The 115,343-nt window shown below is 38.2% G+C and carries 112 protein-coding genes (1 of these 112 running past the window's edge); 43 read left to right on the forward strand and 69 right to left on the reverse strand.

Annotation, left to right across the window (positions count from 1 at the left end; genetic code table 11):
• Nucleotides 1–565: IS3 family transposase (locus tag BLR37_RS07335; protein ID WP_143009550.1), on the forward strand; the 565-nt coding region annotated here is incomplete at its 5' end.
• A gap of 72 nt (nucleotides 566–637) precedes the next feature.
• Here BLR37_RS07335 and glyA read toward each other — a convergent pair.
• Both glyA and BLR37_RS07345 read right to left on the reverse strand, forming a co-directional pair.
• Entirely contained in the window at nucleotides 638–1,909 is a 1,272-nt protein-coding gene (glyA, locus tag BLR37_RS07340) for a serine hydroxymethyltransferase (protein ID WP_090766603.1), read from the reverse strand.
• Nucleotides 1,910–1,971: 62 nt separating this feature from the next.
• Nucleotides 1,972–2,715: a segregation and condensation protein A gene (locus BLR37_RS07345; protein WP_039475817.1), complete on the reverse strand. Its 744-nt coding sequence runs from the start codon at nucleotides 2,713–2,715 to the stop codon at nucleotides 1,972–1,974.
• Nucleotides 2,716–2,946: 231 nt separating this feature from the next.
• Between BLR37_RS07345 and dxs the strand changes: the two genes are divergently transcribed.
• Both dxs and glmS read left to right on the forward strand, forming a co-directional pair.
• Nucleotides 2,947–4,875 carry a 1-deoxy-D-xylulose-5-phosphate synthase gene (gene dxs, locus BLR37_RS07350; RefSeq protein ID WP_090766606.1) on the forward strand — a complete coding sequence of 643 codons (1,929 nt, stop codon included), beginning with the start codon at nucleotides 2,947–2,949 and terminating at the stop codon, nucleotides 4,873–4,875.
• A gap of 247 nt (nucleotides 4,876–5,122) precedes the next feature.
• A complete protein-coding gene (gene glmS, locus BLR37_RS07355; protein ID WP_090766609.1) occupies nucleotides 5,123–6,961 on the forward strand; it encodes a glutamine--fructose-6-phosphate transaminase (isomerizing) in 1,839 nt (612 codons plus the stop codon).
• Between the two features lie 93 nt (nucleotides 6,962–7,054).
• Here the strand turns inward: glmS and BLR37_RS07360 are convergent, their stop codons facing one another.
• From BLR37_RS07360 to BLR37_RS07540, 37 genes are all read right to left on the reverse strand, one after another.
• The gene (locus BLR37_RS07360; RefSeq protein ID WP_090766612.1) at nucleotides 7,055–8,683 is read right to left on the reverse strand and encodes a gliding motility protein RemB; all 1,629 of its coding nucleotides are present in this window, start codon (nucleotides 8,681–8,683) and stop codon (nucleotides 7,055–7,057) included.
• Nucleotides 8,684–8,786: 103 nt separating this feature from the next.
• Entirely contained in the window at nucleotides 8,787–9,722 is a 936-nt protein-coding gene (locus BLR37_RS07365; protein WP_090766613.1) for a nucleotidyltransferase family protein, read from the reverse strand.
• A 10-nt stretch (nucleotides 9,723–9,732) separates the two neighbouring features.
• Nucleotides 9,733–11,124 carry an undecaprenyl-phosphate glucose phosphotransferase gene (locus BLR37_RS07370; protein ID WP_090767806.1) on the reverse strand — a complete coding sequence of 464 codons (1,392 nt, stop codon included), beginning with the start codon at nucleotides 11,122–11,124 and terminating at the stop codon, nucleotides 9,733–9,735.
• Between the two features lie 285 nt (nucleotides 11,125–11,409).
• Complete coding sequence (locus BLR37_RS07375) at nucleotides 11,410–12,384, reverse strand: NAD-dependent epimerase/dehydratase family protein (RefSeq protein WP_090766616.1); 975 nt, start codon at nucleotides 12,382–12,384, stop codon at nucleotides 11,410–11,412.
• Nucleotides 12,381–13,310, reverse strand: coding sequence for a glycosyltransferase family 2 protein (locus BLR37_RS07380; protein WP_090766618.1), 930 nt, complete (start codon nucleotides 13,308–13,310; stop codon nucleotides 12,381–12,383). Before BLR37_RS07380 ends, BLR37_RS07375 begins: the two co-directional genes overlap by 4 nt.
• A gap of 2 nt (nucleotides 13,311–13,312) precedes the next feature.
• On the reverse strand, nucleotides 13,313–14,173 hold the full coding sequence (locus BLR37_RS07385) for a glycosyltransferase (RefSeq protein ID WP_090766621.1): 861 nt from the start codon (nucleotides 14,171–14,173) through the stop codon (nucleotides 13,313–13,315).
• Nucleotides 14,160–15,317, reverse strand: a complete 1,158-nt coding sequence (locus BLR37_RS07390) for an O-antigen polymerase (protein WP_090766624.1) — start codon at nucleotides 15,315–15,317, stop codon at nucleotides 14,160–14,162. Before BLR37_RS07390 ends, BLR37_RS07385 begins: the two co-directional genes overlap by 14 nt.
• Before the next feature lie 11 nt (nucleotides 15,318–15,328).
• A complete protein-coding gene (locus tag BLR37_RS07395; protein WP_090766627.1) occupies nucleotides 15,329–16,573 on the reverse strand; it encodes a hypothetical protein in 1,245 nt (414 codons plus the stop codon).
• Entirely contained in the window at nucleotides 16,566–17,819 is a 1,254-nt protein-coding gene (locus BLR37_RS07400) for an O-antigen translocase (RefSeq protein WP_090766630.1), read from the reverse strand. The genes BLR37_RS07395 and BLR37_RS07400 overlap by 8 nt, the downstream gene beginning before the upstream one ends.
• Before the next feature lie 4 nt (nucleotides 17,820–17,823).
• Complete coding sequence (locus tag BLR37_RS07405) at nucleotides 17,824–18,924, reverse strand: DegT/DnrJ/EryC1/StrS family aminotransferase (RefSeq protein ID WP_090766633.1); 1,101 nt, start codon at nucleotides 18,922–18,924, stop codon at nucleotides 17,824–17,826.
• A complete protein-coding gene (locus BLR37_RS07410) occupies nucleotides 18,921–19,472 on the reverse strand; it encodes an acyltransferase (protein ID WP_090766635.1) in 552 nt (183 codons plus the stop codon). The genes BLR37_RS07405 and BLR37_RS07410 overlap by 4 nt, the downstream gene beginning before the upstream one ends.
• Nucleotides 19,462–19,920, reverse strand: a complete 459-nt coding sequence (locus BLR37_RS07415) for a sugar 3,4-ketoisomerase (RefSeq protein WP_244154614.1) — start codon at nucleotides 19,918–19,920, stop codon at nucleotides 19,462–19,464. The genes BLR37_RS07410 and BLR37_RS07415 overlap by 11 nt, the downstream gene beginning before the upstream one ends.
• On the reverse strand, nucleotides 19,874–20,284 hold the full coding sequence (locus BLR37_RS07420; RefSeq protein WP_090766642.1) for a sugar 3,4-ketoisomerase: 411 nt from the start codon (nucleotides 20,282–20,284) through the stop codon (nucleotides 19,874–19,876). Before BLR37_RS07420 ends, BLR37_RS07415 begins: the two co-directional genes overlap by 47 nt.
• Nucleotide 20,285: 1 nt before the next feature.
• Nucleotides 20,286–22,637 (reverse strand): GumC family protein, encoded by a 2,352-nt coding sequence (locus tag BLR37_RS07425; RefSeq protein WP_090766648.1) that lies wholly within the window; start codon nucleotides 22,635–22,637, stop codon nucleotides 20,286–20,288.
• Between the two features lie 26 nt (nucleotides 22,638–22,663).
• Entirely contained in the window at nucleotides 22,664–23,473 is an 810-nt protein-coding gene (locus BLR37_RS07430; protein ID WP_090767809.1) for a polysaccharide biosynthesis/export family protein, read from the reverse strand.
• A 174-nt stretch (nucleotides 23,474–23,647) separates the two neighbouring features.
• On the reverse strand, nucleotides 23,648–24,388 hold the full coding sequence (locus tag BLR37_RS07435; RefSeq protein WP_090766651.1) for a tyrosine-protein phosphatase: 741 nt from the start codon (nucleotides 24,386–24,388) through the stop codon (nucleotides 23,648–23,650).
• A gap of 254 nt (nucleotides 24,389–24,642) precedes the next feature.
• On the reverse strand, nucleotides 24,643–25,779 hold the full coding sequence (gmd, locus tag BLR37_RS07440) for a GDP-mannose 4,6-dehydratase (RefSeq protein WP_090766654.1): 1,137 nt from the start codon (nucleotides 25,777–25,779) through the stop codon (nucleotides 24,643–24,645).
• Between the two features lie 359 nt (nucleotides 25,780–26,138).
• Nucleotides 26,139–27,422: a nucleotide sugar dehydrogenase gene (locus tag BLR37_RS07445; protein ID WP_090766657.1), complete on the reverse strand. Its 1,284-nt coding sequence runs from the start codon at nucleotides 27,420–27,422 to the stop codon at nucleotides 26,139–26,141.
• Nucleotides 27,423–27,556: 134 nt separating this feature from the next.
• On the reverse strand, nucleotides 27,557–28,558 hold the full coding sequence (locus BLR37_RS07450) for a hypothetical protein (RefSeq protein WP_090766660.1): 1,002 nt from the start codon (nucleotides 28,556–28,558) through the stop codon (nucleotides 27,557–27,559).
• Between the two features lie 2 nt (nucleotides 28,559–28,560).
• Nucleotides 28,561–29,988 carry an MBOAT family O-acyltransferase gene (locus BLR37_RS07455; protein ID WP_244154615.1) on the reverse strand — a complete coding sequence of 476 codons (1,428 nt, stop codon included), beginning with the start codon at nucleotides 29,986–29,988 and terminating at the stop codon, nucleotides 28,561–28,563.
• 103 nt (nucleotides 29,989–30,091) lie between these two features.
• Nucleotides 30,092–30,952 (reverse strand): glucose-1-phosphate thymidylyltransferase RfbA, encoded by an 861-nt coding sequence (gene rfbA / locus BLR37_RS07460; protein WP_090766665.1) that lies wholly within the window; start codon nucleotides 30,950–30,952, stop codon nucleotides 30,092–30,094.
• Nucleotides 30,953–31,060: 108 nt separating this feature from the next.
• Nucleotides 31,061–31,915 carry a dTDP-4-dehydrorhamnose reductase gene (gene rfbD, locus BLR37_RS07465; RefSeq protein WP_090766668.1) on the reverse strand — a complete coding sequence of 285 codons (855 nt, stop codon included), beginning with the start codon at nucleotides 31,913–31,915 and terminating at the stop codon, nucleotides 31,061–31,063.
• On the reverse strand, nucleotides 31,912–32,460 hold the full coding sequence (gene rfbC / locus BLR37_RS07470; protein ID WP_090766671.1) for a dTDP-4-dehydrorhamnose 3,5-epimerase: 549 nt from the start codon (nucleotides 32,458–32,460) through the stop codon (nucleotides 31,912–31,914). Before rfbC ends, rfbD begins: the two co-directional genes overlap by 4 nt.
• Nucleotides 32,460–33,512 (reverse strand): dTDP-glucose 4,6-dehydratase, encoded by a 1,053-nt coding sequence (gene rfbB / locus BLR37_RS07475; RefSeq protein WP_090766674.1) that lies wholly within the window; start codon nucleotides 33,510–33,512, stop codon nucleotides 32,460–32,462. The genes rfbC and rfbB overlap by 1 nt, the downstream gene beginning before the upstream one ends.
• 207 nt (nucleotides 33,513–33,719) lie before the next feature.
• Complete coding sequence (locus BLR37_RS07480; RefSeq protein WP_090766676.1) at nucleotides 33,720–34,820, reverse strand: relaxase/mobilization nuclease domain-containing protein; 1,101 nt, start codon at nucleotides 34,818–34,820, stop codon at nucleotides 33,720–33,722.
• A 36-nt stretch (nucleotides 34,821–34,856) separates the two neighbouring features.
• On the reverse strand, nucleotides 34,857–35,234 hold the full coding sequence (locus tag BLR37_RS07485) for a hypothetical protein (protein ID WP_090766679.1): 378 nt from the start codon (nucleotides 35,232–35,234) through the stop codon (nucleotides 34,857–34,859).
• A gap of 609 nt (nucleotides 35,235–35,843) precedes the next feature.
• Complete coding sequence (locus BLR37_RS07490) at nucleotides 35,844–36,407, reverse strand: DUF3109 family protein (protein WP_090767812.1); 564 nt, start codon at nucleotides 36,405–36,407, stop codon at nucleotides 35,844–35,846.
• A 2-nt stretch (nucleotides 36,408–36,409) separates the two neighbouring features.
• On the reverse strand, nucleotides 36,410–37,183 hold the full coding sequence (locus BLR37_RS07495; protein WP_090767815.1) for a DUF3108 domain-containing protein: 774 nt from the start codon (nucleotides 37,181–37,183) through the stop codon (nucleotides 36,410–36,412).
• A gap of 102 nt (nucleotides 37,184–37,285) precedes the next feature.
• Nucleotides 37,286–37,801 carry a DUF2480 family protein gene (locus BLR37_RS07500; RefSeq protein WP_090766682.1) on the reverse strand — a complete coding sequence of 172 codons (516 nt, stop codon included), beginning with the start codon at nucleotides 37,799–37,801 and terminating at the stop codon, nucleotides 37,286–37,288.
• A gap of 65 nt (nucleotides 37,802–37,866) precedes the next feature.
• Nucleotides 37,867–39,951, reverse strand: a complete 2,085-nt coding sequence (locus BLR37_RS07505; protein WP_090766685.1) for a peptidylprolyl isomerase — start codon at nucleotides 39,949–39,951, stop codon at nucleotides 37,867–37,869.
• Nucleotides 39,952–40,204: 253 nt separating this feature from the next.
• Entirely contained in the window at nucleotides 40,205–40,771 is a 567-nt protein-coding gene (locus tag BLR37_RS07510) for a hypothetical protein (RefSeq protein WP_039475910.1), read from the reverse strand.
• Nucleotides 40,771–42,069 carry a BamG family beta-barrel-assembly machinery protein gene (gene bamG, locus BLR37_RS07515; RefSeq protein WP_244154616.1) on the reverse strand — a complete coding sequence of 433 codons (1,299 nt, stop codon included), beginning with the start codon at nucleotides 42,067–42,069 and terminating at the stop codon, nucleotides 40,771–40,773. The genes BLR37_RS07510 and bamG overlap by 1 nt, the downstream gene beginning before the upstream one ends.
• A 1-nt stretch (nucleotide 42,070) precedes the next feature.
• Nucleotides 42,071–42,805: a type III pantothenate kinase gene (locus tag BLR37_RS07520; RefSeq protein ID WP_090766691.1), complete on the reverse strand. Its 735-nt coding sequence runs from the start codon at nucleotides 42,803–42,805 to the stop codon at nucleotides 42,071–42,073.
• Between the two features lie 152 nt (nucleotides 42,806–42,957).
• Nucleotides 42,958–43,938, reverse strand: coding sequence for a DUF6427 family protein (locus BLR37_RS07525; protein WP_090766694.1), 981 nt, complete (start codon nucleotides 43,936–43,938; stop codon nucleotides 42,958–42,960).
• Nucleotides 43,939–44,014: 76 nt separating this feature from the next.
• Nucleotides 44,015–45,004, reverse strand: coding sequence for a glycosyltransferase family protein (locus tag BLR37_RS07530; RefSeq protein WP_090766698.1), 990 nt, complete (start codon nucleotides 45,002–45,004; stop codon nucleotides 44,015–44,017).
• A gap of 20 nt (nucleotides 45,005–45,024) precedes the next feature.
• A complete protein-coding gene (locus BLR37_RS07535) occupies nucleotides 45,025–45,879 on the reverse strand; it encodes a UDP-2,3-diacylglucosamine diphosphatase (RefSeq protein WP_090766700.1) in 855 nt (284 codons plus the stop codon).
• Nucleotides 45,880–46,267: 388 nt separating this feature from the next.
• A complete protein-coding gene (locus BLR37_RS07540) occupies nucleotides 46,268–48,763 on the reverse strand; it encodes a YfhO family protein (RefSeq protein ID WP_090766704.1) in 2,496 nt (831 codons plus the stop codon).
• Between the two features lie 129 nt (nucleotides 48,764–48,892).
• Between BLR37_RS07540 and BLR37_RS07545 the strand changes: the two genes are divergently transcribed.
• From BLR37_RS07545 to BLR37_RS07565, 5 genes are all read left to right on the forward strand, one after another.
• Nucleotides 48,893–49,993, forward strand: coding sequence for an alginate lyase family protein (locus BLR37_RS07545; RefSeq protein ID WP_167356566.1), 1,101 nt, complete (start codon nucleotides 48,893–48,895; stop codon nucleotides 49,991–49,993).
• Nucleotides 49,994–50,040: 47 nt separating this feature from the next.
• Nucleotides 50,041–50,547: a GbsR/MarR family transcriptional regulator gene (locus tag BLR37_RS07550; protein WP_039475933.1), complete on the forward strand. Its 507-nt coding sequence runs from the start codon at nucleotides 50,041–50,043 to the stop codon at nucleotides 50,545–50,547.
• Between the two features lie 230 nt (nucleotides 50,548–50,777).
• Nucleotides 50,778–51,593 (forward strand): DUF393 domain-containing protein, encoded by an 816-nt coding sequence (locus BLR37_RS07555; RefSeq protein ID WP_090766711.1) that lies wholly within the window; start codon nucleotides 50,778–50,780, stop codon nucleotides 51,591–51,593.
• Nucleotide 51,594: 1 nt separating this feature from the next.
• Nucleotides 51,595–52,515 (forward strand): TIGR01777 family oxidoreductase, encoded by a 921-nt coding sequence (locus BLR37_RS07560; protein WP_244154617.1) that lies wholly within the window; start codon nucleotides 51,595–51,597, stop codon nucleotides 52,513–52,515.
• A gap of 5 nt (nucleotides 52,516–52,520) precedes the next feature.
• A complete protein-coding gene (locus tag BLR37_RS07565) occupies nucleotides 52,521–52,973 on the forward strand; it encodes an SRPBCC family protein (RefSeq protein ID WP_090766714.1) in 453 nt (150 codons plus the stop codon).
• Between the two features lie 32 nt (nucleotides 52,974–53,005).
• On the opposite strand, the gene BLR37_RS07570 is transcribed toward BLR37_RS07565, so the two are convergent.
• From BLR37_RS07570 to BLR37_RS07580, 3 genes are all read right to left on the reverse strand, one after another.
• Nucleotides 53,006–53,254, reverse strand: a complete 249-nt coding sequence (locus BLR37_RS07570; RefSeq protein ID WP_090766717.1) for a DUF4834 family protein — start codon at nucleotides 53,252–53,254, stop codon at nucleotides 53,006–53,008.
• Between the two features lie 127 nt (nucleotides 53,255–53,381).
• Nucleotides 53,382–53,579, reverse strand: a complete 198-nt coding sequence (locus BLR37_RS07575) for a YwbE family protein (protein ID WP_090766720.1) — start codon at nucleotides 53,577–53,579, stop codon at nucleotides 53,382–53,384.
• A 56-nt stretch (nucleotides 53,580–53,635) separates the two neighbouring features.
• Nucleotides 53,636–54,928 (reverse strand): DUF3472 domain-containing protein, encoded by a 1,293-nt coding sequence (locus BLR37_RS07580; protein ID WP_090766723.1) that lies wholly within the window; start codon nucleotides 54,926–54,928, stop codon nucleotides 53,636–53,638.
• Between the two features lie 150 nt (nucleotides 54,929–55,078).
• Here BLR37_RS07580 and BLR37_RS07585 point away from each other — a divergent pair, with 150 nt between their 5' ends.
• The gene (locus tag BLR37_RS07585) at nucleotides 55,079–55,951 is read left to right on the forward strand and encodes an RDD family protein (RefSeq protein ID WP_143009551.1); all 873 of its coding nucleotides are present in this window, start codon (nucleotides 55,079–55,081) and stop codon (nucleotides 55,949–55,951) included.
• 1 nt (nucleotide 55,952) lies between these two features.
• Here BLR37_RS07585 and uvrB read toward each other — a convergent pair whose 3' ends face one another.
• From uvrB to BLR37_RS07600, 3 genes are all read right to left on the reverse strand, one after another.
• Nucleotides 55,953–57,995, reverse strand: a complete 2,043-nt coding sequence (gene uvrB / locus BLR37_RS07590) for an excinuclease ABC subunit UvrB (RefSeq protein WP_090766729.1) — start codon at nucleotides 57,993–57,995, stop codon at nucleotides 55,953–55,955.
• A 248-nt stretch (nucleotides 57,996–58,243) separates the two neighbouring features.
• The gene (locus BLR37_RS07595; protein ID WP_090766732.1) at nucleotides 58,244–60,616 is read right to left on the reverse strand and encodes a M1 family metallopeptidase; all 2,373 of its coding nucleotides are present in this window, start codon (nucleotides 60,614–60,616) and stop codon (nucleotides 58,244–58,246) included.
• An 11-nt stretch (nucleotides 60,617–60,627) separates the two neighbouring features.
• Nucleotides 60,628–61,212, reverse strand: a complete 585-nt coding sequence (locus tag BLR37_RS07600; protein WP_090766735.1) for a HupE/UreJ family protein — start codon at nucleotides 61,210–61,212, stop codon at nucleotides 60,628–60,630.
• Nucleotides 61,213–61,453: 241 nt separating this feature from the next.
• Between BLR37_RS07600 and BLR37_RS07605 the strand changes: the two genes are divergently transcribed.
• The 15 genes from BLR37_RS07605 to BLR37_RS07675 all read left to right on the forward strand — a co-directional run bounded on the left by BLR37_RS07605 (nucleotide 61,454) and on the right by BLR37_RS07675 (nucleotide 72,828).
• Entirely contained in the window at nucleotides 61,454–62,119 is a 666-nt protein-coding gene (locus BLR37_RS07605; RefSeq protein ID WP_090766738.1) for a class I SAM-dependent methyltransferase, read from the forward strand.
• A 43-nt stretch (nucleotides 62,120–62,162) separates the two neighbouring features.
• The gene (locus BLR37_RS07610; protein WP_090766741.1) at nucleotides 62,163–62,669 is read left to right on the forward strand and encodes a DUF6702 family protein; all 507 of its coding nucleotides are present in this window, start codon (nucleotides 62,163–62,165) and stop codon (nucleotides 62,667–62,669) included.
• A gap of 133 nt (nucleotides 62,670–62,802) precedes the next feature.
• On the forward strand, nucleotides 62,803–64,071 hold the full coding sequence (locus BLR37_RS07615) for a DUF7033 domain-containing protein (RefSeq protein ID WP_090766744.1): 1,269 nt from the start codon (nucleotides 62,803–62,805) through the stop codon (nucleotides 64,069–64,071).
• A 93-nt stretch (nucleotides 64,072–64,164) separates the two neighbouring features.
• Complete coding sequence (upp, locus tag BLR37_RS07620; RefSeq protein ID WP_090766747.1) at nucleotides 64,165–64,809, forward strand: uracil phosphoribosyltransferase; 645 nt, start codon at nucleotides 64,165–64,167, stop codon at nucleotides 64,807–64,809.
• A gap of 45 nt (nucleotides 64,810–64,854) precedes the next feature.
• On the forward strand, nucleotides 64,855–65,172 hold the full coding sequence (locus BLR37_RS07625) for a low molecular weight protein tyrosine phosphatase family protein (protein ID WP_090766749.1): 318 nt from the start codon (nucleotides 64,855–64,857) through the stop codon (nucleotides 65,170–65,172).
• 47 nt (nucleotides 65,173–65,219) lie between these two features.
• Nucleotides 65,220–65,909, forward strand: coding sequence for a YjjG family noncanonical pyrimidine nucleotidase (locus tag BLR37_RS07630; RefSeq protein WP_090766752.1), 690 nt, complete (start codon nucleotides 65,220–65,222; stop codon nucleotides 65,907–65,909).
• A 77-nt stretch (nucleotides 65,910–65,986) separates the two neighbouring features.
• Nucleotides 65,987–66,691 (forward strand): proline and serine-rich protein 1 family protein, encoded by a 705-nt coding sequence (locus tag BLR37_RS07635; protein WP_143009552.1) that lies wholly within the window; start codon nucleotides 65,987–65,989, stop codon nucleotides 66,689–66,691.
• Between the two features lie 18 nt (nucleotides 66,692–66,709).
• Complete coding sequence (locus BLR37_RS07640; protein ID WP_090766757.1) at nucleotides 66,710–67,228, forward strand: DUF1569 domain-containing protein; 519 nt, start codon at nucleotides 66,710–66,712, stop codon at nucleotides 67,226–67,228.
• Nucleotides 67,229–67,271: 43 nt separating this feature from the next.
• The gene (locus tag BLR37_RS07645; protein ID WP_090766760.1) at nucleotides 67,272–67,889 is read left to right on the forward strand and encodes a hypothetical protein; all 618 of its coding nucleotides are present in this window, start codon (nucleotides 67,272–67,274) and stop codon (nucleotides 67,887–67,889) included.
• A 64-nt stretch (nucleotides 67,890–67,953) separates the two neighbouring features.
• Nucleotides 67,954–69,273, forward strand: coding sequence for a flippase (locus tag BLR37_RS07650; RefSeq protein ID WP_090766763.1), 1,320 nt, complete (start codon nucleotides 67,954–67,956; stop codon nucleotides 69,271–69,273).
• Nucleotides 69,270–69,917 carry a class I SAM-dependent methyltransferase gene (locus tag BLR37_RS07655; RefSeq protein WP_090766766.1) on the forward strand — a complete coding sequence of 216 codons (648 nt, stop codon included), beginning with the start codon at nucleotides 69,270–69,272 and terminating at the stop codon, nucleotides 69,915–69,917. The genes BLR37_RS07650 and BLR37_RS07655 overlap by 4 nt, the downstream gene beginning before the upstream one ends.
• A 13-nt stretch (nucleotides 69,918–69,930) precedes the next feature.
• Entirely contained in the window at nucleotides 69,931–70,692 is a 762-nt protein-coding gene (locus tag BLR37_RS07660) for a class I SAM-dependent methyltransferase (RefSeq protein WP_090766770.1), read from the forward strand.
• Between the two features lie 129 nt (nucleotides 70,693–70,821).
• Nucleotides 70,822–71,232, forward strand: coding sequence for a GxxExxY protein (locus BLR37_RS07665; protein WP_090766773.1), 411 nt, complete (start codon nucleotides 70,822–70,824; stop codon nucleotides 71,230–71,232).
• Between the two features lie 108 nt (nucleotides 71,233–71,340).
• On the forward strand, nucleotides 71,341–72,258 hold the full coding sequence (locus tag BLR37_RS07670) for a glycosyltransferase family protein (RefSeq protein WP_090766775.1): 918 nt from the start codon (nucleotides 71,341–71,343) through the stop codon (nucleotides 72,256–72,258).
• Nucleotides 72,259–72,372: 114 nt separating this feature from the next.
• On the forward strand, nucleotides 72,373–72,828 hold the full coding sequence (locus BLR37_RS07675) for a PA2169 family four-helix-bundle protein (RefSeq protein WP_039475992.1): 456 nt from the start codon (nucleotides 72,373–72,375) through the stop codon (nucleotides 72,826–72,828).
• A 181-nt stretch (nucleotides 72,829–73,009) separates the two neighbouring features.
• Here the strand turns inward: BLR37_RS07675 and cphA are convergent, their stop codons facing one another.
• Nucleotides 73,010–75,625 carry a cyanophycin synthetase gene (gene cphA, locus BLR37_RS07680; RefSeq protein WP_090766778.1) on the reverse strand — a complete coding sequence of 872 codons (2,616 nt, stop codon included), beginning with the start codon at nucleotides 75,623–75,625 and terminating at the stop codon, nucleotides 73,010–73,012.
• A 293-nt stretch (nucleotides 75,626–75,918) separates the two neighbouring features.
• On the opposite strand from cphA, the gene BLR37_RS07685 reads away from it, so the two are divergent.
• From BLR37_RS07685 to BLR37_RS07700, 4 genes are all read left to right on the forward strand, one after another.
• Entirely contained in the window at nucleotides 75,919–76,794 is an 876-nt protein-coding gene (locus BLR37_RS07685) for a cyanophycinase (RefSeq protein ID WP_090767820.1), read from the forward strand.
• 57 nt (nucleotides 76,795–76,851) lie between these two features.
• On the forward strand, nucleotides 76,852–77,694 hold the full coding sequence (locus BLR37_RS07690; protein ID WP_090766780.1) for an isoaspartyl peptidase/L-asparaginase: 843 nt from the start codon (nucleotides 76,852–76,854) through the stop codon (nucleotides 77,692–77,694).
• A 29-nt stretch (nucleotides 77,695–77,723) separates the two neighbouring features.
• A complete protein-coding gene (locus BLR37_RS07695) occupies nucleotides 77,724–78,407 on the forward strand; it encodes a hypothetical protein (RefSeq protein ID WP_090766783.1) in 684 nt (227 codons plus the stop codon).
• Nucleotides 78,408–78,706: 299 nt separating this feature from the next.
• Nucleotides 78,707–80,881, forward strand: coding sequence for a carboxy terminal-processing peptidase (locus tag BLR37_RS07700; protein ID WP_244154618.1), 2,175 nt, complete (start codon nucleotides 78,707–78,709; stop codon nucleotides 80,879–80,881).
• 109 nt (nucleotides 80,882–80,990) lie between these two features.
• On the opposite strand, the gene BLR37_RS07705 is transcribed toward BLR37_RS07700, so the two are convergent.
• Both BLR37_RS07705 and BLR37_RS07710 read right to left on the reverse strand, forming a co-directional pair.
• Nucleotides 80,991–81,923 carry an SPFH domain-containing protein gene (locus BLR37_RS07705; RefSeq protein ID WP_039475999.1) on the reverse strand — a complete coding sequence of 311 codons (933 nt, stop codon included), beginning with the start codon at nucleotides 81,921–81,923 and terminating at the stop codon, nucleotides 80,991–80,993.
• A gap of 76 nt (nucleotides 81,924–81,999) precedes the next feature.
• On the reverse strand, nucleotides 82,000–83,232 hold the full coding sequence (locus BLR37_RS07710) for a carboxypeptidase-like regulatory domain-containing protein (protein WP_090766786.1): 1,233 nt from the start codon (nucleotides 83,230–83,232) through the stop codon (nucleotides 82,000–82,002).
• Nucleotides 83,233–83,337: 105 nt separating this feature from the next.
• Here BLR37_RS07710 and BLR37_RS07715 point away from each other — a divergent pair, with 105 nt between their 5' ends.
• Nucleotides 83,338–83,523, forward strand: coding sequence for a hypothetical protein (locus BLR37_RS07715; RefSeq protein WP_039476001.1), 186 nt, complete (start codon nucleotides 83,338–83,340; stop codon nucleotides 83,521–83,523).
• A gap of 1 nt (nucleotide 83,524) precedes the next feature.
• Here BLR37_RS07715 and BLR37_RS25650 read toward each other — a convergent pair whose 3' ends face one another.
• The 4 genes from BLR37_RS25650 to BLR37_RS07730 form a co-directional block, all read right to left on the reverse strand.
• A complete protein-coding gene (locus BLR37_RS25650; protein ID WP_279615731.1) occupies nucleotides 83,525–83,650 on the reverse strand; it encodes a hypothetical protein in 126 nt (41 codons plus the stop codon).
• 1 nt (nucleotide 83,651) lies between these two features.
• Nucleotides 83,652–83,834, reverse strand: coding sequence for a hypothetical protein (locus BLR37_RS07720; protein WP_039476004.1), 183 nt, complete (start codon nucleotides 83,832–83,834; stop codon nucleotides 83,652–83,654).
• Nucleotides 83,835–83,962: 128 nt separating this feature from the next.
• Nucleotides 83,963–85,063 carry a CapA family protein gene (locus tag BLR37_RS07725; RefSeq protein WP_090766789.1) on the reverse strand — a complete coding sequence of 367 codons (1,101 nt, stop codon included), beginning with the start codon at nucleotides 85,061–85,063 and terminating at the stop codon, nucleotides 83,963–83,965.
• A 115-nt stretch (nucleotides 85,064–85,178) separates the two neighbouring features.
• Complete coding sequence (locus BLR37_RS07730; protein ID WP_039476008.1) at nucleotides 85,179–85,736, reverse strand: C40 family peptidase; 558 nt, start codon at nucleotides 85,734–85,736, stop codon at nucleotides 85,179–85,181.
• Nucleotides 85,737–86,246: 510 nt separating this feature from the next.
• Between BLR37_RS07730 and pdhA the strand changes: the two genes are divergently transcribed.
• From pdhA to BLR37_RS07765, 7 genes are all read left to right on the forward strand, one after another.
• A complete protein-coding gene (gene pdhA, locus BLR37_RS07735; protein ID WP_090767825.1) occupies nucleotides 86,247–87,242 on the forward strand; it encodes a pyruvate dehydrogenase (acetyl-transferring) E1 component subunit alpha in 996 nt (331 codons plus the stop codon).
• Between the two features lie 30 nt (nucleotides 87,243–87,272).
• On the forward strand, nucleotides 87,273–88,919 hold the full coding sequence (locus BLR37_RS07740; RefSeq protein WP_090766792.1) for a 2-oxo acid dehydrogenase subunit E2: 1,647 nt from the start codon (nucleotides 87,273–87,275) through the stop codon (nucleotides 88,917–88,919).
• Nucleotides 88,920–89,063: 144 nt separating this feature from the next.
• Nucleotides 89,064–90,842, forward strand: coding sequence for a DUF885 domain-containing protein (locus tag BLR37_RS07745; protein ID WP_090766794.1), 1,779 nt, complete (start codon nucleotides 89,064–89,066; stop codon nucleotides 90,840–90,842).
• Nucleotides 90,843–90,979: 137 nt separating this feature from the next.
• A complete protein-coding gene (locus BLR37_RS07750) occupies nucleotides 90,980–91,531 on the forward strand; it encodes a cupin domain-containing protein (RefSeq protein WP_090766797.1) in 552 nt (183 codons plus the stop codon).
• A 68-nt stretch (nucleotides 91,532–91,599) separates the two neighbouring features.
• Nucleotides 91,600–92,832, forward strand: a complete 1,233-nt coding sequence (locus BLR37_RS07755) for a serine hydrolase domain-containing protein (protein WP_090766799.1) — start codon at nucleotides 91,600–91,602, stop codon at nucleotides 92,830–92,832.
• 90 nt (nucleotides 92,833–92,922) lie between these two features.
• A complete protein-coding gene (locus BLR37_RS07760) occupies nucleotides 92,923–93,228 on the forward strand; it encodes a YbaB/EbfC family nucleoid-associated protein (protein WP_090766802.1) in 306 nt (101 codons plus the stop codon).
• A 33-nt stretch (nucleotides 93,229–93,261) separates the two neighbouring features.
• Nucleotides 93,262–93,939 carry a metal-dependent hydrolase gene (locus BLR37_RS07765; RefSeq protein ID WP_090766805.1) on the forward strand — a complete coding sequence of 226 codons (678 nt, stop codon included), beginning with the start codon at nucleotides 93,262–93,264 and terminating at the stop codon, nucleotides 93,937–93,939.
• A 187-nt stretch (nucleotides 93,940–94,126) separates the two neighbouring features.
• On the opposite strand, the gene BLR37_RS07770 is transcribed toward BLR37_RS07765, so the two are convergent.
• From BLR37_RS07770 to polA, 3 genes are all read right to left on the reverse strand, one after another.
• Entirely contained in the window at nucleotides 94,127–94,468 is a 342-nt protein-coding gene (locus BLR37_RS07770; protein ID WP_090766808.1) for a hypothetical protein, read from the reverse strand.
• Between the two features lie 145 nt (nucleotides 94,469–94,613).
• Nucleotides 94,614–95,507: an energy transducer TonB gene (locus BLR37_RS07775; protein WP_090766811.1), complete on the reverse strand. Its 894-nt coding sequence runs from the start codon at nucleotides 95,505–95,507 to the stop codon at nucleotides 94,614–94,616.
• A gap of 1 nt (nucleotide 95,508) precedes the next feature.
• Entirely contained in the window at nucleotides 95,509–98,313 is a 2,805-nt protein-coding gene (polA, locus tag BLR37_RS07780; RefSeq protein WP_090766814.1) for a DNA polymerase I, read from the reverse strand.
• 160 nt (nucleotides 98,314–98,473) lie between these two features.
• On the opposite strand from polA, the gene BLR37_RS07785 reads away from it, so the two are divergent.
• On the forward strand, nucleotides 98,474–99,247 hold the full coding sequence (locus BLR37_RS07785) for a hypothetical protein (protein ID WP_090766818.1): 774 nt from the start codon (nucleotides 98,474–98,476) through the stop codon (nucleotides 99,245–99,247).
• Nucleotides 99,248–99,292: 45 nt separating this feature from the next.
• A complete protein-coding gene (locus tag BLR37_RS07790) occupies nucleotides 99,293–99,973 on the forward strand; it encodes a hypothetical protein (RefSeq protein ID WP_090766821.1) in 681 nt (226 codons plus the stop codon).
• Between the two features lie 7 nt (nucleotides 99,974–99,980).
• Here the strand turns inward: BLR37_RS07790 and BLR37_RS07795 are convergent, their stop codons facing one another.
• The 6 genes from BLR37_RS07795 to trmB all read right to left on the reverse strand — a co-directional run bounded on the left by BLR37_RS07795 (nucleotide 99,981) and on the right by trmB (nucleotide 102,976).
• Nucleotides 99,981–100,514, reverse strand: a complete 534-nt coding sequence (locus tag BLR37_RS07795) for a GNAT family N-acetyltransferase (protein ID WP_090766824.1) — start codon at nucleotides 100,512–100,514, stop codon at nucleotides 99,981–99,983.
• A complete protein-coding gene (locus BLR37_RS07800) occupies nucleotides 100,514–101,101 on the reverse strand; it encodes a DNA-3-methyladenine glycosylase I (protein ID WP_090766826.1) in 588 nt (195 codons plus the stop codon). Before BLR37_RS07800 ends, BLR37_RS07795 begins: the two co-directional genes overlap by 1 nt.
• Before the next feature lie 6 nt (nucleotides 101,102–101,107).
• Nucleotides 101,108–101,482: a four helix bundle protein gene (locus BLR37_RS07805; protein WP_090766829.1), complete on the reverse strand. Its 375-nt coding sequence runs from the start codon at nucleotides 101,480–101,482 to the stop codon at nucleotides 101,108–101,110.
• Nucleotides 101,483–101,578: 96 nt separating this feature from the next.
• Nucleotides 101,579–101,932, reverse strand: a complete 354-nt coding sequence (locus BLR37_RS07810; RefSeq protein ID WP_090766833.1) for a carboxymuconolactone decarboxylase family protein — start codon at nucleotides 101,930–101,932, stop codon at nucleotides 101,579–101,581.
• A gap of 58 nt (nucleotides 101,933–101,990) precedes the next feature.
• Nucleotides 101,991–102,326 (reverse strand): MGMT family protein, encoded by a 336-nt coding sequence (locus tag BLR37_RS07815; protein ID WP_090766836.1) that lies wholly within the window; start codon nucleotides 102,324–102,326, stop codon nucleotides 101,991–101,993.
• On the reverse strand, nucleotides 102,326–102,976 hold the full coding sequence (trmB, locus tag BLR37_RS07820; RefSeq protein WP_090766838.1) for a tRNA (guanosine(46)-N7)-methyltransferase TrmB: 651 nt from the start codon (nucleotides 102,974–102,976) through the stop codon (nucleotides 102,326–102,328). The genes BLR37_RS07815 and trmB overlap by 1 nt, the downstream gene beginning before the upstream one ends.
• A gap of 117 nt (nucleotides 102,977–103,093) precedes the next feature.
• On the opposite strand from trmB, the gene fcl reads away from it, so the two are divergent.
• Nucleotides 103,094–104,020 carry a GDP-L-fucose synthase gene (gene fcl, locus BLR37_RS07825; RefSeq protein ID WP_090766842.1) on the forward strand — a complete coding sequence of 309 codons (927 nt, stop codon included), beginning with the start codon at nucleotides 103,094–103,096 and terminating at the stop codon, nucleotides 104,018–104,020.
• Between the two features lie 54 nt (nucleotides 104,021–104,074).
• Here the strand turns inward: fcl and BLR37_RS07830 are convergent, their stop codons facing one another.
• On the reverse strand, nucleotides 104,075–105,202 hold the full coding sequence (locus BLR37_RS07830; protein ID WP_090766843.1) for a glycoside hydrolase family 130 protein: 1,128 nt from the start codon (nucleotides 105,200–105,202) through the stop codon (nucleotides 104,075–104,077).
• Between the two features lie 224 nt (nucleotides 105,203–105,426).
• Here BLR37_RS07830 and BLR37_RS07835 point away from each other — a divergent pair, with 224 nt between their 5' ends.
• A complete protein-coding gene (locus BLR37_RS07835) occupies nucleotides 105,427–106,359 on the forward strand; it encodes a hydrogen peroxide-inducible genes activator (RefSeq protein ID WP_090766846.1) in 933 nt (310 codons plus the stop codon).
• On the opposite strand, the gene BLR37_RS07840 is transcribed toward BLR37_RS07835, so the two are convergent.
• The 5 genes from BLR37_RS07840 to BLR37_RS07860 form a co-directional block, all read right to left on the reverse strand.
• A complete protein-coding gene (locus tag BLR37_RS07840) occupies nucleotides 106,356–106,586 on the reverse strand; it encodes a hypothetical protein (RefSeq protein ID WP_090766849.1) in 231 nt (76 codons plus the stop codon). The two genes, BLR37_RS07835 and BLR37_RS07840, sit on opposite strands and share 4 nt — an antisense overlap.
• A 43-nt stretch (nucleotides 106,587–106,629) precedes the next feature.
• Nucleotides 106,630–107,082 carry a hypothetical protein gene (locus tag BLR37_RS07845; RefSeq protein ID WP_090767828.1) on the reverse strand — a complete coding sequence of 151 codons (453 nt, stop codon included), beginning with the start codon at nucleotides 107,080–107,082 and terminating at the stop codon, nucleotides 106,630–106,632.
• Between the two features lie 94 nt (nucleotides 107,083–107,176).
• Entirely contained in the window at nucleotides 107,177–107,785 is a 609-nt protein-coding gene (locus BLR37_RS07850; RefSeq protein ID WP_039474900.1) for a superoxide dismutase, read from the reverse strand.
• Nucleotides 107,786–108,046: 261 nt separating this feature from the next.
• Nucleotides 108,047–108,514: a nucleoside deaminase gene (locus tag BLR37_RS07855; protein WP_090766853.1), complete on the reverse strand. Its 468-nt coding sequence runs from the start codon at nucleotides 108,512–108,514 to the stop codon at nucleotides 108,047–108,049.
• 272 nt (nucleotides 108,515–108,786) lie between these two features.
• Entirely contained in the window at nucleotides 108,787–109,122 is a 336-nt protein-coding gene (locus BLR37_RS07860; RefSeq protein ID WP_090766856.1) for a tRNA-binding protein, read from the reverse strand.
• Between the two features lie 170 nt (nucleotides 109,123–109,292).
• Between BLR37_RS07860 and BLR37_RS07865 the strand changes: the two genes are divergently transcribed.
• From BLR37_RS07865 to BLR37_RS07875, 3 genes are all read left to right on the forward strand, one after another.
• The gene (locus BLR37_RS07865) at nucleotides 109,293–110,777 is read left to right on the forward strand and encodes a xylulokinase (RefSeq protein WP_090766859.1); all 1,485 of its coding nucleotides are present in this window, start codon (nucleotides 109,293–109,295) and stop codon (nucleotides 110,775–110,777) included.
• Nucleotides 110,778–110,840: 63 nt separating this feature from the next.
• On the forward strand, nucleotides 110,841–112,172 hold the full coding sequence (gene xylA / locus BLR37_RS07870; protein WP_090766862.1) for a xylose isomerase: 1,332 nt from the start codon (nucleotides 110,841–110,843) through the stop codon (nucleotides 112,170–112,172).
• 125 nt (nucleotides 112,173–112,297) lie between these two features.
• Nucleotides 112,298–113,965 carry a sodium/sugar symporter gene (locus tag BLR37_RS07875; RefSeq protein WP_090766864.1) on the forward strand — a complete coding sequence of 556 codons (1,668 nt, stop codon included), beginning with the start codon at nucleotides 112,298–112,300 and terminating at the stop codon, nucleotides 113,963–113,965.
• Nucleotides 113,966–114,178: 213 nt separating this feature from the next.
• On the opposite strand, the gene BLR37_RS07880 is transcribed toward BLR37_RS07875, so the two are convergent.
• Nucleotides 114,179–114,562, reverse strand: coding sequence for a hypothetical protein (locus BLR37_RS07880; protein ID WP_039474886.1), 384 nt, complete (start codon nucleotides 114,560–114,562; stop codon nucleotides 114,179–114,181).
• A gap of 1 nt (nucleotide 114,563) precedes the next feature.
• Nucleotides 114,564–115,343, reverse strand: the 3' portion of a protein-coding gene (locus BLR37_RS07885; RefSeq protein ID WP_039474884.1) for an ABC transporter permease. 453 nt of this gene lie beyond the right edge of the window; 780 of the gene's 1,233 nt are visible here — the last part of the coding sequence; the start codon falls outside the window, past its right edge — the gene reads right to left on this strand; the stop codon is at nucleotides 114,564–114,566.

Consider the following 115,343-nt stretch of genomic DNA (forward strand, 5'->3'; position numbering starts at 1 on the left):
AAAGAAATACAGATCCTATAAGGGTGAGTTAGGAAAAATTGCACCCAATTTATTGAATCGAGATTTTAATTCAGCACAACCTTGCCAGAAGTGGGCCACCGACATTACAGAATTCAAAGTGGGGGATAAAAAACTGTATCTATCTCCAATCATAGAATTATTTAATGGGGAAATTCTCAGCTATAACTTATCTGAGTCTCCAAATTTTGAACAGGTATCCCTTATGTTGAAAGATGCGTTCAAAAAGATAAATAGGAACACAAACCTGATTTTACACTCTGATCAGGGATGGCAATATCAGATGAAAGAACATCAGCGAATGCTGAAAAAGAAAGGCATTAGGCAGAGCATGTCCAGAAAAGGTAACTGCCTGGATAATGCCATTATTGAGAATTTCTTTGGCATCATAAAGTCGGAACTATTCTATCTTAATAAGTACAGTGAAATCAATGAACTTAAACAGGATATAAAAAATTACATTGAATACTATAATAACGATCGAATAAAACTCAATCTAAAAGGAATGAGCCCGATAAAATATCGAGCTCATCACATTAATAATTAATTGCTAATTTCGTCCAACTTTTGGGGTGCACTTCAAAACGAGGCTCTTTTTATAAAAACGCTTAATGCGATATTATTTATACAATGGAAATGCACTAACCAGGTTAATAACCTCGGCTTTTACCGCATTGATGCTGGCTTCATCTTCAGGATTTGTTAATACCTGATCGATTAAATCAACAATTTTTTCCATTTCTGCTTCTTTTAAACCCCTTGTGGTAACTGCTGCAGTTCCTACACGGATACCTGAAGTTACAAATGGTGATTTATCATCAAATGGCACCATGTTTTTGTTTACCGTAATTTCAGCTCTTTCTAAAGCATTTTCGGCAACTTTACCAGTAATGTTTTTATTGCGAAGATCGATTAACATTAAGTGGTTATCGGTACCACCAGAAATAATACCGTATCCTTTTGCCACAAATGCTTTGGCCATAGCCTGTGCATTGGCTGCAACCTGTTTGATATAATTTCCGTATTCCTCGCTTAAAGCCTCGCCAAAAGCAATTGCTTTAGCCGCAATAATGTGCTCTAACGGGCCACCTTGCGTACCAGGGAAAACAGCCATATCCAATAAGTTGCTCATCATACGGATTTCGCCTTTAGGTGTTTTTAATCCCCATGGATTTTCGAAATCTTGTCCCATCATAATCATACCACCACGCGGGCCACGTAAAGTTTTGTGGGTTGTAGTAGTTACAATATGGCAATGCGGAAGTGGGTTAGCCAACAAACCTTTGGCAATTAAACCAGCAGGGTGAGAAATATCAGCCAAAACCAAAGCTCCGATTTTATCCGCTACCGAACGGATAAAAGCATAATCCCACTCACGCGAGTAAGCAGATGCACCGCAGATAATTAATTTTGGTTTTTCTGCTAAAGCAACCTCTTCTAATTTTTTATAATCGATTAATCCGGTTTCTTTCTCTACACCATAAAACAATGGTTGATATAATTTACCAGAAAAATTTACCGGCGAACCGTGAGTTAAGTGACCACCGTGAGAAAGATCAAAACCTAATATTTTATCGCCCGGCTGAAGAATAGCAAGCATAACCGCTGCATTAGCCTGCGCACCAGAGTGTGGTTGTACGTTAACCCATGCCGCGCCAAATAATTGTTTTGCCCTATCGATAGCAATTTGCTCTACTACATCCACTACCTGGCAACCACCATAGTAACGTTTACCTGGTAAACCTTCAGCATATTTATTGGTTAATACTGAACCAGCAGCTTCCATTACCTGCTTGCTTACAAAGTTTTCTGATGCAATAAGCTCTAAACCATGCTCCTGGCGGTTTAACTCCTTATCAATAAGTTCAAAAATTTGGTTGTCGCGTGTCATCGTTATATTAGGTTTGTATTTTTTTTGCAAAAGTAAGCAATTCAAACTTAATATAAGCGCAATTACGATAATGCTTTCACATTAAAGTTGTTAAAGCCACTTCCGATGGTTATCTCTACAATTTGTTGCTGCAACATTTCTAAAATGGCAAGGAAATTATATACGAAATGTACTTTATTTTCTGAGTTTTTAAGCACCAGGGCAAAATCGATCTGCTTATTGATATCTAAAAGATTGGCAATAAAGTGTTTTTGCTGCTCGATAGTATAAGGATATTGAACTACGGTATGTTTTACTTCTTCGCTCCGCAATTCATACTTTTGCATGGTACGGTGATAAACTGTTAAAAGTTTATACAGATCGAGTGATAAGAGTTCATCCTGATGGGTTGAAGATGCTGCTGCCAAGCCTAAGTCGAAAGCAATGTTACCCCGCTGGTCCTGTTTCATCCGGCCATCTTCTAAAACTTTCATTTCTTCGGCTGCCGATTTAAACTGCTTATAGGCAATAAGGCGGGCAATCAAGTCTTGTTCGGCATTAATTTCATTTCCGGCCTCATCAATCTCAATCCTCGGCAAAAGCATTTTCGATTTAATGCGCATCAGCGTAGCTGCCACCAGAATAAATTCGCTGGCCACTTCTACATTCAGCGCCAATAATTGATGAATATAGGCAAGGAAATCGTTAGTAATTTTCGCGATCTCCACGTCCTGAATATTCAGTTCATCGCGTTCAATAAAGAACAACAACAAATCGAAGGGGCCTTCGAAAACCGGAAGTTTTATTTCAAAATTCTCTGCCTGCATGCGTAGCGGCAAACATAGTAAAAAATTTCAGGTCCTGATAACCTAATCCAAAGTGCTAAATACCCATCATCGCGGCACCTCATGGAGCACCAAACGCCACACGCTTGTCTCCCGACGCTAAACCGTTAAACACTAACCGCTTAACCATCAATAATAAACCACTAATTTTTCTCTTCTATATTAAAACAAATTTACCTTACTTTGTATCTTGTTTTTTACCACAAATTTCGAATGCAAGTAAAAGCTGGCCCCCTGCTTTCAAAAATCAACTATCCCGCTGATTTGAAGCAATATAACGAGTCTGACTTAGAACAAATAAGTCAGGAATTACGACAATACATTATTGATGTAGTGAGTGTGAATGGTGGCCATTTTGGTGCCAGTTTAGGTGTTGTTGAACTCACGGTAGCACTCCATTATGCATTAAATACACCCTACGATAAGCTGGTTTGGGATGTAGGCCACCAGGCTTACGGACATAAAATTCTTACCGGCCGAAGAGACTTATTCCACACCAACCGCGTGTATGGTGGTATTAGTGGCTTTCCAAAAATTTCAGAAAGTGAGTACGATACCTTTGGGGTGGGCCACTCTTCTACATCCATATCTGCAGCTTTGGGTATGGCGGTAGCTTCACAATTAAAAGGCGAAACCAACAGGCAGCACGTTGCCGTAATTGGCGATGGTGCCATGACAGCAGGTTTGGCTTTTGAAGGATTAAACCATGCTGGGATTGAAAACAGCAATGTTCTCGTTATCTTAAACGATAATTGCATGTCTATCGACCCTAATGTTGGTGCGCTGAAAGAATATTTAACCAGCATTACCATTTCCAAATCTTATAACAGGTTCCGCGATGATATTTCACATGTGCTTACCGGCCTTTCTAAACTTGGCCCTAATGCGCATAAGTATGTGAAGAAAATTGAAAAAAGCATTAAAGGCACACTGCTTAAACAAAGTAATTTATTCGAAGCGCTAAATTTCAGATATTTTGGCCCAGTAGATGGTCATGATGTGAAACGTTTGGCACAGGTGATCAAAGATCTTTCTGCTATTCCAGGTCCGAAATTATTGCACTGCGTTACCGTAAAAGGTAAAGGCTTTGCATTGGCTGAGAAAGATCAGACCAAGTGGCATGCTCCGGGCCTTTTCGATAAAATTACCGGCGAAATTAAAAAGAGTACCCCTGATAAACCTCAGCCGCCAAAATACCAGGATGTTTTCGGGCATACTATGGTCGAACTTGCGGAGGCAAATGATAAAATTGTAGGCATAACTCCGGCAATGCCTTCCGGCTCATCATTAAACATCATGATGAAAGCTATGCCTAAACGCGCCTTTGATGTCGGTATAGCCGAACAGCATGCGGTAACATTTTCTGCAGGTTTAGCTGCGCAGGGTTTGGTTCCATTCTGTAATATCTACTCCAGCTTTATGCAAAGGGCTTATGACCAGGTGATTCATGATGTAGCCATCCAAAAACTCAATGTTGTTTTTTGTCTGGATAGGGCAGGCCTTGCAGGTGCCGATGGGGCAACGCACCATGGAGCTTATGATATTGCCTATATGCGCTGCATCCCTAATCTGGTGGTTTCTTCACCTATGAATGAAGAAGAGCTTCGCAACCTGATGTTTACCGCGCAACAAGATAATATTGGTCCATTTGTAATCCGATATCCACGCGGTAATGGGGTAATGCCCGATTGGAAAAGACCATTTAAAGCTTTAGAGATTGGAAAAGGCCGTAAAATATGTGATGGCGAAGATGTAGCGTTGTTAACTATTGGTCATGTGGGTAATTTTGCAGTAGAAGCACGTGCCGAACTCAATACAGAGGGATTCTATCCGGCACATTACGATTTACGTTTTGTTAAGCCTTTGGATGAGCAAATGCTGCACGAGGTATTTGCCAAATATAAACATGTAATTACAGTAGAAGATGGTTCATTACAAGGTGGTGTAGGGTCTGCGGTACTAGAATTTATGGCCGACCATGGCTACCAGGCCAACGTAATCCGCTTGGGTATTCCAGATCAGTTTATCGAACATGGAGAGCAACCGGAACTTTGGGCCGAGTGTGGTTATGATAAAAACTCCATTATAGAAACCGTAAGAAAAATTGCTATAAAGAGAACTACCGATAGTATGGCTGGTTAAAAGCAAAATACATCAAAACATAGGAAATCCCGTTGTAAAAAATTACACCGGGATTTTTTTGATCATATTTTATTGATTGTGTAAACATTACCTGCAAACAAATACCCCACCAATAATACAATTAAATATAATAACATTGTAAACCAGATGTAAAACAGTATCACAAAAATGCTACAAAGTCTACCTTTCAAGCGCTAAACAAACGTTTGATTTACTATCTTAGCATCCTAACTAAAACCGAAATTATATGTGTGGAATTGTAGGCTATATAGGCTTTAGAGAAGCCTGGCCAATTGTATTAAAAGGCCTTAAAAGATTAGAATACCGCGGTTATGATAGCGCAGGCATTGCATTAATGAATAACACCGGGCAGCATATCTACAAAAAAGCAGGTAAAGTGGCCGTTTTAGAAGAGTTTGCAGCTGCACAAGATAAATCTGGCACCATTGGAATAGGCCATACTCGTTGGGCAACACATGGCGCACCTTCTGATCGGAATTCACATCCTCACACCTCAAATAATCATAAATTATCCATTATTCACAATGGTATTATTGAAAACTACGCTACTTTAAAAGAAGAATTGATAGAACGTGGGCACGAATTCAAAAGTGATACTGATACAGAAGTACTCATTCACCTTGTTGAGGAGATCCAAAAGATAGAACAGATTGACCTCATGGAGGCTGTACGTTTGGCCCTGCAGGAAGTGAGCGGAGCCTACGCCATTGTCATTATGGACCAGGATAATCCCGATCGTTTAATTGCGGCCCGTAAAGGAAGTCCGATGGTAATTGGTGTTGGAGCAGGTGAATACTTTATTGCATCTGATGCCACTCCTATCATCGAATACACCAAAAATGTAATCTACCTAAAAGATGGAGAGATTGCATTGATTACCAAAAACGATCTTCTAATTAAGCAGCTGGATAATGTAGTGCAAACTCCATTGATCCAGGAACTCGAATTGAAACTCGAAATGCTCGAGAAAGGCGGTTTCGATCACTTCATGTTAAAAGAGATATACGAACAGCCCCGGTCAATAAAAGATTGTATGCGGGGTCGCATCTATCCGCAGGAAGGTAAAGTTCAGTTAGGAGGAATAAAAGAATTTGCTGAAAAGCTAAAAAATATCGATCGGATCATTATCGTAGCCTGCGGAACATCGTGGCACGCAGGTTTGGTAGGAGAGTACCTGATTGAAGAATATGCACGCATCCCGGTTGAAGTAGAGTACGCATCAGAATTCAGGTACCGCAATCCAATCATTACCGAAAAGGATGTGGTAATTGCCATTTCGCAATCAGGCGAAACAGCCGATACCATGGCCGCAATTGAAATGGCAAAAGAACGTGGGGCAACCATTTTTGGCATCTGTAATGTTGCAGGTGCATCCATCCCACGCTTAACAGATGCCGGGGTCTACACACATGCAGGTCCGGAAATCGGTGTTGCATCTACAAAAGCATTTACAGCACAGGTTACGGTATTAACTTTAATGGCCTTTTATATGGCGCAGCAAAAAGGCACCATTACTACTTCCAAATTAATTGAATTATTAACTGAACTAGACCATATCCCTGAAAAAGTTGAGCTTGCGCTCGAATCTAATGACTTGATCAAAGAAGTTTCCGAAAAAATTAAGGATTCTACAAACTGCTTGTTTTTAGGTCGCGGTACGGGCTTTCCCGTTGCTTTAGAGGGCGCTTTAAAACTTAAAGAAATTTCATATATCCATGCGGAGGGTTATCCTGCAGCCGAAATGAAACATGGCCCTATTGCACTGATTACCGAAGAAATGCCTGTTGTATTTATCGCAACGCAAAATTCATCATACGAAAAAGTGATTAGTAATATCCAGGAAGTAAAAGCCCGAAAAGGAAAAGTAATTGCCATTGTAACAGCAGGGGATACAGAGGTAAAGAAAATGGCTGATTATTGTATCGAGATACCTGATGCAAATGAAGCTTTCTTACCGCTACTAGCAACTATTCCACTTCAGTTACTTTCTTATCATATTGCCGTGATGAGAGGATGTAATGTAGATCAACCAAGAAATTTGGCTAAATCGGTAACGGTAGAGTAAATATCCACAAACATATAAAATAAGAAAGCCTGATGGCATGTCGATCAGGCTTTCTTATTTTATGCTATAATATCTATTAGGGCAATCACCATACTAAAAATCTGAATATAGATTTCTGAATGAACTTCTTAAACCAAAAGTAATTAAGCCGGTATTGTTTTTACCCAAACTATTACTTTCACGCCTGATGATACCACCTAATTCCAAACGCAGATTATATTTAGGGTTAATCACATAAGCAACTCGGCCCTCCGCATAAAAAAGATCAGTTCGGATGCCCTGAGTAGTATAATTCCCATTGGCTTTTACCGCATCTGTATAAGGTTCGAAAATGTTTTTACCATAATTCTGTCCAGCTTCATCTAATCCGTACTTAGCGTACATCAATTCCCCACTAAAATCAAAACGCTTGTAAGAATAATTTAATAAACCCACTAGCTCTCTAAAATTTGCACCCATCGGGTGTGCCAAGGGCTCACCATACTGTGCATAATTGATAATAGGTTTCCGAGAAGAAAAGGTGTAAGGTTTAGCAGTATTATATTCTAACAAATAGTTCAAACCAGGTACATGGAATACGTCAGCGCCTCTAAGTCCCAATTGCCATGCATATTTATTACGAGAACTCCCTTTCGAAGAAAAAAATTCTTTGGCCTGAAACTCATCTAACGAAAACTGACCATACCCGACCAGTTCTTTAGCAAATTTATATTTACCGGTGAACCCCAATAAGGCATTATCCGGCGAACCACTTGAAGCTTCTATTGGTCTTAAGAAAATAATTGGATTGGCGTAGCCCCAGTCAAACCCCCTTCTATTTCCGGCATCATCCGTTTGCCCCCATACAATAGAATCAAAGAATCCAATAGATAAACGATTATTCACATTCCAATCTAAATAGTGGAACACTCCTCCTTTTTTTCTAAAACCCGCTTCATAGGATAACTGAGGTGCACTTGGGTCTTGCATGGCAGCCCACATTACCATATACTGTACATTTCCTAAATTACCAGTTAACTTCAGAAAAGGATATGGTGAAGCATAATCAGACAATAATAATGAGCGATAGCCATCACCCACAAAATTTTTATCATAACCGGCTGTAATATTCAGATATTTAGACGGCGTGTAAGATAGTGTTGCAGTTACATAAGACCAATCGGCAGTTAAGGGATTAATCTCTGGATTGTAACCTTGTCCATACCTACCACCAATTCGGTTATATGACTGACCAGCAACAATCCCGGTCTGATCAATGTAATTTCGGTAATAATCTGCAAAGCGTCCCTGATTTTCAAAACCACTTGTATAAAAAGAAAATTTCTTTCCTATCGTTCCCCCAACCTGATAACCACGAGTATTTAAATAGGTGTTCTTTTTTCCTGAAAAATCTCTTCCAATCTGAAAATCCGGTAAAAAGTCTGCATAAACGGTATAATCATCTCTTTGTATATCCAATAAATGTTCTTGAAATAGTTTTCTCGAAACCCACGATTTTCTGGTGGAGTCCGTTCCTACGCTTAGCAGCATAGTACTTTTATCGCGCAGTAAGCTATCATCGATAAAAAAAGGTTTTAAAGCACTATGTATACGCGTAGCGGGATTATATACTTCGCCACTTAATTTCTGATAGAACTGATAAGAATAAGGCTGGTAAACGGCTTGAGCCTTTAGCTCACGGACAGAGATAATTATAAATAGTAGGAATAGGATTTTCTTCATCGGATAAATTTTAATTTTAAGGGCAAAGAACGCAATTAATCATGAATTAACAATGTACAACAAAATGTTCAATCATAAAAAAAGCCCTATTGGGCTTTTAAAATTATACTAATGTAATAGGGCTAACAATATTCCAGAGATCAAGAGGATAGATTTTTTCGTTAGAGAGTTTTAAAAGCTCTTCTTTAACAAGGTTCGCATCCTCTTTAAATGTAACACCAAACCATTTGGCATCTGTATCAATAACTTTAATGCTGGCAGTACCCGATTTAATTAATTGATCGGCAACTTCAGGTATAAGGAACTCTGCCTTCAGCTCATGTTTATTTTCGGATAAGAACCGATAATATTTATCTTCCATCCAATCAATAAAAGTAGACGTAAAACAGAAAAAGTTCATACTTACTTGGGTCTCTGCTGCTAAAATCTGCCGTTGGTCTTTCTCCAGACTGATAATCTGTCCATCTTTAAAAACAATCTCTCTTCTTTCATTAATAGAGACAATTTCACCCACCACATCAGTTTGAATCTCTCCTCTGGTAACAGCACCAAATTCACTTACAGTATTTTTAAGTTGGTATCCTAAACAGGCAAATAGCTCATCCCTGATATCGGTTGTTAAAAATGTATAGGCTTTTTTAAAGGCATCAAAACCATAAAAGTCGTCAGCATTAATTACAGCAAAAGGCCCTTCCACTTTCCCTTTACAGCAAAGCAAAGCATGCGCTGTTCCAAAAGGTTTACTCCTTTCTTTCGAAAATTCAATGTTATTACTAAAACGCTCTAATGATTGAAAAGCGTAATCAATTTCTATCTTACCAAGGAGTTTAGGTTCAATTTGCGCAGCAAAGGCATCTGAAAATTCTTCTCTGATAATAAAGATCACCTTGCCAAACCCAACCTTGATAGCATCATAAATAGAATATTCCATAATCGTTTCTCCATTTGGTCCAAACGATTCAGTTTGTTTATTCCCTCCATATCTGCTAGCCATTCCAGCAGCAAGAATAATTAACGTCGGTTTTGTATTATTCCTCATTAACTTACAATTAAAAGGCGTTTTCTTCACCTTTGATCATGTTAATCACTGTCATAAAAATAATTTTCACGTCAAGCATCGCGCTCCAATTCTCCAGATACCAGATATCATGCTCAACGCGCTTCACCATCTTATAATCTTCTTTAGTCTCGCCTCTATATCCATTTACCTGTGCCCAACCCGTTATACCAGGTTTTAAAAAGTGACGCACCATAAACTGATCTACAATACCTTTATATTGTTCGGTATGGCTTAACATGTGTGGACGAGGGCCTACCACGCTCATATGCCCCATAAATACATTAAAAAACTGTGGTAATTCATCCAGGCTCGACTTTCTGAGGAATTTACCTATCGGAGTGATCCGGTCATCGTTCTTACTGGCCTGCCGCTTATCGCTATCGGCATTCATCCGCATGCTCCTGAATTTAAAACACCAGAAAGGCTCGTCATCCCGCCCACTTCTTAGTTGTTTAAACAATACTGGTCCTTTACTCTGTAGCTTGATCAGAATAGCAATTATCGGATACAGCCAGCTCAATACAAAAAGAATAACCAGGCCGCTGAACACAACGTCAATTGCTCTCTTCTTAAAACGGTTATGGATTTTTTCTAAGGGCTCCGAACGCAAAGAAATAACCGGAAATTCGTTACCCAAATAACTTACGGTATATGGCGATAATAAAGCGCCACTAATATCAGGAATAAACTTTAACCGTACACATTGCCTTTCTGCTTCCTCGGTTAAAATAGTCATGTCAGCCATTCGGTCAGGAGCAATAGTCACATAAATATCTTTAATGCCTTTATCAACTGCCATTTTGAACTGGTGCCCCACCGCTTCTGAAATCTGCCCATTCCGATCTAAATAATCATCTGGTACATCGTTAATAAAACCATGAAATTCTATATAATGCTGTTTTTCAAAATAACTGGCCAATTGCAGACCAGTGGCATTATTTCCCATAATCGCTACCGATTTAACGCCACGTAAATGGTTAAACAGTAGGAACTGAAAAGAAGTACCGATAAAACGGTTCACCAAAAACAAAATGCCCAGCATACCGTAGAAAACAACAAGGAAAGATCTGGAAAAGTCATTTTGTTTCGAGAAGAAAAGGTAAACAGAAAACAGCACAGCATGCAAAACCACGCTTTTCCAGGTACCTCTATAAATCCGTTCAATCCTACGCGATCCATATTCGCTATATAAACCAAAACTAGTAGTACTTACTATCCAGATTAAATTACACACCACTACATAGTGCCATTGCAATTCCGAACTCACGGCTTTGCCCATATAGGCAGTGAATTGGTAGGCAAAAAAGTACACGATATTAACCATAATCAGGTCAGTTATCGGTAAAATATATTTGAGTATAAACAGGTAACGTGTTTGCATAGGCTTAAAGCGAGAACTTAAACATTTAGTTGTTATTTTTGTTTTAAATGAATTACAATGAACAAAATTGATGCCCAAAATCCGTTTCAAAGTTAAAAAATCATTATTAATAATAAAATAAGTAATAATAATGCAATATAATACCAATTTAAACAGCAAAAAAGACGAATATTATTATTACTTCAAATAGTAGAATAATAGATCAATGCAGTAGAAATAAAAAAAGTTTACAACTCCTGTAAACTTTTTTTTATTATGCGTGGCAATGCCTTATTTAAATATAGTTTAGTATAACTCAATATTTTCACAATCCCTATACCAATCTTCTAAAGCTTCTCTTAAACTAAACTGGAGTTTATATGGCGATAATTTAAGTTTCTCTCCAGAAATATTCGTCGAAATCATTAATTTCTTAACGCGGTCAGGATGAATGCCGCTAATATTTTTACCCAATATCCTAGCTCCAAAATAAGCTGAACCAGCCGCTGATTTTAATGCCCAGCCTGGAACTAATACTTTTGGAGCTTTAATTCGCGTTGCTTCAGCCATAGTAACACAAATTTCCTCAATAGTAGGTGCAGGGTAATACGTTAAGTTATAGGTAACATGTCCGGGCTTTTCCATTTGACCTGTTTCATATAGAATCCTTACAACATCTTTCACATAAACGCTAGATTTAATGGTATCTTTCCTTCCAGGATAAAAGAAAAAACCTTTCTTAAGCGAATTATACAATCTAGTAAAATTACCGCCTTCTTGCTTTCCAAAAACGACTCCAGGCCTAACGATTATAAGTCTTCTATTACTAGGATCTTCTGCTTGCCATAACTTATGAATATACTCTGCGGTCAATTTAGAAATACCGTATGGAGTATTGGGCATAGGTAACGTTTCTTCAGTTTTGTAATCTTCAGATGCTCCGTAAGGGGCGATAGAGCTTGTAAAGACTATTGTTTGAATATTGTTCTGTCTGGCAAAATCACAAACATTTTGTGCACCAAATACATTAGCTTCAAAATACTCATGATCAGGATGACCGGGTGTAGTATGAACCGCAGCTAGGTTATAAATAACACTATTACGAGCATTATCTAATTTTAAGTTTATTGCTTTTCTAACATCCAATATTTCAAAATCATCACTAACTTTTTTCTTCAAATCGAAGCTATAAACATTGTCCTTTAATGACAAAGTTTCTTTAATATATCTTTTCAGGTGAGTACCAATAAACCCGGATCCACCAAATATTAAATGATTCATTTATTTTTTTCTAATTTATCCCAGTATTTACTATGCATTGAGAATGCTTTCTTTTGCTTTAGAGATAGTTTTTCGTGTAACATTCCCAATTTGTAGCCCAAAAATTTAGCCGCAATAGACATAGTCATCTTAGGCAAAACTAATGGATTATTTTTAATTACATATTTCAGTTCCGACTTTAAATACTTAAAACCCTCTCCACCTGCCGATCCAAACTCATTTAGCAGCCAAATATTTGTTGAATGAAAAACTCCAATATCGAAGTATCTTTTAAACTCCTCTTTTATTGTATAGTCATGTGAGTGATAAACCTCAGAATCTGCTACGTATGCAATTTGCCAACCTTTAATTAAAATTTGTCCACCAACAATTACATCTTCAGCGAAAATTGTATGACTTGGAAATCCGCCAACATCACGTAACGCTGTATTTCTATAGGCCGCAAAGGAATTTGAACATGATGCAGTTTTTATTCCCAATTTATCTTTATCTGAGAGTTTTTTGACAACAGAGGTAGATGGGTAATTAAATAAGCGCGCATGTGATTCAAGTGTTTTAGCTCCTATATGAGGTAATTGTCTACCATATGCTATACCTACTTTGGGTTCTTCAAAAGCATCGACCAAATGCTTAATTGAATCTTTATTCTTGAGAATGCAATCCTGAGTAAGATAAATAAAAATATCACAATCACTAGCGGCATCTGCAAGCAATTGCCTAACATATCCGTGATCAAAATCAACTTGCTTTATCGTTAATGTCTCAAATCCATATTTTTTTGCAAGAAGAATTGTTTCATCGGATGACTCAGAATCCATTATAATCTTTCGATCTACAGTTAAGCCCTGAACAGATATACTTTTCAAAACATTTTCAAACTCAGGTCCAGCATTATATGTTGGAATTAATAATGATGTTCTAAACATATTTATTTAATGATATAGCCCTCCGAATGTGCTTTAGCAAATTTAAGGGAATCTTTAAATGCTAAAGAATTAATGAAGAGGCTTAAAAACAATTTCAAAAAAGAGAGATAATACTTATAAACGGGAACGCCATTAGGATTTTTGGCTAAAACATTAATTTTCACCCGCTTTGTTATACTTTCTGGGCTTTCATTATGACTATGTTTAACATTTAAATCAGGGAAATAATAAACTCCGTTAAACTTTGAGCTTACTTCTTCCGCAAATATCTGATCTTCACTTGCAATAACGTCTTCAAAGCCAATTTCCTCCCATTGTTTTCTGGAAATTACAGACGCTGCATTGGAAAAATGAAATCCATTTTTTAGCAGAATAGGAGACTGTCCATTAAAGTTAGGAAAATAATACTTTAAAAATGTACTGTCGTAGATCGAATAGCCTAAATACTCATTAACAATTTGCCTGAAGTAAGCAGAAAATTCACCGATCTGTTCAAACAAATTAAAAATTTTTTGAAAAAAGTTATCTTCTTCAAGTATTACGTGTCCGGAGAAAAAAACGTTTAATTCTGATCCAGATAAACTCATCATCAGATTGCAAGAATCACCGAAAGAAAACTCGCTAGAATCTATGGTATATAAATCACAGTTTATGTTTTGTAGTATCTCTATTGTTTCGTCACTACTTCCACTATCTAAAAATATTAAGTGAATTGACTCAAACATTTTTTGTTTTTTTAACGATGCAATAAATCTGGGAAGTTCACCCGCTTCATTTTTTACACGTACACATACTGAAATCCGTTCATTTCCGCTAAGTCCCGATTGCGACCTTAATTTTAAAAGCGTATTATAATTTCTCATCTTTAACTATTAACGATATCCAAAATAACTGAAAAATTATAGGTAGGTAGAAAAAGTGGTTATAAAATATACTCAATATTAAACATTGAGCAATTACGGCACGAAAGAGCACTCGTTTATTCCCTTTTGACCACCATGCTAAAAAACTAATAATACCAATCGTAAATGAAAATATAGCAATGCCGTAATATCCCATATCCAAATAAGGAGAGGTAAATGCAGAACTCACATTAAATGCCTCGCTAATTAACGCTCCAGAGGTATTAGAAACCGTATTGTCCCCATAGAAAAAATTTCTAATTAAACTAGGAAGTAAAAGACTTGTTGTGTTAGGAAATGACGGGTCAAAATTTGTAATTGGAACACTAAAATTATAAAGTAAGTTGTTAAATGGAGTTGCCAGATAAATATACACCCATAAAAACCCAGAGGGCAGCCAAGATATCCAATTTTGCGATGGCATAGCCAACTCATAAAATTTATCTTGACCGGTTCTTAAGTCACCAACTACACCGAAAAGTATTATAAAAAACAAACCAAAAAAAGAAAGATTTCGTACTAATTTTAGTTGAGATTTACTAAATGTAAAGTAAATATAGAATATCTCTATGATCTGCGTAACAATTAGTTGTCGAGAAATTACAACAATCTGCCATATAAACGTGAATAAACATATATATAAATATTTCCTTTTACCAGTTTTGAGATATAAAAAAAAACTAATAATTCCAAGCGAGGTTTGCAAGGCATTTAACAGCCCATGTAATGATGGTAAACCAAAGTCGAAATACGTCTTTTCACTTCCTTGAATAATCCATAATAAAGGAACCCCCTTCGAGAAAATAACCTCAATAATGGTAAAAAAAATCCAAAACTTAAAAAACGGAATAATCCGTTTTTCTACATTTTTAATAGCTGTATCAGTATAAACAAATGGTTTTTCCACCACACGACCTCTTAATAAGAAGACAAAGAAATAACCTAAACAAAATGAAAAAGTTGCTATAAAAAAGAACTTAAATCCCGCAGAGGCTTCAAACCAAATCAATTCACTCAATCTCATGCTATATAGAAAAAATACTAATACCCAAACCGCAATAAAAATTAATATTGGCTTAAATAGTGTAATTAGTTTTGTATTCATATTAACAAGAATTATTTTTTTTTGAAAACCTCATATAAGTTTCTTACTAAACTTTTTTTAAAAATTGACTTTGGAAAGTCTGTGATCTTCAAATCTGATTCCTCCGTTGCAACAATTAATTTCTCGACAACGCCATCAATAGAATGGTTATCAAGAAAATAATCCAATGTTTTATTGGAAATATCTTTAAAATTATTAGACGATTCAAAAATAATCTGTTTTAGACTATCCCCATCGTGATCAAAATCTTTAGATGATATGTCATGCCCTAAATCAAAATCTTTTGTTTTATAAAGCCAGCGGTATTTATAATTATCAACGATTTTACTATACGAAAAGTCTAAAACAACAGTGGGAAGTCCTAATTTAGCACCTTCTAAAGCTGATGTACCCATTGCAGTCAGAATATCCACCTCATTTATTAAAATGCTATCTAATTTTTGACTACTGACAGCTCCAAGTACCTCCAATTCAAAGAACTCATTATTCAAATCCAACTTATCAATTTCAGATTGAAAGGGACCATCACCAATTATCTTATATTTAATTTTAATTTTTAATTCTTTCGATAATACTGCGAGCTTATCAATGGTGTATAACAATATGTGGATTTTAAAGTCACAAAGTCTGCCAACCCAACAAAATGTAAGATCCCTATTAGCTTTGTGATAAATCCTTTCCTCTGAATTTAAAGCAGGAACGGGTAAAAAATCACTATTTAAAATATCCAAAAAAAGATACTGAGCTGTCTTATCCCTATTAACGCTGTCCATAAATAATAGCGCTTTTTTTTGCAAACAAATTGAGGCAAAAGTTTTCACTCGCCCGATAGTTCTCTTAAAGAATACTTTTCCGATCTTTTCATATAAATTAAATGATGAAAATTGGACGTTCCTTAAGCCTGGAAATGGGATTAATATGGGCACAAGATTATCAGGATGAAGATTCCAAAACACAATTTTTGAGGTTTCGGAAATTACCACCTCAGATGGGAATCTGTAGGGAAGCATTGACTGAGTAATGAAAGTTACATCATCTGGGATACACACGGATTCCCCAAAATTAAATGGGATCAGTTCTATTTTACTTTGTCCCCTAATGCTTTCGGCTATATAGCCATCCTCAAAATCAACCACATATACTTTTTCTACTGTTTCTCGACTAGCTAAAGCTGAAGCTATTCTTGAGAAAAGAACAGGTACACCACTAACTCCACGGCTAGGGAAGTAAAAGCAAAACACACCTAGATTACTCATTTTTTGAGAGTTTTTTTCTAAAAATGATGACCATAGCCAATAGATATAAAAAATAATTTATTGCAAATGCTATACTCGCGCCCAATACTCCCCATTTTATGACACAAAAATAGGTTATTATAATATAAGATAACCCAAAAATAATTTCCGTAATTACGAACAATTTGGTCATTGCTTTGGCGAGCATCAGGTAAGCCAAAACCCAAGCACAAATTTTAAATATATCACCCAATAATTGCCAAATGAACAATTTTTCCATCGAAATAAAATCGGATGTAAAAAGAACTTTTATAATCAAAAATCGCAACAAAAAAATTAACCCACAACTAACTATTACAGCGGGTATTATCACTTTGTATCCATTATAAATTTCAGTTTTAAGCTCTCCATTTGTTTTTAGTGAAGAAAGTTTGGGCAAGTAATATGTACTTAACGATGTTGTTATTAGCATCAAATATCCATCAGATATGCGCATCATCCCCTGCCAATATCCAGATTCATCTATTCCTACTTTAGCAATTAGGAAATTCCTTATTATAATTTGAACCAATGGCATCGTTAAGGCGCTGATTATTGCCATGAAGCTAAATTTACTTAGGTTAGCAGCAATAGTCTTGTCAATAGGCTGAACGTTAAAAAAGAGTCTTAAAACAGCTTTCTTCCGAAGGAGGATTACCGAAACAAGTAATATAATCGATTGTGAAAAAACCAAAGCATATAATGCTCCTATCACATTATAAAAATACACAAGAGTAACGGTAAAAATCAGGCTTATTATACTACCTATCGCATTAACAAAAGTATATAATTTAATTTCACCCAAACCATTTAATACAGAAAGTATTAATGTATTGCATGAGGTTAAAACTATAGTTAAACCCAATAATCTAATTGGATTTACATACAGCTCATTCATAAATACTATGGAAGATATAAATCCACTAAAAAGTATCAAAAGTATTCCACTTATTATCGAACTATAAATCGTTATCCTAAGAGAAGTACTTATTAAGGTTTTTAATTTTATTGAATCACCATTGTACTCTGAGGAATATTTTATAACCCCGTTATTTATAGCTCCATTGGCAAAAGTCTGAGATATCGTTATAAAATTTGTAAAGGCTCCAACAATAGCAACCCCGGCTGGGCCAGCACTTATTGCAACTACTTTACTCGCCACAAAAGTGGAAGCAATCTTGACAAAAGTTATAATCCCCGAAAAAATTGTTGTTTTTAATAGCTTCAAAGTGTTAGTAGTTATTTACAACTTCAATAACACGGCTAACCTCTTGATCTGACATAACCTGACTTATTGGTAAGCTTATAACCTCTTGGTGTATTTTTTCCGAAATAGGTAAAGATAAATCATTAAGCTCTTCATATGCCTTCTGTTTGTGAGGAGGTATAGGGTAATGTATCACTGTTTGTATACCTGCATTAGTCAGATACTGTTGCAAATCGGTACGATTTTCTGTTCTTATTACAAATAAATGCCACACATGGCTTTCTTGAAAATCAACAATAGGAAGAATAATCTTCTGATTATTAATTTCTTCCAAATACCGATTTGCCACTTTCCTCCTTAATTCTGTTTCATTATCCAGGCTTGCCAGTTTTACCGACAACAAACTTGCTTGAAGCTCATCGAGTCTGCTATTTACTCCTTTGTAAATATTCTCATATTTTACCCGAGAGCCGTAATTCAGCAGTGCACTAATAGTTTCTGCTAGATTAGCATCATTCGTAGTAATGGCACCAGCATCTCCCAATGCTCCTAAATTTTTTCCAGGGTAAAAGCTAAAACCAGCAGCATCACCAAAATTCCCTGCAGAACATCCCTTTGGAGATTTTGCACCGTGAGATTGAGCACAATCTTCAATTACTTTAAGACCATACTTTACGCCGATCTCACAAATCTTATCCATATCACATAACTGGCCATACAAATGCACTGGTAAAATTGCAACTGTCTTTTCAGTAATTCTTGATTCTATTAATCTGTAATCAAGATTATATGTTTCTAAAATAGGTTCAACAAGAATAGGGTTTAAATTATTTGCAGATATAGCCAAAATACTTGCTATATATGTATTTGATGGAACGATAATTTCATCTCCATCTTTAAAAATACCCATTTCTTTATAGGCTCTTATAATTAACACTAAAGCATCTAGTCCATTTGCCACCCCGATTGTATACTTCGCACCAGTATACTGGCAGAACTTCTCTTCAAAATTTCTTAACTCAGACCCCATAATATACCATCCGGATTCTAAAACTCGTTCAAATGCATCTTGAAGATCCTTCTTATGAAGCTGATTAATCTTATATAAGTCTAAAAATTTTATCATAATTTAGTTGGTTTAAATCCATCAAGCACAAACTGCTCTCCCGTTTCTTTATCCTGTAGCTGAAGATTCAATATCTTCAGGTCCTCTGTTAAATACCCCTTTAATTTCGCCGGATTTCCGTACCAAAGAGTATGGGGTGGTACATTCTTTGTTAATACACTTCCAGCACCAATTAGGCTGTACTCGCCAATTTCAATTCCAGCAACAATTGTAGAATTTGCTCCAATTGAACAACCTTTTTTTAGAATTGTTTTTTTAAATTCTTTTGGATACTGTTTTGAGCGTGGTAACAAATCATTTGTAAAAGTTACATTAGGTCCAATAAAAACATCATTTTCAATTTTTATACCATCCCAGATTTGTACTCCAGACTTTATAGTTACATTATCACCTATAACAACATCATTTTCTATAAAACAATTCGCATTGACGTTACAATTTTTTCCTATTACGGCTCCAGATAATACTACAGTAAACTGCCAAATAAAGGTCATTTCACCAATAGAATCACTTTGGACATCGGCCAAATGATGTACACTAATTCCCATTTGAATAAATTAAGAAGTCTTTATAATCTCTAATATAATCTAATTCATTGTAGAGGCTAGATGCAAAAACCAAGCATATAGATCCTGATGAAAAATTGATTTCAGATGCCCAAATTCCTGGCGGAATATGTAAACCAACATCAGGCCTATTTAATTGAACAATTCTTTTTGTTTTTCCATCATCTAAGAAAACTTCAAAGCTACCGCTAGCAGCAACTAAAAATTGATGACATTCCTTGTGGGCGTGAGCACCTCGCGATTCACCACCAGGTATATCATATAGATAAAATATTCTTTTAACCGAAAAGGGGATTTCTATATTATTATGAACTGGCGTTATGTTGCCCGCCCGATCTTTTATTTTTGGAAGTTCAAAAACGGAACAATCATAGGTTGTAATTTTACGCATTGTTTTTGGACAATTTAAATTTATCAAAATCTCTTTCATAATCAGTTTCATCATAATCTGTTGAAGAAACAATCAGTGCCACGGAATTTGTAGAAAAATTTTCCATATGCCTCCAAATACCATTTGGCACATATATTCCATAATACGAGCGATTTAGTGAAAACGTTTTGTCCTCATTTCCATCATTAATTACAACATCAAAACTACCAGATAAAGCGATTATAAGTTCCTTATTTCGATGATAACTATGCCCTCCACGAATTTCACCACCAGGCACATCGTAAATCCAATAAGTACGCTTAATATCAAAGGGTAACTGGTTTCCTTCTTCAAGAAAAGAAAGATTTCCACGCTCATCAAGTATTTTAGGTAACTGTATAATTTCAATTTTATCAATCCCCATTTTATTTCATTCTTTTAAAAATACTGGAGTACCACTTTTTATTTTCACTCTGACCATAGTTACCATAACCGTATCCATAACCATAATATTTGCTACTAATATCATTAACCACAATCCCCATATTCTTCATTTTGCCTGAGCTATAAAGATCTTCAACAATATTTATTTGATCTTTTTTTGTAAATTTCTGTCGTACAAGATACAATGTAACGTCTGCGTATTTCGCCAAAAGCTGTGCATCTGCAATAATTCCTATTGGCGGTGCATCCATAATAATGTAATCGAACTCTTTCTTTAATTCAGCGATTAAGTCGGGTGTATGCTCACTCATTATCGCCTCGGCAGGATTCGGAGGTAATGGCCCTGAAGAAACAATATACATATTCTTGTTAATTGTGAGTTGCTTAACAATATCGGCAGGTTTTAATGAAGAATCAATTGTAAAATTACTAAAACCTATATTGTTAGAGACACCTAGTTTTACAGATAGCCCCGGTTTTCTTAAATCCAATTCCATTAGTAAAACTTTCTTACCAGCTAAGGCTAAAATATTACCCAAATTTATAGCGGTAAAAGATTTTCCCTCACCACTCATACTTGAGGTAAGCAAAATAACTTTGTCATTCTCGTTTTTCAAATAAAACGATAAATTGGTTCGCAAAGCTCTAAACTGTTCTGAAATAGCCGATCTTCCTTTATTTGCAACTATTAAATTATCATCCGACTCGTTATGACTGATCTCACCAATAACAGGCACAGAAGTACGGTTTGTTACATCATCCTTAGTTCCAATACCGGTGTTCATTATATCAACAACAAAAACAACTGTTACTGGAATGATTAAACCTATAAATAAACCTATTAAATATACTATATTTTTTTTAGGACTAACCGGAAGAACCGCAGCTTTTGGAGGGTCAATTGTTTTAGCTATAGAAATATTTGAAGTTTTAGAAATTGCGGTTTCCTCTGCCTTTTGCATTAAAAAGATATACAGTTCTTGCTTTATTTGTTGATTTCTAGCAAGTTTTAAGTAGTCTTTTTCGATTTGAGGTACATTACTTATCTTACCTTCCGATTGATTCCGTTGAGATATTAATTTATCCCTTGTTACAACAAATGTATTTTTTGTGCTTTGAATATTTGACAGAATCCCTTTCCTTAATTCAGAAATTTGAGTATCCAAATTTTTAATAAATGGACTTTCTTCAGTAACACTTAACAATTGTTTGTCTCTTTCGATAAGCAAAGTATTATACTGATTCATTAGGCCAGAAAAAACCATATCTTGTGGCAGTAAAGATGTAGGAAAAACTCTTTGATTTTTACTAGTATCTTTCAAATATTTTTCAAGATCATTTAATATTGAAACTTGCGTTTCTGCTTTCGCGAGTTCAGAAGTAATTTCACCGGAGCTCTGAACCAATAATCTCCCTTGCTCACTCATATCTGCAAGCTTATTATTGGTTTTAAAACTCTGAACTTTATTCTCAACATCACCTAATTCACTGGCAATCAAACTCAATCTTTTTTGAATAAATTTAGTTGTACTATCCGCAATTATGTTTTTATCATTTAGATTAGATTGGGTGTACTGTTTTATCAATGCATTCAGGATATCTTCACCTTTTTTGGGCACGGGGTATGAAAAGCCCAAATCAATGATGGTTACTTGTTTATTATAAACGCCAACACTCAGTTGTTTCATTAACGCAGCAACTCTTTCATCAATGGAACTAATGGAGACATAATAAATTCCTTTATTTGGTTCTACTGAATCTTCTTTTGATATTGAAAGCTTTCCAATTCCTTTTATTTCAAAGATTTGCCCCCAATCTACCTCCAAATCAACATCCTTGCCAGAAATACTTATTTTATTGTTTTTTTCTAAATCAATCTTTAGTTTGGTAAAACTAATAGTATCAACTTCTTGAACTAAATTAATCTTGAATGGTGATTCATATACCTCGCGGTTGGTTAAACTTCCTTTCTTAGTATAGACAATGTTCAATTTCATTTGTCTAACAACCTGATCCATCAAAGATCTTGTCTTTAAAATTTCGGCTTCATTATCAACAGAATTTTTTCCGCCGAGGATACCACCCAAATCCATAAGCGCACCAGCTTGTTTGCCAATACCACCACCTTTTTCATCATCATTTACTAATACTCTTGCGTTAATTTGATAAATTGGAGGGGTATATCTTATGTATAAAAAAGATATAAATAAACAAAAGATAACGCTGATAAAGAACCAAGACCACTTGTCTTTAATTTTTAAAAAAATCTGTTTTATATCAATGCTATCACCTTCTAAATTTTGAAGGCTTTTTTTCTCAGAATAGGTATTCATTTATAATTGCGCTAGTGTATTGTGGTTTATTTAAAATTGCTTATAGCTAAAACTATAACAGATATAACAGAAGCAATTACACCAATCGTTTGAATTTGAGCTGAATTTGAGGCTGAAACCTTACGTTTATTTGGTTCCACATATACTACATCATTTTGCTTTAAATAGTAGTATGGACTATTAAAGATATCAGATGAATTGAGATCTAAACGTCCAAATTCCTTTTTCCCATTTGTCTCTCTAATTACCAAAACATTTTCTCTTTTGCCATAAATGGTTAAATCTCCTGCTAAACTTAAAGCATCTAACACAGATACTTTCTCATTTGGTAAGGTATATGCGGAAGGGGCATTCACTTCACCTAGCACGCTAACTTTAAAGTTAGCAAATCTTAATTGGACATTTGGTTCTTTATATACTACAGCAGCTTTCTCGCGAATCAACTCACGTGCATGATATGTTGTTAACCCACTAACTTTTACTTTTCCTATGAGCGACAATTCAACCTCTCCGTTACGATCTACTAAAAAGCCATTTACTTGCTGCGAAGCGAGTGCGGTATTAGCTCCTCCACCTAAAACAGTATTGGCAGCAGCTTGATTAACAATAGCACCACTTTGTGGATTTAGAGTGAATATATTGATACTCAAAATATCATCTGGCTGTATAATTGGCTCAGTAAAAGCAATTGAATTTTCTAATTTGGCCTGATTAACAGTTTGAATGTCTTGAAAGTAAGCTATTTTCTTATTACTAACGCAGGAAGAACTTAAGGCGATTACGAATATTAGACTACTAATTTTTAGCCCTTTATATACATTTATTTTTTTATTCATAGTATAGATTCCATCTAAAATGAAATTGACCATTTTAAACAGCTTGCAAACTTAAACATTTAATTGTAATATCTGAAAATGTTTAATTTCAGATATTAAACATTTTCAGATTTTTAAGCAAAATTGAACATTAATTGATGGAAAGGATTAGTTAACTAATTAAGCATTTTTTTGCTAAATCAAAATTGAGCTAAATAACTCCTTATTTTTGAAATTATAACAACCAATAATATCATAAAGCTTTCCAGAAAGAATAGATTCTCTTAAAACATTTAAGTGCTTATCATGATGAAGATCGGTTCCCGCCAAATCATACATTTTTTCCTTCAACAGAACTTCGGCTAGCTGTTTAACATCTTTGCCGTAGTATCCTAAAACTGACAATAAATTTAACTGTAGTAAACATCCTTTTTCTTTAAATCTCTTTAACCTACTTCTGTCTCTGAAATAAAATGTATAGCGTTCAGGGTGAGCTAAAATTGGCTTAAATCCTTTTATTTCAATGTCGAATATCGTTTGGCTTATACCTGGGCTTTCAGAAAGATAAGACATTTCGATAAGCAGGTGTTTTTGATCCAGAGGACACAAAGCTTGATCTAAAGTAAAATCCTGATCAACCATATATTCAGCACCAGTGCTCAACTTTGTAGTAACATTAGCTTTGTTAAGCGCATTTTGTAATCCTTCCTTAGCAATCCTAATGCTTTCTTTAGTATTGGGATAGAGTTCTTTCAAAATATGTGGTGTTGCAATTAGCTGCTCAAAACCAAGTTCTGAAAGTGCTTTAACAAACCGAACCGACGTCTCCACATCGGGAGAGCCATCATCAATACCCGGCAAAATATGTGAGTGTATATCAACTCCCAGCCAGGAAATATCGGTAATTTTATTTTTTTTATTAAAAAAGCTAAACATATTTTTTCACAACAGGAAAAGTGATTAATTGTATCAATACACGTCAACTGCCCTTCAATTTTAGTGATAAAACGAAATATGTTCTAAAAACGTGTATTAAATGATGTAAATCTAAATTAATTTAATGTATTTCCCAATGAGCAATAGACTAAATCAGACAAATAGTCGAGATATCGTAAAACAAACGATTCTGATTGCCAATTATTGCGAAAAATTAATAAAAATTTAATCTATAGTAAATCCGATGGAGGAAATTATTCAAAATAATTTAAGGTTTTAAAGCCACCTGCTTGTAAATGCTCATCCTTTTTCATTAAGTGGAGATCAGAAATTACCATATCTTTAATCAAAGCAGCTAAATCATATTTAGGTTGCCAGCCCAGTTGTGTTTTAGATTTAGTAGGATCACCTAATAATAAATCTACTTCGGTAGGTCTATAATATTTAGGATCTACCTGTACAACGGTACCGCCTAAAAACAATTTTTCCAGATCTAAACCTAAACTACTCGCCACACCTACATCTATCCCTATAATTACCCCTTTTTCGTTTTCATCTTTACCTGAAAACTCAACTTCAATCCCTAGCTCAGCAAAGCTCATCCGAACAAAATCGCGAACGGTGGTAGTAATACCTGTTGCAATCACAAAATCTTCAGGTTTTTCCTGTTGTAAAATCAACCACATCGCCTCAATATAGTCTTTGGCATGCCCCCAGTCTCTTTGGGCAGATAGATTACCCAGGTAAAGACATTTCTGTAGCCCTAAAGCAATTTTAGCAGCCGCGCGGGTAATTTTACGGGTGACAAAAGTTTCACCCCTTAGCGGGCTTTCATGATTAAATAAAATACCATTACAGGCAAACATATGATAAGCCTCACGGTAGTTTACGGTGATCCAATAAGCATACATTTTGGCAACAGCGTAAGGAGAACGTGGATAAAAAGGTGTGGTTTCGCTTTGCGGTACCGCCTGCACTAAACCATAGAGTTCGGAAGTACTGGCCTGATAAATTTTTGTTTTTTTTGTTAGGCCTAATATGCGAACAGCTTCTAAAAGACGTAAGGTACCAATGCCATCTGCATTTGCGGTATACTCAGGCATTTCGAAACTCACATGTACATGGCTCATCGCAGCCAAGTTATAAATCTCATCAGGCTGCGTTTCCTGAATAATACGAATAAGGTTAGTGGAATCAGTTAAATCACCATAATGTAATTTAAAATATACATTCTGTTCGTGCTGATCCTGATATAGATGATCGATCCGATCGGTGTTAAATGAGGATGAACGTCGCTTTAAACCATGAACAAAATAACCCTTTTTGAGTAAAAATTCTGCCAAATAAGCCCCATCCTGCCCTGTAACACCTGTAATTAAAGCAACCTTCATATATGTCTTAATCTTTTTATAAACTACAAACATACAGAATTAAATGATTCTCTTCAGCAGTAGTTTAACAACAACTCCGTTAAATTTAATCCAATTCCACTACTGAACGCATTGGTTAATGCAATACCCAGTTAGTTCAAACCCATATTTAGAGATTAGATGAACCTAAGAAAATCACCCATAAAATTGCTAAAAAAATGAAGAAAGATTGTTTCATCTATTAAACTTGAGCGCTTTAGTCCACTATAACAAATTTTTCGAGAGATCTACAAGCCCTTAAGCCTTGCAATGATTGCTTGAAGAAAAGTGACAGGGTTAAAACTTAGATATACTGAGATGGGTAATGTGCTAAAACTTTACTATAACCTCGCATCTACCAGATCACGTGGTATAAATGACTTGGTATCAAAGATCACAGCACCTTCGTTTTTGAATTTCGCATAATCCACTTCAAGAAACTGTTGGTGTGCAACCGCGAGAATAACTGCATCATAGTTTTTTGATTGATTGATGTTGTTAAGATTAAAGCCATATTCCGCTTCTACTTCTTCGGCATTGGCCCAGGGATCGTGTACATCTACTTCCATACTGAAAGATTTTAGCTCTTTATAGATATCGATTACCCGGGTATTGCGGGTGTCAGGACAATTTTCTTTAAAGGCAAACCCTAAAATCAAGGCTTTAGCACCATTAATTACCTTATTCTTAGCGGCCAGCATTTTAATGACCTTATTGGCCACAAACATGCCCATATTATCATTTATCCGCCGTCCGGATAAGATCACTTCCGGCTTATAGCCCAAAGCTTCAGATTTATGGGCTAAATAATAAGGATCTACGCCGATACAATGCCCACCTACCAAACCCGGCTTATAATTCAGAAAATTCCACTTGGTTGATGCAGCCGCCAATACATCAGCAGTATCAATCCCCATGAGATCGAAGATTAAGGCCAGTTCATTTACAAAAGATATATTAACGTCACGCTGGGCATTCTCTATGGCTTTTGATGCTTCAGCTACTTTAATACTGGGAGCCAGATGCGTTCCCGCGGTGACAACCGAGGCATAAAGTTGATCAATTTCAGATGCAATACTAGGGGTAGAACCGGAAGTAACCTTTTTAATTTTGGTGAAGGTATTGACCTTATCGCCCGGATTAATCCGCTCAGGAGAGTAACCACAGAAAAAATCAGCATTGTATTTTAAACCTGATTTTTTTTCTAAAACCGGTACGCAATCTTCTTCTGTACAACCCGGATAAACAGTCGATTCGTAGATGACAATATCTCCTCTTTTAAGTACTGTACCTAACATGTCGCTGGCAGCGAGTAAGGGTTGCAAGTCAGGCCGCTTAAGGTGGTCAATAGGAGTAGGAACCGTAACAATATAAATGCTACAAGCTACCAAGGCATTTGGATTCGCACTTAAGCTTAATCCACTATTTGTATTTGTTATAGCTAGCACTGATTTGAGATCGTCCAAGTTGGCTTCATTGGTACGGTCTTCAAGTTGATTGAGTTCTGTTACCCGGGTGTCATTGATATCGAAACCAATTACTTTATATTTTTTTGCAAATTCGATAGCCAATGGTAATCCCACATAACCCAAACCTATAATCGCAATCTCCTTCCCTGTGTTCATTTTTTCTCGTGGTTTTGCAAAGATATAACTATCAGGAGTGCTCCGTTTTAAGCACAAAAGCTTGCTCTTCAAATGATGATCTTAGAGCTAATAATTTTCAAATAAGCAATTATCCCCATCCAAAACTAAATAAATTATTTATAAATAATATTTAGAATAGTATCGCCTACTATTGGCCTATAATGACTTATTTCATAATAGTTTGTGACTTTATCTGAGAAAGTATTTTTTCCAGAAAAATCGTACACATTTTCTCCAAATAAACTATGTAATTTTTTCAAGTCTTTCGGATTGAACTTAATCTGCTCATAAAGGGGGCTCAAAACTATTTTGTAGTTAGTTTTATGTTTAACCAAGATTCTTTTAATCTCACTTAGCATGTAATTGAATTCATTGTTAATTTCAACAACGCTATCTATTTGTTCTTTACCTCTTTTATAGAATAGCTTATCCCTAACCTCATAATATCTTTTAGTATGATTTGTGATTTCATCCTCTTGATCAAGTATTGTTATTGCATTATTAACAGGATCAAATCTTATCTTTCTATTTTCTATGTAGCCTGCCATGAATGGCTTATACTTTTTTGTATTCAAATAAGCGTAGTAACTAAAAAAAAATTTGGGGCTCAGATAGGCTTTAAAAAAAGTCGCCTGAAAATCAAATTCACTCTCGCCAGAAGTTAAAGGATCTTTAATAAATAAATGACCTTGGTGATTCGCTTTATTTAAAAAAGAAACATCTCTACAAAGAATAATTAAGGCATTTTTTATATCAATATTTCTAGAATCAAGAAACTTTAACTTAGTATATATACCATATATAGATTCCGCAGAGGCATCAAACATAAACACTTTATCCCTTTCATCTAATTTTTTCGCCCAAGAACTTGGTCTATAAGCCAAAGTTCTCGAGCTACCAAAAATAAATGAATTATAGTGATACTTAGGATAATTTTTAACAAGCATTTCTGTCGAGATAACATCTCTATTAGGTATCACAAAAGGATAAGAATAATCGCTATACTTTTTAAGAACTTTGAATGGATCATTTATCCAGTAGCTTATTATAAAAATGAGCATAACTCCAAATCCACAAAGCGCAAAAATAAATAATTGTTTTAAGAAAGATTTCATTGTTAGAATTGAAAGTAAATAAACTGCTGTTCACCGCCTGATGAATATAAAATTGCAAATACCAAAATGTAATAAGCAGTCCACCTCAAGGGCCTAGACCAGCGTAAACCTATTTTTTCTATAGCATAATTTTGCTCTCGACCAAACCACTCTATGATAAAAAAGCACATGGTTACAAAAAGCACTCCCAATGCCGATGACATGCCAACAAATTTTGGCAAAGTAAAAAGCGAACTAGAGAATATATTTACAATATACTCGAACGCATAATGTATACTTGGTGACCTAAAGAAAATCCATGCCATCACAGTCAGAAAAAAAGTGAGGACTATAGAAAAAAGTTCCTTGAGCGTTGGATAACGCTTGCCATGTGCAACAATATCCATGTTTACTCTATTTTTATTAAAAATAATTGATGGCATTATATAGAGTGCATTTAAAAATCCCCAAGCTATAAATGTCCAATTAGCTCCATGCCAAAATCCACTTACCAAAAATATTATGAATGTATTTCTTACTTTAACAAGTGTTCCACCTTTGGAACCTCCTAGAGGAATATATAAATAATCCTTAAACCATGAAGATAAAGATATGTGCCAGCGTCTCCAAAATTCAGCTATATCCCTTGAAAAATATGGAAAGTTAAAGTTTTTAAGCAAATCGACGCCAAATAATCTTGCAGTACCAAGTGCTATATCCGAGTACCCTGAAAAATCACCATATATTTGAAAGGTAAAAAATAAAGCTCCAAGCAATAAGGTACTACCTGAGTAATTTTCAGCATTATTAAATATTAAATTTGCAAAATTGGCACATTGGTCCGCAATAACAACCTTTTTAAATAGGCCCCATAAAATCTGTCTTAAACCATCGATGGCATTTGCATAATCAAACTCTCTTTTTTTCTTTATCTGGGGTAGAAGGTGAGTTGCTCTTTCAATAGGTCCCGCAACAAGTAATGGAAAAAAACTAACGAAAAGAGAATAGTCTACAAAATTCCGTTCAGCAGGAATTCTTTTTTTATAGATATCTATTACGTATGAAAGACCATGAAAAGTATAAAAGGAAATTCCAACGGGTAAGATAATAGTTAATACCCACGGATTAACATGGAATCCCAAATGAGATATTGATTCGGCAAAAGAATCAGCAAAAAAATTGAAGTATTTAAATACAGCCAAAAACCCTAAGTTAACAGCTATACTAAGCCAAAACCAGAATTTTCTAACTTTGTTACCCGTTTCAGCCATCTTAATTCCTGTGTAGTAATCTAATAATGTCGAGAAAACTAATAAGAACAAAAACCTCCAATCCCAGCAAGCATAAAAAAAATAACTTGCTATTAAAAGAAGGATATTTTGGGATTGTTTCTTCTTAAAGAAAAACCAATGGAGAACAAAAACTATAGGCAAAAATATTGCGAAGCTCAAGGAATTAAATAGCATCGAAGAAAATTTGAAACTTAAAAATACGTACGTTTAGATCATTTCTGGATCTATAAACCCTAGCAATGTCACAGAAATTCAATTTAATCTATTTAATTTGCTTTAATAAGTAGCTACCATATCCGCTTTTAATCAATGGCGTAGCTATAGCCTTAAGTTGATCCGCATCGATAAAGCCCATTCTGTAAGCAATCTCTTCAATGCAACCAATTTTTAAGCCCTGTCTCTCCTCAATAATCTGTACAAACTGTCCAGCCTGCATTAGAGAAGTAAAAGTTCCGGTATCTAACCAGGCAGTACCACGGCTTAATACACCAACCTTTAATTTACCACGTTCTAAATATATACGGTTTACATCGGTAATTTCATATTCACCGCGTGGAGAAGGTTTAATATTTTTAGCAATCTCGACCACTTCATTATCGTAAAAATACAAACCAGGCACAGCATAATCCGATTTCGGTGTTACTGGTTTTTCTTCAATTGAAATGGCTTTTTTATTTTCATCAAATTCAACAACGCCATAACGTTCCGGATCTGATACCTGATAAGCAAACACGACACCTCCATCTGGATCAGAACTGGCTTGTAATAATTTAGCTAATCCGTCACTATGAAAAATATTATCGCCCAATACCAGTGCAACTTTGTCCTTACCTATAAATTCTTCGCCAATTACAAAAGCTTGCGCTAAACCATTTGGTTCTGCCTGTATCGCATAACTAAATTTACAACCCAATGCAGTACCATCGCCCAATAATTTCTGGAAATTTGGCAAATCATGTGGAGTAGAAATGATTAGAACCTCCTTTATTCCAGCCAACATCAGGGTAGAAAGTGGATAATAAATCATCGGTTTATCGTAAACTGGCATCATCTGTTTGCTACAAGCAAGTGTTAAGGGATGCAACCGCGTGCCGCTACCTCCGGCTAAAATTATACCTTTCATAGTATTGTAGTTAGTTTATTTGTTCAGTCATTTGTAACAACAACCGCTCATTTCTTGTTAATTATCTGTATTTATTAATTGTAGTTGTTAATTGGTTCCCGAAAACCGCTAGCCAAGCTGCGTTATACAAGCCGCAAGGCTATCTTTCCAGTAAGGGATTTTGATGTTAAAAGTAGTCTTGATTTTCGTTTTATCCATTACTGAAAACGGGGGACGAATGGCTTTCGTTGGATAAGCCAATCCTGGAATCGGATTTACCTTAACCTCCATTCGACTAATATCAAATATAGCCTTCGCAAAATCGAACCATGAAGTTACCCCTTCATTGCTATAGTGATAAATGCCATAATCTGTCTGGCCCGATTCAATGATATCATATATGGCATTGGCCAGATCTATAGCGTAAGTTGGTGTGCCTACCTGATCAGCTATGATACTCAGCTCATCCCGTTCAGCACCCAGCTTCAGCATAGTTTTAACAAAGTTATTGGCATATTCGGAATACAACCAGCTAGTGCGGACAATATAATGAGCAGGCAAAATAGCTGTAACGGCCTTTTCTCCATCGAGTTTAGTCACACCATAAACATTGATAGGCTTAGCTTCATCATTTTCTGTCAACAGTTTTACTGCTTTGCCTTCAAAAACGAAATCAGTAGAAACATGCACCAAAGCCGCATCATGGGTAGCACAGGCGGATGCTAAATAGCGAGCTCCGGTCTCATTTATGGCTTTAGCTAACTCAACCTCATCTTCAGCTTTATCTACTGCAGTATAAGCTGCGCAATTAATTACAAATACTGGTTGTTCTTTGGCTAAGAGTGCATTTAAGATACTTTCATCTAAAATATTGGCATCTTGTTCCGCGGGAAAAACGATGTCAACAATTCCCCTACGCACGGCTACGATTCTTAAACACTGGCCTAACTGGCCGCCGGCACCAATAACTAATATCTTACTCATATATGTTGTAATGCAGAAAAAGGTTTTAAAAGCAAATCTTTTTCAGATACTTCCTGATCAGCTTCTGGGATTAACCAGTCTATATTCAGATCGGCATCGTTGTAAATTACACCCGTTTCCGAAGCTTTATTGAAAAAATTATCGCATTTATACAAAAACTCTGCAGTTTCACTTAATACCGAAAAACCATGTATAAATCCACGCGGAATGTACAACTGGAGTTTATTTTCAGCACTTAAACGTATTGCAAAATGCTTACCATATGTAGGCGAACTTGGGCGAGCATCAACGGCTACATCCAATACCTCACCCTTGGCCACCCGTACCAACTTGGCCTGTGCAAACTCTCCAATTTGGGCGTGTAATCCGCGAATTACCCCATAAGAAGAATAAGATTCATTGTCCTGAACAAACCTACCAGATAAGCCAGTCTTCTCTTCAAAGGTATTTAGGTTAAAACTTTCAAAAAAATACCCCCTGGCATCTTCAAATACTCTGGGTTTAATAATCAGGCAGTCTTTTAATCCTGTTTGTTCAATTTCCATTATTTATGACTGTACTGTTGTTCGTAATAAGATTGATAGTTACCCGAAGTTACATTGGTTAACCAGTCTTCATTTTGCAAATACCAATCGACAGTTTTAGCTAACCCCTCTTCAAACTGTAAACTTGGTACCCAGTCTAACTGCTCTTGAAGTTTAGTGGAATCGATAGCATAACGCAAGTCGTGCCCTGCACGGTCAGTTACATAGGTAATCAGTTTAGCCGATTCACCTTTTTCACGACCTAACTTTTCATCCATGATGCTGCACAACAGGTTAATTAGATCGATATTTTTCCATTCGTTGTGGCCACCAATGTTGTAGGTATCGCCGGCTTTTGAATTATGGAAAATCACATCAATTGCTCTGGCATGATCTTCAACCCATAACCAGTCGCGCACATTTTCGCCTTTACCATAAACGGGTACAGGTTTGTTATTTTTAATATTATTAATAGCCAACGGAATCAATTTCTCAGGAAAATGATGTGAGCCATAGTTATTTGAACAATTGGAAATTACACAGTCCATGCCATAAGTGTCATGATACGCACGAACAAAATGATCAGAACTGGCCTTTGATGCTGAATATGGACTATGTGGGTCATAAGCAGTAGTTTCTGTAAACATTCCTTCATCTCCCAAAGCACCATATACCTCATCTGTACTTACATGATAAAAGCGTTTCTGATCATAGCTACCTTTCCAATAAGCCCTGGCTGCATTTAATAGGTTTACTGTACCGATCACATTCGTCATCACGAAAGCGGTTGGATCAGAAATAGAACGGTCTACGTGGCTTTCTGCTGCCAAATGAATTACGGCATCGAAATTTTCGGTTTTGAAAAGCTCATCAATTGCTTGAGCATCAGTAATATCTTCCTTTACAAACCGATAATTAGGTTTATTTTCGATATCAGTTAAATTAGCCAGATTACCTGCATAGGTTAATTTGTCTAGATTTACAATCTCATATTGAGGATAGTTATTAACGAAACGGCGGACTACGTGAGAACCAATAAAGCCCGCTCCACCAGTAATTAAGATTTTTTTCACAGTTATCAAATGATTTTCAGTTGGCTAAATTAGCTCAGATTTACTTGAATAACAACTAATTTTGACTTTTAGTGTTAATAATAATTAAAAAAACATTTAATCATTGACAAGATTTTAAAGAAAAACATCAATTGATTAACCAAAAATTATTCTATAGCAGTCAACAATCGCAAAAATAGCTCAGATTCGTGTTTTCAAAATGAATCATTATCTCCCCCTTTTTCTATATTTATCCTCTGGCTCATCATTTCTTAAACTAGACTGTTTAGAAAAAGTCTCCTGCCATACTTTAATCTTTGCATCACCATTTTCATAGAACCGGATTACCTCACCATTTTCATAGAACCGGATTACCTCACCATCAAAGAATGCTTCAGGTCTGTCCAGACGCCTGACAAGCTTATCAAATTCTACAATATCCTCGCCCTGGTGCACCCGTCTGGTATTATGGTTAATAACTGTAAATCCAGAAGCCTCTTTATTTTTACGGTGATAGACAATATTAATATTGAGTTTCTCAGACAATAAATTTCCTAAATCGGATTTATAATTATTCTTTAGATAGCTATGCCAAAAGGAGGGGTGTCTTTTAGGTTCACCTGCAGCAATTTTCAAGAACATATTAAATATTCCTTGCAGGGCTCTCTGGGCAGTTTGACTTGGTTGATAGCGACCTATCAAATTATTAATCAAATGCAGATCGATCGAATGAAGGGTCCTGTGATGCCTCACCAAATGTAAAGATGAATTTCTGAGATAACTGGAATAGCCCAAACATTTTAGCAAAGCCACAAACTGGTCAATATTTGAAAAGCCATAAGTTAGTGCTTTATTCGCGTCGGATTTAGCTTGGGCGACGGCATCGAAACCGATAAGGTCATGCAATGCCATTGTCCCTCTTAGCTTCTCATAGCGTGAGGGAATTGCTTTCCTGTTCTTATCTACTCTTACCGAGACCATATGGATATGATTATTAGCAGTATCTTTGTGGAAATAAATAAGATATGGGTTATTGCTATATCCCATCTTTTCCAACCACTTTTCTCCTAGCTGCATAAGCGCATGCTTATCACATTTACTTTTTTCAACGCTGATGCTTACGTGGAGTTGCTTATTTTTGACCTTTGGGTTCAGCGATCCAATCATGCGCAGATAGGCCTTATAATCAGCTACTCTGGGTTTCCTCAAGACCTGTAAAGACTGAAAATTCTTAACACATAATAGCTCAGCCCTTCCTGAGGAAAGCTTGTCACCATTATAACTCACCGCAGAAAACTTGTTACTGGTGGAAAGAAACTCGACAATCATTTCTATTTTGTTATCAAGAATAAAAAATCCGGATATTCATTTACCCATTAACTGAATGAGCCGTTTGATACACTTTTCGATATCCTGTTGAGACGTCAAGCACGCCCCTGCTAATGTATACACCTTATCAAAATGTTCCCGATTATTTGGATCACGAACTTGAACACTGAGGTAGTTTATTAGAGCATCAGTTGAGAAATTAGATTCTACAGCAACTTTGTCCAACCATTCAACTAGTTTTGCGGCATTGACTACCAGATGGGCTCTTCGATCAAAAATGAGTCGCCTGAAATAATCCGATAGCGGTAGCCCAAGAGCTAATGATTCAGCTTTGAGCTGCTGATAATCATCGACTGTCAAACGGCACATTACTTTACGTGGGTAGATTGTACCAATTATTCTTTCCTTTTTCATTGGTATTCCCCTTTTAATAGCTCTGTTTCGTCTCTTGCAAAAACGTACCCCAACTGTAAAATCCTTAAACTAACTGATTCCCCCTCTATCCATTCAAACTCTAACATTTTAGAATGACCACGGAAGGAGACATTGTGATCATGATTACACTGATTTAATTTTTTCATAGCTCAACTTAAACCATTTACCTCTCTGAAATCCAGACTAGGTGGTTTACGATAAAACTCGGGATATAAAAATTATTTCTCTGATGATCACCATAGTGATCTATATCAATTTTTGAGTAACAAAGCCGCTAACAGAGACATACAGCCTCCAAACGGATATTTCAAAGAAATGAATGAATACCTATTAAAGAAGAAATGTATTAGCCCTAATCCATTTTGAATAGTTATTTTTGCAAAAAAAGAGCTTTTTAGCAGGATCGTGATAAAATTGACGCAGCAGGGAAGTTCATCTACCTACAAAATAAATCTCAGGCAAATATATTAACAGCATTCAGCATGCAAAAATGAGTACGGCAAATAGAAGGCACCATAAGATTGCCACCTCGTTACTACAACTAAACGATGCGAGACTTATTTAGAATAATCCTCACGAATATTACATTTACATCGCTGCAACAGAGCTTTCCAATTCTCTGTACCAGTCTTCCCCATACTTACGAATAAGTGGTCCTTTTAAAAAGCTATACACCGGCACTTTGAGCTCACGGCCAAAGGTACAGGCATCATGACAGATGTGCCAGCGATCGTAGTTTAACACCTCGAATTCCGGATATTTGGTAATGCGGATAGGGTACAAGTGGCAGGATATGGGTTTCTGCCAATCTACCAATCCTTGTTCGTAAGCTTTTTCTATCGCACATTTAGTTATCCCTCCTTCGAAAAGCACATAGGCACATTCTTTATTTTTATCAACGCAGGGAGTCGTTAAATCACCGTCTTCATCGACCACATAAACGCCTTGCTCTTCAATGGCCTTAATCCCTTTTTCGTTTAGCAAATGTTTGATTTTAGGATAAATATCTTCTAAAATCGCTTTCTCCTCATTATCCAAAGGTGCACCCGAATCGCCTTCAACACAACAGATCCCCTTGCATTTGCTTAAATTACAAACAAAGTTTTCTTTTAATACATCCTCGTGCACAAGCACTTGTTCAACTTCTATCATCATTATTCTTTTGCTAAAGCATATTTCAGCCCCTCAGCTGATTTTAATTCCATAGTTACCGCGCCAACCAATATTTCTACCTGCGCTTTTACAGGCACCCGGTTTCCATCATCAGTTACCCACAGATATAACCTGCTGTCTTTTTTAAAGATTCGGCCAGGTTTAATCGATGGACTGAACTTCAAGCAGCGGATATTACCCAACTTGCTTTTTATGGTTTCTTTGCCTATATATTCTACTTCGAGGGCAGAAATCTCATCTCCCAAAAAATAGTTCAATTTAAATTTATCGCCCACCTTAATTTTACTGATATCAAGGCTCCGGGCAAAATAATAAGCCGATACCAGATCGAATGTCTGGGTAGTTGGGGTGGTAAAAGTACCTCTGTTCGATACGACCTTTTTCCCATCCTGGTTAAACCTCGCCTTATCCTGGCGGCGATAACTTGCCTCACGAATGTTTTCCTGGTAGAAGTAAGGCAAGAGATCCGTTTTATCAATATAGGTGTCGTAATGGTCTCTAACCTTATAAAAGATATCGAATGTCCCAGAAGTTTCAGCGTCTACCGTAAGCTTATAAGTGGGCTTGTTATCAAACTTTAAATCTGAGCTGGCAACCTTTATGGTCGCTTCTGCAGCAGTAATAAAACCATAACGCAGTTTATACTTTAAAACTTCTCCTTCCTGAAATACGGCTTCTTTCTTCAGTGGGAGTTCCTGCGCCAGTGCTGAGAAACCGCACAATGCCGCCGTGACTATTAAAAACAGTTTTTTCATCGCTTTTGTATTCATTTGTGTGTGTACAGAAAAGAACCCTCGTGTTTAAAAAAGGAAATATATTCTTTTCTTCATGAAGATATACAAAAAGCAAACCAATTTTTAATCTTTTCTTTTATAAACGGGAACGGTAGAACACGGCTCGCCAAACATGATGCTTTTAACCACTGGTGTTAACAGGTTAGTCACTTCTACATAAGCAGAAACAGGCACCTCAATATCACCACATCCTTTTACCACTACACGCTCATTGGCATAATCCTGCGGATTAATTTTAGCCAGTGCTTTGGAAAAGAGTACAGCTTCCAAAGTATCCAATCCACCAAATACCACCTCGTTGGCATAGGGTTTCATCCTGTTGGCCAAAAGCATATAAGCCCAGGTTGGCACAATGGCATCAGCAGAACAGATAATGGCTATATTTTTATCCTGGTACTGCGCCCAATCGTGATTTTTGATAAACTCCCTAAAATCTTTCTCCTTCAGCATCAAACCATGAAAAAGATTATCTACAATATCATAAAGCACTCTTTCGCCCTTATGATAAAAGTCTTCTAAGTTTAAGGTGATTAAACCACTATTTGCTACTTTATTGATGATGTTTTCCTGAATTTCCATGGCCTTAAATAAAAAAACCGTTCCAATGAATCATCGGAACGGTTACAAAATTACGTATTTTCTAATTAATAGAATTTCACACGATTGTCTTTTATCTGTGCATTATCTTGTAAAGCCTGGAAAGCTGCTCCTAAAGAACGCTGACCTAAGCTCAATAACATACCTTCTTTTTGCTTAAACATGTTGGCAATTGGTGCAGGGTTTGTAAATCCATCAACTGAGAATACATATACACCACGCTCGCCCTGAACAGGAGCAGATAGTTTACCTGGCTGAGAACCGAATACGCTACCAACCAAAGCATTTTCTTGTGCTACGCCCGGAATTACAGGGTTAGCAAATACAATGTTCTGCACTGGACTAACCGGACGGCCAACTTTAGCAGCAACCTGATCGATATTTCCTTTACCAGCGTTAGCCAGTTTTTCTTTTAACTGTTTTGCTTTAACGGCATTGCGCACCATTGGCTCGATTTCTTTCTTAACATCAGCTAATGATAGGGTACCTTTAGGACTCACATTGGTTAAACGTGCTACTACATAAGCATTGCTCATGGTGTAAATTTCAGGTAATACGTCACCTTTATCAGCTGCATAAGCATCCTGGATTAATTTACGTGGGTTATCTAAACCTGCCGCGAAGCCTTGAGTAGCGGCTACTCTATCTGCAACGGCAACTTTTAATCCTTTTTGGGTAGCTAGTTTAGCAAAATCGGCGCCTTTTACATCGGCAAGGAAATTACTTGCAGCTTTATAGGCAGCTGCCTGAGTTTTGCTACTTGCAGCTAAAGTTTTTTCTACGTAAGCCAATTTAGCTACTTTAGAAGAACCGATTTGTTTTTCGATTTTGATTACATGGTAACCGAACTGAGATTTAACTACTTTAATATCTCCGGTACTACCATCGAAAGCAGCATTTTCAAATTCAGGAACCATGGTACCACGTGCAAATGTGCCTAGCTCTCCACCTTTATCTTTTGAACCATCTACACTGTAGTTTTTAGCCAGTTCAGCAAAGTTGCCTCCTTTTAAAATTAAGCCTTTTAGTGAATCGGCTAATTTGCTTGCTTTATCTTCGCCACCAACTTTAGCCGGATCGATTAAGATGTGGCTTGCTTTTACCGAATCAGGAGAGAAACGGCTGGCTACAACTTTTACAATTTTATAAGAGTTACCTGATAATTTAGGTCCATAGAAACTGCCTGCCGGTAATGCAAATACTGCAGAATCAACAGCCGGATCTAATTTACCTTTTGAAAGGTAAGTAAAAGGAACTTTAACATCAGAATTGATTGCTGCGAAAAGTGAATCGTTCTTAGCAACCTGGAAATCTGCAGCGATTTTATCAACCTGAGCTTTAATCGCCAATGAATCGGCTTTAGTTGGGCTAATGCTGAAAGTTACATATTCGAAAGCACGGGTTTCAGTTGGGTTATTGAAACGTGCTTTGTTTTGATCATAATATTCAGAAAAATCGCCATCAGTTAATTTAACTGATGCATCAGGAATAGAAGTATAATCTAAACTTACATATTTAAAGTTAGCCAGTTTGTTACGGTTGTTATATTCATCAGTAGCTTCTAAAGAAGTTACATAAACCGAATTACGGATTAAGTTAGAATATTTAGTTTGTAACGCCTGGTTTTTAATCTCCTGCTGTAACATATCAGATTGTTGTAAAGCCTGAGGTTCTTTTGATTTTAAGAAGTTCATCAGGGTTACGCGGTCTAACTGTCCGGTTTGAGGGTTAGAAAAATATTGTTTAATTAATGGGCTAGGGTTCTGGCCTTGCAATAAATCATACAATTCATCTTCTGATACAGTTAAACCTAAACGATCGTATTCTTTTGTTAACAATACTTTAGCCAGCTCTGCATTCCAGGCCTGATCTACAGCCATAGCAGTCATTTGTGCATTTGCACTACCGCCATATTGTTGTTTCATTTGGTTTACACCCTGATCAACTTTTGGACCGAATTCATCAATGTTGATTTCGTTACCATCAATAGATCCGACAACTTTTTGATTTGCAGACCAAAAAGGTTTACCTACGTTAATTGCATCACCTACTAAAAATGCAACAATTGCAAAACCGATTGCAAAGACCAGGATATAGCCTGCACGGTTACGCAAAAATGTCATTAATCCCATATTGTAATTATAAATTTATTTAGTTCTTTTTTAAGAGGGCGCAAGATACAAATTTGCGTTAAAAAAGAAAACACAAAATTTTATTTATCAAACGCTTAATTATTAGTGCAATGGAAGAAGTAAAATGGCAGGTGGAAGACCGCTGGATTTGCCTGTAAAGCTGGCTCCAAAACCACTGTATTTTGATGGTTTCTTAATCCATCACCCATTTTATCTCTACCACATTATATCAAGTTAAGGGCCACCACTCCGGCTATAAAGTTCCCTTCGAATTAATTTCACCAGTTCCGGGTCCCATTTCATAAGTACTGAAATCCTGAGGAGCTTTAAAATCTTTTGCCCGGGTAAAATCTCCGTTCACACTCAAAATATCAACTGTTTGGGTAGAATAGAAAATCTTCTTAGATTCATCCCAGATTAATTCCTGCGAAGAAAAAGTATCACCCTTGCTATTTTTTACCACTACATTTTTCCGGAATTCGGTTTTGAGCTCGGTATCTTTTCTGATGGCATAATCGCAAACCAGGTTTCCATCTATCGTACCCTGGGGATTATAAAAATCGATCTTTACACCTTTAATCATTTCCTGGTAAGCACCTCCATTTGAAGGGGTAATCTTATCCAGTATGGGTGCATAGCCTTTTGCCTTTACCCTTGCCGAATCACTGTAAATGATTTCGACACCGATAGTACGGTCGCGGGTTAAGGTAACCTTTCCTGCCGAAACCGAATTGGCATTTTTTAGATCGTCGTCTCCACAAGAAGCCAAAAACAATGGCAACGCCAGAAACAGACCATATAAAAATGTTTTCAATTTCATTAATCTACGCGGTACTTACGGAACCAGGTATCGTTTAAGGTAAAGCCCAAATGGAAATTAATGTACTGCTCTTTAACCAGATTATTGTTTAAAGTTCCTCTTTGGCCAACCTCGGTTGTAAAGTTGATTTTATAAAATGCAGTACCTCCGTTTGCTGATGGCAGCGGGAAACCAAAACCCAAAGAAGCACCCATTTGTTTAATATTCTGATTGTTTACCTGAATATAGGTCTTATCGTAATTGAAACCTAAGCGATAATCAACACGTTTCATATAACTGTTGTAAGAATAAGCATCGGGAGTCCACTGGCCACCTAATGATGCACCCCAGCTATCCTGCAAGCCCTGGCTTACGTTATTAATGGTAGTTTGCGACCATTTGCTCATTCTAAAATCGGCACCAATCATCCATTTATCGTTTTGCTGAATGGCAATACCAAAGTTATGTGTTAGTGGCAGGGTTAGGTTCGATTTTCCTTTGTCAATTCTGCTCAAAGTATCTAATGCGGTCTGCTCATTTCCATTTGCATCTCTAAGATAACGGGTAGCAAAAAAAGTCTGGCTTGAGTTTACTTTACCAGAAGTACTACCCGAATAGCCAAGCGTTACCAATGTTTTCTTACCTACGTTAAAATCATACTGGATACCGTATGAATAAGCTAAACCACCAACACTGTTTTTATTTTGAAGTTTGGCATTATAAGCACCAACGATAGTGTTGCTGTATTCGGTTGAACGGGTAGTTTGCAGGTTACCAAAAATATACTCTAAGTTAGCGCCAATTCTTAAATGATCGCCAAAACGATAGCCATAGCCGAAATATGCTTTCGATAGGCCACCTTCGCCTTCATAAAGCTGATCAACTGAAGTGGTATCGATTTTAACTGTGTTACGATAAGCATAACCTAAATCTGAATAAGGCAAAATACCAAAACTCAAAGCAGATTTACGGCCTACTGGTGCAGCAAACGCTAAATGGCTGAAAGTAGCGTTAAAGGTATTCTCGCTTAAACTGCCACGGCTTAAGTTATTCACGCTTGCACTCATACCAATATCGATAGTGGTTAACGAAATACCGGCGTATGATGCAGGATTCTGCATGTTGATGTAGTTAAAACCGCTTACTTTGTTTACAGCAGTAGAAATACCACCCATCGCCCGCAATTGCGGCAACAAAGAGCCTTTTATATTACCAAGCCCATATCTTGAATATGGCGATGATGTAGTAACCTGTGCCTGAGCACTTAAACCACCAACTAAAACGAGTATGGCTGCAATATAATTTATTCTTTTGTACATTTTAATCTGCAATAGCTTCATTTAATCCTTTTAACACCAAGTAGGGATCTTTTATAATTTGAGGCGCAAAGATGCTGTTTTGTAATTGCTTATACAAAAAATTAGCATCGCCACCCGTTATAATTACCTTCAAAGCACTTTCTTTTTTATTATTTAGGGCAATAAAGCCTTCAATTTCATTTATTACACCTTGTAAAACGCCGTTTTTAATTGCCGATTGTGTGTCTGTTCCTTCTGTTATTTCTTCCTGCTCATTCCACTCAACCAAGGGCAGGCGGCCGGTAAACTCGTGCACAGCCCTGAAACGCATCTTTATGCCTGGGCTTATGCTGCCACCAAAATACATTTTCGCCTGGCTTAAAACATCGTATGTAATACAAGTACCCGCATCTACAATTAAACTTGCACCTGTCGGGAATAATCCGTTTGCACCCAACACAGCAGCCCATCTGTCTAATCCTAGAGTTGCGGGTGTTTTATACCTGTTCTGCACACCGTTGGTTAACAAGGTAGAAAAACGGGTATATTCAGTATGTTTTTTCAAAAATCCTTCAAGCTGGCCAATTTCCTGATTAACACTGCTTATGATGGATTTATCTGGTGAAAATTTCTCTATCAGCTGAGCAAGGTCAATAATACCCAGTTTATTAAAACGCTGATGGTGAACGATTTCTTTATTTGAAAAAACAGCCACTTTAGCTGCTGAATTTCCAATATCAATGCTTAACGTGCGCATTTAAAATTTCCCTTTATCAAATTTACAATTAGAAATTCCGAAGATCTCAATTCTATCCATCAAATTAAAACCTAAAAAAGCTTTAACGCTAAAATCATGCACAAAGCTATTAATCTTTGTCAAGTTTCGTTCCGGTTATTTGTTAAAAAAGGTTAAACAAACAGAAAGTACTGCACCGAAAGCACAAATAAAAGGAACAATGTTTCGTAAAACCAGCGTTTTTTGGCATTGCTAAAATAGTAAGCCAAGAGTACTGCGCCCGGCGGTACACAGAGCAAAAAATGCCAGGTACGGAAGTTAGGTTTGAGGTAAAAACTAACTATAGCCACAATAAACATAAAAAAAAGCAATTGAAAACTTTTTCGTGTACTGATAAAGCTCCTGAAAAAATTTTCGCGCAGCTGCAATGATGCCAGGATAATGATAACTGCTACCGGAATAAGCACCAGATAATCGTTATAGTTGATTTTAAACACTGATGGAAACTTATTCCCTAGTGGTTTCCAGATCTGATAAAAAGAACTCAAATTATCTTTCCAATAGTAAAATACGGCCAGAAAAAAGAATACGGTTATAAAACCGACCAATCCCGCAACCCATTCGCGCCAGTTAAAAGACCTGAACAGGAGCAAGGCTAAAAATATCATGAGCAACATGCCCATAAAAGGAAAATACACCAGTGTACCAATGGCAATAATCATCCCGATATCGAAAACAGTGTTAATCGAATTAGCACTTTTACCCAGTTTCAAAAACTTATCAATGATCCAGATCAGGAGGAAATTACAAATCAATGCCGGGTTCAAAGTCATGAAGGGCATAAACAAACTGGTTCCGGTTACGAACATTAAACCGGGCAGAAAGCTTGGTTTACCCAGTAAATTGTGATTATTAACAATCCTGTTAAAGATTAAAGCCTGAACATAAACCAACACTGCGGCAATAAAAATATTGGTTTGTGCAGAAAAAGCATTGTCGAGATCTACATTGATTAAAAGCCTCGCAAAGGGCTCCAGAAAATCGAAATTTAAATGTGCCGGGGTTTCATAAAAAATAGCCACACGCATAAAAAATGTGTAGGCCAGCAAAAATATGAGGTTAACTGGATTTAGCTTTCGAAACTGATTAATCATGCCTTTTTAACGATTAGGCAAAGTAAAGAAAATAATTTAAGAGTACAGCTAAAAGCAGAAAGACTAAAGCTTAAAGCTAGACTCTCGCGTATTTCTTCACCATGTCATCAATAATCTGCGCTGTTTCGTCCGGAAAATCAAATTCGTGCTTTTGAGGGTTTTCTACCCAATTTTTAACAATGGGTAACCAGTTGCGTGTGCTCCCCCAGATAACGGGTAAGCCAAACTGCTTTAAAGCATAGGCATTGCATTGCTGTTCAAACTGAAAGCGCATAGGGGCTACAAGCAGCTTTTTCTTTAAATAAAGCGCCTCGGCTGGTCCTTCAAAACCACCACCTGTAAATAAGCCTTCGCAGCTGGCTAAGCTTTTATTGAATTTTTCGTTGTTTACAGGTTCTACAAAAACATTGCCTTCCTGATAGGCCACTTTGCTGTGTTTAGAAAAAACTTCCCATTTCACATTTGGCATTTGGGTAAAAAGTTTTACCAGACGTTTATCATCAATAGCCGGAAGGTATACGGTATAATGCCCTAAATTTACACTTTCCAGGTTTCTGATCTCGGCCCTGATTACCGGGGTATGGATAAAACTATCGTAACGATCGAAATGGAAGCCAATATGGTATTTGGTAGGTGCATAACGGCTCAAAATCAGTTTGCCCCAGTCTAAAGTTTTAGGGCGGGGTACTTTTTTCGATTTAAAAGCAGCCTGATGACTTAACGACACACTTTCAATGCCTTGCAGTTTACATGCCCAGGCACTTACAGGCTCAAAATCGTTAACTATGAGGTTATAATCTTTTAAAGGCAGTGTTTTCATGTCTTTCCTGAAACGGAAAAGATTCATGTTTAGCCAGGTTTTATAATGGTCTACACCGCCTTTTTTCCCAAAAATAAAGCTAAAACCGTGTAACTGGTATTTTACCGGCTGGCTGAGTTTAACATCGGCCTGGGTGCCACTCACTAAAATATCAAGCTCACCATATTTTTGAAGCAGAGGAATAATCTCTCTTGCCCTGCTGATATGACCGTTACCGGTGCCCTGTATCGCGTAAAGTATCTTCATTTATGCCCGAATATCTAAAATTATTGGGCAATTTCATATTTTATATTCTGTAAAAGAATATTTATATCGAGTTTACTCTTTAAATCTTCTGCATCAGAAAGGAGTCCTTCATCCAGTTCATCTTTGGTAAAATGCTGGTGCTCATATTTAAAAATAGTCCAGTTTTGGTTTTCGTATTCCAAAGCAGTTAAACTTTCTACCCAATCACCACTGTTCAAATAAGTCACACTTCCCTCTTCGGTAGCGATTTCTCTTTTTTCTGCCTGATGGATATGTCCGCAAACCACATACTGATAACCTTTCTCGATGGCCAGTTCTGCAGCTGTTTGCTCGAAACTGTTGATGAATTTAACGGCATCTTTAAACTTAGCTTTCACTTTTTTAGAGAAACTCATCTTTTCCCTGCCGAAAGCCGTAAGCACCCAGTTTACAAAACTGTTAATCAGAATCAGGGTATCATAACCTACTGCCCCCAGCTTAGCCAGCCATTTGGAGTGCTGCATGGTTACATCGAAAACATCGCCATGGAAAAACCAGGCTTTCTTGCCATCAAGCTCCAAAATCAATTTATTCTGCAAATGAAAGGTTCCCATTTCCATGCCATCAAATTTCCGAAGCATCTCATCGTGATTGCCGGTTAAGTAATGCACCTGTACACCTTCCGAAACGAATTTCATCAGCTTACGGATCACTTTCATGTGCGATTCGGGCCAGTAACTTTTACTGAATTGCCAGATATCGATAATATCGCCATTTAAAATCAATGTTTTGGGTTTAATGCTTTTAAGGTACTTCAAAAGCTCTTTAGCATGGCAGCCATAGGTGCCCAAATGCACGTCGGAGATTACGACTACATCAACATTTCTTTTATTCATAAACGGGAAATTTTAGGGGGAAGAATCTTATTACCGCTCGGTTTAAGCAGTTCCGGAATACGTTCACTGTGCTACCACTCCTCTTCCTCATCGAGTTTTACCTCAAAAGGGCTAAAGAAATAAAGTACAACAATTAACAAACACACGGCAAAAAATGATTCCAACATATCATCTGATTTACAATACAAAGGTAAGACGCTGTTTATCAAACAAATGTTACGTCATTGTTAAATTATTATCCAATCTGATAAAGGGTGTTAAAAGTGGTTAATCGTACAAACTGGCTAATTGTTAAATTGCTGGTTATTCTGAGAAATAAGATTTATTATTAACCAAAAAGCCCCATAAGATTAAAATCCTATGGGGCTTGAAAATTCATGGCTAAGGCTTAAGCCTTAGCGGCTTTCTTTTTCTTCTTTTCTTCGTTATAAAAACCGAAACCTAAACCTGCCAATAACAGGATTGAACCTGCCAATGAAATTTTCTCTCCTGCGTAATAAGCAGTTGGGTGGAAAATAAACTCGAGTTTATGGTTACCTGCCTCCAGTTGTGCTGCACGTAAAACGTAATCAGCTCTGAAATATGGTTTTTCAACACCATCGATGTACATTTTCCAGCCTTCCTTGTAGTAAATCTCAGAGAAAACGGCAATTACATCTTTAGCCGAAGAGTATTCGTAAGTTAAATGATCAGGATTGTAGGTGGTTAAACGGATAAATCCTTCCTGACCGGTACCTAAACGTTTGGTATCAATTAAATCTTTATAGCTTTCATCTACAATCGCCTCTTTTTTAGCATCAAAACTGCTGATCGCTTTCATTTCCTCATCGGCATTTTTAGCAAACTGCACACTTTGTACAAACCAGGCATTACCTGCAGCAGTAGCATTACGCTGCATTTTGTACGATCCGTTTTGAGGATCTTGTGTAATGATGTATTTGGTATTTAACATATCCAATACATCCTGATTGATGCTTTTGGTCATTTGTTGATCTACCAACTCCTGGAAACGTTTTAACCTTGCTGAGTGGAAACCACCAACTGTTTTATGGAAATAAGAAGTTTCGGCACTCTTAAACGGATCGCCCAACGATAAATCGAAAACCCTGAAGTTTGGATCTTTATCAGCTGAAATAAAATTATCTACATCACGTGGCTGATAGTGGCTGGCCAGATCAGATTTGTTAACAAAATTCTGATTGTTTAGATAGCGACGGTCTACCTGCCATAAATCGATTAAAACAAACAAAGCCAAAAGACCAAAAGCCAGTTGCATATTCATTTTCTTAGTGATAAAGGCCCAGGTAATACCAAAACCAATGGCAATGAACAACAAAGTACGCAAAGCATCGGCACGTGCCAAAGCAACACGATCAGCAACAATGGCATTCAAAATTTCCATTGCAGCACCTCTGTTATTTTGTAAGGTTTGCGTTAATGCATCTAAAACCTGAGCCTGGTTAGCTTGTGTAAAGCTGAAAAATACAGTAGGCATAACAGCAATTATCAAGGCAAAGCCGCCCGTAATACCTGCCGACCAGGTTAAACGCTGAACCAGATATTTCTGATCATATTTTCCTTCTTGTGCCTCTTTAATAGCCAAAATAGCCAATAATGGAACAAGAAAGCCTACAACAGCCAAAATAGATTCTACCGCTCTGAATTTATTGTAACCGGGCAGGTAATCGAAGAAGATATCTGAAATGAATGGTAAATTACTTCCGAAAGAAAGGAACATCAATAAAATACTGGTTCCCAAAATCCACCATTTCCAGCGGTGTTTAACGATAAATAAACCGAACACAAAAAGGAAGCAGATAATGGCTCCAAAATAATACGGACCTGATGTACCCGGTTTATTTCCCCAGTACTGGTTGGTTCCAAGGTTTTGCGCAACGTAACCAATAGCCTGACGTGGATCTACACCAGAAAGATTTTTTTCAACGGCTTTATAGGTATTGCTTTCAGGTTTAATGATTTCGTCGATACTACTTGCACCGCCATAAATGTTAGGGATTAAGAAAGAAAAACTTTCGCCAACACCCTGGCTCCACTGGTAAGCATATTCTTTATCTAATCCGTTTGAAGGCTCTGCCTTGTCAGTCGTTAAATTCGATTTACCACGGATGGTTTCTTTTCCATACTGATAGGTGGTCCACAAAGTACCTGCATTTACCAGTACCGATAAAAATATACCGGCCACAATATATGCGATAGCCTTACCAAATGTTGCAAGCTGTTTGGCTTTAATGGCATGATATAATTCAATACCAGCTAAAATAGCCAATGCCATAAACAGGTAATAGGTCATTTGGATGTGGTTAGAGCGGATCTCTAAAGCCATAAACAGGGCCAGCAAGCTGCCCCCAACCAAATAACGCCCTCTGAGCGTAAGAATAATAGCGGCCAAAATAGGTGCAAAGAAACCGATGGCCAACGCCTTGTTGCTATGCCCAGCGGCAATTATAATGAAGTTATACGAAGTAAACGCAAAGGCAATGGCACCTGCCGCAGCAAGCCATGGATTTATTTTTAATACACAGAATAATAAATAAGCACCCAAAAGGTAAAGTAAAACTGTTCCAACAGGATCAGGAAACACACCTTTTATTACATCGATACCATAAGTGGTAATATTTAATGGATATTGCACCCAGATTTGATAAGCTGGCATACCGCCAAACATCTGGTTAGTCCAAAGAGGTCCTTTACCATCTTTTTCCTTAATATCCATAATTTCTTTCTGCATGGCTTTTGCCTGCAAAACATCGCCTTGTTGTGGCGCTTTACCCTGCAAAACAGGACTGAAGTAGGCAAATGTAATGACTACAAAAAATGCAATAATGGCCAGGTGTATGCCATTTTTATTAAACCAGTTATTCATTAAGGTTTGTTTAAGTTTAAACGAACGTCAAAAATAAAAAAATGGGCGGTATAAAAAAGTAATAAATTAAATGCAACGCGAATAAAAACTAGATTTGTAGAAGAGAATAAAAATTCAATGTATTTAAAGATGAGAAAGTTTGCTGCTACAATCGTACTACTGGGTTTGGCTTTTACTGCATTTTCGCAGGTGGTAAGCTTAAATGCCAATGAAATTAAAAACCTTAAAAAACAGATCAAAAACAACCCCGAAACCGGGAAACTATATGCAGACTTTGCAAAAAATGCTTCAAACTGCCTTGCTGAGCAGCCTAATCCTGTTGATACCATCCGCACGGAAGGTTTATTAAAAGGCAATCCTAAAAAAGAACGTACGCGGCAGGCATTAGCCGATATGAACAAAATGTTTGCACTGGCTTTACAATACCGTTTAAGCGGTGATCAAAAATATCTCCACAAATGTGTAGAATTTCTTGAAGCCTGGGCAAAGATTAACCGGCCTAACGGCGATCCAATTGATGATACCAATCTGGATAAAGCAGTAGAGGCCTATGATCTGATCAAAGCTGACATCGAACCTGCTGCCAAAAGCACAATTGAAAAGTGGCTTAGCGAAACAGCATGGACAGAAATTAACAGCAAACGCATGAAAGCGGGAAGGGGAACCGCCATTAACAACTGGAATGCCCATCGCTTAAAAGTAGTTGGCGAAATTGGTTATGTACTAAACAATGCCGATTTTATTACCTGGACCATCGAAAACCTTAAAAGCCACATCAACATTAATTTGTACCCGGATGGCACCAGCCTCGATTTCAAAGAGCGCGATGCCATGCATTACCACATTTACGATTTAGAACCCATGCTTAAGCTGGCCATTATCATCGATCGAGCAAAAGGAACAAATTTTTACACCTACGAATCGCCAAAGGGATCATCGATCCGCAAATCGGTTAACTGGCTAATGCCTTATGTAAAGGGAGAACAGCAACATGAAGAATATGTACACACTAAAGTAAAGTTCGACCGCGACCGGGCGAAGAATAACGAAGCGGGATTTGCTCCTGGAACCATGTTTAAACCAGATTTAGCACTACCCGTACTCAGGTTAGCCGTATACTTTGACCAGAGTTTACTCAGTGTACTTCAATCAGTAAATGGTAAAGAACAAAGCTGGCAGGGTGTTTTAGATCAGTTGCAACGGAGCAGCACTAAAATTCAGAATAAATAAACTTTCAATAATTTTTGAAAGTTTAATAAAACATTTTATCTTTGTGTATGGAATTAGCAGCAGCAAAATTAAAATTCATAGAAGCCTGGGGTAAACTGGGCTCGGAATGGGGTATTAACCGCACAATGGCGCAAGTTCATGCCTTATTGCTAATTTCTGCCGAAGCGCTTACTACGGAAGAAATTATGGAAACGCTGAGTATCTCAAGAGGTAATGCCAACATGACCCTCCGCGATTTAATTGGCTGGGGATTAATTGAAAAACAACACAAAGCCGGCGAGCGTAAAGAATATTTTTTTGCAGATAAAGATGTTTGGAATATTGCACGCCAGGTGGCCAAAGAGCGTAAAAAAAGAGAGTTGGAGCCTGTTTTGAAAGTTTTAAACGAGCTCTCCAATGTTGATGGAGACGATAAAGACCCTGAATTTAAGACTTTCAAAAAATCGATTACAGATATAAACAAACTGGCAGGTAATGTCGACAAAACCTTGGAAACCATGCTCAAAGCGGAAGAAAACTGGTTCTGGGGATCGATATTGAAGGTATTTAAATAGAGATGTGAGATGCTAGATGTGAGATATGAGAGAGGTATTGAGTATCAAGTAATAAGTATCAAGTAGTGAGTATTAAGTATCAAGACATGTTCATCCTAAACGCTCATGATTAAACACCAAGTGCTAAACCCTATCCACTAAACCCTAAGCCCAAAAAGCCTTACCTAAGTCCGGCTTTATTTTTTAAACTTAATTTTCAATTTTTACTGAAAATACTAAAATTTAAAGAAATGAAAACACTCCAAAATCACGTTATTCTGTTTGATGACGAATGCCCCATGTGTTATGCCTATACCAAAACGTTTATTAAAACCGGTATGCTGGATAAAAATGGCCGGGAAGCTTACCAAAACATGCCTGCCAATATTTGTCCTTTGGTTGACAAGCAGCGTGCAGCCAATGAAATTGCCCTGGTGAACATGCAAACCGGCGAGGTAACTTATGGCATCCAAAGCTTGTTTAAAATTATCGGCCACGCCCTGCCAATATTTAAAAAGTTGTTCTCATTTGGTCCTTTTGTTTATTTCATGCAGCGGTTTTATGCCTTTATTTCTTACAACAGAAAGGTGATTATCCCGGCAAAAATTAAAGCAAATACGATACAGCCCGGTTTTAAAATCCAATATCGGCTGGTTTATTTACTTTTTACATGGCTGGTTACGGCTTGTATTTTAACCGCCTATGCCGGCCTGTTAACCTCTTTTGTGCCATTAGGTGGAACCTACCGCGAATACTTCATTTGCGGCGGCCAAATGTTTTTTCAGGGAATCATTATGCTCTTTTACCGGAAAGATAAACTTTGGGACTATCTGGGTAACATGATGACTATTTCTTTTGCCGGTTCACTGTTGCTTTTGCCTGCACTTGTTGTTTCTCATTACTTTCAACTCAATCCCACATTATTTATGCTTTATTTTTTAATGGTAGCCGGACTCATGTTTATAGAACATCTCCGCCGCAGCAGCATTTTAAACCTAGGCTTAACCATGAGTATAACCTGGGTGCTTTACCGTTTAATTGTTCTGGCCTTAATCTTATTATTCTAAAATGATGAAATACAGCAAAATTGTTCTGGCAGGTGGCAATGGCTATTTAGGTCATGTACTGGCCAAACATTTCAGTCCTATAACGGATGAAATTGTAATCCTTTCACGGAAGGCCCAACCTGCAAAGGGTAATATTAAAACGATGGTTTGGGATGGAAAAACTGCCGGCGAATGGGCCAGTGCGCTCCAGAATGCCGACATGCTTGTAAACCTTTGCGGTAAAAACGTAAACTGCAGATATACGCCCAAAAACAAAGAAGAAATTATCCAATCACGGTTGCAACCAACCGCTTTGTTGGGCGAAGTGATTCAGCAAATGGAAAATCCACCTAAACTTTGGATCAATGTTACTTCTGCAACCATATACCGTCACGCCGAAGACCGTTACCAGGATGAAGTACACGGCGAAATGGGTACTGGTTTTTCAGTCGAGGTTTGTAAAGCCTGGGAAAATTGCTTTTTTGAAAGCAATACACCTAAAACCAGGAAAGTTGCTTTAAGAATGGGCATTGTGCTGGGTAAAGCAGATGGCGCTTTTCCACGGCTGCTTAATCTGGTAAAGGTAGGTATGGGCGGCAAGCAAGGTAATGGCCAGCAATACGTAAGCTGGGTGCACGAGCAGGATGCTGCCTTGAGTATAGAGTGGTTGCTTCAAAACGAAGAAATTAACGGAATTATTAATTGTACGGCCCCAAATTCAGTTAAAAACCATGTTTTAATGCATCAAATCCGCAAAACCTTTGGTATAAGCTTCGGTTTACCCGCCCCCGCATGGTTATTGGCCATTGGTGCAAAAATTATCGGCACCGAAACCGAGCTGATTCTAAAAAGCAGGTGGGTTAAGCCAACAATCCTTTTAAACGGCGGTTTCGAATTTAAATACCCAACCATTGACTGTGCTGTTAAAGATATTTTAAAATAGACCTAATGCCAACCCTGATTTTAAAAACAAGGATTAATGCATCAATAGAAAAGTGCTTTAATTTATCCAGAAGCCTCGATTTACACACAGAATCGATGAAAAGTCATAAAGAAAAAGTTGCTGGAGGAAAGCTGACGGGCTTAATCGATCTTGGAGAACAGGTTACCTGGCAGGCCAATCATTTTTGGATAAGTTTTAAGATGACAAACAAAATTACAGCAATGAAAAAGCCTTTTTATTTTGTTGATGAAATGTTGAAGGGGCCGTTTAAGCTATTGCACCATCAACACCACTTCACCGCTTTAGGTGCACATACAGAAATGACAGATATTTTTGCATTTCAATCTCCAATGGGGTTAATGGGTCAGGCTGTAGATGCATTGTTTTTGAAACGTTATCTACATAAATTGTTAACCGCCCGAAATCAATTTATAAAATCAGTAGCAGAGCTGCCTTAAACAAAAAACCCTGAACAAGTTCAGGGTTAGAATTATTTTACCTCTTCGTAATCGACAAAATCGCCGAGTTTATCTGTTTTACTTTGATCGGGCCTTGGTGGCATATAATCGATTGAAATAGAACCTTCAGGTCTTTGTCTTCTTTGTTGTTGCTGTCCGGTAGCCTGACTCTGCATTTTACTCGCCAGGTTATTAAACAGCATAGGGAGTATTAACCTGATCAACATTCTGATCAGCCAAAGCACCAATATAGTGATGAATATGAATTTTAATAATGCCATGCTATTAATTTACTGTTAATACAAATATAGACGACGCAAAATTTATTTTGTTACTTTTTTAGCCTTTAATTGCAATTTGATTACAAATATAATACGTATGCTAAGCTATAAAGTTTTAATACCACCGTTAATCTTCCACAATTTCAGCAACGCGGCCTACCTGGCCGTCTTCGAGCCGAACTTTTATTCCCCTGGAGTGGAATGCAGATGAAGTAAGCAAATCTTTCACTATACCGTATGTAATGTTTCCTGATCTTTGATCTTTCTTCAAAATAATTCCGACTTCTAATCCCGGATAAATGTCTTTTCTGTTCTGCCCGTCCATTGTGCTGTATTGTGATGATGAATGAAAAACCAAAATTCCACAATAATTTTGAATATCTATGGTAATTTACTGAAATCTATTTCTGGTCGTTTACCTTCAGTCGTTCTGTTTAACACTTTTCTTGGCGAAGTATAATCGTTAAAAAAACCACCATTTTTAAGATAAAACGCTCCCTTATCAATCCCGCCCTGATAATCCATCCGGTAACCTTTCATACCGGTATTATCTGTAGTGAACCTGGCCGATTTTAATTCGGTCCAAACGCCTTTATTATCGCAAATCCACTGGTTGTTAAACAAAACTTTTCTGGATAAATCGCCCTGTACAGGTGAAAAATTTTCTAAGAAGGAATGGAAACGCTTTAAATAGGTTTTGGTTTGTGGCCTGGTAAAGCTGGCAATTAACTGCCATTTATTGGTTTCAGGTGCAAAAAAGTAGGCTGTATAGGTGGTTGTACTGTCTTTACCCGGTGTACCGTGCAATAAAAACTTATAGGTATTTCCGGCTTTCCACATGTAATTTAAATAACTCTGTCCGCCTGCACCTTCATTACCAAATTCGCCGGTATGTACATTTTCGCCTTTCTTTAACATCTTAATTTTGTGCGAATCGGGAATGCTTTTAGGATCATCGGTATTGAAAGGACTCCAAACCGAAAACAGGATGTGTCTTTCTGTAGGGCTGTTTACCTGCATGCCGAAATAACCCTCGCCAAAGCCATTGGCCATGAAATAAGAGCCTAAAATATCTTCACCTTTTGGTACGGTAACTTCGTTGTAATACCACTCAGCATTTACATTTTCGGGTTGCAAGTAGTTTAAGTGAACAGATGGCCCGCGGCGTCCCCAATGAAAGAAATTGCCTTCGTTATTTTTAACATAGGCTGTTTTGCCTTCAATAGCTGATCCCCCAATCGTCAAATTTGCAATGGAAGGAAATTTGTTTGCGCTTTTGCTCACTCCTTTAATGGTTAAGGCAACGTAACCGGTATCTTTAATTGTCCACTCACCAATTTTACCCTCAAAAGCTTTGCTTTCATCAAAACTTACTTTCTGAGGTTGATTGTTTATAGAAAACTCCAGCGTTGATTGCCCATCAACAACTGGTTTATCATTGATCGAAACGATAACTGTACCAGGTTTAGCAACCCTGAAATATGCTGTAAAATATTCTTTTGGATTGGTCCAGTTTACTATTCCCCGATTGGATAAAGTTCTTTCTGAGTCTTGATGTAATGAGCTGTAAGCATTACCACCTAGTGGAAGTGTAATATTTGTCTGGTTCTGGGCATAGCCACACAGACCGATAGCGCTGAGTACGATCAGCGTTACTAGTTTTAAAGATTTCATTTAATGATTTTTAGATAACTTATTGAACTGCAATTCTAATTCAAATTATCTAAAAATCACTCTTTAAAACCAAAACGTTACCAAACAAATATTTTATTGAGGTTAATAAAAATTAAAGCATATCTTGGTACCTATTCAAAAAACGCTCAAATGAAAAAAAGTCTAATTATTTTATTATTATTAATAGCTGCCCTCTTATATCATATTATAATTTCTATTGATTTTTTCTCCGCTTTATTACAGACTGTTCAAAAAGGTTCTCCTTTTTATCTAACAAACTACATTTTCCCAATCATACTTTTATTTAATTTATTGGGGATATTGATCTTTGCTTTTTCAAATTATAAAAGAACTGCTTTATTGAGAATTGTACTTTTATATTTCATTTTTTCACAGATGTTTTTTTTCCTAATCAGAATTTTAAATGCTGTATCAGAAGATCAAGACTTAATTCTTAAAATAGAAATAAGACATTTTACAATGTGGATCGTTGCAATTGGCTTAAATACATACATACTTCTTTATTTACAAAAGCAGCTCAAACCAAAATTAACAAAGCACAATAATGAGTTTGAATTCACAGGGGTAAGCAAAATGCAACGTCTACTGCACCGAATCGTAGATATTATCTTCGTTTTTTGTTTTCTTTATTATAATATTGATTTTATTGACCGAATAATTTTTGTTCTGACAAAGAGCGAGAATAGCTTTTTATCTACGATAGGCTACATTTTTAATTATCAAGATCGGATTTATTTACCAGTATATTTTAGTTTATTTTTTTATTACTTGATAAGCGAAGGTATTTTTAATACTTCTATGGGTAAAATAATTTTAGGTAATACAATTGTAGATGAAATTGCTGGAAGGCCAAATACAAAGCAAAGGATCGGACGCACATTTGCACGATTAATACCCTTTGAAGCATTATCATTTATTTTTCTTTATAGAGGGTGGCACGATAGTATAACCGAAACCTACGTTGTAAAGACCGATAAATCCTCAAAAAACGAAAACGAGTAAATTATTTTGAAAACTTCTCGTTAAACATTTTCTCCAGCGCAAACATTTCATCGCGCAGTTTTGCGGCTTGTAAAAAGTCCATCTCTTTGGCAGCCTTCTGCATGTCTTTACGGGTATTATCAATAGCGCGCTGCATTTCTCCTTTGCCCATGTACTGAACAATCGGATCGGCAGCAATACTGATTTCGGCATTTTCGATGTAAGCCCTGGCTTTATTATCGCTTGCTTTTTGCGAGAAATCAAGTACGGAAGTTTGTTCTAAAATGGCTTCGCGCGATTTACCCACGGTTTTTGGTGTAATACCATGTTCCAGATTATAAGCGATCTGTTTTTCACGGCGACGATTGGTTTCATCTATCGTTTTCTCCATGCTCTCGGTCATGCCATCGGCATACATAATTACGCGCCCCCTATCGTTACGCGCAGCACGACCAATGGTTTGGATCAGCGATTTTTCTGAACGTAAAAAACCTTCTTTATCGGCATCCAAAATAGCCACTAATGTTACTTCTGGTAAATCCAAACCTTCACGCAAAAGGTTAATTCCCACCAAAACATCAAACTCGCCCAAACGCAAGCCACGCAGGATTTCCACACGTTCCAAAGTCTTAATTTCAGAGTGGATATAGCGGGTTTTAATGTTTAAACGATCCAGGTATTTGGTCAGCTCCTCTGCCATCCTTTTAGTTAAAGTGGTTACCAGAATACGGCCGCCATCTTTTATGGTCAGGTCTATCTCATCAAGCAAATCATCTACCTGGTTAATGGCAGGCCTGATTTCAATAATCGGATCTAACAAACCAGTAGGTCTGATTACCTGCTCGATTACTACACCTTCCGATTTTTCGAGTTCGTATTCGGCAGGGGTTGCACTTACATAAATGGTTTGCGGAGCCAGTGCTTCAAATTCGTTAAAATTTAATGGCCTGTTATCCAATGCAGCTGGTAAACGGAAACCATATTCTACGAGCGAAAGCTTACGCGATCTGTCGCCACCATACATGGCTCTGATTTGTGGCACAGTAACGTGACTTTCATCAATCACCATTAAATAATCATCCGGAAAATAATCCAGTAAACAGAATGGGCGCATACCTGGCTGACGGCCATCGAAGAAGCGTGAGTAGTTTTCAATACCAGAGCAATAACCCAGCTCTTTCATCATTTCAATATCGAAATTGGTTCGTTCTTCTAAACGCTTGGCCTCAAGCAAATGCCTGTCGGCAATTAACTGGTTTTTTCTAACTTCCAATTCTTCCTGAATGCCCCAAATAGAAGAGTTGAAACGATCTTTAGGTGTAACGAAAAGGTTGGCTGGATAAATGGCCATATCTTCCAACTTTTCTAAAGTTTTGCCCGAAACGGGATCAATGGTTGAAAGCTCTTCAATGTCATCGCCAAAAAACGAAATGCGATAAGCATGGTCTAGATACGCTGGGAAAACATCAACAGTATCTCCCTTAACCCTGAATGTACCGCGTTTAAAATCGGTTGTGGTACGCGAGTATAAAATTTCTACCAAGCTATGTAAAAAAGCATTTCTTGAAATCCTCAATCCAACACCAAAACGGAAAACCATTTTAGAGAAATCTTCGGGATTACCCATACCATAAATACAGGAAATAGACGAAACCACGATAATATCACGCCTGCCACTCATTAAAGATGATGTGGTACGTAAACGCAATTTCTCGATCTCTTCATTAATGCTCAGATCTTTTTCGATATAGGTATTGCTGGAAGCAATAAAGGCTTCTGGCTGGTAATAATCGTAGTAGGAAACAAAGTAATTGACAGAGTTTTCGGGAAAGAAATTCTTAAACTCGCCATATAGTTGCGCAGCCAGTGTTTTATTGTGGCTTAAAATCAATGTTGGCTTTTGAGTTTGCTCAATTACATTGGCTACGGTAAAAGTTTTTCCTGATCCGGTTACGCCCAATAAAGTTTGGTAATGTTCATTGGCGTTTACGCCATCAACCAATTGTTTAATAGCACTGGGTTGATCTCCGGTAGGTTTATATTCTGAGGTGATTTTAAATTTCATCGATAACCAAATTTACTGAAATTTTATGATGCTAAACAATTTAGCATGTTTTATTCAACCATCGAAAAGTAATTTTGTGTTAGAGGATTGAAAAATTGCCTGAGATGAGGGGCCGAAAAAAATCAATGCTTTTTCACAAAGCACTTATAAAGCATATAAACAGCATACAACCTGGTAAATCGAAAGTTAAACTTTTGATTTACCAGGTTAACAAAAAATCCCCGCTGAAACTCAACGGGGATTTTTTGTTATTTACTTGCAGCTTGTTGCATTGGGTTTTTGCCAACCGACTGGCCTCTAACGGCACCGCCGGCTTTTGCTTTGTAAGCTTTAAATTTACTTTCCTTAGCTTTGCCTCCCCAGCTATTGTTACTGGTATCAATATCCGCTGTTTCGCGTAACGGATCGACCAAAATAGAAGCTACTTCTTTATCTTTTACGTAAAACTTAGAAGTTTTCAATTCATTGTGTCTCCAGATTTGCGCCGGAATGCGGTCGATTTCTTTGGTACCATCTTTATAGGTAAACTCTACAATAATTGGCATAACCAAACCGCCTTTATTGCTGAAACTTAACTCATAAAGAAATTTATTTTCATACTTATCCTGCTCAGCTGCCGGCACCACATCTAAAGGCATACTGCCTTCCATTTTGGTTGCCAGTGTTGTATCGATAGTAACCATTCCTCTATCATATTTATAATAGAAATCCTGGGCTGCAGTATTTTTATCTACATAGAAGCTGATTTTCTTGTCTTCGCGGTTTCTGATTTTCGAAATATCCTCAAAAGCATTTACAGCAGGTTTATCAATTTTAACCATTCTCGATCTTGCAGCAGGCACTTCTTTAGGGAAATCGGCTTTTGCAAATTTCACACTGTCTAAAGCAATATCGCATGGGTCGGTTCCGTAAAACCAGCCTCTCCAAAACCAATCCAGATCTTCGCCGCTGGCATCTTCCATCGTACGGAAAAGATCGGCAGGTTCAGGGTGTTTAAAAGCCCATCTTCTGGCGTATTCTTTAAATGCATAGTCGAATAATTCTCTGCCCATAATGGTTTCGCGAAGAATATTTAATCCTGTTGCCGGTTTTGAATAGGCATTCGGACCAAAACGTGCAATATTTTCAGAATTGGTCATAATTGGCTCCAGCTCATCTTTTGGCAGTTTCATGTAATCTACAATGGTATATGCCGGTCCCTTTTTACTCGGGAATTTATTGTCCCAAAGCTCTTCGGTTAAATACTCTACAAAAGAATTCAAGCCTTCATCCATCCAGGTCCACTGACGCTCATCACTGTTTACAATCATCGGGAAAAAGTTGTGGCCAACTTCGTGGATGATTACGCCCAACATACCATTTTTAGTGCTTTCGCTATAAGTTCCATCTGCATCGGTACGGCCATAGTTGAAACAAATCATTGGATATTCCATTCCATTTGCAGCCTCAATACTCTGCGCAACCGGATATGGATAAGGAATGGTAAAATCAGAATAGGTTTTAATGGTATGGGCTACTGCACGTGTAGAAAATTTGCTATACAGGTTATAGGCTTCTTTCCCATAAAAACTCATACACATAACGGTATTGTTATTGGCCTGTATTTTTTGCGGCATGGCATCCCAGATAAACTTACGAGAAGAAGTCCAGGCAAAATCGCGCACATTGTTTGCATTGAAAACCCAGGTCTTTTTAGCTGTCGATTTTTTAGCTTCAGCAGCTTTAGCCTCAGCTAAAGTCTGGATTTCGACAGGTGCCGCAGCAGTTTTAGCTGTATTATAGCGGCTTAACTGCGTAGGATTTAAAACAGCACTGTAGTTGATACACTCGCCTGTTGAACCTACCAGGTGATCGGCCGGAACGGTCATTTGTACTTTAAAATCGCCAAAGGTTAAGGCAAATTCACCTCTGCCTGTAAACTGGTGGTTTTGCCATCCCTGAAAATCGCTGTACACACACAAGCGTGGGTACCACTGGGTCATGGTAAACAGGTAGTTTCCATCAGTTGGGAAATATTCATAACCTCCACGGCCACCAACTGACATGCGGTCCGTAATTTTATAATTCCAGTCGATGTTAAATATCAGTTTCTGCCCGGTTCTTAACGCTACAGGCAAATCCACCCGCATCATGGTTTTGTTAACCGTATATTTTAAATTTTTGCCCGTAGCATCGGTTAATTTAGTAATGTTAATCCCATTACCATTATTGCCTTTTGCACTTAGCTGGTCTAAATTTTGGATAGTACCGATTGCCGGCATTTTAGTAGCATCCTGATAATTGGCATTTTTATCGGTGCTGTGTTCGTTTTCATCTAACTGCAACCAGATGTAAGTTAAGGGATCAGGCGAGTTATTGGTATAGGTTACCGTTTCTGAACCGGTAAGCAACAAATTTTTCTCATCCAGTTCGCACTTGATGTTGTAATCGGCACGTTGCTGCCAATACTTAACGCCCGGGGCACCACTGGCGGTACGCTGCTCATTTGGTGTAGGTAAAATGGTACCCAATTGCTCAAATTTATTGCCATGGTTACTGCCAGGATTATTCTGAGTATTTTGGGCAAAAGCTAAGCTACCAGAAAAAAGTAGCAGGCCTGTTAAAGTAAACAGTTTATTCATTATGATGTTAGTTAAAATGGAATTCTCTCTAAAGCCATTTTTAAAGCCAGGCTAAATACGGCTGCTGATATAAATAAAACCCAGCTCAATCGTTTGATGCGGGTATAGTTAAAAATTAAAAAGGTAATGAGTAAAATAATCATCACCACAAAAATTTGTCCGGCCTCCAGACCAACGTTAAAGCCAAAGAGCCCCCAGCCAATGTTTTGGTCTTTGGCCAGCATCATCCTGATCGAATTAGCAAAACCCATCCCATGTATTAGCCCAAAACCCAAAGCCAGGGAGTAGTTAATTTTAACCGATTTCAAAGAAAAATTCTTCCTGAACATATTGCTTACAGCAGTAATTACAATGGTACAGGGAATTAAAAACTCTACCCACTTACTATCAAACCTGATGTAATCTAAAACACTTAAAAGCAAAGTTAGCGAATGACCAATGGTAAAAGCGGTAACCAGTATCAGTACCTGTTTCAGGTTTTTGTAACTGTAAATGGCAACGAGCGCCAAAACAAAAAGCTGATGATCCAGCGCATCAATACTAATAATGTGTTCCCAACCCAGTTTAAAATAAAAGATAAAATCTTGTAACGGCATGAATAGTAAGCTAACTATCTCAATTAAAAATAGTTTATAAAGACTAAAATTATGCTTTTAATTACAAAAACACCAAATATCAGGTACAGAAAACGATAAATCCCAAATTTGTTACCGTTTTTAAACCATTTTGTTTTAAGAAACACCTGTGTTTACAGTTGTAAACTAAATTGTTGTTTCATTATACAAGGTTAACAAGGTATATTGGTACAAGGTAACTGAACTTATTTAATATGGTATTATGCTAAGGCTTAAATATTATTTTCAAAAGCCGCAAAGCGGCTTTGATCCTGTCCCAAAAGCCTTTGCAGAAAAATATGCTGCCAACGAATACAGTAAGGTAGATAGCAGCCTTGTTGATGCAATTAATACGCAGGTAGCCGATTTACGGGATAAAAGCATATTGGATTTAGGCGCAGGTCCGGGCCAGTACAGCATTGAATTTGCTAAAAAAGGGGCTAAAGTTACCTGGCACGATATCAGCCAAAATTATTTGGAAATTGCCAAAAACAAGGCTAATGCAGAAAGTATAGCTATAAATTTTTCGCTGGGTTACCTCGAAGAAGCAGAAGGAAAATACGATATGATTTTTAACCGGATCTGCTGGTATTACTGCATCAACGACAATCAGTTTGCTACCCGCATTTACAACCTGGTTAAAAAAGATGGCTTTGGCTTTATTGTAGTTAACAATGAGAAATTTCTACAGGAAGAGCTGAAAAAAGAAAGCGGATTAAAAAAAATGCTGATTAGGTTCAGCTACTGGATTAATGAAAACTTTAATATCAAACTTACACACGTACATCCTTCACACCAAAAACTGAGCCGAATATTTGCCCGTTTAGATTTTAAAAGCCTCCAGGTAGAACGCAACGGACATAACACCTTGATTACATTTAATAAGTAGCCAATTTATCTTTTAACTTTGCGTTAAAGTCAAAAATATACCCATGCGTAAATTAAAATTTGTTGTGCTGCTCTTGTGTTGTACCTTTTTTGTGGTTGAGGCAGGTGTTAGGCACCCTTTACACGTAAGTACTACCGAAGTAAACTTTAATGCAAAAGACAAAACGCTTGAGATAAGCTGTAAGATTTTTTCGGATGATTTTGAATCGATTTTAGCCAGATTATACAAACAAAAAACAGACCTGAGCAATCCCAATATGAAAACAGCGATGGATGAACTGGTTAAAAAATATTTGCTATCACATTTACAGGTTAAAGCCAATGGAAAAGCAACAACCTTGAATTATATAGGCTTTGAAATAGATCACGAGGCCACTAATATTTACCTGGAAGTTGAAAAAGTATCAGCTGTAAGATCTATTGAAGTTAACAATACCATTCTCTACGACCTGTTTGATGACCAAATGAGTATTGTACATATTGTGAAAGGTGCTACCCGTAAAAGCAGTAAGATCCTTTACCCCGAAAAAAGGTTTGTGGCAAACTTTTAACTGTAATTTTTGTATTAGATAATGGTTAGATGTTAAATTACCATTAATTTTAATAGCTATATTATTTAAGTTAATATGAGCTGAGGACTATTTCTTGTTATCTTTTTTTAAATCCGTGTTGTTAAAATAAGTTATGCACCTAATCATCTTCTCCAACATATTAACGCCTCGGATTAAGTATATTTTCAGTTTTATTTTTAAAGATATCCTGAAAGCGGAAGTGGAATTTACAGGCAATAGTCAGCATTTTCTGCAAAGCGATCAGGTAAAAATCAGCTATGGGGATGAAGCCCTGGGTGATGAGCTTTTCTTTAAAAGTACACCACTGCTTTTTTCAAAAAAGCTCGAAGAAATCAAACTTAAAAGCATTCCTTTTGGCGATTACCTGGTTCCATTTGCGGTTGAAGGCTCTGCGCTGACTTTTGATGTTTTTGCAGCTTCGTTTTTTATCATCAGCAGATATGAAGAATATCTTCATCAAAAAACATCGGCAGCTGATTTTAACCCTGCTAAAAGCAGGCAGCACAAGTGGCGGGTTTTAAACCGACCAGTTATCGACGAGTGGGCGCTGATTATCAAAAGCATGATCCGGAAAAAGTATCCGCACTTCAAGTTTCATGAAAAAAATTTCCATCATCAGCCAACCATTAATTTTAACATTTCGCCCAAAATGCCGAAAGGTGTTTTAAATAAGACGAGATTTATTTTTAGTTCGGTTTTTAAAAAAGAAAACGGCTACTTCCGTTCAAAATTTGATCAGTTAACGGGTGTTGGGGTTAAAAGCGAGGATGTATTGGTTCAGATAAATCAATTATTCCGTACTAAAAAGCACCAGCCACTTTATTTTGTTGATTTCCCGGCCGTACCGCTAACGCATAGCAATGTAAACGGTGTCGCAAAAGCACTTACAGCTAAAGCCGTTGGGTTATTAAGGCCATGTGCCGGCGACAAACAAAAAATAAACGAAATTAAAGACGGCCTGTCCAAACTGAAGAAAATTCGCCCGAATGTTTCTCCTTTAAGTAGTCAGCAACTGGAAGTTTTAAAATTCCCAATCTGTTATTTAAATATTCTGAACTCGGGTATCACTACCGATTACTCGATGGGCTACAGCAATGTACCTGGTTTCAGGGCAGGAACCTGTACTCCCTTTAACTGGTACGATTTACAGCTCGAAAAGGTTACACCTTTAACCGTAAATCCTTATTGCTTAACCGATCATGTGTTAAAGTATTTACCTACCGATGCCGCAATAAAAACGGTAAACCAATATGTAGATGCTGTAAAAGTAGTTAACGGTACTTTTTACAGCAGCTGGCAGTTAAAAAGCTTATCTGAAAACCCAAAATATAAAAAACTAAAAAAGGTATTTAACGAGATGCTTAATTACGCAGGTAATTGATTTTAGTTTAAATTTTAAGCTTAAAATTGTTAAATTTAGGGCAGAAAACCTGTTATCGTCTATCTTTAAACAGGGTACAGCAAAACCAACATTATGATTTTCGATCTAAGCAAAACCCAATCTATCGCCAATACTTTTATTGCCGAACTTCGGGATGAAAATATCCAGAAGGATTCGATGCGTTTTCGCAAAAATATGGAGCGCGTTGGGGAGTTTTTTGCTTATGAGATCAGTAAATCACTTAAATACACTTCGACAGAAGTTACTACTCCGCTTGGCATATCTAAATGCGAAGTATTAACCGATCAGCCTGTACTGGCAACCATACTCCGGGCCGGTTTGCCCCTACAGCAGGGTTTGCTTAACATTTTTGATAAAGCCGAATGCTGCTTCATTTCGGCCTACCGGAAGGTAAAAAAGAGTGGCGATTTTATTATCCAGATGGATTATGTTTCTACGCCCGATCTGGATAGCAGGGTACTGATTATGGCCGACCCTATGCTGGCAACAGGCCAAAGCATGGTGATGTGCTGTAAAGAGCTCATTAACCGTTATAAAATTGCCGAACTACACATTGTTGCCGCCATAGCCAGCAGTGAAGGGGTAGCCCATGTCAGGGCTAATTTACCTAAAGCAAAGCTTTGGCTGGGCGCTATTGATGAAGAAATGACAAGCAAATCATACATCGTTCCTGGTTTGGGCGATGCCGGCGACCTGGCTTATGGAGAAAAGGTTTAATTCTCAGAAGTCTCTGGCCCGAAACCTTCTAATTTTACAAAGCAATTGAATATTCTTTTTGTATGCAGCAGAAATAAATGGCGTAGTGCCACTGCCGAAACACTTTATAAAAACCATCCCGATCACGAAATCCGGTCAGCAGGTACGGCACCATCGGCCAGGATCAAAATAAATGCAAAGCTTATTTTATGGGCTGATGCGATTTTTGTGATGGAGAAAAGACACAAACAAATCTTAACAGAGCGTTTCGAAACAGAACTTATGGAAAAAGAGCTTGTGATCCTCAACATCCCCGACGATTACGAATATATGGATGAAGAACTTATAGAAGAGATTCAATCAAAAATGACGGCTTATTTATAATTCCAGTAGTAATAGGAACTACCTTTGCAAAAACTACAATTACATTAATGAAAAAACATATCTTCTTCGATCTCGATCATACCATCTGGGATTTTGACCGCAATGCCGAAGAAACCCTGAAAGAGCTTTACCAAACCTATCAATTAGATGCATTGGGTATTAAATCCTGCAGCGATTTCATTAGTATTTACACAGAAAACAATCATTTGCTGTGGGCCGATTATCATTTAGGAAAAATCACTAAAGATTTTTTAAGGGCAGAGCGATTCAGTAAAACTTTTATTCAAATGGGCATCCATCCTGATGCAGTGCCACACCAGTTTGAAACCGATTACGTAAACATTTCGCCAACTAAAACCAACTTATTTGCAGGCGCTGAACAGGTTTTAGCCTATCTGCAACAAAAATATACACTGCACATCATTTCGAATGGCTTTAAAGAAACAACTTTAACCAAAATGAATTTATCGAAGTTGAATCCTTATTTCGAAAATGTAATTATCTCGGAAGATGTAGGCGTTAACAAACCTAATCCGATTATTTTCGAATATGCACTTGATAAAGCAAAAGCATTAAAAGCAGAAAGCATTATGATTGGCGATAGCCTTGAGGCTGATATTTACGGAGCACAAAACTTTGGTATGGAAGCCATATTTTTCAACCCAATGCAAAAGGAAAAACCCGAAGATGTGAAACACCAAATTGTACATCTTGAAGAATTATTAAAACTTTTTTAGCCATACACTGTTTTTGTTTGATTTTGGCATTGCTTTGGCAAGGTTTCAGTACACACACAAATGAAACCTTAATTAACATGAAAAAAACCATCTTTTTAGGTCTGGCAATGCTCTTTGCTACCCTAAGTTTTGCTCAAAACAACCGCAGCACAGCTGAAGTATTCCTTCAAATTACCAAACCGGGCAAGTATACGGTGTATTTAGACGATGAACTGGTAAGTTCTGCCACAGGCAGGTTCCGTTTTTACGATGTATACAATTCCAAACCTATGTTGTCTATAATGCAGGGCAATAGATTGATGCTGAAAGAACAGCTTAATGTAAACGCTCAGGAACGACTCATTGTAGGTTTCGATAATGGCAGGTTGAATGTAATTAAGCAACTTAGTCTGTTCCGCAACAATCAATATGCATTAGACGATTTTTATGGTTATAGCGAGCCCTACAACACTGGTATTTCGCCAAGGCCAGACAGAGGTCCTGTAAGGAATTATACTTTAATGTCGCCTGAGGCTTTTTATCAATTTTTTAGTTTGTACAAAAAAGAAAGGTTCGATGATGGCAGATCGCGGTTAATCAAAGCCACAGGCAAAAATGCTTCTTTCAGTACCGAACAGATCAGATACTTGCTTAAAGAGTTTTCTTTTGATGATCAGCGTTTAGAAACTGCAAAATATCTTTATGCTAAAACTATAGATACACAGAACTACACGCTATTGGCCGAGACATTTAGATTTTCTTCAAGCAAAGATGATTTTTTGAATTTCATTGCTAAAGAATAATTCGCTTATCTTTATGATATGAGGGCTGCAAAAATAAAGGCATCGATACACAAAACTGTCGATGCCTATAAATCGAAACTATCTGCTTATGCTGATGATATTTTTCAGCAACAACCGCCTATAGCCGGCTGGAGTTACAGCGAAGTATATTCGCATATTTTTGATTCGAGCCTGTTATCGCTCATCGCCTTAGAACATGCAGCAAAAGGCAAAGGAGAAGATAAACCCACTGCTTTTGCCGTCAGGCTTATACTTTTATTGGGTGCTTTGCCACCGGCAAGGCAATATAAAGTACCCCAAAGACTGGCTGACCGGGTAAAAAAAATAAGCAAAACCGAAGCGCTCGATTTTATTCTAGAGTTTGAAGAGGCTTTAACCGACAATTATCCTTTGGTGGGTTTAGCAACGGCTACCTGCAAGACAAAACACCCGCGTTTAGGATACTTAAACGCCAAACAATGGTTAAGATTTATCGAAATTCATTTAAAGCACCACCTCAAACAGCTGGAAAGAATAGAAAAGAGCTTTCAGGCGTAAATTAATTTCGCCATATTTGGGTAATACTTAACACTCAACCCTCATGAAGAACGCTTTTTATCTGTTAGTCATCGCTTTATGTTTCGCCTGCAAGGGCGAAAAAAAAGAACCTGCTCAGGTTATGATCCCAACGCCTGCAGGAATACAAGGATTACAAAAAGGTAATGCAGCAGCTACCCCGGCAGCAAGTACAAAGAGCAATCTTATTTTTAATCCGCCACATGGCGAAGCAGGGCATACCTGCGCTTTGGCTGTGGGCGCGCCTTTAAACAGAACAGCACCCGCGCAACCAAAACCAGCGGCTGTAACACAACCCGCACCAGCCCCTGCTGTAACAGCAGCCGGTAATTCTGGTAAAAAATTAAATCCTAAACATGGCGAGCCTGGCCACCGCTGCGATATTGCTGTGGGCGCTCCGTTAGATTCTAAACCTATTGCAGTAGCAAAAACAGCTCCCACTCAACCTACAGTTACCCAAGTTTCGAACGTTAAAGTGGGCAAGGGTATGAATCCTCCGCACGGTCAACCCAACCACCGTTGCGATATTGCCGTTGGCGCTCCTTTAAACAGCAAACCCGCACAAACGGTAATTGCTCCAGCAGCTGCAGAAACCAAAACACCCGAAAGCAAAGCCGTTGAGGCTAAAAGCGAGGGGAAATAACCGCTTACACAATTTGAATTTTCAATATGGCGCTTAACGCACATTTTTTTACATCTTTGCGTTAATGAAATTACCCGCCATAAAAGGTTTTGACGAAGAAGCATTTAACAAGTATTTTAAAAATACGGGTTGGGTGATGTTTGGGAAGATTCTCAGCATGATTGTTGGCTTTGTAGTAGCCCGATTCCTTGGACCAATTTCTTTCGGCGATTTAAGCTTTGCCGATGCCTTTACAGCAATTGCGGCAGCTATTGGTGCCCTGGGGCTGGACACTTTCATCATCAGAGAAATACTAAATGATCCTACTAAAAAAGATGAAATTTTAGGCACCTCATTATTATTAAGGTTAAGTGTTAACTTATTATTGATCCCAATTTCGATCGGTTTATATCTTCTATTTCACAAATTATCTGATAATCCCGGCGAACCATTAACCTATGTAGTAGCTTTACTATCCTTTGCTGCGTTTTTTAAATCCTTTAATGTAATCGATTCCTATTTCCAATCGCAGGTACAATCTAAATATGTAGTACATATCCAGAATATATGCGTAATTGTTTCAGCTCTTGTCAAAATATTACTTGTTGTTTTACACATGCGTGTAATCTGGTTTGCCTGGGCATTGGTTTTTGATGGTTTTATTTTAGCCTTTGGACTCATTTTACTTTATCAAAACAAGGGTTTTAATTTATTTGACCTGCACTTTAAAAAAGAGCGCGCAAAATCGCTTTTGAAACAATCTGCTCCATTAATCTTATCAGCAGTTATGGTATCTATTTACATGAAAATAGATCAGGTTATGTTAAAAACAGTGGGCAGTAGCGCTGTTGGAATTTACAGTGCAGTTGCAAAAATCAGCGAGGCCTGGTATTTTATCCCCGTGGCTATTGTAACATCAGTTTTCCCAGCATTAATAAATGCCCGCAAAACCGACCATCAACGCTACATTAAACGGTTACAAAATTTATACGACTTGTTAGTTGCTATAAGTTTGCCTGTTGCAATAGTTGTTACTTTTGCGTCAACCCTCATTATCCATATTATTTACAATAATCGCTTTGAAGGTGCCGAGCACATGCTCCCAATACACATCTGGTCTGGTGTTTTTGTATTTTTAGGAAGTGCCAGTTCCCAATACTTACTGGCTGAAGGATTTACAAAAATTTCCTTTTATCGAACTGCTTTTGGAGCACTAATCAATATTCTCTTAAATCTTTGGTTAATACCACTATATGCCGGTATTGGCGCATCAATTGCAACCTTAATTGCATGTGCCAGTTCTGCGTTTTATATTTTATTAATCCCTAAAACCCGGCAACAGGGTATAATGATGTTAAAATCATTACTTTTGGTAACAGCATTTCAAAAAATATTTAAACGTTGAGTACTCTTAAAGCATTAACAACACTAATTGCTAAGCCAAACAGGCTTAAGGCATTATTATCATACGGACATAAAGGATACTTAAACAGCATTGGCTGGTTTACGGCCTTTGATAAAAAACAGGCCGTAGATGGAAATGGGAAGGCATTACCCTGGGTAACCTATTCTTTTATCGATTTCATTAAAGAACGGATCAACAAAACACAACATATTTTCGAATATGGATCAGGCAGTTCTACACTATTTTATGCAGAGCGGGCAGGTTCAGTTACTTCGGTAGAGCATGATAAAGGTTGGTACGATAATGTAAAAAATACCAGTCCGGCCAATGCCGAAATGATATTTTGTGAACTGCAAAAAGACGGCGAATATGCAAAAAAAGCAACCTTACTTAACCGCAAATTCGATATTATTATTGTTGATGGCCGCGACCGCGTAAATTGTTGCAAGTATAGTGTAGATGCATTATCGGCAAATGGCGTGTTGGTTTTAGATGATAGCGAGCGCGAAGTTTACCACCCGGCACGCGTGCTGTTAAAAGCGCAAGGTTTCAAAGAAATCAGTTTCAGCGGAATCTCGCCGGGCTTATTCTACGAAAAGGCGACTTCGGTTTTTTATAAAGAAAACAACTGTTTAGGCATTTAATCGTATTCATGTTATGCTAAGCGAAGAAGTAAAAACGGCCTACGATAATTTTTATACCAATAGTGATGTAGCCTGGCGCATGCTTGGAGCCAAATATAAAGCACAAAATATTGTTGATGTTTGCAAAGGCATTAAACCCCAAAAAGTTTTAGAAGTTGGCGCAGGAGATGGCAGTATTCTACATTTTTTAAATGAATGGAGCTTCTCACCTGAACTTTATGCCCTGGAAATTGCACAAAGCGGTGTCGATATTATTAAAGAACGTAAGCTCCCTAAACTGAAAGAAGCACAGACTTTTGATGGTTATAAAATACCTTACGCAGATGATACTTTCGACCTGGTGATTTTAGCGCACGTTTTAGAGCATGTAGAACACGAACGTATCCTGATCCGGGAGTTAAAACGGGTTGCTAAATACATTGTGGTAGAAGTTCCAAAAGATTATCGTTTCGGTGTAGATAAACGCATGAAACACTTTCTGGATTACGGACACATTAACATGTACACCCCAACTTCGCTCAGGTTTTTATTACAAAGTGAAGGTCTGGAGATTTTAGCTGATAAAACTTCGATGACTGCCACCGAAACCGTAAAATTTAATGAGTTTATTAACCGGAAAGCACCAAAAACCTTTACTAAGAATTTAAAAATAGAACTGGAATACCGGATTAAAAAAGCTTTAGGTAATTTATTGGGAAAGAAAAAACAAGAACAGTTTGCTAATGCTTATACCGTACTCACGCAAAAATCAGATCATAACCTGCATATATTTTAGTTTAAATTAATATATTTAACCATATAAGGCATAATTAGATAATATAAGCTTAGTTAAATTTTGCCTAAACCCCTATAATTGCAAGTTAAAATCATCCCGAATTAATTGTTAATTTAATTTATAAAGGGAATGTTATTAACAAAAAATTATTTAAAAGACCTTGTTTATAAGGTAAATGGAGCAGCCATTGAAGTACATAAAGCACTAGGCCCAGGTTTGTTAGAAGGCACTTATCACAAATGTATGGTGCATGAACTTAGCTTAAGAAACATTAAATTCAAATCTGAGCTCATTATTCCCATAAATTATAAGGGACTGGAAATTGATGCAAATTTAAGGTGCGATTTATTAATTGAAGATTCTCTAGTCGTTGAACTTAAATCCGTAGAAAATGTATCTCCAATTCACGTTGCCCAGCTTCTAACTTATATGAAGCTTCTACATATTCCGATTGGATTAATCATAAATTTCAATTGCTCACACATATTTACTGAGGGGCAGAAAACATATGTGAATGAAATATATGAATCAATTGCTTAATATTGTCTCCACATAACTTAAATGGAACTTACTTGCCTTATATGGTGAATAAAATATAGTATTGGATAAGGCACATAAACCAATCTTTCTTTAATAGTAAAAACTAACATGCACAAACTTGCCCCAATAGCCCTTTTCGTTTATAACCGCCCGCAGCATACCGAGCGTACCTTAAACTTTTTGCAGCAAAATGAGCTGGCGGCCGACAGTCAGTTATATATTTTTTCTGATGGTGCAAAAACTCCGTTCGATGAGGAAAAGGTTAAGGAGGTAAGGGCTATCATCAATAAAGTTAAAGGTTTCAAATCAGTTAAAGTAACTGAGCGGCAGGAAAATGCAGGTTTGGCCAATTCGGTAATTGCCGGTGTAAGCCAACTGGTGGCCGAATACGATCAGGTAATTGTTTTTGAAGATGATCTTATTACTTCACCACATACCTTAGCCTATTTTAACGATGCATTAAATCGCTACCGCGACGAGGAAAAAGTAATGCATATCGGTGCATACATGTACCCGCTTGAGGGCGAAAAGCTACCACAATCGTTTTTTTACCGCGCTGCAACCAGTTGGGGTTGGGCTACCTGGGGAAGGGCCTGGAAAAACTTTGAACCCGATATCAACCTGCTGATCAAACAATTCGACAAGAAAAAGAGGAAAGCATTTTCGATCGATCATACCATGAATTTCTGGAAACAAATGCTCGAATTCAAAAAGGGTAAAAACAATAGCTGGGCCATCAGGTGGTATGCTTCCATTTTCTTAAAAGATGGCTTAACGCTTAACCCATCGCAATCCCTGGTCAACAATATTGGTCATGATGGAACCGGCGTACACTCAGGCATAAACGATATATACAACGTAGTTATCAACCCTAAACCCATTATAGAATTTCCAACGGTAATTGCCGAAGATGCTTTAGCCTATAAATCAATAAAGAAGTTTTTAGCCAAACGGAAAGGTAATATGGTTACACGGGTCAGGCGTTTCGTGAAAGAAAAACTGGCGCAATACTTCTCTAAAAAATAATTTCAGCAAATATTTTCAGTTATAGCCTCTTGTTGTGAGCTATTTAAAAAATGACAAACCTTTTTTTAATGGCTCCTGTTCTTTTTATACATCAAAACTATAAAAAATAACAACATGAAAACAGCAACAGCAACTGCAGAAGTACTTAACGATCTCATCTTAATTAATAACGACCGTATTGAAGGCTATGAAAGAGGTCGCAAGGAATTAAAAGATGGTGACGCCGATTTAAAATCACTCTTTTTAAACATGATTAGCGAAAGCCAGAAATATAAAATGGCTTTAGCTACTGAAGTATCGGCCTTAGGCGAAGATATTGAAACCGGAACCACCAATTCGGGCAAAATTTACAGGGTTTGGATGGATGTTAAGGCTATGTTTACCGGCAACGACCGCCAAACTGTTTTAAACAATTGCGAATTTGGTGAAGACGCAGCGCAAAACGCCTATAAAATGGCTTTAGAGGAAGAAGATCTGCCATCGAACATTAGAGAGTTAATTTCGGATCAGAAGGCATCATTAAGAACCTCGCACGATGAAATAAAAAGGTTGCGCGATGCACAGGCATAATGGAATAACTTATATAAAAACGAAAAACTCCCCTGGTTTATAACGAGGGGAGTTTTTTTATGATATAATTCCGTCATGCTGAACTTGTTTCAGGATATATTAGCCCCTGAAATACCCGTCTGACCAGCCGGGCAGAAATCCGATAGCTATCAGATCAGGGTGACGATGTTTTTTTAAAATTTTACGCTTCCAACTCCTTATCCAGATGTTCGGTAACCCGCTGAATGGTATTATCAATCGTATTACTCAAAATTGTTAAATAAGAACCTTTCTTAGCTGTATCAATCGCAATTTGCAAACATTCGGTACTCTTATGATTGATAATGACTTCTTTGTTAGGATCAACTTCGTAAATACCTTTCAAAAGTAAATCGACTAAATCTTGCTGCTGGCGTCCGCGCAGGTATTTTTCCTGGCAGATGTAAATTTTATCGAACATTTGCGCCGAAATTCGGGCAGTTTCCATAATATCTGAATCTCTTCTGTCGCCTGTTGCAGAAATAATCCCTACATGTTCAGTTGCCTCTACGCCTTGCAAGAAACCTTTAACCCCGTTAAAACCATCAGGATTATGTGCAAAATCTACCAGCACTTTAAAATCTTTGAATCTGAAAACATTCATCCTTCCCGGTGTGTGGGCCGCAGAAGGAATAAAAGTTTCTAATGCCAGGCGGATATCTTCAGGTTTATAGCCCCATAAATAGGTTGCAAGCGTTGCTGCAAGCACATTCTGGATCATAAAGTTTACTGACCCACCAAAAGTTAGCGGAATGTGAGTGGCTTTATCTACCCTTAGTTTCCAGTCGCCTGTTTTAATGGTAATATATCCGTTTTCATAAATCGCGGCAATGCCTCCTTTTTTGCAGTGCTCTTTTACTACGGGATTATTTTCATCCATGCTAAAGTAAGCCACATTGCAGCGGGCATCTTTGGCAATACGTACGCAATATCCATTATCAGCATTTAATACCGCCCAGCCCTTGCGCCTAACCGCACCAATTACCACAGCTTTTACACGGGTTAAATCATCGAGATTATGAATATCAGAAATGCCAAGGTGATCTTCCTGAATATTAGTTACTACGCCAATATCACATGCATTAAAGCCTAATCCGGCTCTTAAAATACCCCCACGGGCGGTTTCAAGCACAGCAAACTCTACTGTAGGGTCTTTCAAAATAAACTCAGCACTCACTGGTCCGGTGGTATCGCCCTTCATCAGCATGGTATTGTGTACATACACCCCATCACTGGTAGTAAAACCTACCCGTTTACCGTTACTGCGGATAATATGTGCTATCAGCCGCGTAGTAGTGGTTTTTCCATTGGTTCCGGTTACGGCAATAATCGGAATTTGCGATAACTTACCTTGCGGATAAAGCATATCAATTACCGGGGCAGCCACATTTCGTGGTAAACCTTCACTCGGAGCTAAGTGCATTCTGAAACCAGGGGCAGCATTTACTTCCAAAACAACACCTCCGTTTTCGGTTAGGGGCTGGGTAAGGTTTTGCGCCATAATGTCTATTCCGCAAATATCCAGACCAATTACCCTCGAAATTCTTTCGCAGATAAATATATTTTGTGGATGTACAATATCGGTTACGTCGATAGATGTACCGCCGGTACTCAAATTAGCGGTCGATTTTAAATAAACAATCTCGCCCTTTTCCGGAATGGTTTCCAAAGTATAATCTTTCTTGGCCAATAAATCCAGCGTATCCCTGTCCACTGCAATTTCGGTTAATACATTCTCATGTCCGTAACCACGACGTGGATCTTCATTCTCCTGATCAATCAGCTCCTGAATGGTGTGGATTCCGTTGCCCCTTACATGTGCCGGATCGCGCTGGGCAGCAGCTACCACTTTATGGTCGATTACCAGTACCCTAAAATCATATCCGGTAATAAATCTTTCAATAATTACCCTTCTCGAGTAGGTTTTGGCATATTCGAAAGCGGCGATGGCAGCCTCCATCGTTTTCACATTAATGGTAGCACCCTTGCCGTGGTTACCATCTAAAGGCTTAAATACCAGTGGGAAACCCACTTTTTTAACCGAAGCTTCTAAATCATCGATATTTGAGATGGTTACACCAGCTGCCACCGGAATGGCTGCCTCAGTAAGCAAACGCTTGGTTTCTTCTTTGTTACTGGCAATATCTACAGCTATGCTGCTCGTTTTTTCGGTCATGGTAGCCCTGAAACGCACCTGATTTTTACCGTAGCCCAACTGCACCAGCGAACTTTTGTTCAGCCTGATCCAAGGAATACTTCTGCTCACAGCTTCTTCAACGATGGATGCGGTACTTGGCCCCAATGCTTCCAGTTCTCTGATTTCCCTCATCCTGCGGATATCGTGCTCCAAATCGTACTCTTTGTTATCAATGAGCGCTTCAGCAATCCGAACTGCAGCTTCGGCAGCATAAACGCCTACTTTTTCTTCCAGGTAACTGAATACCACGTTGTAAACCCCTTCAGTTTTGGTCATGCGCGTGCGGCCAAAGCCAGTATCCATGCCCGCAAGGGTCTGAATTTCTAAAGCAATGTGCTCAATTACGTGCCCCATCCAGGTTCCTTCCTTTACGCGGGTAAAAAAGCCCCCTTCAACACCTTTAGAGCAGCGGTGAGTGAACATACTGGGTAGCAATTTCTCAATCCTTTCACTAAATCCTTCTATCACGCTGGTTGGCTTCTGCTCCATATCCTCCAAATCCAACCGCATCTGAATTAATTTTTTCCGGTTAATCGACCAAATATTTGGCCCTCTTAATACTTGTATGTTTGATATTTTCATGTAATGTTTTGCTCGCTATTTTAATGTTAAACAAGGCTTTGGGAAGGCCTATTCCTGCTCAATTTAAAGCATAAAATATTGTCTGTAAATTATGCATTTATTCTCAGATTTGCCCCAGCCATTGGTTAAATCAATTTTAAAGGGTATTTGTTTTATTTTTAGGCACAAGCATGTTAATTTTATGTTATCTTATTTCAACTTTTGTTAATAAGTTAGATAATATTGACAAAAAAAGTCGCGTTTTTTATCATAAGCCTATATATTTGGAGTTTTTGATATCAAACACACAAAAAATGGTTCCGGAAGGTAAACTCATCATTATTGGCGGCGCAATTAATACAGGCAGTTTTGCCGAAACGCAATTTGGATTGCCCGATAACATGAACTTTTTTGAACGTGGAATTTTAAAGCGGATTACAACCGAATCGGTAAAAGATACCCAATCACGTTTTGAAATTATCACTACAGCATCGCTAATGCCAGAAAAAGTTGGCGAAGAATACATTAAAGCTTACGCACAATTAGATGTGCACAATGTGGGCGTGCTAAACATCACCAACAGAGAAGAAGCCAATGCCGATGAAAACTACGCACGTATTCAGGCAGCAGAAGTAATTATTTTTACCGGTGGCGATCAGTTGCGCCTTTCCTCTATTTTTGGAGGCACTAAAATCCATCAGCTTCTGCTCGAAAAATACCGTACAGAACCCGTGGTAATTGCTGGTACCTCGGCCGGCGCAGCAGCCAGTTCAAAAAACATGATTTATCAGGGCAGCAGTAAAGATGCCTTGTTGAAAGGTGAGGTGAAAATTACCGGCGGACTTGGCTTTATTGACGATGTAATTGTAGATACGCACTTTGTGCAAAGAGGTAGAATTGGTCGTTTATTATATGCAGCAGCCAGTAACCCCGGTATTTTAGGTATTGGTCTGGGCGAAGATACCGGTCTTTTCATTTCCGATGGTCATATTATGGAAGCCATTGGCTCAGGCATGGTTATTTTAGTAGATGGCCGTACCATGGCCGATACCAATTTAACAGATGTTGAAATGGGTCAGCCGGTATCGATTAAGAATATGGTGGTACATGTAATGTGCGATGGTGATGTTTATGACCTGAACGACCATAGTTTGGTGATCCAGCATCCGAAAGTAGCACCAATAGCATAGTTCGGTTAATAATGATTAACTTGTACTTTAAATCGTCCTGTTTAATATCCCTACAAAATGAAATTAATTATACACGGAGGTTTTTTTAGCGAATCGTCTACCAATCAGGAAACCAAAAAAGCGAAGCAAGATGCTTTGGCCAAAATTGTTACCCTTGGCCATTCCTATTTACAGCAGCATAGTGCTTTGGAAACTGTAGTTTATACCGTTGCCTTACTCGAAGATAATGAGCTGTTTAATGCCGGCATTGGTTCGCAGATTCAGAGCGATGGAAAGGTGCGGTTAAGTTCGGCTTTAATGGACGGTAAAACTGAAAAATTCAGTGGCGTAATTAATGTCGAAGATGTAAAAAACCCCATCAAAATTGCGCAAAACCTGCTAACTTATGATGACCGCGTTTTAAGCGGACAAGGTGCTCAGGATTTTGCCCGTAAAAACGGATTCGAATATTTTAACCCCATCACGGTACAACGCCAGGCGGAATACGAAGCCAAACTAAATCAAAAAAACAACAAAGGTACCGTTGGCTGTGTAGCGCTTGATGCAAACGGAAATATAGCAGCGGCGACTTCTACCGGAGGTAAAGGTTTCGAAATTCCTTGCCGGGTAAGCGATTCGGCAACTGTGGCCGGCAATTTTGCCAATGCACATGCTGGCATTTCGTGCACAGGTGTTGGCGAAGATATTGTAAGTGGCGCACTGGCAGCCAAAATTGTAACACGCGTTACCGATGGCTTTTCTTTAAAAGATGCTGCCGATAAATCTTTCGCCGAATTGAAGGCATTTGATGGCTTTGCGGGCATTGTAGGTATATCTTCAACCGGTGAAATATACCACTGCGATTCTCATCCCTACATGGTTTGGGCATCTTTCGATGTTAATTTACAGGTATTTAGCTGAAATTAAAATTAAAGTATTATTTTTGTTGCATGACCAGGATTGTATTGGCTTTAATTGGCCTTTTTGCATCAGTACAACTACAAGCTCAAAACATCGATAAACCGGAAATCCAGGAACCAAACGGAGGTAACGCAATCAATATTGCCGTATCTAAATTTGAGCTGGAAGATGGCAATTCTTTTTTTGAGGAAGCAGAAGATTTAGAGCGAAAAGGCGACTACAACGAAGCACTAACCCTATTTGGTAAGGCAGCATTTGAGTATAACGCGGTAAAGAATTTTAACCGCTATGGCCAGGCTGTGATCAAAATGAGCAATATGCACTACCAGTTGGGCCGTTTTTCAGATGCAGAACAAATCCTCTTAAACGTGGCGTTAAAAAATTACTCCAAAACCGGAAACCGGGTGGGAGTGATGAATACCTACAGCCTTTTGGGCAAAGTTTACCTGGCCAATACCAAATATACCCAATCCATGTGGTTCTACACCCAGCAGGGCATATTGGCTAAACAACTCAAAAGCAACAACTCCTATATCGAATCGATGCTCGGCATTGTACAGGTTAAAATTAAAAAGAAAGATTTTACCCTTGCCCTTCGCGACTTAAAATCGGCCGAATGGTTTGCCAATTCTGTTAAAACCACTCAATACCGGAGCCAGATTAAAGATGCCCGCGATGTGATTGCCAGTAAAACCGCTGCAAAAAAAGGCTAAGCAGCACTTTTTCAACCCGATTTAAATATTCAGAACCTTATTCAGCAGCTTTTTTTGAGGAAAAAGGGCGCTAAACCGGCTATTTATCGTCTGCAAATAGTCAAATTTCAACTCCTGTTTAAAACAAAAAATAAGCGCTAACGTTCTCCTATTGTTATTGTTAAATAAAAAGCTTTTAGCTAGATTTGATAAGTTTTAACAAGAGACGGTAATAATGCTGTCTCTTTTTTGTTTTTTTGCTAAAATGGTATCATATTGGCTATATAGAATTGGAAATGGATTTTAAATCATTTAAAGAGATGTTAAGAAGAATATTTTTTGTAATTTTTACTGCAGCAGTACTTGCTTGTCATGCTGCACCTAAAACTCAGCCAATGGTTGAGGGTGTTACGAATGTGAAACCTGATGAGCAACAGCAACTCGTTATTAAAGAAGTTGTAAACCTAATTGAGAGCTACAATTACAAAAAAATTCAGGTCAACGATTCTATATCCTCGCTTATTTTAGATAAGTATATCAAATCTTTAGATCCGGGGAGAAATTATTTCCTGGCTACAGACATTAAAGAATTTGAGAAGTATAGATATACCCTTGATGATGACTTTAAAAACGGCGATTTAAGTGCTCCGTTTTACATCTATAACGTTTATGCCAAAAGATTAAACGAGTATTTCACTTATTCTTTGGCACAGATTAAAACCAAATTCGATTTTAACCAAACCGACAGCTACGTTTACGACCGCGAAAAAATGCCTTGGGCAGCTACTTCAACAGCTCTGAACGATACCTGGAAAAAACGTGTTAAATACGAACTGGTTAATTTAAACCTGGCCGGCACAGCCGAAGCTAAAAACGTAGAAACTTTAACCAAGCGTTACCAGAACCTGCAGTCGCAAACCTCGAAAACCAATAATCAGGACGTTTTCCAAATTCTGATGGATGCCTTTACCGAGTCTATCGATCCGCATACCAATTATTTTGTACCAGCAAGGGCTACAGAATTTAACGAAGAAATGGCACGCTCTTTCGAAGGTATTGGCGCCCGTTTACAACTCGAAAACGAGGTGGTTAAAATTTCAGAAATTATCCCTGGTGGACCAGCATTTAAAGGCAAACAGTTAAGCGCAGGCGACAGGATTATTGCTGTTGCACAAGGCGATGGAGAGTTTGTTGATGTGATTGGATGGAGACTTGATGTGACCGTAACCAAAATTAAAGGTCCTAAAGGCACAAAAGTGCGTCTGAAAGTAATTCCGGTAGGAAAAGAAATGTCGTCTAAACCGGTAATTATTGAGCTTGTAAGAGAGAAAATAATTCTTGAAGATCAGTCGGCTAAGAAAAAAGTTAAAACCATTAACTCAAACGGTAAAGATTATAAAATTGGTATCATTTCGGTACCTGCATTTTATGCAGATTTTAAAGCGGCAAATGCTGGTGATAAAAACTACAAAAGCACTACCCGTGACGTTAGAAAACTAATCGATTCACTAAAAAACATCGATAAAGTAAATGCCATTGTAATGGATTTACGTGGAAACGGTGGTGGTTCTTTAGTTGAAGCGATTTCGTTAACCGGTTTGTTTATCGATAAAGGACCTGTAGTTCAGGTAAAAGATTTACGCGGTAAAATAGAGGTAGATGAAGATGAGAACGCTGGTGTAGCCTGGAATGGTCCGTTTGGTGTAATGGTTGATCGTTTAAGCGCTTCGGCATCCGAAATTTTTGCCGGTGCAATTCAGGATTATGGCCGAGGTATTGTAATGGGTAGCCAAACTTATGGTAAAGGTACTGTTCAATCTTCTATCGATTTAAACAAGCTGGTAAACCCTAACATGTTACAGCGGATTGCCGGGTTGATCTCTAAAGATAAAACCATTGGTACTTCTCCAAGTTCAGCCAACCCTGCTGATATTAACTTAGGTCAGATTAACTTAACCATGGCTAAATTTTACCGTGTTGCAGGTAGCAGTACACAACACAAAGGCGTAACGCCAGATATAGTTTTCCCTTCAGTTTACCCGATGGATAAAATTGGAGAAGATACTGAACCATCTGCCTTACCTTGGGATGTAATTGCCAGCTCTAACTTTAAACCTGTAGCTAATTTAGCTGCTGTTAAAGCACAACTGATTAAAAACAGTGAGCAACGCGTTGCCAACTCTTTGGATTTTAAATACCTTAAACAAGATATTGCTGACCTTAAGAAACGCGATGCAGAGGTTTCAGTAACTTTAAACGAGGCTAAACTGAAAGCAGAGCGCGATGCGCAGGAAGCTAAATCGCTGGCCAGACAGAATGAATTAAGAGCTTTAAGAGGCTTACCTGCTATTAAAAAGGGCGATAAAGTTACCAAGCAGGATGTTTTCGATTTTATTGAAGATGAATCGCTAAAAGTAATGGGCGATTTTATGCAGCAATCAGGTAATTATGTAATGAACCTGGGTATTCCTGCAGCAGAGAAAATAAACAAGTAGTCAATACTTAATCCACAAAAAAGCCTATCAGAGATAAATGCTGATAGGCTTTTTTATTGAGAAAATTTTAAAGGATATAAACTGAATGATCAGTAATCTCCGAATTCAGCTATGCCTTTTTAGCTGTATTTTGCGATTGCTGCATGGCCATCATCTCTTTCATCGTTTTATTCATGCCTTCGGTACTGCCATCTAAAAAGATCACATTACCCTCACTATACTCAGCAAATTGTTTAATCGCCTCTGTCCACATGGTGAATAAAATTACCGAAGTATCTAAATTGGCCTGTTGCATTTCGTGTGCAGCATTGGTCATACCCTTTGCTACCTCTTCTCTAAACAAAGCAATACCTTGTCCGCGTAACTGGGCAGCTTCACGCTCTGCAGTTGCAGCAATTTTAATGGCATTACCATCGGCTTCGGCAGCTTTGGTTTTGGTAATTAATAAAGCCTGTCCTTCGTTTTCTGCAGCAGCTTTTAAGTTGTTCGATGCCACTACGCGGCTCATTGAGCGCATAATTTCTTCATCAAAAGTAATATCGTTTAACTGAAGATCTTGCAGGTGATAACCCCAGCCATCTAAAACCTGATCGATCTGCTCTTTAACGTGCAGTACAATTTCGTTACGCTGTGCCAATACATTGGCTTGCTTTTGTGTGGCTACATAAGCCCTTATCGAGCCCTCAATGGTTCTGATCAAAGCCTGCATTAAGTTGGTTGCATCTACGAATTTAAAGGCAACATTTTTAATCGTCTCTTCGTCCTGGTTAATAACCGAGTATAAAAGCATGGCTTTAAAATATACATTGGCCTGATCTTGTGTAACCGCCTGGAATGATAATTCTACCGAACGGTTCTGGATCGAAATACGCGAGTAGATCTGCTCAATTAAAGGAATTTTCAGGTTTAATCCGGGTCTTAATAATCTTTGATATTTGCCGAAAACGGTTACTACGGCAATGGTTCCCTGTTTAACGGTTACAAATGAGCTTAACAGGATAATTACCCCGAGCGCAATGAGAATGTAAAGTGTGTATTGCATAATTAGATTTTTTTATGAAGTTATAAAAAATAAATGCAATAACACATGCTGGCAAAACGCAGCATTCTAAAACAGCCTAGGGGCTATACACAAAATCATAGGGTAGTTGTTCCGCAAGCCGCCGGTTGCCCATATTGCCAGTCATCACTAAATCACTGGAAGTTACGTAACCTGCCGGATCGATCACTACCCCTTCCTTATTGTTTAAAGATATAAGTGTTTTCAGCATAAAGACTGAGGTTTGACCGAATTTATAAGCCAGACTCGATTGTGCCAGCTTTTCAAGTACTTTTTCGTCGCGTTTATAAACCACCATCAGCGTGTCGCTAAATTTGAAGTACATTTTATTTGCCACTGGATCGAAGGTGAGATACTTTTTATAATCAACCCGGGTAGTATCCCATTTCAAAACATCTTGCTGTCTCAGTACCCTTTCATAATACCGGGCAGAATCGGGGTTATCGGCTAGTTTCGATAGGGTTATGCCTGCGGCCATTTTACTTGCCTTATATTGCTGAACGGTTTTTAAAACATTTTGCTTTTCAACATTTTTAACAGAAGTATAGCGGTACACCTGAAAGTTCTCCGTTTCGAGTGTTTTTGCATATAAACTCCTGAAAAAGTGCATTTGAGAACCCAGGTAATTAACAGCGAAGGCCATCTTTTTCTTTTTATTTGGGTTGTTATTAAACTTTTCATAGTAAGAAAAAGTGCTGTAAGTAATATTGTCGTTGTCAAAGCTATATCCAAATTCGCGCAGATCAACATGCAGCTCGCAATCCATGATACTGTTCCGGATTAAAATAGGCTTACTGGCTATAGCTTCGAGGTAATGTTCATTTTCATTGTAAAAGAACTTAATATCTTCGGGGTTCAGAATTTTACAGTAAAGCTTATAACGGGGGTCATTCCCCAATAAAAGTCCCGAAAAGAAACTGCCCCACTTTTTCCAATCGTTTTTTCCTGTGCTCACCGTAACTTCCATAAGGTTATTTGCCTGTTCGCTTAAAAGTATGGTATAACTCTTATTATTATCCTCAATAGTGATAACCTTGGTCTGATAGCCAACAGCCGAAATGATGAGGTCGTTATAAAGCCTTTTTGCCGATATTTTAAACACCCCATTATTGTTGGTAGCTTCGCCGATTTGGGTATTGTTAAAATATACACTTGCGCCGGGTATGGGCTGTTTGGTGGCAGCATCTAAAACCTTACCAGCTACGGTAATTTGGGCAAAAGCGAGCTGAATAATGGTAAAATAGCAGAAGAAAACGCATAAAGCGCTTTTTTTGATAAGCGTGTAATTCATGAGAAAATAAATTGGTTAGTGTTTTATTCATTTGTGTACAGAAAATTACGATTTTAATTGGCAAACAAAAAGGTTTATTTTTTTGTCTTATCTAAAAAACAGATCATGAACGTAAAACGAACCTTCGGAACGATATTAACCATTTTAGGAATTATCGGCTTAATTTATGCCGGATATGGCTTTGTTAACCACAGTCAAAACAACAGGGGATTGCTGGTTTATGGAGTAATCGGATTGATTTTCTTTGTATCCGGAATCGGGTTGGTAAAGAATACGAAGGATGAGAGTTAGGTTATCCCTTCCTGCTAAACTTTTTCGACAAAATAAACAAGGCAATTGCTGCCGCTACGGCTATGCCCAGATAAATACCATCTTTAAAATTATCGGCTTTGGTGGCCTGCAGAATAAAAGTAAGCATATTATTGTTTCTTCTTTTGCTTAATTATCTGGTACTGGCTAAAAGCCACCAGGCAACCTGCCAGAATAATAATACCTGCTGATAATAAATTCTTTGGGTTTTGCTGAATATAATATGCTGCAGCCAATACGAGTATTACTGCTGCTATACCAATTATGTAATGAAGTATTAATCCCTTTTTCATCCGGATATAAATAATTTTAAAGGTGATGAAACGATCTTACTTTTTCGTCCCACTGTGTGGCTTGAAAAATTATGATGGTTTCATACCACAAATATTCTGAAATTAACTGAGATTGATGTCGCAGAAAACTAATCTTTTAAACTGATTTTGTTATCCTCGAATTTAAGCTGGTGACCAATAAAATCAAGATCAGTTAATTCTTTGATTCGTTTAAAAGCCCTGTGATTATCGTCAACAGTTAAGCGATTAATTTTATCCTGCTGTATGGAAACTACATTGGCATACAAAAAATCACCCTTCGCATTAATTTTGAGTTGAAGCAAAGGCGCAATTCCGTTATTTCCTTTTAAACTAAACATGCCATAGGTGCAAAAATTACCGAGACTGTAGGCAATGAATTTGTTCTTGTACACCTCAACAGCCCGGGTTACATGAGGTCCGTGCCCTAAAACTACATCTGCTCCGGCATCAATCACCGCATGTGCAAAAGCATATACATTACCGCGGTTTTCTTTATAAAAGATCTCGTTTTTACGTGTTACATGCTCAAAGTGGGCACCTTCACCACCACCATGAAACGACACAATTACAATATCGGCCATTGTTTTTAAACGGGCCACCAGCGCTTTAGCACTATCAACTTTATTTATCGATACCGTATTTTCGTTCGGTGCAAAAGCACAGAAACCATATTTAATGCTGTCTTTTTCAAAAACCTCGAAGGGTTTGTTTACCTGCCCGGCATAATGGATCTGCAAAGAGTCTAAAATCCTGGCCGTATTTTTTCTTCCCCTGGCATCAAAATCGCCCACGTGGTTATTGGCAATACTTAACATATTAAATCCCGCTTTTTTATATATCCCCGCATATCGCTCAGGCATCCTGAACGCATAGCAGTTATTAGGATTAATACCGTTGCATTTATTGGAGCTACCCGAATTGAGAAAACAGCCTTCCAGGTTTCCAAAAACAATATCACCTTTAAGCAGGCTATCTACAGCCTGAAAACTGTTTACGGCATCATCGGGCGGAAGGTTTGTTTTTGTAGGAAAAGCTGAGCCCAGCATAATATCACCAACAGCAGTAATTGCAATAGTATCTTTTAACTTTCTAATCACCGTATCATGTTTAACCGCAACAGGGGTAACTACCTGTGCATTGTTGCTCGTACAGCTGATTGAAATAATTATAACAAAGGGAAGGATTAAAACGGTATTGATGAGCTTCATTAGGTATTCATTTTTTGTAGCGACAAAGGACAAGTGCCAAAAATAAAAAATCCTCCAAAATTGCTTTAGGAGGATCGTGTATATTTTTAACTGTTAACTGAAATTGTCAACTGATTTATTCTACTTCAAATTCTTTCTTAAACGATTCTAACACACGCCCGCCCTTGTAAAAATAGCGACTGTAGTAAGGCTCGTTCAGGTTACTGATTACCACCCCGCGAGAACTCGATGCGTGTGCAAATCTGTTATCGCCCAGATAGATACCAACATGTGAAATACTTCTGCTTTTGATCTTAAAGAAAACCAGATCGCCTTCTTTTAAATCTTCTTTTGATAGGGGATCTACCATGCTAAAAATATCACGCGAATTTCTTCTGATGGTAGTGTTGAAAACTTTATCGTAAATCGCTTTAGTAAAAGCCGAGCAATCAATGCCTCTTTTAGTATTTCCACCATAACTATATGGTGTTCCGATCCATTCGTATATAAATTTGTATAGCTTTAAATTCGAAGTCGCATCTACTGCAACACCCATTACCTGCGAGAAATACTGCGATGCAAGATTATCAGGGTCATTTAATTCTTTACCAGATTCTTTTGTTTTAGTTTGCGCAAATGCGGTTGAGAGCGTGCAAATAGCGATTAGAGTAGAAAACAAAAATTTTTTAATCATGTTATACAGTTATGTTTGGGTATTCACTTACACATTAACGTACACCACATGGGCTTATTGTTGGTTGCCAAAAGTATTAATTATACAAATGTTATCCAAATGTTAGCTGTTAAAAAGTAAAAGTTATTAACATTTTAATTTTACAACCCTTACTTTTCGGTTAAATAATTCAAAGAAAATCAGCTTTTGTCACAAAAATTTTTCCTTTCTACGGGTAGGCAAAAGAACCAAAAACAGCACTATTTTAAATTATGCAAATAAGGTTCTATGCAAAATTAAATTTTAGAATAATTTAATTCGAGATTACGATAAAGGGCGTTGTTTTAATTATAAAAAATCAGGATTAAATCTGTCGGAAAACAGAAAAGGCGATTCCCGATCCTATTCAATTGTAAAACAAGTGTTAAATGTAATTTTATGGCCGGGAATATGATGTTTTTCCACCCGAAAGTGCCAAAAATTACAATAAAAAAATTAGATTTGCTGTCGCAAAAAAACAAATACCCTAAAATGAGTGCAGTAGAAATAAATAAAGATACCTGGTTAAAGTGGTTTGAGTCGATGTTGCTGATGCGCAAATTCGAAGAAAAAACTGGCCAGTTATACGGACAACAAAAAATACGTGGCTTTTGTCATTTATACATTGGACAAGAAGCTGTAGTTGCAGGTGCTATATCTGCAATGCAAAAAGGCGATTCGATGATTACCACTTACCGTGATCACGCTCACGCTTTGGCTTTAGGCGTTAGTGCAGATAGCATTATGGCCGAAATGTATGGTAAAGCTACCGGCTGTTCTAAAGGTAAAGGTGGTTCAATGCACATGTTCAGTAAAGAGCATAACTTTTATGGTGGCCACGCCATTGTTGGAGGTCAGATTCCACTAGGTGCTGGTGTTGCTTTTGCAGAAAAATATAAAGGAACAGACAATGTTAATATTTGTTATATGGGCGATGGCGCTGTACGTCAGGGTGCATTAAACGAAACATTTAACATGGCCATGTTGTGGAAATTACCTGTAATTTTTGTTTGCGAAAACAATGGTTACGCAATGGGTACTTCAGTACAACGTACTACCAACATGACCGATATCTATAAAATTGGTTTAGGTTTCGATATGCCTTGTGCACCTGTTGACGGTATGGATCCGGTTGCAGTTCACAATGCTATGGACGAAGCCATTCAACGTGCACGTAAAGGTGAAGGACCAACTTTCTTAGAAATGAGAACTTACCGTTACCGCGGTCACTCAATGTCAGATCCGGCAAAATACCGTACTAAAGAAGAGTTAGAAGATTACAAAGCAAAAGATCCTGTAGAATTAGCCAGAGAAACTATTTTGAAAGAAAAATATGCAGATCAGGCCTGGATTGAAGAAGTAGAAGCTAAAGTTAAAGCTACAGTAGATCAGGCAGTGAAATTTGCCGAAGAATCTCCTTGGCCAGATGCATCTGAGTTATACAAAGATGTATATGTAACTGAGAACTACCCTTACGTAATGGACTAATATTAATAAGATTTCAATTAATTAGATATAATGGCTGATGTAATTAAAATGCCCAAAATGAGCGACACCATGACCGAAGGGGTTTTGGCGAAGTGGCATAAAAAAGTGGGCGATAAAGTGAAAAGCGGCGATGTTTTGGCAGAAGTAGAAACTGACAAAGCAACAATGGATATGGAATCTTATTGGGATGGTACCCTTTTATACGTTGGTGTAGAAGAAGGTCAGGCTGTTCCGGTTGATGCCATCATGGCCGTTATTGGTAAAGAAGGCGAAGATTATAAAGCAGCTTTAGCGGCTGAGCAAGGTGCATCAGCTCCTGCAGCAGAAAGCGAAGCTCCAAAAGCAGAAGAGAAAAAAGAAGAAGCTGCTCCTGCTCAGGGTGGTGGCTTAAGCGAAGAAGAATTAGCAGCAAAAGGTGTAACGGTAATCCGCATGCCTTTGTTAAGCGATACCATGACTGAAGGCGTAATTGCTGAATGGCATAAAAAAGTTGGCGATAAAGTAAAGGATGATGATGTTTTAGCTGATGTAGAAACCGATAAGGCTACTATGGAAGTTATGGGTTATGCAACTGGTAATTTATTACACATTGGCGTTGAAAAAGGCCAGGCTGCCAAAGTAAACGGAATTATCGCTATTGTAGGCCCTGAAGGTACTGACGTTAGCGGTATTTTAGCTGGTGGTTCTACTCCGGCAGCTGCAAAAGCTGAAGCTCCGAAAGAAGAAAAACAAACCACAACCGCTGATGCAGGTTCATCTGCACCAGTTGCTCAGAGCTCATCGTCTGATAGCCGCGTAAAAGCATCTCCTTTGGCAAAGAAAATTGCTAAAGATAAAGGAATCGACTTATCGCAGGTTTCAGGTAGCGCAGAAGGTGGCCGTATCATTAAAAAAGATATCGAGAACTTCAAACCAGCTGCTGCACCTCAGGCAGAAGCACCAAAAGCAGGAAGCGCACCAGCTGCAGCTCCGGTAATTCCAACTTTTGTTGGTGAAGTTAAATTTACTGAACAACCTGTTTCGCAAATGCGTAAAGTAATTGCAAAACGTTTGGCTGAAAGTTTATTTACAGCTCCGCATTTCTATTTAACCATTAGCATTGATATGGATAACGCAATGGCTGCCCGCACGGCAATCAATGCAGTTGCTCCTGTTAAAGTTTCTTTCAACGATATCGTAATTAAAGCGGTTGCTGTTGCATTGAAAAAACACCCTGCTGTTAACTCATCATGGGGTGGCGATAAAATCCGTTTCAACGAGCATACTAACATCGGTGTAGCTATGGCTGTTGAAGATGGTTTATTGGTACCTGTAGTGCGTTTCGCAGATGGCAAATCATTATCTCACATCTCTGCAGAAGTGAAAGATTTTGGTGCTAAAGCCAAAGCTAAAAAATTACAACCGGCAGATTGGGAAGGATCTACTTTCACTGTTTCTAACTTAGGTATGTTTGGTATCGATGAGTTTACCTCAATTATCAACTCTCCTGACGGTGCAATTTTATCAGTTGGTGCTATTCAGGCCATTCCTGTAGTTAAAAATGGTGCTGTTGTTCCAGGTAACGTAATGAAATTAACTTTAGGTTGCGATCACCGCGTGGTTGATGGTGCAACCGGAGCAGCTTTCTTACAAACTTTAAAAGGTTTACTGGAAGAACCAATCAGATTGTTAGCGTAACTACTTTGTCATCCTGAGCTTTGCAAAGGATCTCATGAAATAATTAAAGCCATCCTTTCCGGGATGGCTTTTTTTGCTTTTGGCCCGGTTTACAAAATGGTGTTTAAATTTATTATTTTTGATTAAACACTAAACTTAAACTCTATGAAGAGAATACTTCTTTTTGCAGCATGCATTGCTTCCTTATCGGCCTGCAAACAGCGAACCAAATCAGATTCAACGTCAGAAAACAAAGCTTTTGCCAGCATGTGTGAGCAATACTACCAGGACGGCTTGAAGCTTAACCCAATTAGCGCTACTTATATTGGAGACGAACGCTACGATGATCTCCTGCCAAATGATGGATCACAAGCTTACCTTAAGGAATATAAAGCATTTAACCAACGCTACCTTGACAGTTTAGGTAAGTACAATAGGGAAAGCCTTGATGACAATGATAAACTCTCTTTCGACTACCTTAAAGATCAGCTGAGCATCAATTTAGAGGGTTTAAAATATCATTCAGAATATCTGCCCTTTAACCAGATGTTTGCTTTACCCTTAACCATTGGGCAGTTAGGGTCGGGTACGGGCGCTCAGCCTTTTAAAACCGTAAAAAACTACGAAAACTGGCTAAAACGTGCTGCTGCCTTTTCTGTTTGGGCCGATACAGCCATTGCCAACTTTAGAAAAGGTGAGGCCTCAGGTATTGTTTTGCCAAAGGCATTGGTAGTTAAAATGATTCCGCAAATGCAGAGCATGGTGGTAAGCAGTCCTGAAAAAAGTTTGTTTTATGGACCAATCAATTCATTACCGGCAAGTTTTTCTGCTGCCGATAAGCAGAAACTAACTGAAACATACCGCAATGCCATCACTACTGTTATTGTACCAACTTATAAAAAACTAGGCGATTTTCTTCAAAATGAATACCTGCCAAAAGCGAGAACCAGCTCTGGTTGGTCTGCTATGCCGGGCGGTCTGGAGTGGTATACTTACCTGGTAAAACAACAAACTACCACCAATAAAACGCCGGAAGAGATTTATCAGACTGGCTTAAAAGAAGTAGCCCGGATAAAAGGACAAATGGATAGCATCAAGAACCTGGTTGGTTTTAAAGGCGATTTGAAGGCATTTTTCGAATACATGAAAACTGACAAAAAATTCATGCCTTACAAAACGCCAAAAGAAGTTTTAGCTGCTTTCGAAGACATCCACCAGCGGATGAAACCCAATTTGAAAAAAATGTTTGATGTGGAGCCGAAAACACCTTTCGAAATCCGCCAGACAGAAGCTTTCAGGGCTGCATCTGCGAGCGCAGAATACAATCAGGGTTCGGCCGATGGTAAACGTCCGGGAATCTTTTATGTGCCTATCCTGGATGCCAAAACATTCAATACCACATCCGGAATGGAATCTCTTTTCCTACACGAGGCTATTCCTGGTCACCATTACCAGATTTCACTAACCCAGGAAAACAAAGCGTTACCTAATTTCCGCCGTTTTGGTGGTCATAATGCCTATGTTGAAGGCTGGGCACTTTATTGCGAATCGCTAGGCAAAGAGCTGGGGCTATATCAGGATCCATATCAGCACATGGGTGCATTGGGCGATGAAATGCATCGTGCCATTCGCCTGGTAGTTGATGTGGCCATTCATACCAAAAACATGACCCGCGAACAAGCCATTAAATACATGACCGATAACGAAGCCATCAGTACTGAAGGCGCAACAGCCGAAATTGAGCGTTATATGGGTATCCCGGCACAAGCGCTTGGTTATAAAACCGGAGCCATGAAAATAAGGGAACTAAGAAGTAAATATGAAAAGGAACTTGGACCAAAGTTCAAATTATCGGCCTTTCATACCGCCGTTTTAAAAGATGGCTCTTTCCCGCTATCGGTTTTCGAAGCTAAAATGGATGCCTGGGCAGCAAGCCAGAAATAATTCCTTTAATGGCCTTGGGTTTAAACCCAAGGCCATATAATTGCAATCTCTTAGCGATGAGTTTAAACCCATCGCAAAGAAAGAATTTTCTAAACCCTTTCGCCCTTGTATTGTTAATTAAATAAAACTCCCCAACCATGGACAAAGAAAAACTAATACAGGAAGCCTATTTAGTGGCACATAAAATTGAAGAAAACGGGAACTTCCCGAACAATCCGGTTTTACCACTAATGGTTTACAAAGGCGCACTCAGACTTCATCCTGATGATGGTGATGAGGTAATTAAAAAGGTTTTTGCACAAAACGGCTATACAAATGCCTGGGTTGATGGTATTTTCGATTATCATCACTACCACAGCAATACGCACGAAGTAATGGGTGTATTTTGTGGCAAGGCAGACGTACAGTTTGGTGGCGATCATGGTGTTTGCATTGAACTCGATAAAGGTGACGTAATTATCATCCCGGCAGGTGTAGCGCACAAAAAACTTAACTCATCTGATGACTTCACCGTAGTGGGTGCTTATCCGAATGGTTCCGATTACAACATGAAATATGGCAGGGCAGGTGAGCGGCCCGAAGCAGATGAAGAGATTGCGAAAGTGAAAAATCCAGATAGCGACCCGGTTTATGGCAGCAAAGGACATTTATTTGAATGCTGGTACAATCAAAATTGCGAAAATGTGTAAAACTCTTTCGTTGTAACCGTCTAAAATTCTTTAATTTTCGGGTTTTAAATATAGTTTACCCGATATAAATGAATTTTCGATATATATGCTCAGCATTAGCCCTCTCTGCAACTTTACTAACCGCTTGTTCAAGCAAAAAATCTGAAGAGAAAAAGGCGGCTGAAAAAAAAATACGCACCAAAGAAGACGATAAAGCAGATAGCCTGTTACTGGTGTATAATCCACAAAAAGGAGATAAATGGATTGCCGATTTTGTAGATAACCTGCACAAAAAGTTCAATTTTAACGGCAATATGCTGGTGGCCAAAGACGGAAAAATTCTTTACGAAAAAGCCGTTGGCTGGGCCGATTACCTACACCGCGACAGTTTAACCATTAACTCAGAATTTGAGCTGGCCTCCATCACTAAAACGTTTACAGGTACCGCCATTATGCAATTGGTTGAGGCCGGTAAACTTTCCTTAAATGATGACGTAAAAAAATTCTACCCCAATTTCCCTTACGATGGCATCACAGTAAAACTCCTGCTTTCGCACCGCAGTGGTATGATGAACTACGTTTATTTCATTGATGATATCTGGCGTAAAGAAAAACGCAACATGAAAAAGGGTGTAACCAACCAGGAGGTAATGAATGTAATTGCCGAAAGAAAGCCTAATCCATACACCAAACCCGATAACCGTTTTCATTATAACAACTCGAACTTTATGGTGTTAGGTGCCATTATCGAAAAAGTTACCGGTCAGCGTTACTCTCAATATATGATGGAGCATGTTTTTAAACCTGCAGGTTTAAAGCATACGCATGTGTACAGCACTACTGAATACGAAAAAATACCGGTTGATGTGGTTGGTCATGACCGTAATAGCTTTAGGTACTCAGTTGCCCAAAACTTTTTAGATGGGCCGGTTGGCGATAAAGGAATTTACAGTACCGTTCACGATTTGGTACTGTTTGATAAATATCTTAAAAATGGCAGGTTGTTAACCAAAAAGAGTCTGGATTCTGCCTATGTAGGGCGTAATAAACCTATTAATGGTCATTTTAACTATGGCTACGGCTGGAGGATGTTTGACGGAGAAAACATGGATAAAGTAGTTTACCATACCGGGTGGTGGCACGGTTTTCGACATATTTACGTTAGAGATTTAAGTAAAAATATCGTAATTATATTTTTAGGCAACTTAACCAATGGCAGTTTAATGCATTTGGATGACCTTTACAAACATTTGGATATGCCAATAATCCGTAAAGGGGCCTACCATGGCAACGGAAGCCTGCCGGGAAGCGACGAAGATTAGTGACTGGTAGTAAGCCTTTTAGATCAATAAAAAAGCATTAACATTAAAACAATTTGGGAATAATTTCCTTTATTATAAAAATACAAAGCTATGTTCGATAAATTATTCGCGGCACAACAAAAAGCCGAAGAAATTAAAAAGCGTTTAGATACCATATCGGTATATGGTGAAGTTGAAAACGGTGCCATTAAAATTACTGCAACAGCAAATAAAGCCATTACAGGCATTGCTATTGACGAAGATTTTTTGAAGGGCGCCGACAAAGAAGAGCTGGAAGAACTGCTCCTCACGGCCATTAATAAAGCCTTAGCCAGTGCCGAACAAGTGAGTGCAGCCGAAATGCAGGCCTCAGCACAAGATATGTTGGGTGGCCTGAGCGGCATGTTCGGACAATAAGAAAATTATCTGTTAATACTTGTACCAACAATTATGAAATATACCTATTATGGCCAATCTTGTTTTTTGCTCGAAACTACAAGCAAAAAACTTTTATTCGATCCTTTCATTTCGCACAATCCGCTGGCCAAAAACATCGATATCAAGGCTATTGAAGCCGATTATATTTTGGTAAGTCATGGTCATGGCGATCACGTAGCCGATTTAGTAGCTTTAGCCAAACAAACCCAGGCTACGGTAATTGCGATGCCCGAGGTAACCGATTGGGCTGCTAAACAGGGTGTAGAGAAAGTACACGGCATGAACTTTGGCAAGTTTACCTTTGATTGGGGAGCAGTGCGCATGGTACCTGCCACACATTCATCGGGCTTACCTGATGGAAGTTATGGCGGTAACCCCGCTGGCTTTGTGCTGGAAGTAGACGGTAAACAAATTTACTTCGCAGGCGATACCGGCCTAACCATTGAAATGAAGGTTTTAGCTGACATTTACAACTTAGATTATGCTATTTTACCCATTGGCGGTAACTACACCATGGATGTAGATGATGCTTTGGTAGCTACCAAATATTTTGATTGCGATAAAGTGATCGGTGTGCATTACAATACTTTCCCTGTTATTGCAATTGATACAGCAGTAGCACTTGATAAATTTAAGCGTGAAAATAAAACCTTGTTGTTACCAGAGATTGGAGAAACGATCAGTTTATAGTTTTCAAGCAGATCGTCATTGTAAGATTGCTTTTTCAGCCGACAAAGCAATCTTACAACGATGACTGTTAACGTACGCTAAAGAGATTGCTTCGTCGTCCCTTCTCGCAATGACGAACTTACGGTACAAAACAAAAAAGGGCCTCCGATTTTTCACCGGAGACCCTTTCAAATTATAAAACCTAAACCTAGTTCTTTTTAGCAGCTTCTTTGTTTGCTTTATAGCGCATATCAGCTGTACCGTCTTTTTTAGTAGGACCAGCAACTTTAGTTACTGCTTTTGCTTTATTTTCTTTAAAACGCATATCTGGCGTACCATCTGCTTTCATTTTAGCAGCTGTATTAGTGGTTTTAGTTTCTACTTTTTTCGCTTCTTGCTTAACACCTGCTTTAACAGGAGCAGTCGTAGTTTTAACTTCTTTTTTAACTACAGTTTTAGCTTTAGCTGGTGCTGTAGTAGCTGGGGTTTGAGCAAATGCTGTTGTTAAACCAAATGCTGCGATTGCGATTAAACTCAATAACTTTTTCATAATCTTTGATTTTGTTTTTTAAATGGTTAGAAGCATCTTCGTTTTACTCCGAGGTTTCGTCCCTTTCGATTTTTGTTTTACTCGTTTATTTTGTTGATATAAAGTTCATTAATCGGAATGAAGATTTAATGAAGATAAGAAAAAATTAGTGATATATAGTTTTCCCTATCGTAAAGTCGACATTGATATTGAACTGCATCGCTGTAGGTCTACCTAACATTGTACCGGGAATCCACTTTGGTAAGTATTTCAAAACGCGCATTGCCTCTTCTCCTAAACTGGGATATGGAGCTCTGATTAACTGAATATTGCTTAGTTCCCCAGACTCGCCTACCGTAAAAGACAGAAAAACTTTTCCCTGAGCGCTAATTCTTAAAGCATCTTCGGGATATTTAAGTTCTTTAGCGATTAACTCATATAGCTTTTTTATTCCACCGGGATATTGTGGAAGTATAATTATCGTTTGACTTAAAGTTACATTCCCTTCCTGATCAAAATAGGCGCTATCAATCAGTTGGCCTTTATCATCAAACACCTCTTTTAAAGCCAGGTTTCCATTCTGATAAAACAACTTCCTTTCGCCAACTTCCCTATCATTCACATACTCTTTCTGTTCAAAAACTGCAGAATTTGGCCAATATGAAACATACAATCCATTCAATAAGTTAAATGCATACACTTTAGTTTCAATTGCATTTGATTCATTTCCATATGTAATCCAAGTCCCTGCTTTCTCATTATTAAGATATGTACCTTTTATATGCGGTTTTCCATTCTTGTACAAAGTATAGGTTCCATACAGATTTGTCAAGGTCGAATCAGAAAATGTTTCTCTTTTGAGCGGCATGAAATTCTTGTCAGAAGTGATTCTTATCCAGGTTACACTATCCTGTTTAAATACTTTATACAATGAAGTTGCTTTATTAAGCTTTGTGGTTGGTTTGCCTCCAAAGTTATACGTAATCAAAGTATCACTCTGCTGAGCTATACACCCAACCGATATCGAAAAGCATAAAAAGAATAGGTAGAACGCTTTCATCTTAGTGTGCAGCCAGCCAGTTATCACCTTCACCAATCTCTACAACAATAGGTACGGTAAGTTTAATGGCATTGGTCATTTTATCCTGAATAATTGCTTTCATGGCCTCTTTTTCCGTTTTCAGCACATCAAAAACCAACTCATCATGCACCTGCATGGTCATGGTCGATTTTAAATTTTGTGCCTTCATCTCTTTATGGATATTGATCATCGCAATTTTGATCATATCAGCAGCAGAGCCCTGTATAGGCGCGTTAATGGCATTTCGTTCTGCAAATCCCCTTACGGTTTGGTTGGCCGAATTAATGTCTCTTAAATAGCGTCTTCTGCCCATGATCGTTTCCACAAAACCATTCTCGCGGGCAAAGTTCATGGTATCGCTCATGTATTGTTTAATGCCCGGATATTGTGTAAAATATTGTTCGATAATTTCTGCAGCCTCTTTACGCGGAATGCCCAGGTTTTGCGATAAACCAAAAGCCGACTGACCATAAATGATACCAAAGTTTACCGCCTTGGCATTTCTGCGCTGCGTTCCGTCTACTTCCTCTATACTTACTCCATATACTTTGGCAGCCGTTGCGGTATGGATATCGATACCTTTGTTAAACGCATCGAGCATATTTTGTTCTTTACTGATTTCGGCAATGATACGCAATTCGATCTGCGAATAATCGGCCGATAACAAAATGTGGTTTTCATCGCGTGCGATAAAAGCCTTACGTACTTCGCGGCCACGCTCGGTACGGATTGGAATATTTTGCAGGTTCGGGTTGTTAGAACTTAAACGACCTGTAGCGGCTACAGCCTGGTTGTAAGAGGTGTGCACCCTTCCGGTTTTGGGGTTAACCATGAGCGGCAGCGCATCTACATAAGTTGATTTAAGCTTTTGCAGCTGGCGGAAATCGAGGATATCTTGTACAATATCACTTTTGCTGGCCAAAGCAGTTAAAACATCTTCTCCGGTTTGATACTGACCGGTTTTGGTTTTCTTCGCTTTCGGATCGAGCTGAAGTTTATCAAATAAAACCTCGCCCAATTGTTTTGGCGAAGCCAGGTTAAATTTAATTCCGGCCTTATCGTAAACATTCTGCTCAAATTTGATGATATCTTTTTCCAGCTCGGCCGAATAGGATTTTAAGGTCTCGATATCAATGCGTACTCCTTCTTTTTCGATATCGGCTAGTACATAAACCAAAGGATTTTCAATTTCTGCAGCCAGTTTAGCAGCATTTAGTTCCGTTAATTTAGGTTCGAACACCTGTGCCAGCTGCAAAGTAACATCTGCATCTTCTGCAGCATAATCTACCACATCAATTACAGCCACATCGCGCATGTTCAACTGCCCTTTTCCTTTTGGTCCAATTAATTTGGTAATGGATATGGGTGAATAACCGAGGTAATTTTCAGATAATACATCCATTCCATGGCGGGTATCCGGATCAATTAAATAGTGTGCCAGCATGGTATCAAAAAGTTTTCCTTTCACTTCTACACCATACCATTTCAGCACTAAAATATCGTATTTGGTATTTTGGCCAATCTTTTCGATGTTTTCATCTTCCAGTACTACCCTGAATTCATCTACAATGGCCTGTGCTTCTTCGCGTGCAGCAGGCACCGGGATATAATAACCTGTACCCGGCTTTACTGAGAATGACAAGCCTACCAGATCTACCATATTGGCATCGGTACCTGTTGTTTCGGTATCAAACGAAATCCGTTTCTCAGCTTGTAAAAGTTTAATTAGTGCGGCACGCTGTTCTGCTGTATCTACCAGCTGATAATCGTGCGTAGTATTTTCGATGCTTTTAGCCGGTAGTTTTTCTGCCGGTTCTTCTTCAAGGGTATTGGTATATTGAATGACCTCGCCTGGCTGGTTGCCAAATAAATCAGTTTGTGTACCCTCCTGAAACTTAGCTGTGGTAACCGAAAATTCATCGCCAAAAACCCTGCGACCCAGCGTTCTGAATTCTAATTCGGTAAACAAAGGTTCCAGTAAATCACGACTCGGATCGCAAAGTTCTAAACCGGCTTCATCCAGCTCAACCGGAACATCCAATAAAATGGTTGCCAGTTTTTTAGAAATCAGCCCCTGTTCGGCAAAATTTTCCACATTTTCACGTTGTTTGCCTTTTAACTCGTGCGAGTTGGCAATGATATTTTCCATGGTACCGTATTGCTTAATTAAAAGCTTGGCTGTTTTTTCGCCAATACCCGGAATACCCGGAATATTATCTACGGCATCGCCCCATAAGCCTAAAATATCAATAACCTGATCTACGCGTTCAATTTCCCACTTCGCCAATATTTCTTTTACGCCCAAAATCTCCATATCATTGCCCATGCGTGCAGGTTTGTAAATAAAAATGTTTTCGGATACCAACTGTCCGAAATCCTTATCCGGTGTCATACAATACACCTGATAGCCTTTTTTCTCGGCTTTTTTAGCCAGCGTACCAATAATATCATCGGCCTCGTAGCCATCAGAAGTAATAACCGGAATATTAAAGCCTGTGATTAACTTAACCACATAAGGCATGGCCGCAGCCAAATCTTCGGGCATAGCCTGGCGCTGTGCTTTGTATGCTTCAAAAGCGGTATGCCTTTCGGTAGGGGCCTCGGTATCGAAAACCACCGCAATATGTGTGGGTTTCTCTTTCTTTAAAATATCGAGCAGGGTATTGGTAAAGCCCATTACCGCCGAGGTATTGATTCCTGTTGAAGTAAAACGTGGATTTTTACTTAATGCAAAATGCGCCCTGTACATAAGCGCCATACCGTCTAGAAGAAAGAGTTTTTTCATATTATGATTACACCGATTTAATGATTGTACCGATAAATGAATTTACCGGATGATAAAAGTAACCAAAGTTAATCATATCGGTAAAATGCTTTTTCAACAAAAATGATTTTTCATTATTGAAATCAGCCGGTTATTGCATCATGATAATAAAAAACGCTTTATGAAAACACTTTTTACTTTACTGCTTTGCTTAACAATTGGCTTTGTTAAAGCTCAATTACCCGCTAACGAACTGATAAACAACATTACTTTCGAAAATTTAAAAGGTTATGCTGATGGTTACGGAACTTCGCTCGAAAATCCCTTATGCTCCGGCGCTTTTAAAAATATAGCCGATAAAAACGCGATTCAAGTCAGGATGATTAAACTTAAAAATACTTATCGCTGGCCAGATGGCTCAACAATAGACTTTTCTAAACGAGGAAGCACCATGGGCAAAACCGGTATAGTTGACCGTTATACTTTAGAAAATCCGGCCACCAAAGAAATTGTAACACTTTATGTAGACCCTTATAAAACTGACTCAATTTTTTATATCCCGAAAGGTCTGATCGCTATCAATCAGGAAATTTTAGCAAAAGAAATCGCCCCGTACCTAAGCACTATTGATGAGATAAACAATGCCAGGGATGCTTATAGGGAGCAGAAAGAAGCCATGAATAAAGCTTCAAATTATATAGCTTCAAGTATAGGTATCAGTAATTTTGTAGACCGTGATAATTTATTAAAGGTAATGACAGACACCCAGGCTACTACAGACCTGAAAAGTTATCTTTTTGGCATTTATATTTTGAATAAATTTTATGCTATGGGCAAAAACATAACTAACCCGAAAGAATATGCTTTAAACAAAATGAAAACAGCTTTTGTAAATTTTCAAAAATCTAATCCGGAAGTTGAAACCGGTAATATCAAAATTAACCTGAATGAGTAAGATTCGGAATTTAGTTCCGTTATTTGTGAAAAGCATTTTCGAACTATGAAATTTCTGTTTTCCGTTTTCCTGCTATTCTTTGCCTTAAATAAACTTTCTGCCCAGGATTTTATCGTTAAAAACAATGACGAGGTAATCCGTGGTACCATAAAGGGCACCGATTACTTTTCAGTTTTCATCAGTGCCAATGATGAGGCTGATGTGATATTGCCGGCAAAAGACATTAAGAATTTTTTCTGGAACGGCGATAGCTTTGTAAGCAAAGGTTTTGCCAACGGACGTAATTTCGAGTACCGCTTTGTAAAGGTAATAGAAATGGGCACGGTTAACCTCTATTCTTTTGGTGGCGGCACCCTTGTTCCACCGGTGAAAGAAAAGAAAGTGAAATTCAGGCCTTCAATCGGTATTGGTACCGGTACCGGAGGTTATGGTGGCATGGGCATGGGTGGTGGCATCAGCATTGGAGGCGGCAACAATTCAGCTCCCGAAAGACCTGCTGGCGCTCCGGCAATACGTTACTTTATAGAAAAACCTGGAGCCGGCCCCTTACAGGAAGTACCAATGAAAGCGATAACAGATGATGCTAAAAAAACTGAGGTAAAAAATATCCTGTTGCAAAAAATGGGCGATCAACCTGCCTTAAAAGCCAAAGTAGAAACCAGTGCCGAATTTAACAGCCGTGATGTAATTAACTTTGTAAAAGAATATAATGCGATTAAGAAATAGCAGTACACTATTCCGAAATTTTCTTTTCGTAAACTTCTAAACTGATTGGATTATCATTTTTAATCTCGCAATTCCATAAGGTCTTCTGATAAATAAAGTCTAGCTTTTTCAGTATTTTTTTACTGTTATTGTTCTCTGTTTCAACCAGTGCAACAATTGTCGCCAGATTTAACACTTTCGATGCATAACCAAGCACTGCAGAGGCTGCTTCTTTTATTATGCCCTGGCCCCAATATTCTGGCAATAACCAGAAGCCAATTTCAGCCTCTTGTTCTATTTTCTTCAAATCATTAAATCCTATCGCGCCTAATAAATTAAGCGTTGCTTTATCGCAAATGGCCCACCATATACCTGTTTCATTTTCCTGGATCTCATTAAACCAAATCAGTTGTTCATTGGTTTCATCAAGGGTAGAATAGTTTACACCATAATAGCGGATTACATCAGGGTTAGATAATCCTTTAAAAACAAAGGGCAAATCTTCAACACAAAACTGCCTCAGTAAAAACCTTTCAGTATATAACCTGGCTGAAGCAATCATTACCTTGCGCAGCAGTTCAATAAATGATCGTTCACCATACCAGTGGCCTGCATGTGGGCATAACAGATGGTGGTGCCGAAAAATTTGAACCCCCGTTTCTTCATATCTTTACTAATGCGGTCTGATAGTTCTGTACGCGGAGGTACATCACTCATTTTTTCGATGTGATTTAAAATGGGTTTCCCATCGGGCACGAAACTCCACATATACTTAGAGAAACTGCCAAATTCTTGCTGAATTTCGATAAACAGCCTGGCATTGGTAATGGCACCATTTACTTTTAAGCGGTTACGGATAATCCCCTCATCATTCATCAACCTTTCAACATCCTGTTCCGTAAAAGCAGCAACCTTTTGTACCTCAAAATTGGCAAAGGCCTTACGGTAATTTTCACGCCTGCGAAGAATGGTAATCCAGCTCAAACCTGCCTGCGCACCTTCCAGTATCAAAAACTCGAACAGAATCTTGTCGTCATAAACCGGTTTACCCCACTCTTCATCGTGATATTTGATGTATAGCGGATCTGATCCTGCCCAGGTACAGCGTATTGAGTTTGGAGTTTTCAGCTGGGAGTTTGGAGTTTCCATAAAATACTAAACAGATTTAACAAAAAACTTTTCAGGATTATTCATCATATAAACAAGCAATTTAGCAACTTCTTCTACCTGGTTATTCAACATTTCAAATTCATGATCTGAGATGTAACTACAAGCTAAAGCAAATTCCAGCCATGTCTGAGTTTCGCCGTTTTCGGTATCGGCATCAGAAAATTTACTTACAAAATGATTAGGATATTTTCGCTTTCTATAGGCTTCAGCTATGTTTGCGCAAACACTTCTGGAACATCTTCGTATCTGATCGGTTAAACTATACTTTTCCTCAGGTGGGAATCTTTTAGAAATATGAAATATTTCCATAGCAAGTTTAAACCCTTTTTGATAAGCCAGTAGATCCTTTATTGTTCCCATTTTAATAAATATAAGAACATTGCACGAAATAGCCTAGTGAATATGGTTACTCATAACTCGACACATTATACGGCAAATGCAAGGCGACTCCCAACTCTAAACTCCCAACTCCGAACCCAATTCATCCCAATACTCCACAGCTCTTCTATAATGCGGGATGACAATACTACCGCCCACTAAATTGGCGATCATAAAAATTTCGTTCATTTCATCGTTGTTCACGCCGGCATCGAAACATTTTCCGAGGTGGTATTTGATGCAATCATCGCAACGAAGTACCATTGAGGCTACCAGGCCTAACATCTCCTTGGTTTTTACATCAAGTGCACCATCAGCATAGGAAGTGGTATCGAGTGCAAAAAAACGCTTGATGTTGGTATTGGCGGTTTCCATGATCCTATCGTTCATTTTTTCGCGATAGCTATTAAATTCTTCTACTAACTTTCCCATGTATCCTAATTATTGAATTTTAAATAAGTGAATGCGCATTAACGTTAAATCAATGCGTTTAGTCGAGGTTGATTTCTTCCAGCGGATTCCAGAATACTTTTTTAAAGTTAACTACCTTATCGTTTTTAACTTCCACGCCTTCTTTTTTCAAGAGTTCTTCCATCAATTCGGGTGGTTTAAAATGGAATTTTCCGGTAAGCAGTCCGCTGCTGTTTACTACCCGGTGAGCAGGTACTTTTGGATGGGCAGTACCTGCATAAAGCATCGCATGCCCAACCATCCGCGACGATTTTGCTGCGCCTAAACTTTTAGCAATGGCCCCATAAGATGTCACCCTTCCTTGCGGAATGAGCCGTACAACCTCATAAACCTGTTCGTAAAAGTTGGTGTCCATTATTCAAAAGAAAACTGAATATAGTTAATATTCTTATCGTGTAATAAATATTTCTTCTCGTAATAAGTCTTGATCGATAATACCTCATCAACCAGATCGGAAGTGTAGAGCTGATCGGTGTTTTTATGCACGATTAAGCCTAGTTCTGCTACTTTTTCGCAGGTATAGGCGTATAATTGGTCATTATCTGTTTTTAAATTAACGCAGCCTCCAGGCTTCAATACCTGTTTGTACCGGCTTAAAAATACCGGAAAAGTAAGGCGCTTTTTCTCGCGGCTATCCTGTGGCTGAGGATCTGGAAAAGTAATCCAGATTTCATCAACTTCACCTTCATTAAAGTAATCGAGCAGGTTTTCAATCTGGATCCTTAAAAAAGCTACATTATCAATGCCGTCTTCTATGGCTGTTTTGGCACCTCGCCAGATGCGGTTTCCTTTATAATCGACCCCGATAAAATTCTTTTCAGGGAATAAACGCGCCAGGTTTACAGAATACTCGCCTTTTCCACAGGCCAGCTCCAGTACAACCGGATTATTATTTTTAAAATGTGTTGCAGCCCAGTTACCTTTTAAGGCTTTTCCTTCATCTAATTGGTATACGTTTGCAAATGTTTCTATCTCTGCAAAACGTCTAAGTTTATCTTTGCCCAAGTTTTCTTTTTTGAGACAAATTTACAATTAAATCATTTAGCAATTTGTTTTTTCGGCTGATAACTCGTCTGTTTTCATGAATCAATCGTATTTTTGCAGGCTATAAAGAAACAGACCTTGGAAAAAAGTGCTAAAATATACGTTGCAGGCCATCGCGGAATGGTAGGTTCGGCCATTTACCGCAAACTGCAAAAAGAAGGATACACCAATATACTCACCAGAACTTCTGCTGAACTGGATTTACGTAACCAACAGGCCGTAACCGATTTTTTCGCAGCAGAAAAACCCGATTATGTATTTTTGGCAGCAGCTAAAGTAGGCGGCATTGTTGCCAACAACACCTACCGGGCCGATTTCCTTTACGAAAACCTGGCGATCCAGAATAATGTAATCCACAATGCTTATGTAAACGGCGTTAAAAAATTAATGTTTCTGGGTTCGAGTTGTATTTACCCTAAAATGGCTCCTCAGCCTTTAAAAGAAGATTACCTTTTAACAGGTACTTTAGAGCATACCAACGAACCTTATGCCATTGCCAAAATTGCGGGCATTAAAATGTGCGATGCTTACCGCGACCAATATGGCTGTAACTTCATTTCGGTAATGCCAACCAATCTTTATGGTTATAACGATAACTACCACCCTCAAAATTCGCACGTTTTACCGGCTTTAATCCGTAAAGTGCATGAAGCCAAGGCAAACAATGAAAAAGAAGTGGTAGTATGGGGTTCGGGCACACCTATGCGCGAATTTTTATTTGCCGATGATTTGGCGGATGCCTGTTATTTCTTAATGCAAAACTATAGTGAACCTAACCTGATTAATATTGGTACCGGGCACGATTTAACCATTAAAGACCTGGCTTTGCTGATAAAAGAGGTATTGGGTTATGAAGGCGAACTGATATTTGATGCCAGCAAACCAGATGGCACTCCGCGCAAGTTAATGGATGTAAGTAAACTCCATAACCTGGGCTGGAAACATAAAATTGAGCTTAAAGAAGGTATTGCCCTGGCTTATCAAGATTTTGAAAGCAGATACTAAAATACATTTCTATGGTGCGCAGGATAAAAACTCCTGCGCACTTTTGTTTATGTCTTATTTTTTAGCAGCAGGATCATAAATGGCTACAGCCACCCGGCTATCGGCACAGCCATAATATAAAAACCATTTCTTTTTGAAATAAACCAGGCCTTCGATAAAAACTGTACCCGAAGGATATTGCCCGCTCTTTTCGAAAGGTGCAGTAGGCACAAAAAATGGCTCATCAAGCCTCGCTATTACTTTCGAAGGATTTCTAAGATCGAATAACACCTGCCCGGCCGAATAGGTATTGGCCACGTAATTGGTATCTCTTTCGGCATCACCTCTGTTCTTTCCATTATATAAAACCAAAATGCCCTTATCTGTAACAATTGCCGGCGGACCGCACTCAGTCAAATCGCTATCAAAATAACGTTTTCTGGGCTTTATAATCAAATCCAAATCACCATTTGCGTTTAGAGCGGGTTCCCAGTTGATAAGATCGGCAGAAGTAGCAATATTCATAAACCTCTCGCCCCAGTACATCATATACCTGCCGTTTATTTTGGCAATTACCTGTTTACCATTTTCAATTTTGGTTACAATAGAACCAGATTTACATTTGAGATCCTGAAATTTACCATTATAGGCCTTACTAAACGCAGCACCGTGTTTGGTCCAGTGTTTCAAATCTTTGGAAGTGGACACAGCCAGGCGGAAAATATTCCGGTTCCATTGGGTATAGAGCATTACATACAATCCTTCTTCAGTAACTGCAATTCGTGGGTCTTCGCAACCACCCGGCCATTCGTATGCTTTCTGATTGTCTTCATCAGGATAGAGCACCGGCTCCGGGTTCCGCTTCATTTTAATGCCATCATTACTTTCGGCAAGGCCTATTCTGGAGGTACGCTTGCCAATACCTACTCCCGATCGGTCTTCGCTCCGGTAAAGCACATATATTTTATTTTTGCTTACCACTGCCGCCGGATTAAACACATCGCTCGCTTCCCAGGCAATTTTTTGTTTGCTCATCGGATCGAAGAAAAGGCTTTCGGCATTTGGCGAAATAATGGGATTAACACTTTCAGGCCGTACAAATGGTCCCAGTGCCCATTCGGGCAACTGCCCCTGGGCATTGGCTGCAAAGGCCAGCGGAAGAAAAAATACAAGCAGGAATAAGCGTAACGCGATTTTGTTCATAAAGCTAAAATACCTAATAAAGCGGGTAATGGTTAGATTACTCCTAATTAAATCAATCGTATTGAAATATGCTATTCAACTTTTTGTCTAAACGTCTCATTTTTAAATGAGAATTTCATGGCTCAAATCTTTCTAAATTCAACCACTCTTTCCTTCTTAACCTCAGTCATTTTTTATTATAGTTAAAATTGATATATTTGATATTATAAATAAATTTTAGCTATATGACTTTAGTTCAGCTCGAATATGTGGTTGCCGTAGATACCTACAGAAGCTTTGTTACCGCTGCAGATAAGTGTTTTGTTACGCAGCCAACGCTCAGTATGCAGGTACAAAAACTGGAAGAATTGCTCAACGTTAAAATCTTCGACAGGAGCAAGCAACCCGTAAGTCCTACCGAAATTGGCGTACAGATTATTGCACAAGCCAGAATTGTTTTGCAGGAAAGTGGTAAAATCAAAGAGTTGATCAGCAGTCAGCAACAAGATGTTTTAGGAGAGCTGAAGATCGGCGTAATCCCTACCATTGCACCTTACTTATTGCCCGAAGTTATTTCGGCTATGTTAGAGAAATACCCTGAACTTAAACTGCTCATTTGGGAATATACCACCGAAGATATTATCCACCACCTTAAAACAGGGGTATTGGATTGCGGCATTTTAGCCACCCCTTTAACCGACCCCAACATAAACGAAACACCGTTATACTACGAAAATTTTGTAAGCTACATTAGTAAAAGCAGCAAATTGTATAAAAAGAAAGCTGTAGATGCCGAAGATTTAAACGACGAAAATATCTGGCTACTCAACGAAGGGCACTGCATGCGTAATCAGGTACTAAACATTTGCCGTTCAACCAAAAACAACCGGCTGCAGGGGCTGGAATACAACACCGGTAGTGTAGAAACACTGGTTAGAATGGTTGATTTAAATGGCGGCGCTACTTTATTGCCCGAATTAGCTATTGCCGAGCTTAATGCGAAACAAACCAGTAAAATACGTCATTTCAAATCGCCCGAACCCGTACGCGAAATCAGTCTGGTAACACATAAAAACTTCATTAAAAAGCGGATGCTGAATGCTTTAAAAGAAGAAATTTTAGAAATTATCCCTAAAGCCATGAAGCAAAAAAAGAAAAAGGATATTGTTGGAATTTAGCTTAATTCCCCTTCCTTGCCTACACGATCGGCCAGCTTATAGCCTGCTGTATCCGGGTTTTTATCTTCTAAAAAGATAAGGATAAACAATGAAATAACGGGGATTAAAAAAGAGATAAAAAACCAGAACCAGAATTTACGGCCGGTTCTTTTGGCCAGGAATCCTGCCAATAACTGTGGCGACAACAATAGCCCCAGTACTACCGCGCCAACGAGTATTTCTGGCATCTGTTTAAATTAATGAGCGATTGAAAAAAAGGAAAGCTAAGCCTTATTGGTTTTGCTTTTCAACCGGTGGTGCAGACAGCAATCCTTTAATATCGCTCTCAACCTCTTCCTCGCCTTTTTTCTTTTTCTTGTTTTTCTGGCTTTTTCCGCTTAAACGCTCCTCAATAACCTTATCATATTCAAGCTGCTGCTCAGGTCTTAAAACATTGCGGATATTTTTGCTGGTCTCGTTCTGAAGTTTATAGAATTTATCTACATCTTCTTCTTTCGAGTTACCGGCCTGTTGCCTTTTAATTAACTCGGCTTGTTCTTTAGCCTGGTTATAGGTAAAACTGTAAATCACACTTTTTTGTGTGCCATTTAATTTTAACCTTTTATCCAGTTCATCTACATTTTTTTGTGCAATTTCTGTAGGTGTGGGCATTTTATTCTGCTGCGCGCTCACCAAACCGTTTACCCCAACCAGAATTAAAAATAAAATTACAAGCCTTTTCATATCAAACATTTAATATCTGCGAAGTTACTTAATTATCTTAAAACAAGAAAGTCCCGGTTATGCCGGGACTTTCTAAAATTTTATTGGGTTTTAATTACAATGCTTTTTTGTAAAGCTCAGCAACGGCATCCCAGTTAATCACGTTCCAGATTGCAGCTAAGTAATCCGGACGTTTGTTTTGATATTTTAAGTAGTAAGCGTGCTCCCAGACATCAATACCTAAAATTGGTGTACCTTTTACTTCAGCAATATCCATTAAAGGGTTATCCTGGTTTGGAGTAGAAGAAACCTGAAGTTTTTTATCAGCACCTACTGATAACCAGGCCCAACCTGAACCAAAACGGGTTGCACCGGCTTCCTGTAATTTAGTTTTAAGTTCTGCAAACGAACCGAAAGTTTCGTTAATCGCTTTAGCTAAATCGCCGGTTGGCTCGCCACCTTTATTTGGACCTAAAATGTTCCAGAATAAAGAGTGGTTATAGTGACCACCACCATTGTTTCTAACAGCAGCAGGGAATTTTGAAATATTTTTTACAACGTCTTCAATTTTTGCAGTTGCTTCAGGTTTACCTTCCAAAGCTTTGTTTAGGTTGGTAACATAAGCCTGGTGGTGTTTATCATGGTGGATTTCCATGGTAGTTTTATCAATATGCGGTTCTAATGCATCGGTTGCGTAGTGTAACGCAGGTAATTCAAAAGCCATAATGTTTTATGTTTAAGATTTAAAAATGTTTCTTGTAGCAAATATAACATTAGAACGTTAAGATTTGTTCATGTTATTATCATCAAATGGTTTTCTCTGTATCAGTATTGCTTGAAAGTTTTAATAATCAATACAATAACAGTCATTTCAATAGCGCAAAAAATGGTTAATGGTTAATGGTTTATAGTTGATAGTCAGATTGGTCTAGTTGATGTCATCAATTGGCCTTCTTACCATTAACTATCGGCTATTAACCATAAACTATCTCTTTTTCGCAAAGAACCCTTTCATTAACGCAGCACATTCTTCTGCCATTACGCCACCTTTCAATACCGTTTTAGGATGTAACAAATTTGCTCCTTTAGAAATAAAGCCTCTTTTCTCTTCCCTGGCACCGTAAACAATGCGACCAATCTGCGTCCAGTAACTCGCACCGGCGCACATTACACAAGGCTCAATGGTTACATAAAGTGTACAGTCTTTTAAATACTTACCGCCTATGGTTTGCGCCGCCGAAGTAAAAGCCTGCATCTCGGCATGGGCTGTAACATCGTTAAAACGCTCGGTTAAATTGTAGCCGCGACCAATAACCCGGTTTTTACTGACCACAATTGCTCCAATGGGGATTTCATCATCGGCCAAAGCTTTTTTAGCTTCTTCAATGGCTAGTTTCATATAATGAATATCTTCTGCTTCGGGATCGGTATCTTCGAAATTATAAAAACTCATAGGGCAAAGATAGGGTTATAATGCGTAAAGACTTCAGCAGTTTTGAAACGTAGACCTGAGCGGCCTGACAGGAGAAAAGTTTTTTGAAGCGCAATGTTGGTGCTAATCGGCTACTACAGTCCTGCTTTCCACTCCAAGTCCTCTCCCAATGAAAAATCGGGATTGCGGGCTTTACGTTTCAATCAGGGCTAATTTTGCAAGGCCTGTGCGCAAACTCACGCATTTCCAATCGGAGGTGTGTCGACAACACTCATTAAGTCGGCCAAAAACGATTAAACTAACTTACTGCCATTCGGCACCTTGCGCTCTACAGCCGTGAGTACAATATCACCATTTTCATCGGCAAAGCCGGTAACCAAAAACTCCGACATAAATTTCCCAATCTGTTTTTTCGGAAAATTCGTTACCGCTACAATCTGTCTGCCTGGAAGTTCGGCTAAGGTATAATGTTTGGTAATTTGTGCACTGCTCATTTTAATGCCAAACTCACCAAAATCGACCTTAACTTTATAAGCGGGCCTGCGGGCTTCGGGGAACTCGAAGGCTTCCAAAATGGTACCAACCCTTAATTCAACTTTTTCGAAATCATCCCAGCTAATCTCTTGCATAGCTTAATTTTAAAATGTATAAAAAACAAAAATATAAATTCCATCGAAAATCTTTAATCATTCCCTAAGCATATAGCATCGGGATTTTATAAAAAATTTGCGTTTTATATTTTATCAGCTATCTTTATGCAACCGTTTGCATAAACCAAATATAAAATTAGCTAAAAACCATGTATTTATTAGGGATTGATTTAGGTACCTCATCTATAAAAGTTGCGCTTGTAGAAATTGCAACACAAAAAAATATAGCTACAGCCCAATACCCCGAAGAAGAAACCCATATCAAATCATTAAAACCTGGCTGGGCAGAACAATCGCCCAACGAATGGTGGCAAAATGTACAGCAGGCTATTTTAAAATTAAATGCAACCGGCTTATTCAACCCGAAAGATATCAGTGCCATCGGTATTGCCTACCAGATGCATGGCCTGGTGGTGGTAGATAAAGATCAAAAAGTACTGCGTGACAGCATTATCTGGTGCGATAGCAGGGCCGTTGAACTGGGTAACCAGGCTTTTGATAGTATTGGCCATGAGAAATCATTAAAACACTTGCTTAATTCACCGGGTAATTTTACCGCCTCAAAGCTGGCCTGGGTAAAGGCAAACGAACCCGAAATTTACGCTCAGATAGATAAAATCATGCTCCCCGGCGATTTTATTGCGATGAACTTAACCGGAGCCATTACCACCAGTATCTCTGCCCTTTCTGAAGGTATTTTTTGGGATTTTGAACAGCACGAAATCTCGAAAGATGTAATGAATTATTATGGTCTGAGCAATAACCTGATTCCAGAAATAAAGCCACTGTTCTCAAGTCACGGGGCTTTAAAAGCAGATATTGCCAACAACCTTGGCTTAAGTCCGGGTATTCCGGTGGCCTACAAATCTGGCGACCAGCCCAATAACGCACTTTCTTTAAACGTATTAAAACCTGGCGAGGTGGCCGCAACTGCCGGTACATCGGGTGTTATTTATGGCGTAAGCGATGATTTGACCTGCGATCAACAATCCAGAGTAAACACCTTTGCACACGTAACTTATACCGAGACTCAAAAACATACTGGCGTTTTGCTCTGCATTAATGGTACTGGCAGCATGTACAGGTGGGCAAAGCATACTTTTGCGCCGCAATCAACCTACGCAGCATTAAACAGCCTCGCAGCTACTGCTCCAATTGGCAGCAACGGTTTAAAAGTGCTTGCCTTTGGCAACGGAGCCGAACGCATGCTAAACAATCAATATACCGGCGCACAACTTTTGGGTATCGATTTAAATATTCACACCCAGGCTGATATTTTCAGGGCCGTACAAGAAGGCATAGCCTTTTCTTTCCGTTATGGCCTCGATATTATGAGAGCGAACGGCATGAAACCGCAGGTAATCAGGGCTGGCCGCGCTAATCTTTTTTTAAGTGATGTTTTTGCCCAAACCTTTGTCGATGTAACAGGTATTCCGGTAGAACTCTACGAAAACGACGGCAGTGTTGGTGCAGCCTTAGGGGCAGGCATTGGTGCCGGCATTTTCAGCAGTGCTGAAGAAGCTTTTAAACAACATGCTCCAATTAAAACCTTACAGCCACAAAACAGCGAAGTATACGAACCAATTTATCAGGATTGGAAAAACATATTAGTAAAACAAATTAACAGGAAATAGACAATGGTTAATCGTTAATAGCCTGACTGACTATCAACAAAAAACCAGCAATAAAAAAACACCATGACAAAAGTAGTAACAGGAGCCAAGGAATTTTTCAAAGGCATTGATCAGATTCAATTCGAGGGTTTAACAAGCGATAACCCTTTAGCATTTAGGTGGTACGATGCCAATAAAGTAGTGGCAGGCAAAACCATGAAAGAGCATTTTAAATTTGCCTGTGCCTACTGGCATTCTTTTAATGGCAATGGCGCTGATCCTTTTGGCGGTGCAACACATATTTTTCCGTGGGATGAAAAGAAAGATGCCATAGAAAGAGCAAAAGATAAAATGGATGCGGCTTTCGAATTTATTACCAAAATGCAGATTCCGTACTACTGTTTTCACGATGTGGATGTGGTAGATTATACCGATGATATTGCCGAAAATGAGCGCAGGCTTGAAACCTTAGTGGACTACGCCAAGCAAAAACAAGCCGAAAGCGGTGTAAAGCTACTTTGGGGAACAGCCAATTTATTTAGCCATAAACGCTACATGAATGGTGCGGCTACCAATCCTGATTTTCATGTACTGGCACACGGTGCGGCACAGGTTAAAGCTGCACTTGATGCTACCATTGCACTTGGGGGCGAAAATTATGTTTTCTGGGGTGGCAGAGAAGGTTACATGAGTCTGCTCAACACCAATATGAAACGCGAGCAGGAGCATTTGGCCAGATTTTTACATACTGCTAAAGATTATGCGCGTAAACAGGGTTTTAAAGGCACTTTCTTTATCGAGCCTAAGCCATGCGAGCCATCTAAACACCAGTACGATTACGATGCAGCCACAGTGAGGGGCTTTTTACAGCAATACGACTTGTTAAACGACTTTAAATTAAACCTGGAGGTTAACCATGCAACCCTTGCCGGACATACTTTCCAGCACGAACTGCAGGTTGCCGTAGATAACGGATTATTAGGTTCAATTGATGCCAACCGCGGCGATTACCAGAACGGCTGGGATACCGATCAGTTTCCGAATGATATTAACGAACTGACAGAAACGATGCTGATTATTTTAGAAGGTGGCGGCTTGCAAGGCGGTGGCGTAAACTTCGATGCCAAGATCCGCCGTAATTCTACCGATCCGAAAGATTTATTTTATGCACATGTGGGTGGCATGGATATTTTTGCCAGAGCGTTGGTAACTGCCGATGCCATTTTACAGCAATCTGATTACAAGAAAGTAAGGACTGAGCGTTATGCTTCGTTCGACGGTGGCAAGGGGGCCGAGTTTGAGCAGGGTAAACTAAGTTTAGAAGATTTAAGAAATTATGCAGCAGAAAACGGCGAACCAGAAGTACGCAGTGGTAAACAAGAGTATCTGGAAAATTTAATTAACAGATACATCTAATTGCAGGCTAAAAGATTAGGTTACAAAATAATAAATGTCAATTTAACATTTTATAACAAAAAAATTTGATATTTAACTAATGATTTTACTACATTTAGCCTTCTAAACCAAATAACTTATCTTAAATGAAAGTCACAGATTACATTATTTTTCTAGCCTACTTTGCCATAGTAGCAATTTATGGTTTTTGGATTTACCATCGTAAGAAGCAAACCCAGATGAGCAGTAAGGATTATTTCCTTGCAGAAGGTTCACTTACCTGGTGGGCAATTGGTACATCGTTAATTGCTTCGAACATTAGTGCTGAGCAATTTGTAGCCATGAGTGGTGACGGATTTAAAATGGGATTAGCTATTTCTACTTATGAATGGATGGCGGCTGCTACCCTGGTAATTGTGGCTACATTTTTTATTCCGGTATATCTTAAAAATAAGATTTACACCATGCCGCAATTTTTAAGTCAGCGCTATAATGGTACTGTAGCCATGATTATGGCAGTGTTTTGGTTGTTATTATACGTTGTTGTTAACTTAACCTCAATCTTATACTTAGGTGCACTGGCCGTAAGCAGTATTTCGGGCATTGGTTTCTGGTATTGTATGATGGGCTTAGCCATTTTTGCTGTAATTATCGCATTAGGCGGTATGAAAGTAATTGGTTATACCGATGTAATCCAGGTAGCATTCTTAATTTTCGGTGGTTTAGCCACTACTTATTTAGCACTTAATTTGGTTAGTGATCATTTTGGCGGCCATGGAGTGCTGGATGGTTTAGCCTTCTTAAGGGAAAAAGCCCCTGATCACTTCCACATGATTTTCAAAAAAGATAGTGCCAATTATGCTTCATTACCTGGTATGACGGTATTGCTTGGTGGTATGTGGATTGTAAACTTAAACTATTGGGGTTGTAACCAGTACATTACCCAGCGTGCTTTAGGTGCCGATTTAAAAACGGCCAGGGCAGGTATTTTATTTGCAGCCTTTTTAAAGCTTTTAATGCCTCTAATCGTGGTTTTACCGGGTATTGCAGTTTACATGTTGTATCAGGAAAAAACTGGTATTGATGTAAATTCGATGATGCCAGGCGGCGAACTTCGTCCGGACAGGGCTTACCCTACTTTATTGAATATCCTGCCTACAGGACTAAAAGGATTATCATTTGCGGCCTTAACTGCGGCAATTGTGGCTTCTTTAGCTGGTAAAATCAACAGTATCTCTACTATCTTTACCTTGGATATCTTTAAAAAACACATTAATACCGAAGCCAATGAGCTTAAACTGGTAAGAACCGGTCGTTGGGTGGTAATTGTTGCAATGGGTATCGCAATCGCCATTTCACCATTCTTAGGTATTGATAAAAAAGGTGGTTTCGAATTTATTCAGGAGTATACAGGTTTTGTAAGCCCTGGTATTTTTGCCATGTTTATTTTAGGTTTCTTCTGGAAAAAAACCACTTCAAATGCAGCATTATTTGCTACCATTGGTGGTTTCGGTTTATCTGTACTGTTAAAATTCTTACCAGGCATGATGGATCTTTCTTTCCTGCATAATTTCGGTTTCTCAGTAGCCAATGCAGATGGAATTTACGAAATACCTTTCTTAGATAGAATGGGCTTGGTATTCGTAATCTGTATTGTGGTAATGTATGCCATTAGTATGTTCGAGAACAGCAAAGGCGACAAATCGCATGGTTTAGAAGTAGATACGAGTATGTTTAAAGTTCATCCTTCATTTGCTGTTGGATCGCTGTTAGTGTGCGGAATTTTAGTTGCACTTTACTCGATTTTCTGGTAAAAGAAAAAATCAATAATATGCAAAAGGCTCGCAATGAAAATTGTGAGCCTTTTTGTTTGCGTCCTGGTTGGTGTCTCCACCAACCAGCTTTATTCATTTATTTCAGTCGGTGAGGACACCAACCGATAGATTAAAGACACCAGCCGATAGATTAATGCATGTATATATGGTTCGTGCAGACACGAACCAGTGCGTTTGAAAGGGATATTTTAATTATTGTGCACAAGGCCCATCAGGAATTTCCTTGCTGATTTTTAACACCTTGGTAACCACCAGTGTCGAATCAAAATCAGCCGAAACACTGGCAGTATCTGATTTGGCGAAGAAACCTTCCAGTTCTACGTATACAGGCTCATAAGGCTTTTCGAAACCCAGGTTGCTGTAAGAAAGTTCGAGTGTTTTTACACTGTCTTTAACCCAGTACTCCCGACCATCTTCGCAGAGCGTAAATGATTTCATTTCCGGACCAAAACTATACAAACCCTTAACCGTTTTCAGGTTACTATTCTCTCCCTCGGCTTTATCATTTCTATTACAAGCGGTAACCGCTACGCCAAGGAGCACAACAAATACAAAAGCTTGCTTAAATAACTTCATCTTATATGGTTTGATTTATTTGATCGATCTTTTTAACACTTAAATTGGACGACAAAGCAGATGCCAAAAATGAGAAGATGCCTACAGTAACAAAAACTAAAACAAAATCTTTCCATTTTAATCCTATGGGATAAGCATTTACTAGCGTTTTATTCTCTTCGCCCATTTTTATAAAGCCATAGGTGTGTTGGAAATAGTAGAAAATAATTCCGATTATTAAGCCAAGTACACAGCCCGACATGGTAATCATCATCCCTTCGAATAAAAATATGCGTTTTATTAACTTTTTCCCGGCACCCAAACTACTCAAAATAGCCACATCTTTTACCTTATCTATCACCAGCATGGTTAACGACCCTATGATATTAAATATAGCAATAATCAGGATAAAAGTAAGAATAATATATACGGCCCATTTTTCGGTATTTAAGATGTGGTAGAGCGATTTATTCTGCTCTGCCTGGTTCCTGACTTCATAATCTTTCCCAGCTTTTTCAATCACTTCCTTTTGAAAGCGGTCTACATCGGTGCCGGGCTGCAGATTAATCTCAATGGCCGACACTTTTTTATCTTCGCCCAGCAGCTCACGGGCAAAATCGAGTGGAACAATAATACCATTATCGAAATCCTGCTGCACTTCGAAAACACCGCTTACCCGGATGCTTTTTGATATAAAATCGTCGGCCGGATTGATATTGCTTACTGAAATATCCTTTTTGGGTGAATAAATTTCCAGCTCGGTAAAGGGATCGACAGTATTAACAGCCAGATAACTCTGTAA

The organism is Pedobacter soli, assembly GCF_900101435.1.
GTDB lineage: Bacteria > Bacteroidota > Bacteroidia > Sphingobacteriales > Sphingobacteriaceae > Pedobacter > Pedobacter soli.

Excerpts from the sequence above, each read along its gene's own strand:
- glyA (WP_090766603.1), bottom strand. The coding sequence starts at position 1,909 with ATGACACGCGACAACCAAATTTTTGAACTTATTGATAAGGAGTTAAAC.
- BLR37_RS07345 (WP_039475817.1), bottom strand. The coding sequence starts at position 2,715 with ATGCAGGCAGAGAATTTTGAAATAAAACTTCCGGTTTTCGAAGGCCCC.
- dxs (WP_090766606.1), top strand. The coding sequence starts at position 2,947 with ATGCAAGTAAAAGCTGGCCCCCTGCTTTCAAAAATCAACTATCCCGCT.
- glmS (WP_090766609.1), top strand. The coding sequence starts at position 5,123 with ATGTGTGGAATTGTAGGCTATATAGGCTTTAGAGAAGCCTGGCCAATT.
- BLR37_RS07360 (WP_090766612.1), bottom strand. The coding sequence starts at position 8,683 with ATGAAGAAAATCCTATTCCTACTATTTATAATTATCTCTGTCCGTGAG.
- BLR37_RS07365 (WP_090766613.1), bottom strand. The coding sequence starts at position 9,722 with ATGAGGAATAATACAAAACCGACGTTAATTATTCTTGCTGCTGGAATG.
- BLR37_RS07370 (WP_090767806.1), bottom strand. The coding sequence starts at position 11,124 with ATGCAAACACGTTACCTGTTTATACTCAAATATATTTTACCGATAACT.
- BLR37_RS07375 (WP_090766616.1), bottom strand. The coding sequence starts at position 12,384 with ATGAATCATTTAATATTTGGTGGATCCGGGTTTATTGGTACTCACCTG.
- BLR37_RS07380 (WP_090766618.1), bottom strand. The coding sequence starts at position 13,310 with ATGTTTAGAACATCATTATTAATTCCAACATATAATGCTGGACCTGAG.
- BLR37_RS07385 (WP_090766621.1), bottom strand. The coding sequence starts at position 14,173 with ATGAGAAATTATAATACGCTTTTAAAATTAAGGTCGCAATCGGGACTT.
- BLR37_RS07390 (WP_090766624.1), bottom strand. The coding sequence starts at position 15,317 with ATGAATACAAAACTAATTACACTATTTAAGCCAATATTAATTTTTATT.
- BLR37_RS07395 (WP_090766627.1), bottom strand. The coding sequence starts at position 16,573 with ATGAGTAATCTAGGTGTGTTTTGCTTTTACTTCCCTAGCCGTGGAGTT.
- BLR37_RS07405 (WP_090766633.1), bottom strand. The coding sequence starts at position 18,924 with ATGATAAAATTTTTAGACTTATATAAGATTAATCAGCTTCATAAGAAG.
- BLR37_RS07410 (WP_090766635.1), bottom strand. The coding sequence starts at position 19,472 with ATGGGAATTAGTGTACATCATTTGGCCGATGTCCAAAGTGATTCTATT.
- BLR37_RS07415 (WP_244154614.1), bottom strand. The coding sequence starts at position 19,920 with ATGAAAGAGATTTTGATAAATTTAAATTGTCCAAAAACAATGCGTAAA.
- BLR37_RS07420 (WP_090766642.1), bottom strand. The coding sequence starts at position 20,284 with ATGGGGATTGATAAAATTGAAATTATACAGTTACCTAAAATACTTGAT.
- BLR37_RS07425 (WP_090766648.1), bottom strand. The coding sequence starts at position 22,637 with ATGAATACCTATTCTGAGAAAAAAAGCCTTCAAAATTTAGAAGGTGAT.
- BLR37_RS07430 (WP_090767809.1), bottom strand. The coding sequence starts at position 23,473 with ATGAATAAAAAAATAAATGTATATAAAGGGCTAAAAATTAGTAGTCTA.
- BLR37_RS07435 (WP_090766651.1), bottom strand. The coding sequence starts at position 24,388 with ATGTTTAGCTTTTTTAATAAAAAAAATAAAATTACCGATATTTCCTGG.
- gmd (WP_090766654.1), bottom strand. The coding sequence starts at position 25,779 with ATGAAGGTTGCTTTAATTACAGGTGTTACAGGGCAGGATGGGGCTTAT.
- BLR37_RS07445 (WP_090766657.1), bottom strand. The coding sequence starts at position 27,422 with ATGAACACAGGGAAGGAGATTGCGATTATAGGTTTGGGTTATGTGGGA.
- BLR37_RS07450 (WP_090766660.1), bottom strand. The coding sequence starts at position 28,558 with ATGAAATCTTTCTTAAAACAATTATTTATTTTTGCGCTTTGTGGATTT.
- rfbA (WP_090766665.1), bottom strand. The coding sequence starts at position 30,952 with ATGAAAGGTATAATTTTAGCCGGAGGTAGCGGCACGCGGTTGCATCCC.
- rfbD (WP_090766668.1), bottom strand. The coding sequence starts at position 31,915 with ATGAGTAAGATATTAGTTATTGGTGCCGGCGGCCAGTTAGGCCAGTGT.
- rfbC (WP_090766671.1), bottom strand. The coding sequence starts at position 32,460 with ATGGAAATTGAACAAACAGGATTAAAAGACTGCCTGATTATTAAACCC.
- BLR37_RS07480 (WP_090766676.1), bottom strand. The coding sequence starts at position 34,820 with ATGATTGTCGAGTTTCTTTCCACCAGTAACAAGTTTTCTGCGGTGAGT.
- BLR37_RS07485 (WP_090766679.1), bottom strand. The coding sequence starts at position 35,234 with ATGAAAAAGGAAAGAATAATTGGTACAATCTACCCACGTAAAGTAATG.
- BLR37_RS07490 (WP_090767812.1), bottom strand. The coding sequence starts at position 36,407 with ATGATAGAAGTTGAACAAGTGCTTGTGCACGAGGATGTATTAAAAGAA.
- BLR37_RS07495 (WP_090767815.1), bottom strand. The coding sequence starts at position 37,183 with ATGAAAAAACTGTTTTTAATAGTCACGGCGGCATTGTGCGGTTTCTCA.
- BLR37_RS07500 (WP_090766682.1), bottom strand. The coding sequence starts at position 37,801 with ATGGAAATTCAGGAAAACATCATCAATAAAGTAGCAAATAGTGGTTTA.
- BLR37_RS07505 (WP_090766685.1), bottom strand. The coding sequence starts at position 39,951 with ATGGGATTAATGACATTTTTGCGTAACCGTGCAGGCTATATCCTGGTC.
- BLR37_RS07510 (WP_039475910.1), bottom strand. The coding sequence starts at position 40,771 with ATGAAATTGAAAACATTTTTATATGGTCTGTTTCTGGCGTTGCCATTG.
- bamG (WP_244154616.1), bottom strand. The coding sequence starts at position 42,069 with ATGTACAAAAGAATAAATTATATTGCAGCCATACTCGTTTTAGTTGGT.
- BLR37_RS07520 (WP_090766691.1), bottom strand. The coding sequence starts at position 42,805 with ATGCGCACGTTAAGCATTGATATTGGAAATTCAGCAGCTAAAGTGGCT.
- BLR37_RS07525 (WP_090766694.1), bottom strand. The coding sequence starts at position 43,938 with ATGATTAATCAGTTTCGAAAGCTAAATCCAGTTAACCTCATATTTTTG.
- BLR37_RS07530 (WP_090766698.1), bottom strand. The coding sequence starts at position 45,004 with ATGAAGATACTTTACGCGATACAGGGCACCGGTAACGGTCATATCAGC.
- BLR37_RS07535 (WP_090766700.1), bottom strand. The coding sequence starts at position 45,879 with ATGAATAAAAGAAATGTTGATGTAGTCGTAATCTCCGACGTGCATTTG.
- BLR37_RS07540 (WP_090766704.1), bottom strand. The coding sequence starts at position 48,763 with ATGAATAACTGGTTTAATAAAAATGGCATACACCTGGCCATTATTGCA.
- BLR37_RS07545 (WP_167356566.1), top strand. The coding sequence starts at position 48,893 with ATGAGAAAGTTTGCTGCTACAATCGTACTACTGGGTTTGGCTTTTACT.
- BLR37_RS07550 (WP_039475933.1), top strand. The coding sequence starts at position 50,041 with ATGGAATTAGCAGCAGCAAAATTAAAATTCATAGAAGCCTGGGGTAAA.
- BLR37_RS07555 (WP_090766711.1), top strand. The coding sequence starts at position 50,778 with ATGAAAACACTCCAAAATCACGTTATTCTGTTTGATGACGAATGCCCC.
- BLR37_RS07560 (WP_244154617.1), top strand. The coding sequence starts at position 51,595 with ATGATGAAATACAGCAAAATTGTTCTGGCAGGTGGCAATGGCTATTTA.
- BLR37_RS07565 (WP_090766714.1), top strand. The coding sequence starts at position 52,521 with ATGCCAACCCTGATTTTAAAAACAAGGATTAATGCATCAATAGAAAAG.
- BLR37_RS07570 (WP_090766717.1), bottom strand. The coding sequence starts at position 53,254 with ATGGCATTATTAAAATTCATATTCATCACTATATTGGTGCTTTGGCTG.
- BLR37_RS07575 (WP_090766720.1), bottom strand. The coding sequence starts at position 53,579 with ATGGACGGGCAGAACAGAAAAGACATTTATCCGGGATTAGAAGTCGGA.
- BLR37_RS07580 (WP_090766723.1), bottom strand. The coding sequence starts at position 54,928 with ATGAAATCTTTAAAACTAGTAACGCTGATCGTACTCAGCGCTATCGGT.
- BLR37_RS07585 (WP_143009551.1), top strand. The coding sequence starts at position 55,079 with ATGAAAAAAAGTCTAATTATTTTATTATTATTAATAGCTGCCCTCTTA.
- uvrB (WP_090766729.1), bottom strand. The coding sequence starts at position 57,995 with ATGAAATTTAAAATCACCTCAGAATATAAACCTACCGGAGATCAACCC.
- BLR37_RS07595 (WP_090766732.1), bottom strand. The coding sequence starts at position 60,616 with ATGAATAAACTGTTTACTTTAACAGGCCTGCTACTTTTTTCTGGTAGC.
- BLR37_RS07600 (WP_090766735.1), bottom strand. The coding sequence starts at position 61,212 with ATGCCGTTACAAGATTTTATCTTTTATTTTAAACTGGGTTGGGAACAC.
- BLR37_RS07605 (WP_090766738.1), top strand. The coding sequence starts at position 61,454 with ATGCTAAGGCTTAAATATTATTTTCAAAAGCCGCAAAGCGGCTTTGAT.
- BLR37_RS07610 (WP_090766741.1), top strand. The coding sequence starts at position 62,163 with ATGCGTAAATTAAAATTTGTTGTGCTGCTCTTGTGTTGTACCTTTTTT.
- BLR37_RS07615 (WP_090766744.1), top strand. The coding sequence starts at position 62,803 with ATGCACCTAATCATCTTCTCCAACATATTAACGCCTCGGATTAAGTAT.
- upp (WP_090766747.1), top strand. The coding sequence starts at position 64,165 with ATGATTTTCGATCTAAGCAAAACCCAATCTATCGCCAATACTTTTATT.
- BLR37_RS07630 (WP_090766752.1), top strand. The coding sequence starts at position 65,220 with ATGAAAAAACATATCTTCTTCGATCTCGATCATACCATCTGGGATTTT.
- BLR37_RS07635 (WP_143009552.1), top strand. The coding sequence starts at position 65,987 with ATGAAAAAAACCATCTTTTTAGGTCTGGCAATGCTCTTTGCTACCCTA.
- BLR37_RS07640 (WP_090766757.1), top strand. The coding sequence starts at position 66,710 with ATGAGGGCTGCAAAAATAAAGGCATCGATACACAAAACTGTCGATGCC.
- BLR37_RS07645 (WP_090766760.1), top strand. The coding sequence starts at position 67,272 with ATGAAGAACGCTTTTTATCTGTTAGTCATCGCTTTATGTTTCGCCTGC.
- BLR37_RS07650 (WP_090766763.1), top strand. The coding sequence starts at position 67,954 with ATGAAATTACCCGCCATAAAAGGTTTTGACGAAGAAGCATTTAACAAG.
- BLR37_RS07660 (WP_090766770.1), top strand. The coding sequence starts at position 69,931 with ATGCTAAGCGAAGAAGTAAAAACGGCCTACGATAATTTTTATACCAAT.
- BLR37_RS07665 (WP_090766773.1), top strand. The coding sequence starts at position 70,822 with ATGTTATTAACAAAAAATTATTTAAAAGACCTTGTTTATAAGGTAAAT.
- BLR37_RS07670 (WP_090766775.1), top strand. The coding sequence starts at position 71,341 with ATGCACAAACTTGCCCCAATAGCCCTTTTCGTTTATAACCGCCCGCAG.
- BLR37_RS07675 (WP_039475992.1), top strand. The coding sequence starts at position 72,373 with ATGAAAACAGCAACAGCAACTGCAGAAGTACTTAACGATCTCATCTTA.
- cphA (WP_090766778.1), bottom strand. The coding sequence starts at position 75,625 with ATGAAAATATCAAACATACAAGTATTAAGAGGGCCAAATATTTGGTCG.
- BLR37_RS07685 (WP_090767820.1), top strand. The coding sequence starts at position 75,919 with ATGGTTCCGGAAGGTAAACTCATCATTATTGGCGGCGCAATTAATACA.
- BLR37_RS07690 (WP_090766780.1), top strand. The coding sequence starts at position 76,852 with ATGAAATTAATTATACACGGAGGTTTTTTTAGCGAATCGTCTACCAAT.
- BLR37_RS07695 (WP_090766783.1), top strand. The coding sequence starts at position 77,724 with ATGACCAGGATTGTATTGGCTTTAATTGGCCTTTTTGCATCAGTACAA.
- BLR37_RS07700 (WP_244154618.1), top strand. The coding sequence starts at position 78,707 with ATGTTAAGAAGAATATTTTTTGTAATTTTTACTGCAGCAGTACTTGCT.
- BLR37_RS07705 (WP_039475999.1), bottom strand. The coding sequence starts at position 81,923 with ATGCAATACACACTTTACATTCTCATTGCGCTCGGGGTAATTATCCTG.
- BLR37_RS07710 (WP_090766786.1), bottom strand. The coding sequence starts at position 83,232 with ATGAATTACACGCTTATCAAAAAAAGCGCTTTATGCGTTTTCTTCTGC.
- BLR37_RS07715 (WP_039476001.1), top strand. The coding sequence starts at position 83,338 with ATGAACGTAAAACGAACCTTCGGAACGATATTAACCATTTTAGGAATT.
- BLR37_RS25650 (WP_279615731.1), bottom strand. The coding sequence starts at position 83,650 with ATGCTTACTTTTATTCTGCAGGCCACCAAAGCCGATAATTTTAAAGAT.
- BLR37_RS07720 (WP_039476004.1), bottom strand. The coding sequence starts at position 83,834 with ATGAAAAAGGGATTAATACTTCATTACATAATTGGTATAGCAGCAGTA.
- BLR37_RS07725 (WP_090766789.1), bottom strand. The coding sequence starts at position 85,063 with ATGAAGCTCATCAATACCGTTTTAATCCTTCCCTTTGTTATAATTATT.
- BLR37_RS07730 (WP_039476008.1), bottom strand. The coding sequence starts at position 85,736 with ATGATTAAAAAATTTTTGTTTTCTACTCTAATCGCTATTTGCACGCTC.
- pdhA (WP_090767825.1), top strand. The coding sequence starts at position 86,247 with ATGAGTGCAGTAGAAATAAATAAAGATACCTGGTTAAAGTGGTTTGAG.
- BLR37_RS07740 (WP_090766792.1), top strand. The coding sequence starts at position 87,273 with ATGGCTGATGTAATTAAAATGCCCAAAATGAGCGACACCATGACCGAA.
- BLR37_RS07745 (WP_090766794.1), top strand. The coding sequence starts at position 89,064 with ATGAAGAGAATACTTCTTTTTGCAGCATGCATTGCTTCCTTATCGGCC.
- BLR37_RS07750 (WP_090766797.1), top strand. The coding sequence starts at position 90,980 with ATGGACAAAGAAAAACTAATACAGGAAGCCTATTTAGTGGCACATAAA.
- BLR37_RS07755 (WP_090766799.1), top strand. The coding sequence starts at position 91,600 with ATGAATTTTCGATATATATGCTCAGCATTAGCCCTCTCTGCAACTTTA.
- BLR37_RS07760 (WP_090766802.1), top strand. The coding sequence starts at position 92,923 with ATGTTCGATAAATTATTCGCGGCACAACAAAAAGCCGAAGAAATTAAA.
- BLR37_RS07765 (WP_090766805.1), top strand. The coding sequence starts at position 93,262 with ATGAAATATACCTATTATGGCCAATCTTGTTTTTTGCTCGAAACTACA.
- BLR37_RS07770 (WP_090766808.1), bottom strand. The coding sequence starts at position 94,468 with ATGAAAAAGTTATTGAGTTTAATCGCAATCGCAGCATTTGGTTTAACA.
- BLR37_RS07775 (WP_090766811.1), bottom strand. The coding sequence starts at position 95,507 with ATGAAAGCGTTCTACCTATTCTTTTTATGCTTTTCGATATCGGTTGGG.
- polA (WP_090766814.1), bottom strand. The coding sequence starts at position 98,313 with ATGAAAAAACTCTTTCTTCTAGACGGTATGGCGCTTATGTACAGGGCG.
- BLR37_RS07785 (WP_090766818.1), top strand. The coding sequence starts at position 98,474 with ATGAAAACACTTTTTACTTTACTGCTTTGCTTAACAATTGGCTTTGTT.
- BLR37_RS07790 (WP_090766821.1), top strand. The coding sequence starts at position 99,293 with ATGAAATTTCTGTTTTCCGTTTTCCTGCTATTCTTTGCCTTAAATAAA.
- BLR37_RS07795 (WP_090766824.1), bottom strand. The coding sequence starts at position 100,514 with ATGATTGCTTCAGCCAGGTTATATACTGAAAGGTTTTTACTGAGGCAG.
- BLR37_RS07800 (WP_090766826.1), bottom strand. The coding sequence starts at position 101,101 with ATGGAAACTCCAAACTCCCAGCTGAAAACTCCAAACTCAATACGCTGT.
- BLR37_RS07805 (WP_090766829.1), bottom strand. The coding sequence starts at position 101,482 with ATGGGAACAATAAAGGATCTACTGGCTTATCAAAAAGGGTTTAAACTT.
- BLR37_RS07810 (WP_090766833.1), bottom strand. The coding sequence starts at position 101,932 with ATGGGAAAGTTAGTAGAAGAATTTAATAGCTATCGCGAAAAAATGAAC.
- BLR37_RS07815 (WP_090766836.1), bottom strand. The coding sequence starts at position 102,326 with ATGGACACCAACTTTTACGAACAGGTTTATGAGGTTGTACGGCTCATT.
- BLR37_RS07830 (WP_090766843.1), bottom strand. The coding sequence starts at position 105,202 with ATGAACAAAATCGCGTTACGCTTATTCCTGCTTGTATTTTTTCTTCCG.
- BLR37_RS07835 (WP_090766846.1), top strand. The coding sequence starts at position 105,427 with ATGACTTTAGTTCAGCTCGAATATGTGGTTGCCGTAGATACCTACAGA.
- BLR37_RS07840 (WP_090766849.1), bottom strand. The coding sequence starts at position 106,586 with ATGCCAGAAATACTCGTTGGCGCGGTAGTACTGGGGCTATTGTTGTCG.
- BLR37_RS07845 (WP_090767828.1), bottom strand. The coding sequence starts at position 107,082 with ATGAAAAGGCTTGTAATTTTATTTTTAATTCTGGTTGGGGTAAACGGT.
- BLR37_RS07850 (WP_039474900.1), bottom strand. The coding sequence starts at position 107,785 with ATGGCTTTTGAATTACCTGCGTTACACTACGCAACCGATGCATTAGAA.
- BLR37_RS07855 (WP_090766853.1), bottom strand. The coding sequence starts at position 108,514 with ATGAGTTTTTATAATTTCGAAGATACCGATCCCGAAGCAGAAGATATT.
- BLR37_RS07860 (WP_090766856.1), bottom strand. The coding sequence starts at position 109,122 with ATGCAAGAGATTAGCTGGGATGATTTCGAAAAAGTTGAATTAAGGGTT.
- BLR37_RS07865 (WP_090766859.1), top strand. The coding sequence starts at position 109,293 with ATGTATTTATTAGGGATTGATTTAGGTACCTCATCTATAAAAGTTGCG.
- xylA (WP_090766862.1), top strand. The coding sequence starts at position 110,841 with ATGACAAAAGTAGTAACAGGAGCCAAGGAATTTTTCAAAGGCATTGAT.
- BLR37_RS07875 (WP_090766864.1), top strand. The coding sequence starts at position 112,298 with ATGAAAGTCACAGATTACATTATTTTTCTAGCCTACTTTGCCATAGTA.
- BLR37_RS07880 (WP_039474886.1), bottom strand. The coding sequence starts at position 114,562 with ATGAAGTTATTTAAGCAAGCTTTTGTATTTGTTGTGCTCCTTGGCGTA.